Raw genomic sequence first — 107,508 nt, 5'->3', positions numbered from 1 at the left:
ACCGGAGCACAGCCATGATCCCGATGGGTTTCGTCATCACCTCACGGCTGTTCTGCCGTGCCGGCCGCCTGGCCCTGCTGGCGGCCTCCCTGGCACTGGTCGTCGAGGCTCTGGAGCTGGCCCTGGCCCACCCGCTCTCCTGAGGCCCCGGCACGGCGCCCTGGGTACCCTGGGCCGATGGCTGGGACTTCGACCCTGGTGGAGCTGCTGCAGCTTCCCTTCATGCAGCGGGCCCTCCTGGGCGGCCTGCTCAGCGGCGCCCTTGGTGGTGTGCTGGGCAGCTTCGCCGTGCTGCGCCAGCTCTCCTTCTTCAGCGACGCCCTCGGCCATTCCGCCCTGCTCGGCATCACCCTGGGCCTGCTGCTGGGCATCGATCCCACCCTGGTGCTGATCCCCTTCGCGGTGCTGTTCGCCCTGATGACGAACCAGCTGGTGCAACGCAGCAAGCTGCCGGCCGATGCCCTGCTGAACATCGTCTATTCCTCTTCGCTCGCCATGGCCGTGGTGGCCCTGAGCCTGCTGCGCGTCTACAAGGGCGGCATCCAGCAGCTCCTGTTCGGCGACATCCTGGGGGTCACCTGGCTCGACCTGGCCCTGATCGGGGTCCTGCTCATCGTCACCACCGGCTACCTCACCCTCACCCGGCGCGACCAGGTGCTGCTCACCCTCGATGAACCCCTCGCCCGCTCCCGGGGCATCGCCGTCTCCCTGCACCGGCTGCTGTTCCTGGTCCTGCTGGCCGTGGTGGTGGCCATCTCCGTCAAGGCGGTGGGGGTGCTGCTGATCAGCGCCTTCGTGGTCATCCCCGCCTGTGCCTCGCGGCTGGTGAGCCGGCGCTTCGGGACCTACGTGGTCCTCTCCGCCGGACTGGGGGCCAGCGGCGCCGTGCTCGGCCTGCTGGTGTCGGCCGCCTTCGCGCTGCCTTCCGGCCCCTGCGTCGTGATCGCCCAGCTGGTGGCCTTCCTGGTCGCCCTGGCGGTGGCCCCGCTGCGGGGCCGGGCGGCGACCCCCTGAACCGCGATCAGCCCTGCGGCGCGGCCAGACCCTGGTCGAGGTGGCCCGTCTTGACCCAGATCAGGCAACCGTCGCTGCTGAAGGGCGCATGGCGACTGCCGGGCGGGTTGCGCAGCCAGGTCCCGGCCGGGTAGGCCCCCTGCTCGTCCTCGAAGACCCCCTCAAGCACGAAGATCTCCTCGCCCCCTGGATGGGCGTGGAGGGGGAAGCGGGTTCCGGGCTCCCAGCGCACCAGGGCCACCTGTTCGGTGCCGAAGCCGTGCAGGGGCAGCACGGTCAGGCCGGGCACCAGGCCGGGCACGAAGGTGGAGGAGCCGGTGTCGATCACGACCCGCGTCTGGTCGGCCGGATCCATCTGGCGGAGTTTCACCAGGATGGTGCAGCCGGCCTCACTGAAGGGGGCATGGGCGGAGCCGACCGGGTTGCGGACGTAGGTGCCGGGAGCGTAGTCACCCTGCTCGTCGGAGAAGACCCCCTCGAGCACGAGGAACTCCTCGCCGCCGTCGTGCCCATGGGGGGCGAATCGGCTTCCGGGGGCGTAGCGGACGATCGAAGTGGCCCGGGCGACCTCCCCGCCGTCGCGCTCCAGCGGGCGCCGCTCCACCCCGGCCAGGGGTGAGGGATACCAGGGCAGGGAGCCGCTTTCGACGACGACCCTCTGGCCTGGATCGGCATGGAGCTGGGTGGGGATGGGGGCGGGGGCCATGGATCAGAGGGAGCTGGTGAGCAGCATCGGGCCCCTGGGCGCCGGGCCGTTGGGGTCGCCTTCGACGCTGACGCTGACGGCGCTGGCCTCGCTGGTGGGGGAGAGGGGGATGGGCATGGCCACCTGGCCGCGGGCATTGGGCACGAAATGGACGCAACCGACGGTCCTCCCGGCCACGGTGGCCCAGAGGCGGTAGGTGCGCTGCGGCGGCAGGGGGGGGAGGTGGCTGAGGGTCAGCAGGTTGTGGGTGCGGTTGCCGGTGACCAGCACCTCACCGACCGCCTTCTGGCCGGGCTGGACGGCCTGCAGCGGCAACAGGCGCGGATCGGTGAGGGCCGCCGGCGACAGCTGCCGCTGCAGACCCGCCAGCTGCTGGCGGGTCTGGTGCAGTTCACCGGCCAGCACCAGCAGGCCGGCCGCCAGCAGGGAGGGCACCACCCAGAGGCGCCAGGGCCGCGGACGGGAGCCGGGCTGCAGAAGGCGCCGGCGCAGCGCGGGAGGCGGGACCGCCGTGGCCGGCAGCGCCAGGGGCAGCAGCTCCAGGGTGGTGCTGAACTCCTCCAGCCGCTGGCGCAGCTCGGGCCGCTCCCGCAGCAGCAGCGCCAGCTGCTCCCGCTCGGCCTCCTCGAGGTCCCCCAGGGCATGGCCGGCGAGGAGGGCGTCGATGCCGGCGGCCTCGGGGGTGGGGATGGCGTCGGGTGTCATGGCTGGGCGGGCGAATCGTGGAGGAGGGCGCGCAGGCGGATCAGGCCCTGGCGGGCGCGGGTCTTGACGGTGCCGAGGGGCAGCTCCAGCAGCGCCCCGATCGCCGACTGGCTCAGCCCTTCGTAGTAGGCCATCTCCAGCACCTGGCGCTGGTTGGCGGGGATCGCCGCCAGGGCAACCCGGACCCTCTCGGCCAGATCCTCGGACTCGGCACGGTCGTGGGGCGTGGGCACGGCCGCTGGAAACAGGTGCTCCGACCAGCGTTGCACCAGCTGCCAGCGGTTGGCGCGCTGGTTGAGCCGGTTGATGGCCATCGAGCGCGTCAACAGCAGCAGATAGGCCAGCACCGGCCCCCGGGACGGGTCGTAGCGCCCCTGCTGCCAGTAGCGCAGGAAGACGTCATGGGTGAGGTCCTCGGCCTCCTGGTTCGAGCGGCACAGCCGCAGGGCCAGGCGATACACCGGACCGCTGCAGCTGTCGTAGAGGGCGGCCAGATCGGCGCCCTCGCCGGATGCCGCCGCGAGGGCGCCCCGTAGGGGTGGACGGCGGGGGGGAGCTTCGGCGTCGGAGGGGTTCACGTCCGGGGAGGAGCACGGCGGGGGTGCCGTCCTTCGGATACCGGCGAACACCGCGATCGGATGGGGCTCGGCCGGCGGCTGACGAACACCCCGCACAGAACCAGGGCCGCACCGGCCAGCACCGGGACACCCAGTGGTTCCCCCAGCAGCAGGGCGGCACTGAGGACCGCCACCACCCACCAGAGCCGCAGCAACAGGAAATGCTGCGGTCCGAACAGCACCAAGGCGATGGCGCCGAAGACCAGGGCGCTCAGCAGGGTCTGGCTGATCACCGACAGGGACTCCAGGGCGAGGTAGTCGGCCACAGGTCCGAGGAACAGACCCAGGCCCCCATGCAGGGCCAGCAGGCACCGATCGCCCGGCCCCAGCTGCGCCAGGTCGTTGCCCAGGATGCGCCGTCCTGGGATCAGGGCCGCCAGCCCCACCATCAGCTGGGCCAAGAAGACGTTGCAGAAGCTGATCGGGTTCTCACCACCCACCGGATGGGCCATCCCGTGGTCCTGCAGACCCTTGAGCACGGTGGCATCCAGTCCCCGCAGCAGCACGTAGAGCAGCAGCGGCAGCAGGCCCGGGATCGGCCGCGGTCGCCCGTCCGATGTCGTCCAGCGTTGCATCGTTCAGGCCGGGGAGAGGGGGCCAGCGCCCCCATGGTCACCCCCTGACCCGGGGGCCGCCCCATCCGATCCGGGGATCCGCCGGTATCTCCTGGTGCCCGCTGGTCCTGGCGTCCCGCCACCCCGCCGCATCCTCCTCACCCTCCCCCACATTCCGATGAACCGCTCCCCCCGCACCGTTATCAGCGGCGCCCTCACCCTGGTGGCGGCGGCAGCCTTCTCCGGTACCGTCCTCCCCGCCCGCAGCCTCGGCCTCCCCCAGGTCGAGCCGATCACCCCCGCCCTCGGTTCGGTGGCCCAGGCCATGGCGAAGGCCAGCGGCAGCTTCCGCAAGGCGGAGGCCCCCGTGAGCGGTGGCTTCACGATCAGCCAGCAGGGCGGCAAGACGGTGCTCACCCTCAGCGGCGACTTCAAGACCAACGACATGGCCCCCGATCTCTGGGTGGCCTTCAGCCCCACCGCCACGCCCCTGGCGATGAGCAAGGCCCCCGCCTTTCCCCTCAAGCCCGGCAGCTACACGCTGCTCTCGAAGCTGAAATCCAGCAAGGGATCCCAGAGCTACGTGATCCCCGCCTCGATCGACCTCAAGGCCCAGAAATCGGTGCTGATCTGGTGCCAGAAGTTCAACGCCACCATGGCCTGGGCGCCCCTCAAGCCCTGAGCGCCGCCAGGCCCCTCACAGTCCGGCGAACCACTCGTAGCCCCTGTCCTCCCAGGTGCCGAGGCGGTCGCCGAGGGTTGTCATCAGCTCCAGGCCGGTGACCCACTTGCTCTGCTTGTAGCCGAGCTTGATGGGGCTCGCCAGCCGCACGGGGGCGCCGTTGGCCACGGGCAGCGGCGCCCCGTTCATGTGGGTGGCGAGCAGGGTCTGGGGGTGCAGGGCGGAGGCCAGGTCCCAGGTTTCGAAGTACTGGTCGGCGGAGCGGATCGCCAGATAGGCCCCGAGGGGAGAGGGGCCGGCCAGGGCCAGCACATCGGCCAGCCGCGGGCCCGACCAGGCGACGATCGCCGCCCAGCCCTCCACGCAGACATGGCGGATGACGCACTCCCGCTGGGGCAGGGCGGCCAGGGCGGCCAGATCGAGGCTCAGGGGGCGGCGCACCGCTCCGTTGACGACGAGCCGGTAGCTCTCGGGCGGGAGGTTGGGCGTGCCGTTGAAGCTGTTGACCAGCAGGGCGGCCGGCTCCACCTGACTGCGCCGGAACTCCGGCACCGGCCCCTTCCTCTGCAGCAGGGCCTCGATCCGCTCGTTCAGCGGCTGGGTGGCCTCGCCCACCGTCCCGCTCCAGCGGTTGAGGCCACAGCCGCCCAGCAGCAGGGAGGAGCCGCCGGAGAGCAGCAGGCCGAGGGCGCGGCGACGGCCGGGAAGATCGGCGCTGCCCATCACAGGGCCATGCGCCGCAGCAGCCGCAGGCCGCCCACCCGCCAGGAGAGCCCCACGTGGGCCACCAGCAGCAGGGCGATGGCGGGGATGGTGGCCAGGTGACACACCCGCAGCGTCTGCCAGCTGGAAAAGCCGGCCGGTTCGGCGACGGCGAACAGCGACACCAGCCACCACAGCTGGGCCGGCTTGTACATGGCCAGGCCTGTGATCAGGCTGAAGGCCAGCACGATCAGCATCAGGGTGTAGGTGATCCGGTGGCTGGCCAGGCGGCGCCTTGGGGGACTGGCGCTGCGGCGCAGGGTGCCCAGATCGCCGCCGTCGGCCAGGCGCCGCTGGCGCCGATGCAGCAGCAGGCCGATCCAGAGCCCCAGGTTGGCGGCGTACAGCCCCATGACGCCGAAGTGCCAGTCGCGGCCGCCGGCCAGCCAGCCCCCGAGGGTGAGCCACTCGGGCACGGTCGCCCCCGCCCGGCCGCCGAACACCGGGTTGGCGTTGTAGATCTCCAGGCCGCTGGCGGCCATCAGCAGCAGCACCAGCAGGTTGAACCCGTGGAAAGCCCTGGTCCACAGGGGATGGGGGCCCATGGCCTCAGGCGGTCTGGAGCTGGTCAAGCTGCTGCTGCAGGCGCTGCTTCATGCGCTTCTGGACCAAGTCGCAGAGCTCCTCCACCAGTTCGGCGTCGGCCCGGTAGATAAGTCGGACCCCGTCGCGCTCACAGCTCACCAGGCCGGCCCGCAGCAGCTGGGAAAGCTGGCGGCTGATGTGGGACTGGCTGAACCCGGTGGCTTCGATCAGGGAGGCGACATCACAGGAACCCTGGCGCAGATGGCAGAGGAGTTGGAGCCGGGCGGGCTCGCTCAGCAGCCGGAAGAACTGGCTGAACTCCTCCAGCAGCTCCGGGCTGGGAATCGATCCGGGGCCGACAACCCCCATGACTGCTCACTATGACGCTAGAGACATTATGCAGCGCCGTTCCCGCCAATGGGGCGCAGACGGCAGCAGCTTTTCACTCTTTTGCCGTTGTATGCGTGTATAGTCATAGTCAGCCGACCATTCCGCCTCGATGCCCGCCGTTCCCTTATCGCCACGCCATGCCGCACGGGCCCGGCAGGGGGGACGGCCTTGAGCATGGCCCTGCTGCTGCTGATGGCCGGCGGGGGTGCCCTGATCGGCTTCCTGCTGGCGGTGCTCGGGGCCGGCGGCTCGATCCTGCTGCTGCCCCTGCTGATCAGCGGCGCCGGACTGACCACCCGTGAGGCGGTGCCCCTTTCGCTCCTGGCGGTGACCCTGCTGGCGGTGGCCAACGCCGGCCCCTACCTGCGGCGGCGCCAGGTGGCGCCCCGGCCCGCCCTGGTCCTGGGGCTGCCGGCCCTGGCCGGCAGCTGGATCGGCGGCTCCCTCGTCAAGCAGGGGCTGATCCCGGAGCCGGTGCAGCTGGCCGTGTTCGCCGTCGCCGCCCTGGTGGCCGCCTGGCTGCTCTCACGCCGGCGGCGCGGCGCCGGGGGCGGCAGACAGGCCAGCGAATCCCGGCGGCCCGGTGGGGTCGTGGCCCTGGCGGGCCAGGGGGTACTGGTGGGCCTGCTCACCGGCATCGCCGGCGTGGGCGGCGGCTTCGCCATCGTGCCCGCCCTGGTGCTGCTGGCCGGTCTGCCGATGCCCCTGGCCAGCGGCACCAGCCTGGTGCTGATCGCCACCAACAGCCTGGTGGCCCTGGGGGCCCTCGGGCACTGGCCGGCGGCCGGCCTGCCGTTGCTGGCCCCCCTGATCGGTGGCGGCCTGGTGGGCGCCATCGGCGGCCAGGCCCTGGCCCCCCACCTCTCCGACCGGCACCTGCGCCAGGGCTTCGCCGCCCTGCTGGTCGGTTCGGCCCTGCTCACGGGTGCCGAAGCCGTCCAGCGCCAGCGCAGCCCCAGCGCCGCCAGTCCCCCCACCCACGCCGTTTCCCTCCAGCGATGACCCACCTCCTGTTCCAGTTCCGCCTGCACAGCCGCCACGGGGTCGCCGGTGACAGCCTCAGCGTCGATGTCCGCAACGGTGCGCAGGAGCCCTGGCAGCCGCTGGAGCCCAGCCTGCGGACCCCCGGCTTCCGGCTCTACCTGCTGTCGCTGCTGCTCTGCCAGCACCACTACCTGGTGGCCAACGCCGCCGAGCGGCATCTGCCCCTGGCCGCGGTGGACGGAATCCTCAGCGTGACGGCCTCCGCCGACTGGATGATCGAGGCGGTGGACGGCAGCTTCCAGGTGCGGCTGGAGGCAGCCGACGGGGCGCCGACACCCGAGCTGGATGAGCCCAGCCGGGCCTTTCTGGAGCGACGCATGAAGGTCTGCCCGGTGTCGCGGAATCTGCCCGGTACGGTGACCAAATCGATCGTGGTGCAAGCGGCGGGATGATCCGGGCGTACGAACCTGGCGACTGGCCGGCGGTGTGGGCGGTGCTGGAACCGGTGTTCCGGGCCGGCGAAACCTTCCCCCACGACCCGGCCATCGACAGCGACGCCGCCCGTCAGGCCTGGGTGGGGGCCGTCGCCGCCACCTTCGTGGCCACCGATGCGGACGGCACGATCCTGGGCACCTACTATCTGCGGCCCAACCAGCCGTGCCTGGGGGCTCACGTGGCCAACGCCGGCTATGTGGTGGCCGAAGCCGCCCGGGGCCGGGGGGTGGGCCATGCCCTCTGCCGCCACTCCCAGGAGGAGGCCCGGCGGCGGGGCTTCACGGCGATGCAGTTCAACCTGGTGGTGAGCACCAACACCGCCGGCGTGGCCGCCTGGAGTCGCAACGGCTTCCGCACCATCGGCCGGCTGCCGGGGGCCTTCCGCCATCCCCGCCTGGGGGAGGTGGATGCCCTGGTGATGTTCAAGACCCTGGCCTGAGTTCAGGGGGTCGGATGTTCCGCGCAGGGCATCCAGAGGGAGCCCATGGCATGGGCCCCTTCGCAGCCGAGTTCCTTCGCCTTCCTCAGGGCTTCTTCGCGGCTGGGATAGGCGTAGAGGTTCTGCTGGCCCTGGCTTTGGTCGTGGTCACGGCTGTGGTGGTGCACCTGGCCGCTCGGGCTTCCCAGCCGGTAGGGCCCCATCCCTTCCATCCCCACCCACCAGACGCCCATCACGTTGACGCCGGCGATGAGGATGCCCATCCCCACCACGGAGGCGTTGATCACCCCCATCGCCACCGCCCCCAGGCTCAGCACGCCCATCGGCACGACGCCGATGCTGATCACCCCCATGGGCACGATGCCGATCGAGATGATGCCCAGGGGGGCGATGCCGATGGCCACGATCTTCGGCCGGCCACCGCAGGCTGAGGGGCCACTTGAGGGAGGGGGGCCGCCGGTGGGAGGGGTCTCCGGCGCGTCCGGATCAGGCATCAGTGGGAGCCGTGGCCGGACGACCCGCCCTTGGTTTCGCCATGGGTGGCACAGGGCATCCACTGGTTGCCGTGCTGGTGGGCCCCGGTGCAGTTGAAGTGCTTGGCGGCGGCTTCGGCTTCCGCCTTAGTGGCAAACACCGCCTTCTGGGCGCCATGGCCGGGCTGCTGTGCCAGGGCAGGGGCGCCGCCCAGGGCGGCCAGGAGGCCGGCGAAGAGGCCCGCGGCAGTGGCCAGGGGGAGGGAGACGAAGGGAGGCCGGAGCCGAGCCACGGTCATTCGAGAAACCACAATCATTCTTGCAGGGGCGGCCTCTGGGGCTGTGGTCGCCGGGAGCCCAGGGATTGTCGCCGCTGGAGAGCCATCACGCCCGGCGGGCCGCAGGGATCAGGCGCCGGCCGCAGAGGACCGCACCAAAGCCGAACACATACATCAGCAGGCTGTAGACCGCCGCCGGCACCGCCATGTCGGGGTTGTTGAGCAGACCGGCGGTGATGGCGATCGCCAGGGTTCCGTTCTGAATCCCCACTTCGATCGCGATGCACACCTGCTGGGCCACGGGCAGGCGGAACAGCTTTCCCGCCAGAAAGCCCGCCAGCATGGCCAGCAGGTTGAGCAACGCGATGGCCAGTCCCATCTGCGCCAGAAAGCCCGGCAGCTTGCCGGCTTCGCGGATGAACAGCAGCAGGATGATCAGCGCCAGCAGGCCCCCGGCCAGCCGCCCCATCTGCTTCTCCAGGCGCCGGGCTACCGCTGGGAAGCGATGCCGGATGGCCATGCCAATGGCCGTCGGCAGCAGAGTGATCAGCACGATCTGCAGCATGGTGGTGCCGATCGGCAGGGCGATCGCGGCCCCCTCCCCCAGGAAATGCTGGAGGGCCAGATTGGTGGACAGCGGAATCGTGAACACCGTGATGATGCTGCTGACGGCCGTCAGGGTCACCGACAGGGCCACGTCGCCCCGGGCCAGGTAGGTCATCAGGTTCGACGACGGCCCGCCCGGGCAGACGGCCACGACCACCAGACCCACCGCCATCACGGGCTCCATCGGCACCACCAGGGCGATCAGGGCCCCCAGCAGCGGCAACACCAGGCACTGGCAGACCGTGCCCACCGCGACCGCCCTGGGGTAGCGGGTGATGCGCCGGAAGTCCTCGGGCACCAGGCTGAGGCCCATGCCCAGCATGACGATGGCCAGCGCCACCGGCAGCAGGACGGTGGTGAAGACGCTGCTCTGCATCAGAGGCTCTGCATCACTTGCTCTGCATCAGTGGAGGGCCATGCCCTGCATCACCGTGCCCATGATGCTCACCCGCGCCCAGCGCGGCAGGGGCACAAGCGACCATCTGAGGAGCTTGGAGAGCGCGCCCGGCAGCACCGTGGCCTGGCGACCGAGGGCCGCGAGGATCTCCGGCGCGATCGCATCAGGCTCCAGGGCCATCCCCAGCGCCATGCCGGCCCGGGCGGCGAAACCGCTGTGGGTGGGCCCGGGCGCCGCGGCCAGCACATGGACCCCGTCCGCCCGGAGCTCCTCATGCAGGGCTTCGGCGAGGGTCTGCACATAGGCCTTGGTGGCCGCGTAATGGGCCGCATAGGGCATGCCCTGGAAGGCGGCGATCGAACTGAGCAGCACCAGGCCGCCGCGGCCCCGCTCCCGCAGGCGGCCGCCGAAGTGGTGACAGGCCTGCAGCACCGCCCGGCCGTTGACCATCAGCATCTCGGTTTCGCTGGTGATGTCGGCGTCCAGGAAGGGGCCGGCGCTGCCGAAGCCGGCGGAGGCCACCAGCAGGCCCACATCCAGGGGGTCCGTGACCCGGCGGATCGCCGCGAGGTGGTCCTCCCGGGCCAGGTCCACGGCGACGACCTGCACCTGCACGCCGTGGCTAGCGATGAGGCTGGCCGCCAGGGTTTCGAGCCTGGGCCAATCGCGGGCCACGAGCACCAGGTTCAGGCCAGAGTCGGCCAGGCGGCAGGCCAGGGAGCGGCCGATGCCGGAGGAGGCCCCGGTGACGACGGCCCAGGGTCCAAAGCGTTCCAGGAAACGCCGCTGGCGGCGGGTCGGGGCGGATGGCATCGCGGCTCCGGTGAAGAGGCTGCTGAGGCGCTCAGCAGGGGCTGCCGATGTCGATGAGGCAGCCGTTCGGATCGACGGTCAGGAAGCGGCGCTGGCCGTAGAACTCGTTCCTGGGCTCCTGCAGGATCGAAAGCCCCAGGGACAGGGCCTTGGCGTACACAGCATCGACGTCAGGAACCACGAAGGTGATGACCATCCCGGCAGGCGCCTGCTGAAAGGGCGGCGGAACCAGCTCACTGGATCGGGCGATGAGGCCAAGCTCAAGCGCCGGATGGTTGGGGGAGCGCAACTGGACGTACCAGTCGCTGTCGTAGTTCACCTTGAACCCGAGGAGCGAGACATAGAAATCGCGACTCTCGCCCAGACGGTCGGAGCAGAGGTTGGTCAGCAATCGCGTGAAGGTCATGGGAGCCTTCGTCCTCGGCATGGAGCGCAGTCTGAAACCTCACACGGAGGTGGAATCCAGCGCCCTCGAGAGCGCGTCAAGAAAGCGACCGCCCCAGAGACAGCCCATCACCCCTGATGCGGTGATCACGAGGGCAGCGGCAAGCATCTCCAGGCTGCTGAGTTGGAAAGGATGACCAGCGGCGAAGGGTGCCGAAGCGATCAGCACACCCATGGCGGCGCCGGCAGCAAAGCGCAGCGCCACGGTGGAACGTGTCGTGCTGAGGGGCGTTTCAGGCGGCAACACGTTCCGTGAGGTATGGCTGGGCAGACTTTAGGCAGGGTCGGGGCAACTTCAGGCGCCTGGTGTCACCGGCGTTCCATCTGGCCGCTCCAGCCTGGCCTCCACCCACCAGAGGTGAACCTCCTGAATCTCAAAAGCGGAGCTCATGATCAGAACTGGCTGACCAGTCGTCTGACTGCCGGTTTGGAAGCGCCATGACTGACGATGGCTACATCAAGTTCAACATGCCGATAGAGGTTCAGGGCTCGCTGGAGGCCGTCCAGAACCCAGTCGATTGCATTGCCAAAGGCCCCGCCACCGAGAAGCGTAAGAAACACTCGGTTGCTGCCGTGCTGAGCCGAGTTCAGGATGGCCGTGCAGATCGTTGCTTCATAGGAGGCTTCCAGAATCAGCCGGGCAAATGGGGCCCAAAGGGATGACGCATGCCTGGAATAGGCCACGGGCAAGGCGGAACCGTAGGCATGGGAAACGAGGTGCGTGCAGTCCTTCAGGGTCACCTGGGTCCGCCACTGAATGCCGATCCGCAGCAGCTGTCGCCAGCCGTCGCGTTCAGCTTCATCCGAGGACGTCAGACGGTGTGAGATCTCAACCAGGCCAGCCTGCGAGGCCAAGGGGTAGCCATTCCTCATCTCCCAGAGCCGGCCCTCTGCATTTCCCAGGGCGATGCCGAGATCTGCAAGGCAATCCAGCTGGTTGTGCGCCGATTGACCGGTCTGCCCGTTGACGTCTGCGTAGTCGTTGCGATAGATCGTTACTGCACCAGCCGCCATGGCACAGGCAGGTCCCTGGGTATGGTCATGTTGATAGATTCCCACGCCGTGTTCCGGCGTCACATCCGGTGACACCATTTCAAGCAGGTTGAACTGAGAAGCCACCTGAAAGAGTGCATGGGCGTTCGACACGTCAGCATACAGATGCTGGACATTGGCCACCACTTCCCGCACCGCCAGGTTGCCGGAAAGACAGCCGATGGAATCAACGCGCTCGCGCAACTCAGCCAATGACGGCATGTCCAGCCGGCCACAGACCAGAACCCTCCCATTCGCATGGGACGTCAAGGTCTCGCCTTCCACCGTGATCGTCTCACGAACCTGTCGTGGGGAGGCCTCCGAAAAGCCGGTCAGTTCTTGGAACCACATGGGTCGGCGCGCGTGGGGCGCCTGCCAGCCCTCAACGAGCAACATGGTAGCGGCGTCACGGAGATTCCATGGCATACAGCTTGACGTTGAACATCTCAACCTCCTCCGGTGGCTGGAAGAAAGAGGCGATGTGCCTGAAGTCGTCCTCGGTCATTGCCTTCTACTCAGCAGACAGCATGCCGAACGTTGGCGATGGGCAGGCGGTGGCTAGAGGCTTGCAAGACGTCGAAAAGACGTGACTCCGCCGCTCCATCCCCATCGCATCGTTATGCTTCGGTTTCAATGTATTGCAGATAGTGCCAACAACTCACGGTCGTCGCATTGTTCAAGTCCTAGAATTGTCCCATAAGGCTCACCGGACAATCCAAGAGCTTTGGCGAACGCAGGTTCAGTTTTCAAGCCAGAACGTTTCAATTCCGTCACGGTTGACCTCAGGCCAGGAGACAAAGCGAGCAACCGCTGTTCGATCCGAAAATGCCGTACGCCCCACTGCTTGGCTGTCGGAATGGGTTGGCAGAAGATATCAACATCCCATTCAAGTGCCTTGAAATCAACAACAATAGATGCATGCTCTTGAAAAATTCCGTGTCGAGCTTGAAAGCAATCTTGCGATTCATACTGACGCGTTGTGAATTTTGCGAATCGGTCAAGATCGTCACAATAACAAGCAATGTCGATATCGCTGCTGGAAACATCAATTCCAAGCGGCAGCGTTCCGATCACTATTGGGTCGAATGAACACAGGTTGGCAAGCAGGCCAAGCCTCTCAATGGCTTGTTCGTAAGGGATTCGCATGTAGAATCTAAGTCAGGTGGGATAACGATCAGGCTCACCGCACGCAAAAAGACTTTGCCGCTAAAGAAGTCAATGTGGCACATTTCGGTGCAGGGAATGATGAGACCCCCGAAGCCTCTCACGGGCATGAATGAATTGACTGATCCCTTCAACGAGTTCAGGCACAACTGGCAACGTTGGGTCGGAGTAGGAAGCATTTTGCTGTTCAGGATCTAATGAAACAGCTTTTAAGACGTGGTTCATCCCTTCAATCATTCTAAACTCCGCATCAGGCTTTGCCATTTTCAGGGCTTGTGCCTCGCTGACAGGCACTTGGATATCTGTGGTTCCTTGAACCATGAGAACAGGAATCGTGAGGTGCGCAATCTCCTGGGCAGGGGTGTAACGGAACCAAGAAATGAGATAAGGCTGGACGCTCGCTCTGAAGACAAAATTTAATTCCAGTGGAACGGAGATCACAGGGTTACCTTGCTCTAGAGCAACAAGAATCTGCTCACTCTGTTGCCATAATGCATCTGGCAATCTAGATTGCAGTTGTTTTCGTAGAATGATTGATGCCGATTGGGCGGGGCCGGCGATTGAGACAAAAGCATCTGCTTCCGCTTTTTTGTTCGCCAGCATTCCAATCAGAGAACCTTCACTGTGACCAATGACGGTGACGCTTGAGAAACGAGTATCTACCTGTAGTTGTTGAATCCAGAGTGCTGCATCATCAGCATAGGTATCAAAACGCATATCAACTTCGTCAGGCCCTGCGGCTGAGCTTTCTCCAATACCACGCTTGTCATAGCGTATCGAGGCAATGCCGTGATCAGCCAACCCTTCAGCTAGTTGCTTGAGGCTGTTATTCTCGCCAGCTAGAGGCCCATTCCCATTGCGATCAGTCGGACCTGAACCCGCGATGATCAACACCACTGGCGTTGGCAGATGAGAGGCTGGAATGATCTGTGTGCCATAGAGAGTGCCTGTGGATGTTGCAAGGTGGACCCCGGCAGGCGTTGAGGATTTTGTCATAGAACCTCCATCATCAGGAATAAAGGCAGAGCCATTAGCCAGCAATGTAACTCACGGAATGACGAGAACTGAGGGGCATAAGGTGAAGTACGTTGGATTGAATCCGATCATACTCAAATCTGAAAAGAAAAAGCGACTAACGCTCAAGACCATCGGCGGACAGTGGCCTTACCCAAGGATCAAGAACCGTTAACCCCTTGTGCTGAATCTTGATGCTAGCCATCAGCGCATTTAATCCGCAGCATTTCACATGCGCCTCTCTGGAACTCGTCGTTCACCCGCTGAATCGATACGTTATGCCCAGCTGTACGCAGCAACTCGACACTCGCTTCCAGATAGGGCGAACGCGTACCGCCCAATGCAAGAAGTGGAAACACCCTGGCTTCTTTGGCAACTCGACATAGCTCAAGCAGTGAGGCATGATGAAACTCTTCGTCCATGCCTGGTGTCAACTACGTAGGCGGCCCGCCTATCTAATCGTCGCCGAGCAGTCCACCAGAAGAACACAAGTAGGCGTCGCGTCTCTGGCGAAGTCGAAACGAGCCTGCTATGGCCAATTCAATGGCCCTAGATTCCGATCGCTCAAATCATGATGTTCTCGTGCTTTCCTACTGCAGCAGCATCTCAATGGGCTCCGGTCGATGGATCAGATACCCTTGAGCAAAGTCCACTCCGATCTGCCGCAGTCGATCCAGCACGCTGGGCTGCTCAACACATTCGGCGATCGTCTTCACGCCGATCACCTTGGCCACATCCGCGAAGCAGCGCACGGCGGCCTCGTCCAGCGGGTCCTGCGTGAGCTCCCGGATGAACTGGCCGTCGATCTTCAAGTAGTCCACAGGGAGGGACTTCAGGTAGCCAAAGGAAGATGCTCCTGCGCCGAAGTCATCGAGCGCCACTTTTATGCCGATTGCCCGCACGGCCGCGATGAAGATCGCGGCGTCGGCAAGGTTCGTGACCGTTGTAGTCTCGGTGATCTCTAGGCAAAGCCGGGTGCACACCTCTGCTCCGGCATGGACGAGCATGTCCTTAGCCCATGCATGGAAGGCGCGGTCTCCCACGGACTGTCCCGAGAGATTGACGCTCAGTGTGTCGATCATGCTGATGTCCGGCAAGGCCTTCATCCAGTTCACTGCGTGACGAAGCACCCAGCGATCCACGCGCGACACGAGATGGAAGCGTTCCGCCGCCGGCAAGAAGGCACCTGGCTGGGTCAGGCTGCCGTCTTTATTCTTCATTCGCAGCAGGATCTCCGCATGCAGACCATGGAGCGCTTGCTGCAGGCCTTGCATGCGCTGCGCGAAGAGGACAAATCCATCATCATCCAAGGCGTGCTCAATGCGTGATGTCCACTGCATCTCGAACTGGCGGGCACGTATAGCCACGTCGCTCTCGACCCAAGCGTGCACGCGGTGGGCTTCCCCCGATTCTGAGGACAAGTCGACAAGGGTCACGCCATGACCACCAGACTGTCCATCGATGACCAACCCAACCAAGACTCGGCGCCGATTCACGGCGCAGCAGAAGGTGGAGGCCGTGGAGCTCTGCCTGCAGGAGGGCCTCTCCTGCAATGCCGTGGCCCAGCGGCTTGGCCTTCCCTCCAGCAGCCTCGCTCGCTGGGTGAGGCAGGCCCGCATGGATCGCGGCCAGGCCGGACCCAGGGACCAGGGCCTGCTCAGCAGTGAGGAGCGCGCTGAACTCAGCCGGCTCCGCAAGGAGAACCGCGAGCTCAGGAGGGAGAAGGATTTTTTCAGGCTGGCGGCAGCGCACTTTGCCAAGGAGCAGCTGCCGCCGAGAGGTTTCGCCTGATCGACCAGCTCGCTGATCAGCATTCCATCTCCTGGCTGTGCCGGCAACTGGGCGTGGCCCGCAGTGGGTTCTACGCCTGGCGGCAGCGGCACGAGGCGCCGGGAAAGCGAGCGGCTGAGAACGCCCGACTCACCGCTGAGATCCAGGCGGTGTTCGGCGAGCACCGGGGCTTCTACGGCTCGCCTCGGATCCACCAGGAACTGCGCGCAGCCGGCCACCCGGTGGGACGCCACCGTGTCGCTCGGCTCATGCGTCGTGCCGATCTGCGGGCCAGGACCCGAAAGGCGTTCCGGCCCTGCAGCAGGGCCAGCAGCGGAGCCGCTGGGGTGGCGGAGAACCTGCTGCAGCAGGACTTCCAGCCCCCGGCCCCGAACCGCTGCTGGGCCGGCGACATCACCTACATCCGCACCAGCGCCGGCTGGCGATACCTGGCGGTGTGGATCGATCTGTTCAGTCGCCGTGTGGTGGGTTGGACGCTGAATCAACGCATGGATGCCGCCCTGGTGATCGAGGCCCTCAACCGGGCCCTCGGCCACCGGCAGGTGGAGCCGGAGCAGCTGCTGATCCACACGGATCAGGGCAGCCAGTACCGGGCCAGCGACTACCGCGACCGGCTGGCCAAACACGGGATCCTCTGCAGCATGTCCGCCAAGGGATGCTGCTGGGACAACGCGGTGGTGGAGAGCTTCTTCTCCACCCTCAAATTGGAACTGGACCTCGATGACGATCGGGCAGTCCTAATTTCACCGCAGCAGCTGCAGCGCGATCTGGCCTTCTGGATCGAGGGCTACTACAACCGCGAGCGCCGCCATTCAACGGTCGGTTACCTGAGCCCGATCGACTACGAGCAGCGGTTCATCGCTGCATCTACACTCACCTTTGTGACCCCCTGATCGCTGTCCACGAAATCGGGGGAACCCCACGGTTGCGCCCAGCCTCCTTGGCGGCATAGCACGAGGTGTCCGCCGCCTGCTGGATGGCGGCGATGCTGGCCCAGCGCTCGTCGACAGGTACCACTCCGATGCTCACGCCAATGCGAAACCTGCGGTCGCCATGGATGAACCGAAAGTCATCCATACGGTTGCAGATCTTCTGGGCCACCTGTGCGGCCTGGTAGGACGTGCAATGCCTGAGGATAACAGCGAACTCATCTCCGCCTAGCCGTGCCAGCGTGTCGCGCGCCCGCACGGTCTCGCCGAACAACTTGCCCACCTGCTGCAGCAGCTGATCGCCGATGGCGTGGCCGCAGGCGTCGTTGACGAGCTTGAACTGATCCAAGTCGATGTAGAGCAAGGCATGCTCGCTCCGCTCTTCATGGGCATGGCGCAAGACCCGCAGCAGTCTGGTTTCGAACTCCGCCCGATTGACCAAGCCGGTCAGCAGATCGTGCGTGGCGCGGTAGGTCATCTCACCGGACATGCGCCGCTGTTCCGAGACGTCGTGGAACACCAGCACGACGCCCAGAATCTCGCCGCTTGCATTGCGGATTGGCGCTGCGGAGTCCTCGATGCCAAACTCCGTGCCGTCCCGCGAGATCAACAGCGTGTGGTTGGCCAGACCGACGACCTTTTCCTGTTCTAAGCAAGTGGCGACCGGATTATCAGTAACAGCGCGGGTCTCTTCGTTGACGATGTTGAAGACCTGAGTGAGGGGGCGTCCTTTGGCCTCGCTGGCCAGCCAACCGATCATCCGCTCGGCGACAGGATTCAGCCAGGTCACGTTGGCTGCGGCGTCGGTCGTGATGACCGCGTCACCGATCGATTGCATGGTGACGCGCAGCAGCTCGTGTTGGTGGGCCAGCGCGTCCTGAGCCTGACGACGCTCAGTGATGTCTTGAACCGTACCTCTGAGCCGGTACACCTTGCCCTCTTCATTGCGCAGAGCTTCCCCTCGGGCCTCCAGCCAGCCCTCGCGGCCGTCCGGGCGCACGAACGCCAGATCTAACTGGTACGGCTCGCCGGTATCCAGCGCCTTTCCTACAGCCTTTTGCAGGCGAGCGTAGCTGTCGGACTGATAGAGGCCGGCCTGTTCCGCGAACGACGGCGTGCCTCGAGCCGGGTCACATCCCAGAATGTTGAAGAGCTCAGCCGACCAATCGACGTGGTCACCGGCCACCTGCCATGTCCAGCTGCCGATGGCTCCCAGCTTCTGGGCTCGGTCCAGCTCCTCAGCGCTCGTCAACAGCAGATCATGAACGCGCGCGCGATCTGCCATCTCGCGGCGCAGTGCTTCTTCGGTGGACTTCAGGCGCGTGACGTCCGTCACGTGGACGAGCAAACCCCGGACCTTGCCATCGGCGACATCGGGTACGTACTGAGTCAGACTGAAGCGAGTGGTGCCTGACGGAGTGGTAATCTTGCGCTCGAACGTTTGTGACTGGCCTTGCAGCGCCGACTCGAGGTAGGGCTTGTTCAGCTCATATAGCGCCGGGCCGAGGAGTTCGCTGATGTGTTTGCCAATCAGCTGATCTGGGTCCGCCCCGAACCAGTCGCGGTAGGCTTGATTGGCGAATCGACAGGTCAGGTCAGCGTTCCAGTAGGCCATCATCGCCGGCGCGTTGTCGACCACAAGACGCAGATAGTTTTCAAGCGCGGAATCAGACTGCGCGGCAGCTACGTGCTCACGCACGGCCAGGCGACCTTCGAGCAACTTGGCTGCCATCGCCGAAAGCTCGCGCAACAAATCCCGCTGTTGATCGGTCAGCTTGCCTGGCTTCCGATCGATGACGCACAGCGTGCCAACCGTCTCGCCGCCACTGAGCCTCAAGGGTGCGCCGGCGTAAAAACGGATGTCGGGCTGGCCGACGACGAGCGGGTTGTCAGCAAAACGGGCGTCCCGCGTCGCATCTTCGACTTCGAGCACATCCGCACCCAGCACCGCATGCGCACAAAAAGCGTGCTCGCGCGGCGTCTGCTCCACACCCGGCAGGCCGACATTGGCCTTGAACCACTGGCGGTCAGTGTCGATCAGGCTGATGAGCGAGATAGGGACACCACAGATCGAAGCGGCGATCTGAACCAGGGCGTCGAACTCGGCTTCGGGTTCGGAGTCGAGGACCTGCAGTCGCTTGAGGGCGATGACGCTACGAACTTCGTCATCTCGGGCGGGTGCGGCCATGGTTGTCCGTGCGCAGTGGTTTCGGCATGAACTGCCCCGCGGTTGAGCGGGCCTTGGCGGCGACTGCCAGCAAAGATGACGCCCCTGCCGCCCATCAGGAGGCCATTACCAACGTAGACGGAGTGATGCCGTTGTCTGGAGGAAGAGGATGGATCCAGACCACCTCCGGCAACCCCAACAGCGGGTGGTTAGACTGCAACGGCGGGGATGTGGCTGGCGGGACTGCTCGCAGACGCGGGCACTGTGGCGGCTTCATTCAACGGCTTCTTCGCAGTGACACTGAGATGGCGTCATAACTCCAATACCGCTCTGGCGGTGCTGGTGGTTCTACCAATCCACGAACGACACCACCCATTCACAGGCCTCTTCCACGCTGCGGAACAACGACTCCGAGTAGGGGTTGTCGTTGCTGACTCTCGGGCTGGAAAAGGATCTGAGCACGGCCAGTTCCTCCAGCCGGCTCTCGAACTTGGCGGCCAGCATGACGTTTCCGTTGTCCGCACATCTTCCCGCTCGGCCACATCCCAGGCCACCACATTTCAGCTCCAGACGTCAATGACCAGATAGAGGAAGAGCCAGACATCACGCACGCTGGTGGGCAGGTAGGTGATGTCCCAGCTCCAGATCTGATTCGGGCCTCTGGCCTCCAGTCGTGGCACCGGGCGAGGCTCTTGGGGCGGCCGGGCCCGCCCGCGACGGTGGACCTGGCCGTTGGCATGGAGCACCCGGTAGAAGCTGCGCTCCGAGCCGATAGACAGACCACGATCGGCCAGGACCGGCACGATCTGCCCAGGCGGCAGAGCCGCGAACTCCGGCTGGTTGCAGGTGAGCAGGATTCGCTGGCGCTCCTCGTCGCTGAGGCGGTGAGACACCAGGCGGTGGTTGTCCTTCCGACGGTCCACGCCGTCCCCTGCACCCGCGAATTGGCACCGCCAGCCCGGCATCAAGGATCTCCAGAGCCTTGCGGCGATCAGCAGGAGAGGTCAATCCCCCGTGTCCTCTCCCCAGTAAGCCTGGATCCTTTTTGAGGCGTACTGCTTCGCAGAAGCCTGCGGCTACAGCAGGGCTGCCGCCTCCGCCGGTGCCTTGTCCTTAAGGCGGAGCTCCTGCTGGAGATGTTTGATCTTGCGCTGATCGGCCTTGTGGCGCTTCTTAAGGACGCTCAGCTCGGCCATCGTCAGCAGCGGCTGTGCATTGGCATCCTGGGCGACCTCGGTGCAGCTCTGGCGGGAGGGAGGCCCCATCCGCCGGCGAACATCAGCCTTGACGGGCTCGCTGGAGGACGCATTGATCGATTCCATCAAGCCCCCTGGTGGTTGAAACGGACGGATTGGAGAGGCGTCATCGTTCCTGCCAGAGGAGGGAATGGATATTCTCTGTTGTTGGTGTGCAGTCTAACACTCCAGATCAGAAGCGGGCAGATCAGATCTGTGGTCGATGAAAACACTCTGCGCGCCCGTCATCTAGATCTGCATGTTAGATGCCGGGAACTATACCTCAGCCGAACTTCTTGTCCTCGACGTGCCGAGCGAACTGCTCCAGGATAGCTTGCCAGCCCTGCCTTTGCTGCTCACCCGAATTAGTTGACTCTGCATCGAAGCTCTCACGAACCGCCACCGACTCATCACTCTCAGTGAACACAACTGATACTAGTCGCTCGTCTGCCAAGGAGAATTCGATGAGTTCATTTTGGACTACCTTCGTGAAGGTGCCTCGGTGACTGCCAGGAAAGATGACGCCCCTGCCGTTGATCAGGCGGCCATGACCAAGGTAGCTGGATCAATGGCGTTTTCTGGACGCGGTGGATTGATCCAGACCACTTTCGGCTGACGCCAGCATCGGGTTCCGCGGCTCCAGCGGCGGGGGTGTCGCTGGCGGGCCTGCTCGTAGAGACGGGCGCGGTGACGACAGAGTTCAACGGCCTGACCGCTGTGGCGCTGATCAGGCGTCACGAACCGGATGGAACTGTGGCGGTGCCTGTGGTTGTACCAGGCCACGAATGCACAGGCCCAGCTGCAGGCCTCTTCCTGGCTGCGGAAGGGACGCCTGGGGTAGTCCGGTCGGTACTTGACCGTGCGGAACAGCGACTCCGAGTAGGGGTTGTCGTTACTGACCCTCGGCCTGGAGAAGGATCTGAGCACCCCCAGCTCCTCCAGCCGGCTCTCCAGCGTGGCAGCCCGCATGGCGTTGCCGTTGTCGGCATGGAGGATCAGAGGTTGGGGCCGGCCCTTACTGATCCGCTCCCGTAGGCAGGCCCTGCTCACCAGATCAGCGGCGATCTGGGCCTCCTCCCGCTCGGCGACATCCCAGGCCACCACCTTGCGGCTCCAGACGTCGATCACCAGGTAGAGGTACAGCCAGACGCCACGCACGCTGGTGGGCAGGTACGTGATGTCCCAGCTCCAGACCTGATTGGGCCCTCTGGCCTCCAGCCGCGGCACCGGCCGGGGCCCTTGGGGCGGCCGGGCACGGCCACGGCGATGGGCCTGGCCATGGTCATGAAGCACGCGGTAGAAGCTGCGCTCAGAGCCGATGTAGATCCCGCGATCGGCAAGGATCGGCACGATCTGCCCCGGTGGCAACGCCGCGAACTCGCTCTGGTTGCAGGTGAGCAGGATCCGCTGGCGCTCCTCGTCACTGAGCCGGTGAGACACCAGGCGGCGACTGCCTTTACGGCCGTCCAGGCCGCCCCCATCACCCACGAACTGCCGCCGCCAGCGCTGCAGCGTGGTGAGCCCCACGCTCAGCAAAGCGGCCACCTCTCGGGCCCGCGCACCGGCCGCCATGGCGGCATCGAGGATCTCCAGGGCCTTACGGCGATCGGCCGCCGCAGTCAATCCCCCTCGTCCTCGCCCCAGTAGGCCTGGATCTTTTTTGAGGCGATCAGCAGTGCCGCCGCCTCCGCCAGGGCCTTGTCCTTGCGGCGCAGCTCCTGCTGGAGCCGTTTGATCTCACGCTGGTCCTCCTGGTGCCGCTTCTGGAGGTCCTTCTGATCGGCCATCGTCAGCAGCGGCTGGGCATTGGCATCCTGGGCTGCCTGACGCCAGCGGTCCACCTGCTCGGGGAACAGGCCCCGCTCGCGGCAGTATCCACCCAGTTCAGTCGCGTTCAGCCCGGCGGTCTCCAGCACCACCGTGAACTTGTCGGCTGGGCCCCAACCCTCGGGGTCCTTCTGGGTGGCCGGCACCACCTCGCCCTGCAACCGCCAGGCCTTCCGCCACTTGTAGAGCGTGATCACGTGGATGCCCAGCTCTGCTGAGATCTGGGCCACGCTCTGCCGGTGCGGTGGACTCATCCGCCTTCTCACATCAGCTTTGACGGCCTCGCTGTAACGGCGCATTGCTCTGCTCCATCAAGCCCCCTGGTGGAAAAAGCGGTCAGGATGGAGAGGCGTCAACTTTCCTGGCAGAGGGGGCCTCCGAAATCAAAGCCCATGCTGCCGTCTTTGGCTTCCATGCGGTATGAGAACTTTCCACCCGCCCTCAGGTCGATCTCTGCACTTGGGCAATGCCAATCTTCCGAAGCCGCATTCCACTGCTGAATGTCAGCGGGTGAGGTCCACGCCTTCCAGACTTCATCGATGGGAGCAGCTATGTTGACTTCAATCGTGATCTGCATGATTCTCCTTGGTTTTGACTTTGGCACAAACGCCAAGACAAGCTACGGCAAGTAACTTTGGTGCCTCACCAAGATCGTTTTTTTGCCGTTGGCTTCCTCGATGATTCAGCTTCGATCGCTGCTCAACTATTGTCAATAATCGATCATGTTAACGCTCCTCACCCCTGTGCTTTGTGGATCGATCTCATTTTCGGTGTTTCAACAAGTACAGAGATCACGAGTGAACTGAGCCCAAAGAGCTTGATAAATGCGCTTGCCGCGTGTGAATACTCCCATTGGTTACGATAGCGTGTCCAATCATCTGGAACGGGATTCGTCAACCATCTGCCGAATTCCTCATTCATTGGCGCGACAAACATTATCCAGCTCGCAAATGCCAATAGCAACAGAATCGCTCCGACCAACGTCCAGTAGAAAGTAGAACCGCGCCCACGAACAAGGAATATCAACACAATTGCCGTCATAATTGCTGTAATTTCAAAAGCTGCGCCGACTGTGCCAAACAACCGATAAACATTTTCAATAACTGTCACTCTAACCCAAAGTTGCTGATCAAACTGCATTCTTTGCGGTAGCTCCAGCAAATGTGCCATAGACAAGCTGAGGCTGAGCGAAGTCAGAATAAGTGCTATGAATCGCCACGCTCGTATGAGCATTGTTTTTCTTTGCCTCGCAACAGATGTCACAGTAGCCTATCCAACATGTGCACTGAAATGCTGAGCGACTACCCAATGGCATCATTAATTAACAGATATACTTAGAATCCCCAACCAGTCATTTCCTGAAATTCCTCTCTTTTGGTGGTTCCTTCCAGTAATTTGAGCGGCCTAGGGTACTGTAGCGGGTTCGGTATTCACACCTTCTGGAACTTTCCTGACAACCTAAGCACCCTGAGTGTGTCGGGCCGCTGGTCGAAACAGCAGCCATCGCAAGGGATCCGCGAGGCAGCAATTGCATCTTAGGAGTCTTATGCAGTAAGAGAACTTTCTACTAGGGCTCAGGTCGATCTCTGCACTTGGGCAATGCCAGTCTTCCGAAGCCGCATTCCACTGCTGAATGTAAGCAGGTGAGGTGCATGCTTTCCACACTTCTTCGTTGGGAGCAGCAACGTGGACTTCAATCGTCATTCGCATGATTCTCCTTGGTTATGAAGTGCATCTAAAGCCCATCATCACCCGCCCGAATTGATGATGGCGGATAATCAGCACTGTCTTTGAGCGGTTCGGGTGAATGATGTTGTTAGACAGATTGATATTTGGGCTATCTAGCAAAGTCTCGCCTTCTTCTCTGATTAGCGTTCAACTTCTGAATATCTAGAGCCTCGCGGTAGCATGGGTGAGGTGGGTGCCTTTTATTGGACAGATGCGGCCCCTGACATCGTTAGCCTCGGACGGGAGGAACGGGATTCGGCATCAGTGTAGACCTCATGGGGAGTTCTGCCTCCCAGGGAGCTATGGGGCCTTACATGGCAGTACCTCCACAGGAAGCGGGCCAGGCTGATCTCCGCCTCCCAGCCATCGCTGTAGGCACGCAGATACACTTCCTCATACTTGACGGTGCGCCACAGCCTCTCCACCAGGATGTTGTCAAAACAGCGCTTTCTTCCTGACCAGCTGATCTGTATCTCCTCATCCTTGAGTCGTTGAACGAAGGCTGAGGAGGTGAATTGACAGCCTTGGTCGGAATGGAAGATCTGTGGCTTGCGGCCGCTCGCCAGTGCCATCGCCAGGGCCTCCAAACAGAACTCCGTGTCAAGGCTGTTGGAGAGTCTCCAGGCGAGCACGTGCCTGGAGAACAGGTCCACAATCGCCACCAAGTACAGGAAGCCCTTCCGCAGTGGGATGTAGGTGATATCTGTCGCCCAGACCTGATCTGGAGCCGTGAGGAGCTGGAGGTCCACCAGGCAGGGAAAGCGCTCGGATGGTTTACCCGATACCGTGGTGCGGGGTTTCTGATAGATCGCTCGTAAACCCATGCGCTGCATGAGGTTTCGGACACGGTCGCGGGTGATCGGGATGCCGTCTCTGGCCAGGTAATGGACCATCCGCCGGCTGCCCGCGGTGGGATCCTCCAGGTAGAGGGCATCGATCCTCGCCATGATCTGCAGCGTGGAGTCACGGACAGGCACCGGCTGGTAATACAGCGTGGAGCGAGGCAGGCCCAGCAGCTCGCATTGGCGAGTGACCGTGAGATCAGGGTGGCCACGATCGACCAGTTTGCGCAGTTCACGGGCATCAGAGGAGTTGAGACTTTTTTTTCAGCCACTCCAGCTCCATCTGGAGCTTGCCGATCTGCTGGAACAGCTCAGCCTCCTTGGCCTGGCTCTCATCCTTGGCCTGTGTCTTTTTGCCCCGGGTGAACAAGTCGCTGGCACCCTCCAGTAGTTGCTTCTTCCACTGGCTCACCTGGATCGGATGCACCGCGTGGTCGGCGGCGATCTCCTGAAGCGTCTTGCGGCCACTGATCGCCTCCATGGCGACCTTGGCCTTGAACTCGGGGCTATGGGTGCGGCGTTTGCTCATGGGTGGGAGCCCCCTTCAGGGGCGGTGCCCCGCCTCACAGGTTAACGATGGAGCCTGTCCAGAAAAACCAGACCACCTCAGGGTGCACCTCCCAGAGGGAGCCAAAGTCCTTGTTTGTCCGACTTGAGAGAAAGTCTGGCATATCCGCAAAGAAATAGTGTTCGTACCCTTCATCTTCCCGCTCGGTCCTCGCCACGATAAACCCAAGGCGAAACAGAAAATGTGCCAGATCTAGCGCAGACGTTACTTGTCGGCCTTCGATTACGGGGGTTACGTGCGTAGTTACATTGCGCTTGATCCAGTCAATCAACTCATCTCGAGACATTCTTCGTGGAGCTCCTCGAAAACTATTGATTAATTCTTCAACCTCTTTGCACTGGTGCTTATGCTCAACTATTAGATCATCGATTCTCTTCTTGCCATAGTCGCCCCATACTGTATCTATATTGAGCTTGGTGATGAGCTTTTGATTTCGCCTAATTGCATCTGCTTGAGCAAGTTTGCATAGTTGAATTGCCCATCTTGGGCGATGATAGGAAAGGGTATAGATTACTTGGTAGACGGGCTTCTCCTTGTCGCCCCATGCCATCGCGTTGTCAAACGCCTTAGCTATGATTGCCTCTTCTTGATGCACTGTTGAAGGCTGAAGAGCTGCACTATCTTGATGGATATGGTTCTGCTCAAGGCTTTGGGATTGTATTCGTTTTGCAAGAAGAGAGCGAAACTCAGATTGGCTCCAAGCAATGTCCTTAACATACTGCTCAAACTTGTCTAGTGATTCATCGTACCGCCGAATTAGTGGCCATACATCGGTGCGCATTGTGACGCGAAAACAAATTCCAGTCACTTGAGCTGACAGAGCGCGGCACGCCGAGAAGAATGTACTCAACTCAAGATTCTCCCTTTCGGATCTCTGATATGTTGCATCAAGATCGTCCACCAAGAACCATACCTTCTTTTTGCTGACCCGCTTTAACAGTTCAATCTCATTGGCGGCTGTTTTTTTCTCGGCCTTCAGCTTTGCTGGCAAGAGATTAGAAAGCCGATCAGTGAGACTGGTCACTAAACTTCGCCGTCGAAATCCTTCGATCTCTGCACTTTCAACTAGTGTTATGTCGTCGTCGTTAATGGCAAGGCCAATTTCAGAGCCGATCCTTCGATTGATTAACGCGCATACTCTTGTCTTCCAGTCTTGGATATATTCATTTGGCAAGCTTGGCTGGGAAGTTAGCTTGAAGTTGGAGCGGACAAGATCGCTTCCTTTGCAATTGATGATTATAACCTTGTCCCCATGAACTTCCTCGGTCTTTGCTTCAATCCACTGAATCAGAGCAGATTTTCCCACTCCTTTCTTTGCTGTTGCCATAAGTATCTTCTTCTTCTCGTCAAGAAATTGATGGAAGACAGGTTGCTCGACAAAAAACTCCACCACCTCCGAGGGGAGCACGTCGTCTCCAGCTTCATTGCCAAAGTCAACTTGGCCAAGACTGATTTGGTTGGACGCTGTCATGACTCTGGTACTTCTGGCTTGTATGCCTTGCGGGATATTAGATTGTGACTAAACAATTGTAAAGCACCTCGTCCCTCGCTGAGGAATCTTTTTGGCCTGTCTAACGCCTGCCATCACTTGGCCGCAGAAAGTATGGACCCCATCTGCTGAATGGCATCAGTGTGTCTGAGGGGGCGACTCAGGTGAATGGCATGGTTGGAAAGTGCACCTCGCCCTGAGAGGAAATCTGTCAGGATGGCGAATCGACTCAACGGATAAGTCAACGTCTAGATCAGGCCAATAGAGATGGTCAGCCGTGGATCGAAGAACGCTGATAATCTGCTGAATCGTAGCCGCCTTGAACCAGGGAAACTCGGAATAAGGAAGTGCCAGTTCTTCATCGTCAATCAGAATCCAGATGCAATGGCCAGAAACATTCGTGACCTCAGCTCCCAAAGTGGTCGTTCCAGGCATTGATGATCACCTGTTGGTGTGACTCGACTAACCGTGCAGCATCTTTGACCCTTGAAGAGCTTAGCCCAATGTTGCGGGCGAGTTCAATGGTCGGCTTTAGCCAGAACTTCGCCTCACCATCTGGATGGCTTACATGGATGTGAACTCGGCTTTCCTCGCGCGAGAAGAAGAAATAGCGAAATTCGCCATCCCGGAACACTGATGGTGACAAATGTGCTCCCCGCCATCGGCGCCCGAGCGGGATGAACAGCGAGTCGCGGCGCTCCGCTTGCAGCATCGGTTGGTAAAACGCCATGCGCACGAGCGTCTGGCCGTTCAGCGCGCCGACGAAGAGATGCCCCTTCCACGGCGCGAGCTTGTCGCCGGTGTACCACGCCAGCGTCGACGGGCTGCTCGACGGCGTCCAGTACATGACCGGCATCTCCATGCCGGATAAGTACCAGTGGTTGTCGCTGAGCTCCTTGCGGTTGTAGTTCTTACCGAGAGAGACGAGCGGCCAACCGTAGTTCGAGCCGGCGCGCAGGATATTGATCTCGTCGCCGCCCATCGGGGCGACTTCGGTGGTCCAGAGCTCGTCGGTCTCCGGATGCCAAGCGAAGTCGGTCACGTTGCGCTGGCCGTTCGCGCCCTCGCGAGCGACGAACGGATTGTCGGCGGGAATTCCGCCGTCGTCGCGAATCCGCAAGACCTTGCCGAAGTCGTTATCGAGCTGCTGCGCTAGTAAGGATTCCTTGCGGCCGTCGCGGCCGTCGTGCTCGACGTGATCGTTCACGGTCAGATAAATCATGCCGTCGGGGCCGAAGGCCGCGCGCCCTGCCATCGGCCCGCCGGGGGTCCAGGAATCGGATTCGAAGATCTCGCGCACGTCGAGCAGAGCATCGCCCTCGAGACGCGCGCGGGCCAGCGCGCGAGACGACTCCTCGCCACGCTTCTTGATGTAGTACGCATCGTCGCTTCCTCGCCGTTCGACGATCCGGAGACCGGCAACGACAAGCCGCAGGTGGTCGCGCCCGGCGAAACGATCAACGCGGGCGGCTTAATCATGACGGGCACGAGCCAGGCCTGTGATGAGCGATCGTTAGCAGCGAGCGATCTGCGATGGATGCAGAGCGGCAGCCGGTTCGTGCTGCCGCTCTGCCGAGCGCGGCTCAGAGATCCACGCCGATGCCGAGAATGATCTTGTTCTGCTCCGCTTCTATCAGCGAGCGGTGCGCCTGAAAGAACGCGGAGATGTCGAACGAGCCCGGCTGGAAATGCGTCGACGCTTCGACCAGCGCGGCAGTCAGGCCCGCGGAGAGCCGTCCCGGCTCGACGACCACCCCGGCTCGCAGATCCAGAAAAATCTTTTCGCCTCGCGCAGCGAGGCGCGCTCCGACGGTGCCTGCCAGCATGGCGCGCTGCTCGGCCTGCGAGGAGAACGGCATGTAGATGAGCTCGACGCTGGCCGTCGGAATCAGAATGCGCAGCACGGGATGCTGGAACTCCGCCGTGACACCGTAGCTCAGCACGAACTGCGGTGGCCGATCATCGGAGATCGCAACGCCCGCGCGCAGCTCGCCTGGCACATTCATCGCGAACCGCCCGGGAATGCCGTGGACATTGTCGCGCGCGAAGTTGGCGAATACGTCGGTCGTCTGCATCGCCTGCTGCGCGTCGAGCGCGCGATACACCTGCTCCTCGATGTACACCTCCCGCGGAAGCTGCGGCAGCGGCTGCAAGAGAGCCAAGCCGGCGTTGTGGCCGGCTTCGTGGATCATCGTCACCGCCTGCTCGAGCGTGGATCCCAAGCCGAGTAGCGACTCGAGGAAGAAGGCCGGGCACAGCACGATCGGATGATCACCAGGCCGCGTATAGGCAACCGCCGCGGGAATGACGCCGACGATGGGAATCGCGCGGTTCAACGCGGTGCAGGCGCCTTCCGTATCGAGGCACGAGAAGATGCGCAGCCCCTGGCTCAGGCGATCCTGAATGTGCGTGAAGAGGTCGTGGATGTTTCTGACATGCTCGCGCGCCGTCGTCTTGAAGTGCCACTGCAGCGCTTCGATGGTTTTCGGCGGCAGGTCCTTGATGTCGCGACCGCGGCCGACGGCCTGCGACAGATCTCGTATCGCGGCGCGCACCAGACCCTGTGCCTCGCTCAACGCCGCCGACATCTGCCGGCACTGCGCTTCGGCGCAATTTCCCCCATGCCCGCAGCCACCGGTCTTGGGCGCTTCGGGTTGCGACTGGCGAGTCGGCGACGCCGCCACACCGCGGTCCTCCGCAGTGGTTGCAGTCGCAACGAGTCCGCGATCCTCATCCGAAGTACTGCGCGCTTGTCTGGTGTCCTTTGGGTCAGCCATGAATGGTCATCCTTCCAGTGCTGACTCGATGCTAAACTTGAGTACAAACTGTGGGAAGAACAACTAAAGGGAGATCGTGTCATGGCGCCGCAAGACCCCCGTTCCGCAGCAACCCCATCGGATGGACTGTTTGCGCGCCGTGCCGGTGCAGCCGCGGACGACCAACGCCCCGCCCGGACGCTGCAGCGCAGTCGCGTGCGGCAACGACAGCTCGATGCGCTCTTTGCCTCGCGTGACGAATTTGTTGCAAGCGTAGCGAGCCTGCCCGCAGAGCATTCGGTACGCCGCTCGGTCGAGGAAACGGTGCTCGCCAGCGGGCCGGCATTGAACCGCCTCGCGACGAATGATCCGCAGCTGCCGGCGGCCGGTCTTGCGCTGCAGTACTACGCGCTGGCAGCAGCGCACTACGTCGAGCCGGCCGAAACATTTCCGCAGATACCACCGGCCGCGTCCCTGTGCGACCTGCAGGCGACCGCCGCGCACTACAAGTACGCGGGCGACGATCAGGGACGCCAGCAGGATCAGCTCGACGCGCAACAGGCGTTGACGACGGCGCTGCACTACCTCAGCAACCGCTGGCTCATCCTGACCGGGCGTTCTTTCGCCGACGACCCCGAGCCTTCCGTCGGCACGCTCATGGCGCGCAAGGCACCGGTTCCGTGGCGCACGGCCTGGAGCGCCCAGCTGTACCAGCGCGAAGCCGAGCGCCTAGGGCACGTGCCGTCCGCCGCGCCGCCGCCGGCGAGCAGCAGCAGCTCGATCACCGCGGCTGCCGGCGAAGCCGCCGTCTCCACCGGACAGTGCGACATCGAGCACATCTACGCGCTCGCCGGCGCGCAACCGCCCCGCCAATTGCAGGCAGGCGAGCCGCGCTACACGTTCCCTGGCCGGCTCAACACCAACGAAGACATCTACTACGACTACGCCGTCGTCGTACCGGTCGATGAGTGCGGTCCCTTCCAGGAGGAGCGCACCGACACCGTGCGTGACGTCGAGGCCGCCAGGGTCCTGAGCGGCAAGGCGCTGCAGGTCATTCACTTCCTGACGCAGATGCAGCTCGCGGATGCACTCGGCATGCGCGATCCGGCCCACCGTGCGCAACTCGTGATTGGCGATGTCGAGCTGCTCATCCGCGACATCATGTTCCTGAGTACCGCGGAGAACGCCATCCAGATCGGACAGATGCAACTGCGCATCCGCCAGATGAGCGGGCTGCTGCGCGCCATCGCGCAGACGGAGATTCTGCTGGCGCCGTTGCAGCTGCCCGATCTCGACAATCTGCGCGTGCGCCTGCAGGCGGCGATCAACGCCATGCCGGCAACCCGGGTGCGTCCGGATGAACGCATTAACGATACCCACGATGGCAGTCCGACCGTCAACTATCTGGAGTTTCCCGGGCCGCCGCAGCGCTGGACGGGTGAGGTCCGCAGCTTCGAATACAACTGGATCACCTCGCCGCCCGGGTTCTCCATCGATGACGAAGCCATGGTGCGCCACCTGGGCCCATACCTGGAGTACCTGGGCGGCGACTTCCTCAACCAGCTGAATGCGCTGCTAGCGGTCGCGAACGAAGCCACGCAGGCGCTCATCAAAGTGGCGCAGCCGGGCAACGCCTTCCGCGAAAACTTCAAGGACCTCGCAGCGGAGCTCGTGTACTCGGCGATCTTCGCGCTGTCGGATCTGCTCGACACGATTGCGTCGACGCTGACCGCATTGCCGCGCGAACGTGCCGAGGGTTCCAAGCGCCTCGCGATGCTCGTGGTCTATCGCCAGCATTGGTTCCCTGCAGGCTACGTGCAGGGCAAGCTCGTCGGCTACAAGAACCTCGCGCCGAATCAATCCGAGAAGGTCCTGCGCCGCACGTTCGTCAAGACCACGCGCGAGACCTCCACGGTCGAGGAGTTTGCGAGCACGCGGTCGCAGGAATACAGCCAGACGCAGAAGGAAACCGCGGAGTTCGTCCGCGAGATGTCGGCCAAGTACAACTTGTCCGTCACGGCCAGCGCGAGCTTCGACATCCTGGTAGCCAGCGTGGACGTACAGACGCAGACGGGCTTCGAGCTGGCGACGAACAGCCGCGCGACGCAGAGCCTGCTCGCGGAAGCCGCACTGAAGACCTCGGTCAACTACAACGAAAAACGAGAAGTGAAGGTACGCGAGCAGATCGAGACCGAAGACGTCGTCGAGGTCACGACAGCGATCGAGAATCGCAACCAGGAAATCACCGCGAACTACTTCTACTACCAGCTGCTGCGCTCGTACTCCGTGCGCACCGAGCTGTACGACCTGCGTCCCGTCGTGCTGCGCGCGCGGACGTTGCCGAAGCCGGCGGCGGTCGATGCAAAGTTTCTGTCGGAGCACGCGCATCTGCTGATCCCTGCGCTGCCGGCTCAGCTCGCCGCCGACCTGCAGGCGACCGTGGGCACGAACGACGCCCTTTCGCGCACGTTGATCCGGCGCCGCGCCGAAGCCAATCAGCGCCGTCTCGATCTCGAGACTGCGCGCCAGGAGCCGGTACCGACCGATGCCGAGCAGGCACGGCAGCGTGCCGCGCGCCTCGAAGCGGCAGCCCGACAAGCGGCAGATGCGCGCACCAAGATGTACGAGGCCGAGTCCGAATACCTGACTGCCCAGAGCCGGCTCACGCGCGTGATCGCGCACGTGCGCAACAACCTCTGCCACTACATGCAGTTCATCTGGGGCGGCTCGCCGAGCGTGGACCATCATCGCGTGCTCGCCGAAGAGACGTTCGGCGGTGTGCCGCTGCCCTACCTCACCCGCGGGCTGATGCGCCACGGCTTCTTCGGCAACGAAGAGATGTTCGAGTTCGACGGCACGTCGTACGCGCTCATCGACCTGCTGACGCGCAACCTGCGTTCCGGTGAAGAGTTCCTCGGCCGCTGGCGGGGACAGCTCGATGCATCGCCGACATATGAGCTGCTCGCCACGAAGTTTCATACCGGCCCGGCCGCGAGCCTGCGTGCACGCATCCAGGACCATGTGTTCGTTCGCGATCCTGCCGACTCGACGGTCGTGCTCGATGAGCGCTCGGTGCAGCTCGCGCAGGATGCGCTGGTGGTCGAGACGATTCCTGGGCAAGTGTCACTGTTGGAGGGCTTCAAGCTCGCGCATCGCGTGCTCGACGTGCAGGGGAAGTGCCTGGAAAACGCGCATCTGCGCGAGCGCATCGCCGATCGGCCGTGGCAGGGTCAGGGCGAAGACAGCTACCGCGTCTATCGCCGCGAAGGCCAGGCGTTGCCGAGCGTGGAAGAAGAGCCAGGTGCCGGATCCTAAACCGAGCACCGCCGAGCGCGGCACCGAGGAGCGCGGCACCACCGAGACCTCGACCGCCGCCCGCACGAGCCCGGGGCGCCCCGTCGTTCCCGGCCAGCACGCTCGATTCACGTTTGCAGATCTGGAGCGGGCGCAGGGGCGATTGCGCCTGGCAACCGATTCCCGCTGGTTACCCACACCGCTACGCGAGAATCTGTTCGCCACGATCCGCTACGCGCTCGACCCCGCCAACCGGAACGGCAACATTCCGCTGTCCCAAGCGATCAGCCTGATGGATTTCTATCACGGGCACATGCTGGTGGAGAAACCTGCGCATCGGGTCGACGTGCGCTTCGTGCGGGCACAAGAGCGTGGCGGCGCTTTCATGCAGGAATACCGCGATGCGATTCGCGACGCACTACCCGGGCTGCATGCCGCGTGGAGTCCGCTGAGCGAGCACGTGCTGAACGCGCAGAAGCGTGCCGCCATCCGGCAGGCCGATGCCACGATCGCCCCGAAGCTGCAGGCCCACGTGAGTTGGCTCGTGGAGCAGTTCCCGGATGCGGTCGTCCTCTACCACACCTACGAATGGAAACGACCGCCCGGTGTCACCGTGACGAGCCCGCATCGCTTCATCCTCACGCGGTTGGATGCCCCTGCCCCGCGAACGGATGCGAGCCTCGACGAGTACGACCGCGACTACTTCACGCTACAGCCGATCAATTTTCTCGTGAACCCGCGGGCCGAAGTCTTCGTGCGCGGCGGCATCGACCTGTCGGTCGCGGCACTCGAGCTCTGACTTCATTCAGGCATTCGATACGACCCATCGGTCTTGTCGCGCTTGAAGAGCGACACCGCTGGGCCGGCGCCGGCATCGAGCACCGGATCGACACGCCACTAGTCGAGGATGAGCTTGCGCGCCGCGATGCGCCACGTGCCCTGCCGCTGCTCTATGCGATCCACGTAGCGCACCGCCGTGATGAGATCGCGTAGCGGTCCCTGCGCATCTGCCGGAGAACGATGGCTTGCGAAAGCGTAGTGCTCGGCCCACGCCGTGGTGCAGGTCACCTCAACGAGCTGATTGCCCGTGAAATGCGTAGTTCAAAGTTCACTGACAGGATAGCCCTGCTGCCATGAGCATGAGGGCTTCAGTAGAAGCGACCCAAAACCGTGCCATGCTCAGAATCTGCCTGATTCGGTGCAGCTGTTCGCATCTTTCCAACTTGTTATTCGACGGTTTCCATGAACCACAGCAGGGAATTGCCATTGTCCGAGAACCAAGGCCGACACCACAGATCGATGCCGCTGGAATCAAGTCACTCCAGTGGATTCTAGCTCCCATAGTCCAGGCACCTCCATCGTTCACGGACCCGTTAACCACTTGTCGACTTCACTACAGGACGTCCGCTCGCCCCAGGACGTCACACGGCCCTGGAGTCCCCATTTGCGAAGAGAGCGTCCTGTTTCACTTCAGGGTGCTCTGAGCCTCCTGGGTCCTTCATCCACCGAGGGGGTCCCTCTCACCCGGTGATCGATCACGAATGGTCGATGGTGGTGTCATCGGGCAGATGTCACCCGCGCCAGCGTCTTCTCCAGCTCCACCCGCCACTCCCCCGGGGCGAAGTGGTGCCAGCGGCCGTGGCCGGGCAGCAGCCAGCGCACGTCCAGGTCGAGCAGCCGCTCCACCGAACGCACCTGCTCCTGCCAGTCCCACCAGCAGTAGCGGCGGGAGGCCACCACCCCGGGGGGATCCACGCCCCACCAGAGGTGGTCGCCGCTGAACAGCACCTGGCCGGCGAACAGCACCGCCACCGAGCCGGCGGTGTGGCCCGGCACCGGCAGCACCAGCAGATCGTCGTCGAGCGCGATGGGTTCGGTGCCCTCGAAGCGATGCTCCGCCTCCGGGGCGGCGTCGGCATCGGCGGCATGGATCCAGCGTTCGGCGCCGAAGCGTTCGGCCCAGGCGTCGTGGTCGGCCACGTCGTCGCGGTGGCTGAGCAGGATCTGCTGCAGGCCGCCCAGGGCTTCGATCCGGCGGGCCAGGGCGCCGCTCCAGCGCGGGGAATCGATCAGCACGTTGTGGTGGCGGCCATCGGCGTGGCGCCGGGTGATCAGCCAGCTGCTGGCCCCGAAGCTTTTACGCGACGCCCAGCCGCCGTAGTGCACCTGCCCCGCCGGCAGGCTGCATACCAGGACCGGGAAGCCATCGGCCGGGGTCCGGGCCAGCAGCTCCCTGGTGGTGCCGATCGCCGCCACCGGGCAGGCCTGAAGTGCCAGCAGCGCCGCGCGGGTGTCGCCCTCGCCCTGCGGCTGGGCCCACACGTGCGACGTGCGACCGGTGGGGGCGAAGTGGGCCGGATCGAACTGCCAGCAGGTGCCGCAGTCGATGCAGGTCCGATCCACATAGAAGGGCCCGGGGGTGTTGGCGGCCAGGCGCTGCTGGGGACGGGCCATGGGAAGGTGGCGGCGACGCCCCTAGCCTGATCCCCATGGCCCATGCCCTGGCGCTGCTGGCAAGTGCATCGCGCCGCGAGGCGCTGCTCGACTGGCTCGACCGGCAGTCGCTGGCGGTGGCCGGCTTCCCCCTGCTGGCCAGCGCCGAACTGGCGGCCGCGCTCGGCAGCGACCCGCGCACCGCCCAGCTGCGGGTCACGGCGCTGGCGGCCCTCGCCGAGGGGGGGGACATCCAGGTGGCCGCCGAGGTGCTGGCCGGTGCGGTGGGCCTGGTGGTGGCCTTCCTCGATCCGACGGCACCGGCGGGCACCCCACCCGACGCCGGGCTGCTGATCCGCGCCTGTGATCTGGCCGCCGTGCCCCTGGCCCTCAATGCCGCCACCGCCGAGCTGGCCCTGCGGGGTCTGTCCCACGGCCGTTCGGCCTACCTGCTGTTCAATCCCGTCGCCGGCCAGGGGGATGCCAACGCCGATCTGGCCCTGATCCGCTCGATCCTCGAACCCCAGCTCCGGGTCACCGTGCTGCTCACCCGGGCCGGCACCGACCCGGCCGACCAGTGCCGGGAACTGGTTGAGCTGCTCCAGGCCCGGCCGGCCGACGAGGCGGGCAACGCCATGATCGTGGCCTGCGGTGGCGACGGCACCGTCTCGGCCGTGGCGGGGGCCGTAGCGGGCACCGGCATCCCCCTCGGCGTCCTTCCCCGCGGCACCGCCAACGCCTTCGCCTCGGCACTGTTCATTCCCACCGACCTGGTGGCTGCCTGCGAGACGATCCTGGCCGGCCACACCCACGTCGTGGACGCCGCCCGCTGCAACGACATGCCGATGACCCTGCTGGCCGGGGTCGGCTTCGAGGCCGGGATGGTGGATCGCGCCACCCGGGAACTCAAGACGATGCTGGGCCCGCTCGCCTACGTGCTCGCCGGCGCCCAGCAGCTGGCGTCCCAGCAGCCCTTCCAGGCCCGCGTCGAGATCGACGGCACCGTCACCGAGGTCCAGGCCGCCGCCATCACCGTGGCCAACGTGGCCCCCGCCACCTCCGTGCTGGCCCAGGGCTTCGGGCGGGTGATCCCCGACGACGGCCTGCTGGAGGTGACCATCGCCTCGCCCACCACCCGCCTGCAGGGGCTCAATGCCCTCGCCTCCCTGCTCACCTCCGCCGTGGTGCAGTCGCCCGCCAACCACCCCGACCTCCTGTGCCTGCGGGCCCGCTGCATCACGATCACCACCGACCCGCCCCAGCAGCTGGTGATCGACGGCGAGATGGTCGAGGCGGACCCGGTCACCTTCACCTGCCTGCCCGGCGCCCTGACGGTGTTCGCGCCGCTGCCGCCACCGTGAACGGACGTCCATGAACCTGGCCACCGAGGCGGGCGTCGCCACCAAGATCCGCCGCATGGCCGACCGGGTGCGCTGGGGCCATCCCGTCTTCGCCCGCCACGGCATCGACCCCTGCCGCCTGGCGGTCGCGGGCGATCCGGGCACCCCCGAGGCCTTCTCCTTCCTCGTGCTCGGCGACAGCGGCACCGGGCTGCATCGCCGCGCCACCCCCCAGCGGCGCGTGGCGGAGCAACTGCTCGCCCATGGCGCCGATGCCCGCTTCCTGCTCCACACCGGCGACGTCGTCTACCCGGTGGGCTCCAGCGAGCAGTACCCCGACAACTTCATCCGTCCCTACCGGGAGTGGATCGTCGGCGGCGAGGACTGGCGGGGGCTGCGCTACGACCAGCTCGTCTTCCGGGTGCCGTTCCTGCCGGTGCTCGGCAACCACGACTACTACGACCTGCCCTTGCCGCTGGGGCTGCTGGCCGGCCTCACGGCGCCGCCGCGCCGGCTGCTGCGCCGCTGGATCCAGCTGGATGTGGGCTGGCACGGCTCCTACGTGGGCCAGGCCTGGGCCCGCGCTTTCCTCGATGGTCTGGCTGCCGTGCCCGAGGCCGGGCTGGAGGAGCACCTGGCCCGCACCCGCACCGCCACGGTCGACGGGGCCCGCTGCCTGCTCTACCGCCCCGGCGCCTTCACACGCCTGCCCCATCGCCACTACACCTTCCGCTGGGCCGGCCTCGATGTGTTCGCCCTCGACTCCAACACCTTCAACCAGCCCCTGCCCGCCGGCGACGACGACGGGGAGCTGCGCCGGCGCCGCCAGCAGCTCGACGCCGAGCGCGGCGCCCTGCTGCTCTCCCTCGGTCCCCTCAGCGGCGATGAGGACGCCCGCGACGACCGGGCCGCCAAAGCCCAGCAACTCGACGAGCAGATCCGGGACATCGACAAGCAGCTCGAGAGCGGGCCGCCGGCCGTCGACCAGGAGCAGCTCGACTGGTTCGCCGACGCCCTGATCGCCTCCTGGCGCAACCCGGAGGTGCGGGGCCGGCTGCTGGTGCTGCACCATCCCCCCGTCGTCACCGAAGTCAGCAAGTGGGACCAGGGCCAGACCCTGGCGGTGCGCGCCCGGCTGCGCGGCGTGCTGGATCGCGTCGCCGCCGCCCTCGGCGACCGGCCGGCCGGCCGCCCCCTGATCGATCTGGCCTTCAGCGGCCATGCCCACTGCCTGGAGCTGCTCCACACCGGAGACACCGGCCACGGCGACGCCCACATCCCCTGGCTGATCTGCGGCGGCAGCGGCTACAGCCTGCGCCGCCAGCGGCCGGAGGGGCCCGAGCTGCTGGAGGGTCCGGCGGGCAGCGAGCGGGTCGTGGCCCGCTCCCGCCTGTTCCTCGGCCGCAGCGGCCGGGGCTCCTCCCTGCGTCGCTCCTACTCCGCCCTGCGGGTCGACGTGGCGGCCGGTAGCCCCCTGACGCTCACGCTCACGCCGCTGGTGGCGGAGAAGGCCGAGGGCCGCTGGCGTCACGGGACCCTCGATCCGATCCTGCTGCCAGCGACGGGCTGATCCCGCGCGGGGTCGGTGCGGCGGAGGGGGGGCGCAGCGGATCAGCGGTGTTCGATCAGCTCATCGAGCGGGTAGCGCACCTTGGCCAGGTCGGCGTACTTGTCGGCCGGATCGCGATACCCGGCGGCGCACACCACGGCACTGCGGTAGGGGGTCGTCTCCAGGCCCAGCAGGCGGTCGTAGTCGGGTGGCGAAAAGCCCTCGATCGGACAGGTGTCCACCTGCAGCAGGGCGGCGGCGGTCATGAAATTGCCCAGGGCGATGTACACCTGGTTGCTGGCCCAGGTGGCGATGGCGGCGCTGCGGGGGCCGTCGACCAGATCCTTCTGCATCATCTGCCGGTAGCCCTCCAGCGGCTCCGCCGGCACGCCGCGGGCAGCACTGGTGGCCTCGATCAGCCGGGTGAGATCGGCCAGCTCGATCGTGCGACGCGCCAGGAACACCACCAGGTGCGAGGCCTCGGTGATCTGGGACTGGTTCCAGGAATGGGGCCGCAGTTCGGCCCGCAGGGCCGGATCCTCGATCACCAGGAACCTCCAGGGCTGCAGGCCGTAGGAGGAGGGGGTGAGCACCAGCGCCGCCTCCAGCGCTGCCCAGGTGTCGGCGGGAATGCGGCGGCTGGGGTCGAACTGCTTGGTGGCGTAGCGCCAGCGAAGGGCGTCAAGCAGCTCGGCGAAGCTCAGGGTCATGGCTGGGGAGCGCAGTGACGGAGGGTGTCGAGCGGAACTTAAGCGGGGGCGGCCCGTTCCGCCGGTGAGCTCCGATGCCCGTGCGGGGGACCGGGGGCAGGTGTAGACCGACCACGCCCCGCCCCACTCCCATGGACCCCAGCGCGGACCTCACCAGCCGGTTCCTCCAGCTCGCCTGCGGCAACTGGATCACCCAGATGCTGCATGTGGCCGCCGAGCTGGCGATCGCCGACCATCTGGCGGCCGCCGGCCCCGAAGGCCTGACGGCCGAGGAGCTCGCCGCCCGCTGCGGCGCCGACGGCGAGTCCCTGTTCCGGCTGCTGCGGGGTCTGGCCAGCCTGGGCGTGTTCGCCGAGAGCGGGAGCCAGCCGCGCCGCTACGTGCTCACCCCCCTGGCGGAGCTGCTGCGCAGCGACCACCCCGGCTCCCTGCGCCAGTTCGTGCGGATGCTCGGCGGCGAGCACTACGACGCCTGGACCGACCTGCTCCACAGCGTCCGCAGCGGCGAGAGCGCCTTCCGCCACCGCTTCGGCGCACCCGTCTTCGCCTGGTACGGCCACAACCCCGGGCGCGGTGCCATCTTCGATGGCGCCATGACCGACTTCTCCCGCGTCGAGACCGAGGGACTGCTGGCCACCTGGGACTTCAGCGACGCCCGCCATCTGATCGACGTGGGCGGCGGCCGCGGCCAGCTGCTGCAGACCCTGCTGCGCCACCACGGCCATCTGCGCGGCACCCTCTTCGACCAGCCGGCGGTGGTGGCGCCGGTGGCGGTGCCGCCGGAGCTGGAGGGGCGCTTCAGCGTCGCCGGCGGCGATTTCTTCGCCGGCGTGCCGGCCGGCGGCGACACCTACCTGCTCAAGCACATCCTCCACGACTGGGGCGATGACGCCTGCCTGACGATCCTGGGCCACATCCGCGCCGGCCTGGCCCCCGGCGGCCGGCTGCTGATCCTCGAGCAGGTGATTCCCCCGGGCAACGGTCCGGCCCCGGGCAAGCTGCTCGATCTCAACATGCTGGTGATGACCGAGGGCGGCCGGGAGCGCACCCCCACGGAGTACGGCCAGCTGCTGGAGCGCGCCGGCCTGCGCCTGGCGGGGATCCACCCGACCCCGTCACCGGTCGCGGTGGTGGAGGCGGTGGCGGCCTGAGCGCGGCCCCCGCGTCACACCAGCAGCCCGACCACCAGGGCGATGGCCCCGCCGATGGGACCGAAGAAGAAGACGCTGGTCATCGCCGCGGCCAGTTCGCGGTCGTGGCGGGTGTAGAGCTGCAGCACCAGCACGTAGCTGATGCCGGTGCTGAGCAGGAAACCCGCCAGGCCGAACAGCAGCCCCCGCCCCAGCCGTTTCCAGGTCATGTCCGGGCACTCTCCTGTCCCTGGAGTGTGCCAGAGGCCTGCCTCGCCCTAGCGTCAGGGCCAACCGCAACCGCTGGACCGGTGACCCTCGCCATCGCCCTGCTCACGGTCTCCGACACCCGCACCCTGGCCGACGACCCCTCGGGCGATGCCCTGCAGCAGCGGCTGGAGGCGGCTGGCCATCGGCTGCTGGAGCGCACCCTGGTGCCCGATGACCGCTACCGCATCCGGGCCGAGCTGAGCCGCTGGATCGCCGACCCCGCCGTGCAGGTGGTGATCAGCTCCGGCGGCACCGGCCTCACCGGCCGCGACGGCACCCCCGAGGCCGTGGCGCCCCTGCTCGACAAGACGATCGAAGGCTTCGGCGAACTGTTCCGGGTGCTCTCCTTCGAGACGATCGGCACCAGCACCCTGCAAAGCCGCGCCCTGGCCGGTGTGGCCAACGGCACAGTGGTGTTCGTACTGCCCGGCTCCCTCGATGCGGTCTGCACCGCCTGGGACCGGCTGATCCGCGCCCAGCTCGACACCGCCACCCGCCCCTGCAACCTGGTGCAGCTGCTGCCGCGGCTCCGCGAGCCGGCCGATCAGGCGCCGTGAGGGTCCGCCCCCGGTGGCACGGCGCGGCGCGTGCCTGGTGGCTGGGGGCCCTGGCCCTGCTGCTGGCCGTCGGCTTTTCTCTGGCGCCGGCGCCGATCTCAGCCGCCCCGGCGACCGTCGGCGACGGCGCGGGCCCGCCGGCGGCGCCCCCGGCCGGGAGCGGAGGGATGGTGGCGGCCGGCAGTTTCGAGCTGGCCAAGGTGAGGATCCTCGGCATTCCCGCCCTCACCGTGGCCTCTCCGGTGGTGGGGCAACGGGACGGAGATCCCGACGCCCAACGCCGAGCCGAGGTGATCGAAGGCAACCTCCGCCTGCTCTACGACCCGAAGCCGCTCTGCAGCGAGAGCGAGCAGATCGCCGAGTGGCTCCTGCTGCGGGTGCTGGGGGGAACGGGGGGCCTGCGAGCAGCCCCCGCTCCAGGCGGTCCCGCCCAGCGCCCCCGACCAGCTGGTGGTCCAGCGCCGGCAGTTGCCAACGGGGGATGTGGTGCTGGAGGCCAGGGTGCCGGAGCGATCCCAACCGCTGCCGCTGCTGACGATCACCCCAGCCGATGCGAGCCTCAACGGCACGAGCGCCTGGGCCCTTGGGGAACGCTGGCAGCAACGGCTGCAGAGCCGCCTGCGCCATGCCCGCCGGGTGATGCGGCCGGCCGACCTGCGCCGCCGCTGGCAGGTCACCGTCCTGGTGGAACTGGTGCTGGTCCTGTTCGTCGCCGCCACCGTCTGGCTCTGGCGCCAGAACCGCCGACGCGGCGCCACGCTCCAGGCCCGTCGTGACCCGGCGCCGGACCGGGCCCTGGACCAGCGGCTGCTCCTGCACCAGGCCCTCGGGCTGGTGCTGCTGATGGCGTTACTGCTGCAGCTGATGGCCATGCTGGCCCTGGGGGTGATGGCCGTCCCGGGCAAGGTGCCCCTCGGCCTGCAGCTGCTGCTGCAGCCGGTTCACTCCCTCCTCAAGGTGCTGGTGGTGGGGCTGGTCGCCCTGCTGGTGCGCTCCCTGGCCACCTTTCTGCTGCACCAGTGGGCCGACGGGGCCAGGGTGCCGGTGGAGGAGCAGGCGCGGCGGGAGCAGCGCCACCGCAGCCTGCTGCGGGTGAGCCACCGCCTCATCGATCTGGCCTGTCTCCTGGTGGCGGCGGGCTGGATCCTGATCGACATTCCCGGCATCCGCGCCGCCTCCTCCTCCCTGCTGCTGGCCGGTGGCGCCCTCCTCGGCGGCCTGGCCCTGGTGTTCCAGGGGCTGCTGCGGGACTTCGTCGCCGGCCTCGCCGTGCTGATCGAAGACCGCTACGCCATCGGCGACTGGGTGGAGATCGACGGCCTCGAGGGCGACGTGGTGGATGTGGGGGTGCTCAGCACCCAGCTGCGCTGCCTCGACCACCGGATGGCCGTGGTCCAGAACAGCGCCTTCGACCGGGTGGTGAACCACACCAAGCTGCGCTCCGGCGAGGAGGTGAAGCTGCTGCTCTCCCACCGCTGCAGCGCCATCGACCAGGCCCTGGCGGTGGTGGCCGAGGAGCTCGCCGCCTTCCACGCCGACCCCGCCTGGGGGCCAAGGCTGCTGACGCCCCCCCTGCTGCGGGGCGTCAGCGCCACCGGCCCGCTGGGCATCACCGTGAGCATGCTGCTGACCACCGTGGCCGGCGAGCAGTGGGCCTGCTCCCGCGAGCTGCAGGGGCGTCTGGTGGCCCGCTTCCAGCGGGAGGGGATCCCCCTGGCCGATGGCCTGGAGCTGGCCGGGACGGCGCGCGTACGCTGAGCCGTCCGGGGGAACGTTCATGGCTGCAGCGACGCCGGACCACGAGACGTTCATCCGCCAGGCGATCGACCTGTCCCGCAAAGCGGCCCTGGAGTACGGCACCGGCGGGGCCTTCGGGGCGGTGATCGTCAGGGATGGGGTGGTCATCTCCCAGGGGATGAACCGCGTCGTGGCCAGCCACGACCCCACCTGGCACGGCGAGATGGAGGCGATCCGGCTGGCCTGCATCACCCTGCAGAGCTTCAAGCTGCCCGGCTGCATCCTCTACACCTCCGCCGAACCCTGCCCGATGTGCATGGCCACCTGCTACTGGGCCGGCATTGAGGAGGTGGTCTACGCCGCCACGGTGGAGGACGCCCTCGCATACGGCGACTTCGACGACCGCCCGATCTACGAGCAGCTGGCCCTGCCCAAGGAGCAACGCTCGATCCGGCTCACCCAGATCCTGAGGGAGGAGGCGGTGGAGGTCTGGAAGGAGTACCAGGCCCTGCCCGACCGGGTCCGCTACTGACGTCCACCGGCGACGGGCGATCAGGCCGCGGCGGCGCTCAGCCACTGGTGGCGGGCATGGCCGTCCCAGTCGCCTGCGCCGGCCTGGCGGTACCCCCCGCGCTCGGCCGGGTTGAGGAGGCTCCGCCGCTCCGGACTGTCCATCCAGCCCAGGAAATCGGCCAGGGTGGCGAAGGTGAGCGCCGACTCGTAGAGCAGCTCGCCGTTGTCGGCCTGGCCCAGGGGGAGGGGCAGACTCTCCTCGACGAAGCCCGGATAGCCGCGGGCCGCGGTCCGCAGCCGTTCCTCCAGCTCCAGGAAGCCGGTTCGGGCCGCCGGCGCGACGCGATGCAGAAACCGGTAGTGGAAGGGTGGGCCCTGGGTGTCGGGAGCGGATCGCGTCAGAGGCATCGCAGAGGCTTCGCAGCGGCGCCGGGGGGCTCACCTTGCGTCATTCTCCGGAGGCGTGCCACGCGGGCTCCTGGTTCAACCAGTCGCTGACGGCGGATACCACCTCCATGTCCGTATGGCCGACGCCCATGATCGCCAGGTGATCACGCGGCTCGAGCCGGATCAGGTGACGGAGCCGCGGCCCCAGCAGGTCCACGAAGGACGCCACCGTGGTGGCCGCCAGCCGGCTGCCGAAGCCGACGATGGAGGTGAGGTTGAACAGGCGCGAGTTCCCGACGATGCAGAAGCTTTCCGACCGTGACGGCAACACCCGGATCCAGCGGTTCAGCAGCTTCTGCAGAAATGGCAGTGGCACGGCGTCCTCCAGGTCCGCCATCACCGGGTCGAGCAGCAGGGTGGGCTGGTTGTGGAGGGACTGGTGGTCGAGGGGCTCCGAGGAGAGGGCGGCAATGAGCCGTCCGGCCTGATCGGCGCCGATGCAATCGGCCAGGGCTCGCCGCAGGGCCTCGAGCTCCAGATCGCTGAGCAGCTCCAGCAGGGCAAGGTACTTGCAGCCGAGGCTGTGGCCGATCCAGGTGAACGGTTTCCAATCGACGTAGGGGTCGGGCGCATGGCCGAGGCGGGTGGCCAGCTCGGCGAGCTCCCGGCGCAGTTCGTCCTGATAGGCGACCAGGCTGAGGGCGATGGACCAGTGGCGGAAGGAGAAGCGGAACGGCAGGGCCACCACCGTGTATCCCTCGGCATGGAGCAGGGACAGGAACCTTCGGTAGAAGACGGTGGGGAAGGTGCCGAAGAAGGCACCGCCGATGAAGACGACCACACCCCTGGGCCGGGGATGAAGGGCAGCCCAGCAGAAATGCAGCGGCTGAAAATGCAATGGCTGAACGGTAAGGGACATCGGCAGTGCGCGATGGTCGATGGGCGATGTTCTACGACCATGCGACAGGAAGACAAACGTCCTCCGTTGCAGGTCTTCTGCATCGTCGTGACAGGTCCGAGTCACCTCGAAGACACAACCGTGAGATCGATCCATTGCATGCAGGAACTGTCACCTCGGCTCGGACTATTGAGGAAAAGCGTCCACAGGCAGGCCCTCCTACGGGGCCCATCGTCATCGCCGGGATTGAGACGTTCCGGTGTTGTTCGTTTCGGTTTTGTGTGATCTTCCCTGCCTGCGATTGATCTCCATCATCGAGCACCCCATGGCCATCATCTCCACCTTCGAACTGCTTGCCAAACCGCAGCTTCCGAGCGGCATCCCAGGACCGATCGCCAGCCTCAGCCGCAATGTGATCATCGGCTACTTCCTGACGATTTCCAATACGAGCCTCACCGATCTGCCGCTCTCCGTGGTGTTCACCGCCCGCACCAATTCCGGCTCCGGGCTGGAAGGCAGCATTTCATTCCTTGACACGTCCGGCACCAACATTGCCAGTGCGCTCGAGCCAACGTCGACGGCCAACAAGTTCCGCTTTCCCCCCTGAGTCTGCCCGCGTCGGCCACCGCCCAGCTCCTGGTGCAGCCGACACCCGACAAGGTCGAGAGCCTGGATTATGAAGTCCTGGGCTACGTGGAACTCTCACTCTCCTCGCTGTCGGGCTCCCTCACGAACATCCCCCTGCAGGTGAGTGCGGAGCAGCGCGGCACCTTCTTCGCCGATCTCAAGGGCGCCACCCTGGCCGACAAGGCTCTGGATCAGGTGGCCTGGGCGCTGCCGGTGCCCGACGGGGGGCGCGTCCTGCTCAGCAGCACCTTAGCCGGCGCCGCAGGCGGCCCCTCAGGCCGCCTGCAACCAGCGACGGCGCGCCCGGTCGCTGAGGTCCTCGCCGACCAGGGTGAGCAGGGCGTAGGCCGCCACCAGCGCCAGCAGCTGGTCCCAGGCGAAGGAGCTGAGGCTCTCCAGCAACTGGCTGCCCAACCCGGTCGCCCCCACCAGGCCCACCACCACCGATTCCCGCAGGATCACATCGGCCCGGTAGGCGCCGTAGGCCAGGTAGGGCCGGGCCAGGGCACTGAAGCGGCCATAGAGCAGGGCCAGCCGCGGCCCGCTGCCGCCGCAGGCCAGGGCCTCCTCAGCGGCTGGATCGGTGGCGTCGACACTCTCCAGCAGCAGCCGGCCCAGCACCCCCAGGTTGTGGAAGCCCAGGGCCAGGGCGGCGGTGATCACCCCCGGCTCCAGCACGAACAGCAGCAGCAGGGCCGTCAGCGGCGGCGGCCACAGGCGCCCCAGGGCCCACAGCAGCCGCAGCCCCTGCCGCGCCCAGCCCACCGGCGCCACCACCAGCAGCAGCAGCGGCGCCAGCCCCACCGCCAGGCTGGCCGCCAGGGCGGTGAGCAGCAGGGTGCCCCCCACCAGCCGGGGCCAGGGCAGGGCCCAGGTGGCGGCCCAGTCGCCGGCCCCCAGGCCCGGCAGAGGCTGCCAGCGGAGCAGGGCCGCCGGATCCACCCCCAGGGCCCGGCCCACCACGACGCAGAGGGGCAGCAGGGCCACCAGGGCCAGCAGCATCTCGCGGCTGCGCTCGCCCACCCCCCGCCGGGCCAGCACGAACCGGCCGGGCACCAGCCAGCGGCGCCGCAGCAGGCTGATGCCCGCCTCCAGGGCCAGCATCACCGCCAGCAGCAGCCAGAGGCCGCTCCAGAGTTCATGGAACGCCAGCGACTGCAGCGTCAGCTTGAGGTCGGTGCCCAGGCCCCCGAGGCCGAACACCCCCAGCAGGGTGGCGCTGCGCAGGGCGCACTCCAGCCGGTAGCCGCCGTAGCTGAGCACCCCGGGCAGCAGGGCCGGCCCCAGGGCCGTGAGCAGGGCCGCCGGGGCCGGGGCCCCCGCCGCCCGCAGGGCCTCCAGGCCCGTGGTGGGCAGGGCATCGAGCAGGTCGGAGAGCACCCGGGCCACCAGGGCCCCGAAGGGCAGGGCGATCGCCAGCACCGCCACCGCCGGCTGCAGCCCCACCAGCTGGAGCAGCAGCAGGCCCCAGATCAGCTCATGGATCGCCCGGGGCAGGGCCAGCAGGCGGCGGATCAGTTCCGCCGGCACGCCGCTGCCCGTCAGGGTGCGCCACACGGTGCGGGAGCTGGCCGCCCCCAGCAGCAGGCCGAGCACCAGGCTGCCGGCCCAGCCGAGCAGGGCCATGCCGGCCGTCACCCCCAGCCCCTTCAGCAGCGACGTCAGCACCACGGGATCCAGGGAGGGCGTCACCGCCGCCACCAGGAAGCCGCCGATCAGCTCCCAGCCGCCCCCGTGCACCAGCGGCGGCAGCAGCACGGCCAGGGGCGCCAGCACCAGGGCGGGCAGCAGCATCAGCAGCGGCGGCGCCGGTTTCAAGGGGCCACGCCGGGCGGTGTGCCCCCGTAAAGGTCCGCCAGCAGGGCCTCGCTGACCTGCGCCACCGGCCCGTCGAACAGCACCCGGCCGTCCTTGAGGCCCACGGCCCGATCGAAGCCGGCGAGCAGGTCGGGGCGGTGCAGGCTCAGCAGCAGGGCCCGGGGGGCCACGGCCTGGGCCAGCAGCAGGGCCAGGAGCTCGCCGGCCAGGCGCGGATCGAGGCTGGCCAGGGGTTCATCCGCCAGCAGCAGGGTGGGCTCCTGGCGCAGCAGCCGGGCCATCGCCACCCGCTGGCGCTGGCCGCCGGAGAGGGCCGTCACCGGCTGCTCCAGCAGGGCCGGATCCAGATCCATCGCCCGCAGGGCCGCCGCGCAGGCCTCGGTGTCGAGCGGCAGCAGCAGGTTGAGCAGGGCCCGGGGCCAGCCCCAGCGGGCCAGGCGGGCGGCGTTGAGGTTCTGCTGGACGGTCAGCTCCTCGATCAGGCGCAGGTCCTGCCAGAGGGTGCCGATGCGGGCCTGCTGGCGCCGCCGGCCGCGGCGGGAGCGGGCGGGGGGCTGGCCCTCCCAGAGCACCGTGCCCGCCGCCGGCACCAGCAGGCCGTTGGCCACCGCGATCAATGTGCTCTTGCCGGCACCGCTGGCCCCCAGCAGCGCCACCCGCTCGCCGGGGGCCAGGCTCAGGTCGACGTCCTCCAGCCGGGGCCGCCCGCGGCCGCTGACACGGACGCCCCGCAGCGCGAGCACGGCGGTGGCGGGACCGGCGGCCATGGGGGGGCGAACAGCGCGAACGTCGGGACCAGATTGCCAGCCATCCGGCCCGGCCCCCGGGCTCGTCAGGCCGGGGGGAGCCCCAGCAGAATCTGCCCATCGCCCCCCCATCCCGCCCCCGCGGCCACCGATGACAACCTCCAGCGGATCCAGGTCCTCCCTCCTCGATGGCATCGCCCGGGTGCTCCTGTGCCTGGTGTTCCTGCACGCGGTGATCGGCAAGCTGACCGGCTTCGCCGGAGTGGCCGGGATGATCGCCGGCCGGGGCATCCCCCTGGCGCCGGTGCTCCTGGCGGCGGCCGTGGCGCTGATGGCCGTGGGGTCGGTGCTGGTGATCAGCGGCATCCGGGCACGGCTCGGGGCGATCCTGCTGCTGCTGTTCCTGGTGCCCACCACCCTGCTGTTCCACAGCGATGTGGCCGACCCCCAGGAGCGGATCGCGCTGCTCAAGAACCTCTCGATCATGGGGGGCCTGCTGCTGGTGGCCGAACGGCGCCCCTGAACGGGCCAAACCGCGACCCCACGCGACGCCGTGGCCAGGCTGGGCGAGCATGGCCGGGCGGCCTCCTGCCCCTGCCGCCCGGTCCGAATCCATGCTCTTTACGTCCCCCCGCTCCTACATCCTTCTGTCGGTGGCGGCGGCGGTGGCCACCATCGTGCTCAAGACCGCGGCCTGGAGGCTCACCGGCTCGGTGGGCCTGCTCTCGGATGCGATGGAATCCGGGGTGAACCTGGTGGCGGCCCTGGGGGCCTTCTGGGCCCTCAGCCTGGCGGCCAAGCCCGCCGACCGCACCCACCACTACGGCCATTTCAAGGCCGAGTACTTCTCCAGCGGCCTGGAGAGCGTGCTGATCGTGCTGGCGGCCCTGGCAATCATCCACGCCGCCGTGGGGCGGCTGCAGCAGCCGGAACCGCTGGAGCAGCTGGGGCTGGGCATGGCCCTCTCCCTGGTGGCCACGCTGCTCAACGGCGTGGTGGCCTGGTTGCTGCTGCGGGCCTCCCGCCACTTCCACTCGATCACCCTGCGGGCCGACGCCCACCATCTGTTCACCGACGTCTGGACCTCCGCCGGCGTGCTGCTGGGGATCGGCCTGGTGAAGCTCACCGGGCTGACGATCCTCGACCCGCTGATCGCGATCGCGGTGGCGCTCAACATCGCCCTCACCGGCTGGAATCTGCTGCGGGAGACGGCCACCGGCCTGCTCGACCGCTCGCTCCCCATCGACGAACAGGAGAAGCTGGAGGCGCTGCTGGCCTCCCATGCATCGCAGGAAATCCGCTTCCATGCCCTGCGCACCCGGGTGGCGGGTTCGCGCCGCTTCGTCGCCCTGCACGTGCTGGTGCCGGGCCGCTGGACCGTGCAGGCCGGCCATGACCTCTGCGAGCGGCTGGAGCAGGAGATCGCCGTCGCCCTGCCCCGCAGCGATGTGCTGACCCACCTCGAGCCGATCGAGGACCCCAGGGCCTGGGATGACCAGGGGTTCCGCTGGGAGGAGGGCTGAGCCCCATACGATCCAGCCAGCCGTCCCACCGCCGCCCCGTCCCCATGGCCACCGTCCTGATCACCGGCACCAACCGCGGCATCGGCCTGGAGTACTGCCGCCAGCTCCAGGCCAGGGGCGACACGGTGGTGGCGGTCTGCCGCACCCCGTCTCCCGAGCTGGAGAGCCTGGGGGTGCGCATCGAGGCGGGGATCGACCTCACCGAGGCGTCCGCCATCGCCGCCCTGGTGAAGCGGCTGGGCGGCCTGAGCCTCGATGCCCTGATCCTCAACGCCGGGATCCTGGAATCCACCAGCCTCGGGGCCCTCGATGCCGAGAGCCTGCGGCGCCAGTTCGAGGTGAACGCCATCGCCCCCCTGCGGCTCACACGCGCCCTGCTGGGCCATTTGGGCGAGGGCGCCAAGGTGATCCTGATGACGAGCCGCATGGGCTCGATCGATGACAACGGCTCCGGCGGCTCCTATGGCTACCGGATGTCGAAGGTGGCGCTCAACATGGCCGGCCGGTCGCTGGCCATCGACCTTCGCCCCCGCGGCATCGCCGTGGCCCTGCTCCATCCCGGCCTGGTGAGCACCCGCATGACGGGCTTCAGCGCCCAGGGCATCACGCCGGAGGCGTCCGTGCGCGGCCTGCTGGCCCGCATCGACGCCCTGACCCTAGAGACGAGCGGCACGTTCTGGCACGCCAACGGCCAGGTGCTGCCCTGGTAGGTGAGCCGTGGAAACCGGATCAGCCGACCGCAGGCGGATCAGGTGCCAGCCCTCTCGCCCTCACACTGACGGGGCACGTCGTAGTGGAGTTCGGCAAAGGCCCCACCCAGGGCCTGCACCGATGTGAGCCTCAGGGGCGGGAAGGCGATCCGCCGGGGGAGGAGCGGCAATCCCTGGCCCAGGGTCACGGAGGCCACCTGAATGATCAGCTCATCCAGCAGGCCGGCATCGAAGAACTGACCGGCCAGTTCGCCCCCACCGGCCATCCAGATGTTCTTCCCCATCGCAGCGGCGACCATCTGCTGGTGCACAGGCGTGACAGCACCCTCCACGAAGTGCAGATCCGCGTTGGGGACGGAGGCAAGCTTGCGGCTCGTGAAAATCCACGTGGGCTGGGTGTAGAGCCAGGGCTTTTCTTCCGGCGTTCCAGCTTTGATGTAATGATCCACCAGCCACTGATAGGTGGCTGAACCCATGGCAATCGCCCCAACTTCAGCCAGGAAGTTCTTATAGCCTGGACCTTCCGCTTCACCGAACTGAAGTAACCAGTCCAGGGAGTTATCCGTGGTTGCGATGAATCCATCCAGGCTGGATGCGGCGTAATACTGAGTTTTCACTGGGAGGCTGACGCGGTTGGTGATCGTGGTCAACGCCGAGGTCAAGGGAGCATGATCTCATCGGTTGCTTTCCACTACAGGCTGCTGGCTTTGAACGGATGAGCGCAAGATACGAAGCGCCATATGCGCCGCAGATCAGCACCTTGACAGCGGCTTCAGCAAGCAGAAAAACCCCTTCAGCCGGCCTCTCCCTCGCTAGGTTGAGCATAGCCCATTTTAAACGAACTGACGATGGTTTTAGCCAACAAGGCCAACAGCTCCCCTGAGGATATTGGTGCCAACCTGACTCCAGATGAGATCAAAGATTCCCTTGGCGTACTCACAGGCTGGGATCTGGTCGATGGCCATCACTTACACAAAGCCTGGACCTTTCAGGACTTCAGCTCAGCCCTCGACTGGGTGAGTCACGCTGGCGCCATCTGTGAGAAACAGGGCCACCATGCCGATTTCAAGCTGGGCTGGGGTTATGCGGAAGCGATAACCTACACCCACCAGTCTGAAGGACTCACCCGAGCTGATATCGCTCTAGCAACAGAACTTGATTCCATCGAAGGTGTTGATATGAGCTGAGGGGAATGCCTTCCCCATGACCCAGCCGATTGATCCACGTGCCAACAGCTTGTGATAAAGAGTGCCGGGGGCTGGATCATCTACGCCCGCCTGGATGACCTTCCTCTAAAGGGTGCTGCACTGACGCCACATGGCCTCTGGGGACACTGCAATGCTGTGGCTCAATGGCTGGGTGAGAGCTTCTTCTGTGGTGGACGTGGCAAGCGGGGCATTGGCAAAGCTGTGATCGCACTGCAACAGCGCCTTGGGTTAGGGTTGGATCAATGATTGTGTCCTGGCTCATGGCCATTCCCATGGCCGTGAGGTGCGCATTCCTCGTCACAAAAGCCTCCTCACCGAGGCTGTGCTTCTCGAGCAGATGGCGGAACGCCGGGATCCAGGCCTCATCCGGGATACGCTCGCTGATCAAGCTGATGCCAGCAAAGCGCCGCATGGTGGGCATCTCAATCACTGATCTTCCATCGAAGGATCGCTGAGGAAGTACCCACTGGTGAATCGAATGGACTCGCGACAGGGTCTCCCTCAATGAAAGGGGAATGGCCCGGCCAGGCATTTTCAGTCATGGTGCCAGGCCGCGCCGCTGATCCTGGCTCAGCCCATCCCGGCCTTGCCCTTGACGTCTTCAACAGCATTCCGGCCTTTAGCTTCAACTTGCTTAGCCTTGCCGGCGAGGCGATCTCCCTTTTTCCCAGTGACCTTGCCAATCGATTCCTGGGTCTTGCCCTCGAAGTCCTTGGCGCCAGCCTTGACGCGTCCGGCGATGGCGGCAAGGGGCAAGGGGGAGGCGCTGAGGGTGAAGGTTCCTGAGGCCTGGACAGGAGCGCTCAAGGATGGCGTGGCGATCAACACCAGCAGGCTGAAGGCCAGGCCAAGGCAAGTGGCGGCCAGCTGGCGCAGAAAACGAAGTTGGTGATTCATGGTGACGATGGCGAGGGGAAAACAAGGTATAAGGAGCCGCTGCGCTCCTGCTGGCCACGCCTCACGAATGGGGCAGTTGCCCCAATTTCGCAAGTCTCGCTGGGTTCTTCAGCGAACTCCTTGAGCTGAATCGGCAAGCGTTAAACCGATTGCGTGGGGCACCATAAAACTGATTGGAGAACCGACTCACTAATGGAGCGACTTTTAGTTGGTAGCGTCTCGCACTGAGTCTTTCAGGTCTTCCACGGCATGTTCACCGCTGGCCTGGGCTTGCTTGGCCTTTCCCGCCAGCTGGTCCTTCTTGTCACCGGTGATGTTGCCAGTGGTCTCCTGAACCTTGCCTTCGATGTTCTTGGCGGTGGCTTTGATGTCTTTTCCCAAACCCATGACTGACTCCTATGAGGGTGTTCACATCCATTTGATAAGGATGTGTCCTCCAAGTCTGCTCAGGAACACAGTCATTGATTCACCAATGATCTTTAGCCTTCCTTAAATTCTCCTGCAGTTAGTCTGCTGCATCAAGGATATTACTCGGCCATCCTCTGGCCTGGGCGACTTGATGCGGACCGTGCGCAGTTCTGCTTCATTTCAGCGGATCCATGCAGGGCACTTCCCGAAACCAGCTATTCCACTTGCGCTCCCCATACAAAGAAGGAGGGGAGGCAGCTAGGTGTGTACTCCCACCAGGTTGATCAGCTGATGATCGGGTGTTAGGTCGCCAGGGTCGGGGTTTCACCGCCCGTCCCAAGACCTCGCGTCCCATGCATCGCCACCCCAGTGCCCGACTGACATCGATCAGTCAGGCACTGGGGTGGCGGATCATCTCGATGAGGGCGTCCTGCTGAATGCACCTGCTCTCAGGCTTCCACTACTGGCCCAGGGAACTGGCCTGATCCAACGTTCTCGGGGGACAGCCTTACCTAGCGGCCTGCTCACCAGCTCTTGGACCGTGAACGCAGCAGTTGGTGAATCATGGGACCACTGAGAAATTGAACTGATCGATGGCCTTGTCGGCGGCGATCCTCTGGAAAGTCTTGCAACCACTGATCGCCTCCATCGGGGCTTTGGCCTTGAACTCGGGGCACTGGGTGCGGCGTTTGCTCATGGGTCGGAGCCCGATTCAGGAGCGGCGCCCCCACCACATTGGTTAACGATAGGTCCTGTCCTGAAAACCCAGACGCCTCACCGAGCATGGTGCCTCGACCACTCCAGGTTTCGCCGAAGGCGGTGAATCCGCAGCGGGAGGTGGAGTCAGTCATGGTTGATTCAAGAGTCTTCGCCCCACTAAAACAGAATGTAAAGGCTTTTGACAGGTCGTCCCTCCGGAGTGTCTTTGGAGGATCGCGCAGCTACAGATATTGGATCAGCTGCCGAACTTTCGCCTGAGCGACGAGAAGATGCTCCGCCTCCTCGGCCAGGAAAGGATCAGCTCATCCCATCGAATTTCATCACAGTCTCGGGGGTGGATGGTGGATATGTTGGAACTGGAGCCTTGATGACCCGCCCCATCCAGCTCTCGATCCTGAACCGTGCCTGGACCTGACGATGGACAGCAACTACAACGAGCCCATCCGCCTTGATGAGTGGATCGACCGGGTCGGTATCGGCCGCACCGCCGCACTGGAGCTGATCGAATGGCTGGGCATCGCTCCCGCTGCTGTGCAGATTCCTGGCTCAGCTGATGTCGCCGCCGTCCTGACGGCTGAGCAGCGGGAGGCCATGGATCGGGCGCTGGTGGAAGCCGTCGCCCAGCAGCAGCCTTCCGAGGCCGAGCCCGTCGCCCCCCTTGATGACCTCACCGTCGCAAGGGTCCTGATGGAGAGTTCACGCGACGGCCTGCCCCTCCGCCATGAACTGCTGGCGGGCCTGCTGGGTGTCGACCCCGCCAATTCGGAGGCGATCCATGCCGAGGCCCTGGCGTATGGCTTCCGGTTACGACGGCTTGGTCAGCGACCCGGTAGGGCCAGCGACCCGGACAGACCCGCCGATCGCCGACCATGGTTGGCCGTGATGCTCAGACCCTGAGACGCGCACAGCCCGAGATGTGCACTCCTGGAGGGGGTGACCGGAAATGACTCTGGGGGATAGTCACCGCCGAACCCGTCAACAATGAGAAGGGCGCCCCGTATCGAGCGCCCTTGGGCCGGTTGCAGGGTCTGGGCTCGCGCTGCCCTGGTCGTGGCCTCTGATTCATTAATAGATCCAGGAGCCCGGCTTGTCAGTACGGCAAGCCGTTCCTCCCCGGCGCCGGCGGCACCAGACTGGGCCCATCGGCACAGAGCAAGGAGAGTCCATGACCACGACCCTGGAGAAACCCGCCACGCTGCAGTGCGCCTGCCCGGGCTGTCACTGCACGGTGCAAGAGGACAGTCCGTTCCGCAACGGCGCCCTGCTGTTCTGCAGCGAGGTCTGCGCCAAAGGGCACCCCAACGGTGAGCCCTGCCACGCCAGCTGTGGCTGTGAATGCCATGGCTGAATCGGCTCCGCCTTCTGCGGGTCCGATTCCCCTGGAGCTGCCAGCGGGAGTGCATCAGCTCTGCCGCTGCGGTCTGTCCCACCGCTGCCCGCTCTGCGATGGCCGCCACGCCAGATCAGCGGGCCGCAGACGCTGGTGTAGGTGGTGGGCCTGAGTGGGTTGATCGTCCGGTCGGCGCCTTCTGTCTGGGGGTGAGTTCAAGGCCCAGGCGTTGCTCCGCCCAGGGGATGGTTCTGGCTACATCCCTGCGGCGCTCATCTCAGAGCAGAGTGGGTAGGAAGATCGCCGGCTCAGCCGCCAGGGTGTCACCGTCGTAGGTCGGGCCGATCCCGCGGATCATCCCCGAACCCAGGTACTTCTCGATCCCCTCGGCGGTGGTTGGAGCGGAGGCCCTGAGGTAGGAGGCCTTGAACTGCTGGCCGTGCTCGTGGCTGCACACCCAGGTGCGGCTGACCGTTACCCATTCATTGGCGCTGATCTCGGCGGCATGGCCAACCAACGTCACCAGGTCGCGGTGGCCGCGGGCCTTGATGCATAGCACGCGGAAGACGTTCTCGGTGCTCACCTCCAAACCAAGCCCCACCTGGGTCTCTGGTGCGCCAGCGGGTTGCTGCTGCTGCCACCAGTCGGTGGCGAACGCCCAGGCATCCTCGATCGACTCGAAGTGCTCATCGAGCTCAAGGTGGGGCTGGCCGTGGTGATCCACCAGGCGGTATCGCCGTGGCTGGTGGCTGCTGCTCATCGGCAAGGAGGTGGCCATCGTTTCTTGATTCAGCTTGGTGGGGGTGGATCGCTCTGGGCGGTCGTGGGGAGCACCACTGGGGGTTGCAGGGCGCCCAGCCCGCCTGGCGTTTCTCCACCCAAAGCTTCAGGGCCTCAGCCCGGCCCAGCTCTCGACGTGATGTCAGCTGCGGGATCTTCTGATCAGGTAGCAGCTCACCGCTTGTGATCTCCAGCAGTTGAACAAGGCGCTCCCAGCAGGTGGGGCGAACGCGCAGCACCTGAGGCATCAGCAGAGCAGATCTGCAGCCTCGCTTGATGACCATGGGAGCCGAAGTGCCGAGACTCAGCATCTCGCCCCGTGAATGGGTACCTGGCTTTTCAGGAGTCCCTACTTAGGAGTAGCGCCAGGAAGTCTCGTGGTGGAAGTGGATGACGTACAGTCAAGCCAAGTTGCGTCTAAGAGTATGTGGCAAGTGATATGGAATACCGTGCTATCTGAGTTCTCCGAGATCACCGATCTGTCTCATTTTATTCGCATCATTTTCCGCATCATGCTTGCTGCGATACTTGGTGGTCTACTTGGATATGACCGAGAGTTGAAGGGCCGGACGGCAGGGTTGCGAACGCACATGCTTGTTTCTCTCGGGGCGGCGCTCTTTGTTCTTATTCCTCAACAAGCGGGAGCCACTGTTGCCGATTTAACCAATGTGATGCATGGATTGGCCGCTGGGGTGGGTTTCCTTGGGGCAGGATCCATCATTATGGGAAGTCGACAAGAGGAGACTAAGGGGATGACTACGGCGGCAAGCATATGGCTAACGGCGGCAATTGGCATAGCATCAGGCATGGGCCGGGAAGTGACGGCCATCCTGAGTACTCTTTTAGCATTGGTAATCTTGTCATTTATTCCCAAGGTCGAGCGGCTGTTCGAAATCCGTGGAAAGCGGAGTCAATCCAAGTTGCGCTGAATAGTCATCATGAATTCTTTTCTTTATCGTACACGTTCAGGGGGGTTGATATGGCGTGTACGGCTCTACGAGGCGCTACCCGTATTGCCTGCGGCTGGTTGCCAGGCCTGAAATGGGGACCGTTGGAGCAACGGCGCTGGTCTTGAGAGATCTTCAAGCGACAGTCAGAGGGGCAGATCCATGGCAGGGCAATGGATCTGAGTTTCATCCCGCCCCCTGAACGGGTGCCCGATGGGGACTGTCCAGAAAACCCAGACCACCTCATGGTTAGACCGTTCGTCCCTGCAGGAGATTCACTACCAGAAGAACCAAAGCAATGACTAACAGCAGATGAATCAGTCCGCCTGCTGTAAAGGAACTAACCACTCCCAGAAGCCAGAGAACGGCGAGAACAACGATAATCGTGTAAATCATAGTCTACCTCATTTCAAGTGATTGTGGTTGTGCGTTGGGGAATCAAAGAATCGATGGCTATTGGTCGCACAGTCGATCTGATCAACGAACGAAGTGGAAAACCTCTAGAGGTGAGCGGCCCGGCCTGGTTCTTCACGCGTGGTGCCAGACCGCGCCGCGGGTCCTGGCTCAACCCATTCCGGCCATGTCCTCGAAGTCCTTGGCGCCAGGCCAAAGCAAGTGGCGGCCAGCTAGCGCAGAAAACGACGTTGGTGGTTCATGGTGACGATGGCGAGGGGGAAAGAAGGTTTAGCGATAAGAAAACTGTGACAATCAACGCTGCCTACCCAGGCAGCTCAATGATCAGATCAGAACATCGTGATTCAGGCAGTCATTCATGTCACGCCACGCCGGCCGGTGAGGAAAGAGACCACGGCAAGCACGAGGAACACAAGAAACAGCACCTGTGCAATACTCGCAGCTGAGCCAGCGATACCTGTGAAGCCCAGGACGGCAGCGACGATCGCAATGACAAAAAAGGTTATGGAGTAGTTCAGCATGACGGGTCTCCTAAGGGGTGTTAACCAGCTGGGCAATCTCTTGTTGGCTCTTGCCGAGCGTCTTCTGCAGATGGCCAAGCAATTCCTCTTCCTGGCCCTCGGCGAAATCCAAGTCGTTATCGGTGAGATCGGCGAACTTCTGCCTGAGCTTTCCTTTCAACTCATGCCATTCACCTTTGAACTGGAGCTTGTTCATGATCGAGTCCGCAAGTGTTGGGATCAATGCCAGAGCCTATGGAGCGGCCAGATCGCTGCCAAATCGAATCTTTTCACTTGTCACGCCATTGCTCCTCTTCCTTCAGTATGGGCATGAAAGTGGTGTCTGACTGCTGTAGATATGCCTCCTATCCACGGCACCACCAAGGCTCAACGCTTTGAACAGGCTCGGCCTTGTGGCTCTGATCCCGAAAGCTTCTCTTCTGAGTCAACGATTCCACTTTCTCGGTTCCTCACCACTGATTCCTGGCTACGTTTCAGAAAACTGCCGGTTGCTGCTACTCCCTTGCTGCGCCAGCGCAGTGCCCACAGATGAGCCTGCAGGGCCTGCTTGCAGCGGCCCTGTCAGTTGATCCTTTGATCGACGAGCCATCACATCGCCTCCAAATGTCACAACTTGTTGAAAGTGTGCTGCTGCTGCGATCTGGAAGGTGCCCAACGATTGGCCTTGGCGAATCCGCTTCAATAGGCAGTGCCAAACCCCGGAGATGCATCGCCAGGATTGGCAGGATGGGGTTGGTGCCCAGTTCGCGATGATGATCGATACGGCAGACGCGGCACGGTGCAGTGGAGTTCAGCAAAGGCCTCACCAAAGGCCTGCGCCGATGTCAGCCTCCAGGGAGGGAAGGCGATCAGCCTGGGAAAGAGCGGCCATCCCTTTTCTCCCAGGCGCCTGGCTGAACAATGCTCCAGCCTCTCATGTGCGGTCGATCTGCGCCTTGGATGCGTCCTCTGCCCATCCATGAAACCTCTCGAGCCGACCCCAATGTCGTTAGCCTGATATCAGGAAGATGGAAGATATTGAATCATGAACCTACGGGACGAACTCTGCATCCCTGCCCAAGGTGTTGGCCCCCCATTGACCAGCGATGAAATCAACAGGTTCCTGGGCGAACTGCCTGGCTGGGAGCTGGTCGAAGGAAATCATCTGCACAAGGTCTGGACGTTCCAGGATTTCAGCTCCGCACTCCACTGGGTGCGCCATGCCGGAGCCATCTGTGAGGAGCAGGGGCACCATGCCGATTTCCAGCTGGGATGGGGATATGCGGCCGCCACCACTTACACCCACGATCCAGAAGGACTGACCCGCTCCGATGTGGTGCTGGCAGCGAAGTTCGATGCCATCAGTGACGGTGACGACCTCGCCTGAAACGATCCCCCAGCTTCAACCGCCGCTTGGTCGGGGCGAAGCCATCGGTCGGGCCGGGCTGGGCAGTCTGCTGGCGGTCGCCGCTGTGGAGGGCCCGCCCAGCGCCATGGCCCGCCGAACCATTGCCGCCATCCGCGATCACCTTATCCATCTGCCGATTCCACTCGAGGCGATCACGCCGTTGGACCCTGAGCAGCTGGCGGAGGCCGTGCCGGAGCCCGAGTGGCGCGAGCGGATCCTGCGTGGCATGACCGTCCTGGCTCTGATGGAGCGGGAGCCCAGCACCGCCCAGCTGCAATGGTTGCAGGCCACAGCAACGGCCCTCGACATCAGCGACACCGTCGTGACCAGCTGCCGCCATGTTCTCGATGGCCAGTTCAATCTGGTGCGCCTCGACATCGCCAGACGCGGCTTTCAGAAGGGAGCCACCTTGAGCTACCTCCGCGATGAGGGCCTCGATGGGGCCCTGCAGATTGCTCGCCATCTTCTCCACCAGGAGGACCCAAAGCTTGCCGCCCACTACCGCCAGCTGGCCGACTATCCCGAGGCAAGCCTGGGCCGCGCCTACCTTGCCTTCATCGACAGCAACGGCTTCAGTGTCCCCGGTGAACGTGGTGGCCCGCCGCCCCCGGTGGTGCGCCACGACTGCTGCCACGTGCTCGCCGACTACGACCCCAGCCAGGCCGGGGAGTGCGGCGTGATCGGCTTCCAGGCCGGCTTCGGCCGCAACGATCCCTTTTACACGATTCTGTTCGCGCTGGCCCAGCTCCAGCTGGGGATCGGCAGCACACCCTTCAACGACGCCGAAACGGATCATGTGACCCCGGAAGCAGTCATCCAGGGCCTGGAACGGGGCAGCAAGGTGAGCCGCGACCTGATCAGCGACTGGGACCCCTGGGACGACTTCGACAAGCCGCTGGAGGAGGTGAGAGAGCTGTACGGGATCGCGCCCTGATCGCCTACCGGGTTCTGCTGCCGACGTACGGCAAGCGGCGAGGGATCTCAGAGGCCCGACAGGGCCAGCTGCAGCGTCAGCAGCCGCCCATCCCGCCGCAGGATGAGGCCCAGGGGCCGACCCGTGGGGTGCGCGGCCACCCGCTCGATCACCTGGCGGGCGCTGCTCACGGGCTGGCCATCGATCGCTGCGATGCCATCGCCGACCCGCAGCCCGGAGCGCTCCGCCAGCGAGCCGGGAGCCACCTGCTGGATCTCCACCCGGCCGCCGTGGGTTTCCAGATACACCCCCAGCCGCAGGCCTGCCGGCGGCGGGGACGCGACGCCGTACACCGCCGTCGCCAGGCCCGGCTGCAGCGCCGTGCAGTCGAGGCTGGCCTCCCAGGGCAGCAACCAGGCCGCCTCCGCCAGGCCCAGGGCCCGCAGCTGATGGGGCACGCCGTGACCCCCGGCCAGGTGGCCGTTACCGATCAGGGCCACCACCGGGGCGCCGGGGCGCCGGCGGCGCTGGTCGGCGATGGCCTCGGCCATGGCCCGGTCCCACAGCAACTGGCTCTCCACGAAGCGGCCGAAGGAGGGATCCTCCAGCCCCGGCAACCCCTGGCCGCTGCTGGGGACGAAGGGATGGTGCTGCCAGAGCCGGTGCAGCTGGGCCCGGTAGGCCGCGCTGGCCGGGGCCGGTCGCCCCACCCCCTCCCGCTCGCTGACGGGCACCGCCGCCAACCCCTCGGCCCGCACCCGCCGCACCAGCCGGCGCTCCACGTTCAGGGCCACGAGCGGCAGCCGCCGGTCGCGGGCGAAACGCAGGATCGGCAGGTAGAGATCGGCGTCGTAGCCCCAGATGGCCCGCCAGTCGAGGGCGTCGAGGAAGGCGCGCTCCTTCAGGGCCCCGGCCACCCAGCGGTCGAGCACCGGCTGCAGCCGCCGCGGCACCATCTCCAGAGCGAGGCTCAGGTCGGGGCTGCGCGCCTGCAGCGCCTGGAGGGTGGCCAGCTGCCAGCGGTGGTGGGCGGCGCTGTCGTGGCGTTCCCCGAGCAGCACCACCGGACGACGGGCCAGGCGATCCAGCAGGTCGCCCGCCGCCACGGTCCGGGGACCGGCAGCGCTGGGCTCCACCCAGGCGCCGGCGGGCACACAGGCGCCGGCGGCCGCAGGCCCAGGCACCCCCAGCAGGGCGACCAGGGCCAGCCCGGCGGCCCTGGGGCCGCGGCGGTGCCGGCGGCCGAGGGGGGTCAGCGGATCTTGCCGATCTGGCGGCCCACCTTCTCGATGGGGCTGTAGGCCGCCGCACTGGCGGGGATGAACCGCTGGGCGCCGAACAACGCCAGCACCTCCTTCTGCCTGGGGTTGGTGGGGCGCCAGCTGAGGATCGCCGTCCTCATCTTGGCGGTGAAGCCCTTGCCGAAGCGCTTGTCGAGATCGGGCTGGGCGATCCAGTGGTAGTTGGGATAGCCGGGGGTCTTCCAGATCGGCACCACCTTGGCGCGGTTGACCTTGCCCTCGCTGAGGCTGCTGCGCCAGACCTCTTCGCTGACAGCACCGGCCTGGTAGGCGCCGCTCTGCACCAGGGCGATCGTGGCGTCATGGCTGCTGCTGAAGCCGGGGGCTCCGCCGGCGAAATCGCTCAGCTTGACCCCGGCCTGATTCAGATAGAACTGGGGCATCAGGCGGCCGGAGGTGGAGCTCTCCGAGCCGAAGGTGAAGCGCTTGCCCTTCAGCTCCGCCAGCCCCTTGACGTTGCTGATCGGCTTGAGGCCGCTGCTCCTGTTGGCGATGAAGACGCTCTGGAACGACGCGTCGATGTCGCGCTGGGCGATCACCAGGGCGCCGGGCTTCTGCAGGCGCGCCTGCACCCCGGTGAGACTGCCGAACCACACCAGATCCAGGCCACCGGTGCGGAACGCGGTGACGGCAGCGGCGTAATCCACGACCGGCACGTAGACCACCTTCACCCCCAGCTGACGGCTGAGTTCATTGGCCACCAGCGGGTAAAGCCGGTTGAGCATCTCGGGTTTCTGGTCGGGGATGGCGCCGATGCGCAGCACCTTCTGGCTCTGCTGGGCCACCGCCGGAGCCAGCAGGCCGGGCAGGGGGGCGGCGGTGGGCGCCAGCAGGGGCAGCAGCGCCAGCGACACCCCCATCAGGGCGGCGGTGGCGGTGGTGCGGATCCGGAGAAACATCGGGCTTGGGCAGGCGAGCAGGCCGTTGCTCCACTATGGCGATCAGGTGGGTGCCGGCCCGCGGCCTTCGTCATCGCCAGACGCCCCCGTCCCTGCCGCGAGCCCCATGGCACCCAGCCTTCCCATCGATGCGTTCCTGGCGGCTGGTGGCGCGCTGCTCGATGTGCGCACGCCGGCCGAATTCCGCCAGGGCCACATCCCCGGGGCCGCCAATCTGCCCCTGTTCAGTGACGCGGAACGGGCCGAGGTGGGCACCCTCTACAAGCGGCAGGGCCGCCAGGCCGCCGTGCTCAGGGGCCTGGCCCTGGTGGGGCCGCGGATGGAGGCCCTGGCCGCCGAACTGGTGGCCTGGAGCGACCGCTCGGCCGGGGCGCCCCTGCGGCTGCACTGCTGGCGCGGCGGCATGCGCTCGGCCAGTGTCGCCTGGCTGGCCCAGCAGCTGGAGCTGCCGGTGCTGCTGCTGGAGGGGGGCTACAAGAGCTACCGGCGCTGGGTGCTGGAGCTGTTCGAGCGGCCCTGGCCCGTGCGGCTGCTGGGGGGCCGCACCGGCAGCGGCAAGACCGAACTGCTGCTGGCCCTGCAGGGGCTGGGGGCGGCGGTGGTGGATCTGGAGGGCCTGGCCAACCACCGCGGCAGCAGCTTCGGCGGGCTCGGGCTGCCGGAGCAGCCCAGCAGCGAGCACTACGAGAACCAGCTGGCCGCGGCCCTGGCCCCCCTGGCCGGCGCCGAGCAGATCTGGCTGGAGGCCGAGAGCGCCATGGTGGGCCGCTGCCGCATTCCCGCGGGCCTGTGGCACCAGATGAAAGCCGCGCCGGTGCTGGCGGTGGAGCGGCCCCTGGCAGAGCGGGTGGCCCACCTGGTGGAGATCTACGGCGCCCAGGATCCGCTCGCCCTGGCGGAGGCCACCCGGCGGATCGCCAAGCGGCTGGGGCCCCAGCGCACCGCCCTGGCCCTCGAGGCGATCGAGCGCGCTGACTGGGCCACCGCCTGCGAGCAGATGCTCGATTACTACGACCGCTGCTACGACCACGACCTGGACGGCCATGCGATCACCCCCGTGGATCTGGGGGGCCTGGCGGCACCGGAGGCCGCCGCGGATCTCATCCGCCGGGGGCTGGTGACGCGGCGGCAGCCCCCGGCCGGCTGACCACCCGCCCGACCACCGCCGCCGCCTCGAAGCCGGCGGCGCGGAGGGCCGCCAGGGCCGCGGGTGCCTCGGCCGCCGGCAGGGCCGCCAGCAGCGGTCCGCAGGTCTGGGGATCGATCAGCAGCCCCGCCAGCCCGCCGACCACCGCCCCCATCAGCCGCACGGGCCCCTCCAGCAGGGCCAGGGCGGCGGCGTTGGCGGGGGCCAGGGTGCTGGCGAAGCCCCGCTCCAGCAGCTCCAGGGCACCGGGATAGGCGGAAATGGCGGCAGCCTCGAGCTCCACCGCCACCCCCGGGCCGCTGGCGTCCAGCATCTCCCCGAGATGGCCCAGCAGGCCGAAGCCGGTGATGTCGGTGCAGGCGCGGCAGCCGTGGGCGGCCAGCAGCGGCACCAGGGGCGCCTGGCTGCGCTGCAGGGCCCCCAGCAGCGTCTCCATCCAGGCGGGTGCGGCGGCGCCGGCCATGGCGGCGGCGAACAGCACGCCGCTGCCCAGGGGCCGGCTGAGCAGCAGGGCCTCGCCGGGCCGCAGCGGTCCCTTGCCCCAGTGGGCCGCCGGCGCCACCCGGCCGTTCACGGTCAGGGCCAGGGCCAGCCCGGCCCCGTCGCGGCCCTCCAGGGTGTGGCCGCCGAGCAGGGCGGCCCCGAGGGGATCGAGCACCGAGCGCACCCCGGCCAGGGTCTGCAGCAGCAGCTCCTCCTGGATCGCGGCGGCCGCCTCGGGCACCGTCACCAGGGCCTGGGCGCTGTCCACGGCGGCGCCGCTGGCCCAGAGGTCGCTGCAGGCATGCAGGGTGGTGAGCCGCCCGTTCAGCCAGGGGTCGGCCACCAGGGCCGGAAAGCCATCGACGCTCTGCAGCAGCAGGTCGCCGTCGGCGGCGGTGCCCACCACGGGCGCGTCCTCCACCGGCCGGCGCGGTCCGCCGGGGTCGAGCCGGGCCAGGGCGGAGGCCAGGGGAGCGGGCCCCAGCTTGGCGGCGCAGCCGCGGCAGGCCATGGCGGCCGCCGCCATCGGCCGGAGCGCGGCGAAGCGGGCCATGAAGGCCCGGTCGATGCGCTGCTTCCAGTGCCAGATCCACGCCGATGGCCCCAGGGCCACGGGCCCGTAGAACGCCAGGGCCCGGGGAGCACCGGCCTGCCAGCCGCCATCGCCCAGCATCTGCAGGGCCCGCGCCTGGGGCCGCCAGGGCCGCAGCGGCCGGGCGGGCTCGGCCAGGCTGCGGCGCAGGTTCTCCGCCAGCACCGGCGCCGAGCGCACCGCCCACACCCCCGAGGGGGGCCGGGGATCGGCGGCGATCAGGCCGCAGTCGCCGCTGGCGAACAGGGCCGGGTGGCCGATCACCGCCAGGCTGGATTCGGTCAGCACCCGGCCGCTTTCGGGGTCCACCGGCAGGCCGGCGGCCGCCAGCCAGGCGGGGGCACGGCTGCCGGTGCAGGCCAGATCGGCCCGGGCCTCCGCCGGCGCCCGCCGCTGGATCGGAATGGCGGCCTGGGCCAGCAGCCGTTCCCCGGCCCGGTTCGCCGCTGCCGAGCCCAGGTGCAGGGTCTCGCCCCGCAGCAGCAGCTGGCAGGCCAACCCCTGGGCCCGGAAGGCCAGGGCCAGCTCCACGGCGGCGGCCCCGCCCCCGCGGATCACCAGGGGCTCGCCGGCACGGCGCCGCTCCGCCCAGGCCAGGAAGGGCTCCAGCGGCTTGACGGCCATCGCCTCCCCCGCCGACCATCCCGAGGTGGCGGTCACGGCGCCCAGATCGAGGCTGAGCCGGTCGAAGCGCAGGGTCGGACGGCCCGCCAGCTGCAGCTCCCGGGCCGCCGGGTCGAGCCCGGTGATCTCCGCCTGCACGAACGTCACGCCCGCCAGGGTGCAGAGGCGCCGCAGGTCGATGGCGGCGGCCTCCAGGGGCTCCAGCCCCGCCACCACGGCGGGCAGCAGACCCGTATAGAGGGCCGTGCCGTGGCGGCTCACCAGGCAGAGGCGCGTGTGCGGCGGCCGGGTGCGGGGGCGCATCAGCCAGCGCCGCAGCACCAGCACGTGGCTGTGGCCGCCCCCCGCCAGGAGCAGCTGGTGGCGCTCGGGGGCGGCCGTCATGGGCTGGGCACCGGCGCCCCGGTCGTCCGGGCCTGGAAGGCCGCGATCGCCGTGGGCAGGGTGGGGAAGAACAGGCGAGGGCCGATCTTCTCCACCAGGCCGGCCCGTTCGAGCTGGGAATAGAGGTCCTGCTTGACCCGCACCAGCGCGAAGGTGATGCCCCGGGCGGTCAGCTCCCGCTGCAGCTCGTCGAGCACGTCGGCCGCCGTGATGTCGATCTCCACGATCGCCTCGGCGTTGAGCACGAACCAGGCCACCGGCTGGGACTCGGCGGCGATCGTCGCCAGCACCCGTTGGCGGAAGTGCTCGGCGTTGGCGAAGCACAGCGGCGCGTCAAAGCGGAACAGCACCAGGCCCGGGATGGTGCGCGCCCCCTCCCAGTCGCGCACGTCATGCAGGCCCGCCAGCCGGGGCACGATCCCCATCACAGCGTCGTGGGGGCGCACCAGGCGCGCGAACAGATCGATCACCGACAACCCCACCGCCAGGGCCACGCCGGTGAGCAGGTCGGTGGCCAGCACCCCCACCAGGGTGATCAGGGCGAGGCGGAATTCGCTGGGGCGGAAGCGGTGCAGCCGCAGGAACTCCGGGATGTCGATCAGGCGCAGGGCGGCATAGATGACGATCGCCCCCAGGGCCGCCGTGGGGAACAGGGCCAGCACCGGCCGCAGCCACAGCAACACCGCCAGCACCATCGCCAGGGCCACCAGGGAGAACAGCTGGGAGCGGCTGCCGAGGGAATCGCCGATGGCGGTGCGGCTGCCGCTGCTGCTCACCGGAAACCCCTGCATCAGCCCATTGCCAAGGTTGCTGGCGCCGAGGGCCAACAGTTCCTGGTTGGCATCGATGCGGTAGCCGCCCCGGGCGGCGAAGGCCCGGGCCGTGAGCACGTTGTCGGAGTAGCCCACCAGGGTGATGCCCACCGCCGCCGTGAGCAGGGTTCTGAGCTGGGCGCCGGACACCGGCGGCGGCAGGGCCGGCACCGGCAGTCCGGCCGGGATGGCGCCGATCACGGCCACCCCCCGCTGCTCCAGGTGGCCCGCTGCCACCACCGCCATCGCCAGCAGCACCGCCAGCAGGGGCCCCGGGGCCCGGGGGAAGCGCCGCTGCACCAGCAGCAGGAACACCAGCACCCCCAGGGCCAGCAGCAGGGTGGGCCGGTGGATCTCCCCCAGCCGGCCCAGCAGCTCCAGCAGCTGGCCGGGGAGCGAGGCCGCCTGCAGCTTCAGGCCGCTGACCCGCCCCAGCTGGCCGCCGATCATGATCAGGGCCACGCCCCCCAGATAGCCCACCAGGATCGGCCGGGAGAGCAGATCGGCCAGGAAACCGAGCCGGGCCCAGGCGCCGGCGCAGCAGACGAGCCCCACCAGCAGGGCCAGCAGGCTGCAGAAGCCCGCGTAGATGAGCGGATCCCCCGCCACCAGCGGCCCGACCGCCGCGGCCGTCATCACGGCGGTGGTGGACTCCGGCCCCACCGACAGCTGGGGGGACGAACCCAGCAGGGCATAGAGCAGCAGGGGCGGCAGGATCGCCCACAGCCCCGCCACCGGCGCCAGACCGGCCACCTCGGCGTAGGCCATGCACTGGGGCACCAGGTAGGCCGCCACGGTCACGCCCGCCAGCAGGTCCGGCCGCAGCCAGCTGCGCTGGTAGCCCAGCAACCGTGCCAGGCCCGGCAGCACCACGGCCAGGCCCTGGCGCGGCTCCATCAGCGTCCCCCGTGGCGGCTCATTTCCGCCGGGGCGGCAGCACCTGGCTTGGGCACAGCTCTTTGTCCTCCTCGACGCCCTTCATGCCGGCGAGCACCCCCTCCAGATCGTCCTTGGTGGAGGGATCGCCGCCGATCACGTCGAGCTGTTCCTGGGCCAGCTTGGCGCGGGTGGCGGTCGAGATGAAGCCGTCCTTCTCCAGGTTGCAGAGGGCGCTCATGTACCCGGAGCCCACCCCCACCATCACCATGAATTCCTCCCGCGGGCTGAGCTCCCCACCCTGGGGCTGGGCCTCGGCGAGCCGCGGCGTGGCATCAAGCAGCGCCAGGAGCATCAGGGCGAAGGAGGTGGGCATGCCAGGGCCGGGGCGTTGCCGTCAGGGTAGGGGCGTACCACGGAGCGCAACACATCAACCGATTAGCCCCCGGCCACGCACGATCGCCAGGACATAAACGCCGTACAAGATCAGCAGCAGCCAGCCGCGCCAGCGTTGCAGGACGACTGAGCCATTGGGGAGGATCAGCAGGAACAGCGCCGCGAGGCCGAAGCCAAGGACCAGCTGCACCTCCTGGACCGGCACGGCGATCGGGGTGATGGTGGCGGCGACGCCCACCACCCAGAGCCCGTTGAAGATGTTGCTGCCGAGGATCGTGCCAAGGCCGACCTCATCATGGCCTCGCCAGGTCGCGACCAACGACGTGGCCAGCTCCGGCATCGAGGTGCCGATCGCCACAAGGGTGGCTCCGACAAGGAAGGCATCAATGCCGAAGGACTGGGCAAGACCCCGGGCCCCCAGCACCACCAGCCTCCCGGCCACCAGCAGAAGCCCCAGGCCGACGACACAGAACAGGACGGCAGGCCAGCTGCGCCGCTCCCCCCGAAGCACCTCGGCGACGCGGCGTTGCCGTCGCACCTCCAGCACCACGCCCGTCATCCAAAGAAGGAAGACAACCAGAAGCAGGGCACCATCCAGCCGCGAGAGGCTGCCGTCGAGAAGCAACAGCCCTGTCAGCAGCGGGCCAGCCAAGGCCACCGGCAGATCGCGACGGGCGCTCTCCGCAGGCATGCGCTGCCCTGAGATCGCCACCGTGAAACCCAGGATCAGGGCCACATTGACCACGTTGCTTCCAAGGGCATCCCCCAGCGCGATCTGGGGCTTGCCTTCGAGCGCCGCCATGGTCGCCACCGACAGCTCCGGGCTGGATGTGGCGAAGGCCGCCACCGTGGCCCCGACGATCCCGGGTGAGAGGCGTGCCCAGTGGGCCAGGCCCACGGCGCCACGCACGAAAAGCTCCCCGCCCACACCGGCAGCCAGGACGCCGGACCCGAGGAACACAAGGTCAGCGGTCGCCATAGGGACTCCGATGGCTGGACAGGAAGCGTATGGCGGCTGGCTCAGGCCTCCTGGTACACCGACACGTAGACGGTGCCCTGCTCCACCAGCGGCAGCAGCCTGTCGCGCAGATCCTCGTTGTGCAGCCGCACACAGCCCAGGGTGGCGTGCAGGGGCTGGCGCGGCGCCCAGGCCCCGGGCCAGCCGCAGGCGGTGCCGCCGCCATGCACCATGATCCCGGCCCGGCCGAAACGCCGCTCCTGCATCTCCAGGTCCTCCAGATCGAAGCTGTACCAGCCATAGCTGCAGCGGTCGGCGGAGTAGGTGGGGCTGGGATCCTGCTCGTAGTCCCGGTAGACCTTCTTGGCGATGCGGTAGACCCCCGGCGGGGTGTCGGTGGAGGTGTCCCGGTACTGGTCCTCCCGGCCCTGACCGCGCGCCAGCGCCGGGATCTCCCAGAGCAGCCGGCCCTCCACGTCGTAGGCCCGGGCCGTCTCGCTGACGTCATTGACCACCACATGGCTGTCGGATCCGCTGAAGCCGAAATCCCGGGGGGTCTTCCTGGGGCCCACCAGCCCGGGAAGGTCGGCGGGACGATCAGGGGCGGGCGCGGGCGCGGCGGAGGCGGCGGGCGGGGCCGTGAGGGCCTTCGCCGCCGGGGCCGGGCCGGCGGCCTCCTGCTTCAGCCGCTGCTCCCAGGCTTCGCAGTCGGCCGGGGTGCGGATCTCCCGCTCCGCCTGGGCGCAGGCGGCGGCGGGCTCCATGCCGCCCCACACCAGCCCCTCGGCCCGGCGACGGCGGCCCAGCCCCACCTCCACCGTCTCGCCGGGATTGCGGTAGAGCATCAGGGCCGCGGGAACGGCCGACCAGCGGCGCTCCCGCAGGTAGCGATCCAGGGTGTCGTGGTACCCATCCCCGTGGAAATGGGCACCGTTGTTGTAGGCGAAGCTGCAGAGGGCGGCCCGCTGGCGATCCCCCATCTCCGCCCAGAAGGGGATCGTGGCCTCGAGCACCTTCCAGAAGCGCTCGCGGCAGTTGTGCTCGTAGAGGGCGTCAGCCTGCTCCTGGGTGATCACATCCCCCAGCCGGATCGGGGAACCGTCCTGGTAGAAGGTGCTGCCCCAGCCGATGGTGATCGGCGCGCCGCCGGTGCGGGGATCGGGGTAGGCCTGGAGCCGGCAGCCCTCGTAGTGGTGGTTGAGCTGGGCCACCTCCGGGGGCAGCGCCCCGCCGCCGGCTGCGGGCAACCAGGCCTCGTCGGGAATGAGGAAGCGGGCGGGATTGAGGTAGCGCTGCTCGCCGTCGGGCAGCGGCACGGTGCCGCCGGGGCAGGTGTAGGGCCCCGCCAACCGGGCGATCGCCAGGTCCGTGCCGGGGGCGGGACGCACCCAGGTCACGGCAATGCGGGAGCCGGACGCCACGTAGGAGTCGGCATCGGCGGCGGCGGGGCTGGGGCTGAGCCCCGCATCCTGGCGGGCGGTGATGTACGGCATCAGAGGCTTCCCCCCAGCCGGATCCGCTCCAGGGGGGTCAGGGCCGGCGCCGGCGGGGCGACGGGGGTGGCCGGGCTCACCTGGATGGGGGTGCGGCTGCGCTCAAGCTCGGCGCGCAGGCGCCCCAGCTCCTCCCGCAGCTGGCCCAAGCGCGGATCCTCCCCTGCGGTGCTGGCTGGGGCGCCGGCGGTAGCCGGGTCGGTGGCGGTGGCCGGTTCGGACCGGACGACGCCGAGCACCAGCTCCCGCAGGCCACTGGCCCCCAGGGCACCAAGGCGCTGCTCGGCGAACTTCTGCACCACCTTGGGGGCGAAGGCGGCGAGCAGGAAGGCGAAGGTGACGATCATCCCGGTGTCGTCCCGGGGTGGATAGGTGAGGCTGTCCTGCCCGGCCGCGTCCCGGCTGACCATCGGGGCGCTGCGCAGCATCGTGATCGACCCGAAGGCGATCGACGCCAGCAGGGCCAGCAGACACATCAGCCGCATGGCGGATCGGTTGCCGGGGGACTCCTCCAAAAACCCGGTCGTCGGTCCGGCGGCGGCACGGGCGGGGGTCGTCATGGGGCACCGGGGGGCACGGGCTGATCTCATTGTGGCCCGATCTCACGGGGCCCCCCACCGCTGCGGACCCCACGGGATTCCATGCCTACCTTCGGCACAAATGCTGCAGCCGCCGATGGACGGACTGTCCCCGCCGACCGGTGCCGACACCGGCGGAAAATGCCCCTTCCTGCACGGCACCCTCCGGGGCAGCACGGCCGGGGCCCGCTCCAACCGCGACTGGTGGCCGCGGCAACTGAACCTGGCCGTGCTGCATCAGCACGCGCCCCAGGCCGATCCGATGGGTGGCGGCTTCGACTACGCCGCCGCGTTCCGCACGATCGACCTGGAGGCCCTGCGGCAGGACCTGTTCACGCTGATGACCACCTCCCAGGACTGGTGGCCGGCCGACTACGGCCACTACGGGCCGTTCTTCGTGCGCATGGCCTGGCACAGCGCCGGCACCTACCGCATCCACGACGGCCGCGGCGGCGCCGGCTCCGGCACCCAGCGCTTCGCCCCCCTCAACAGCTGGCCCGACAACGGCAACCTCGACAAGGCGCGGCGGCTGCTCTGGCCCATCAAGCAGAAGTACGGCAGTGCCCTGTCCTGGGCCGACCTGATCATCTTCGCGGGCAACTGCGCCATCGAATCGATGGGCCTGCCCACGATGGGCTTCGCCGGCGGCCGGCAGGACGTGTGGGAGCCGCCGATCGACATCGACTGGGGCCCGGAGACCGAATGGCTGGGGGACAGGCGCTACAGCGGTGACCGCCAGCTGGAGGACCCGCTCGGTGCCGTCCAGATGGGCCTGATCTACGTGAACCCAGAGGGGCCCAACGGCGAACCCGATCCCCTCGCCGCCGCCCGGGACATCCGCGAGACCTTCGCCCGCATGGCGATGGACGACGAGGAGACCGTGGCCCTGATCGCGGGGGGCCACACCTTCGGCAAGTGCCACGGCGCCGGCGACCCTGACCTGTTGGGACCGGAACCCGAGGCCGCCAGCCTGGAGGAGCAGGGGCTGGGCTGGCGCAACCGCTTCGGCAGCGGCAAGGGGGACGACACGACCACCAGCGGCCTGGAGGGCGCCTGGACCGCCAACCCCGTGCAGTGGGACGGCGGCTACTTCGACAACCTGTTCGGCTACGAGTGGGCCCTGGAGAAGAGCCCGGCCGGGGCCTGGCAGTGGCGGCCCACCGATCCGGCGGCGGCGGACACCGTGCCCGATGCCCACGACCCGTGGAAGCGCCACGCGCCGATGATGGCCACCACCGATCTGTCCCTGCGGGTCGATCCGGCCTACCTGGAGATCTCCCGGCGGTTCCATGCCAACCCCGACCAGCTGGGGGAGGCCTTCCGCCGCGCCTGGTTCAAGCTCGTGCACCGGGACATGGGCCCCCGCTCCCGCTACCTGGGCAGCCTGGTGCCGGAGGAGGTGATGCTCTGGCAGGACCCGATCCCCCCCGTCGACCATCCCCTGGTGGACGCTGACGACATCGCTTCCATCAAGGGAAGGATCCTGGAGACGGGGCTGCCCATCTCCCAGCTGGTGGCCACCGCCTGGGCCGCGGCCGCCAGCTTCCGCGGCTCCGACAAGCGCGGCGGCGCCAACGGCGGCCGCCTGCGGCTGGCCCCCCAGAAGGACTGGGAGGTGAACCAGCCCGCCAAGCTGGCCCGGGCCCTGGAGGCCTACGAGGCGATCCGCCAGGAGTTCAACGGCTCCCGCCACGACGGCAAGCGCATCTCCATGGCCGATCTGATCGTGCTGGGCGGCTGCGCCGGCGTGGAGGAGGCGGCCCGACGCGGCGGCCACCCGGTGACGGTGCCCTTCACCCCCGGGCGCATGGATGCCTCCCAGGAGCAGACCGACGTGGCCTCCTTCGCCGTGCTCGAGCCGAAGGCCGACGGCTTTCGCAACTACCTGCGGCCGGGCCTGCCGGCCGCCGCCGAGGAGCTGCTCATCGATCGGGCCCAGCTGCTCACCCTCACCGCCCCGGAGATGACGGCGCTGGTGGGGGGCCTGCGGGTGCTGGATGCCAACCACGGCAAGTCACGCCACGGGGTCTTCACCCACCGCCCCGAGACCCTCAGCAACGACTTCTTCGTCAACCTGCTCGACATGGGCACCACCTGGACGGCGACGTCCGAGGCCCAGGACAGCTTCGAGGGCCGCGACCGGCACACGGGTGATCTGAAGTGGACCGCCACCCGCGTCGACCTGATCTTCGGCTCCAACGCCCAGCTGCGGGCGATCGCCGAGGTGTATGCCTCCACCGACGGCGCCGAGCGCTTCGCTGGTGCCTTCGTGGCAGCCTGGAGCAAGGTGATGGACCTGGACCGCTTTGAGCTGGGGTGAGCTTCCAGAGGCTTGCCGGGACGTCCCTAAGCTCCGGCGGCCACGCCCCTTCACTGACGGCGGCAGGCCATGGCCAGCAAGCTGACCCTCAACGCCCAGAACCTCGAATCCCTCGGTGCCAGGCGCCTGGCGGAGCTGCTGATCGAGCTCAGCAGCGGCAATGCCGCGGCCAAACGGCAGCTGCGACTGGCGCTGGCGGCGGGCAGCAGCCCGGCGGAGGCCGCCAGGGAAGTTCGCAAGCGGTTGGCCAGCATCGCCCGCTCCACCACCTACGTGGACTGGCGCAAGCGCAAGGCCCTCGTGGCCGACCTCGACAGCCAGCGCTGCGCGATCACCGGGCCGATCGCCGAAGCCTCCGCCGCCGAAGCGGTGGAGCTGCTCTGGCGCTTCCTGGATCTTGCCGATGGGATCTACGAGCGCTGTGACGACAGCAGTGGCGCGGTGGGCGCTGTCTTCGAACGGGCCATCGACGATCTGGCCCGACTCGCCAGTGACATCCAGGCCGACCCGATCGCCCTGGCCGAGCGGTGCCTCGAAGCGGTGCACGACAACGGCTACGGGCAGTACGACAATCTCATCACGCTGCTGGCGCCGGCCCTGGGCGAGTCGGGGCTGGCGTACCTGCAGCAACAGCTCGCCGCCATCGGCCCCGACGTGAGCTACAGCAGCACAAGTCTGGCCCTGCAGGCCATTGCTGACGCCCGCGGTGACGTCGAGGCCTACCTGGCCACGTTCGATGCCCACGCTCGCCAGCGGCCGGGGATTGCCGCCGAGATCGCCCGGCGGCTGCTGGCCGCGGGTCGGCCGGAGCAGGCCCTGGCGCTGCTGGAGGATGCGGATACCGCCGGCCTGCGCTGGGTGGACGAGGCCTGGGAGGTGGCCCGCATCGAGGCGCTCGAGGCCCTGGGGCGGACCGAGGAGGCCCAGGCCAGCCGCTGGAGCCATTTCGAGCGCTCGCTCTCGGTGCACCATCTGCGCGGCTATCTCAGGCGGCTGCCGGATTTCGAGGACGTGGAGGCGGAGCAGCGGGCCCTGACGCTGGTGGCCGTCCATCCCAGCGGCCTGCAGGCCCTGGCCTTCCTGCTGCAGTGGCCGGCGCTTCCTGAGGCCGCCGGCCTGGTGCTGCGGCGCCACAGCGAGTGGGATGGGGAGAGCTTCGAGCTGTTCAATGCCGGCGCCGAGCGGCTGGCCGGCCGCCATCCCCTGGCCGCCAGTCTGCTGCTGCGGCGCATGATCGATTTCGCCCTCGACCACGCCCGGGTGAAGCGCTACAGGTACGCGGCCCAGCACCTGCTCAGCTGCGCCCAGCTCGACGCCGCCATCGACGATTACGGCGAGCACCCAACCCACCGGGCCTACGTGGCAGAACTGCGCGAGCGGCATGGACGCAAGTGGGGGTTCTGGCAGGACGTGGATCCTCAGGAGCCCAGCGACTAGCGCCTGACGTCGGTCCGGGCCTCCCTCAGGCGGAACACCTACATTTCAGCCATGGGCCCGCTCCTTTCCCTGCAACCGCCCCCGGAACGCCGTGAGGCCATCGGCCGGGCCGGCCTGGGCAGCCTGCTGGCCATCGCCGCCGAGGGCGGGCCGCCCAGCCCGATCGCCCTGCGCACGATCACCGCGATCCGGGACCACCTGATCCGGCTGCCCATCCCCCTCGATTCGCTGGCCCCTCTCACGCCGGAGCAGCTGGCGGCGGCGGTGCCCGAGAGCGAATGGCGCCAGCGGATCCTGCGCGGCATGACCGTGCTCGCCCTGCTCGAGGACGAGCCCGGTGAGGAGGTCCTGGCCCGGCTGGAGGCCACGGCCCGGGCGCTGGCGATCGACGATGCCCCGGTGCAGGCGTTCCGCCACGTGCTCGAGCACCAGTTCAACCTGGTGCGCCTCGACATCGTGCGGCGGGGGTTCCAGCGGGGGGCCGCCGCGGCCTACCTGCGCGATGAGGGCCCCGCCGGCGCCCTGCAGATCGCCCGCTCGATCCTGAAGCGGGAGGACCCTGCTCTTGCCAGGCGCTATCGGGGCCTGGCGGCGTTGCCCCACGGCAGCCTCGGCCGGGCCTACCTGGCCTTCATCGATGCCAACGGCTTCAGCGTTCCCGGGGAGCTGGGCGGGCCGCCGCCGCCGGTGGTGCGCCACGACTGCTGCCACGTGCTCGGCGGTTACGGCACCTCGGCGAGTGAGGAGTGCGGTGTGCTGGGCTTCCAGGCCGGCTTCGGCCGCAACGACCCCTTCTTCACGATCCTGTTCGCCCTGGCCCAGTTCCAGCTGGGGATCGGCTCCACCCCGGTGACGGCGGCCGAAACGGGCCAGGCGGATCCGGAGGTGATCTTCCGCGGCCTGGAGCACGGCCTCGGCGTCACCCGCGACCTGATCAGTAACTGGGATCCCTGGGACGACTTCCCGTTGCCCCTGGAGGAGGTGCGCCGTAAGTACGGCATCCGCCCGCGTCAGGCGGTCTGAGGCGCCGACGGGAGCGGCGGCTCCGCCCGGTGGAACTCCACGTAGAACCGCACCCCGGGGCCGGGCTCGGCCTGGTGCCGCTGGGTGGGCGCCACGATGCCGGGCCGTTCGGGCGTCAACACCACCAGCTCTTCGTCGGGCTCCAGAAACCGGAACGGCAGCGAACCCTCCAGCACCACGACCCGGGCCCACACCCCCGCTCGGGTGCTGTGCTGCGCCCGCAGCGCCGCGGGCACGGTTGCGGCATCGAAAATGGGGGTGCGCTTGTAGGGCCTCAGGCCACCGGGCAGATCAGAGCGCATGGGTATCTGCCCGTCGCTGCAGGAACGCTCGCACGGCCGGATCGTCCGCCAGGTCGATGGCGCGCCGGTAGGCCTGCTGGGCCGCGCCGGCTTGGCCGCTCCGCTGCAGCAGGTGGGCCCGCAGCGCCCACCAGGGCTGGTGCTCCCCCAGGGCCGGCTCGGCGGTGGCCAGTGCCTCCAGCTCGGTCAGGGCGCCGGCCGGGCCCGCCAGCTCGGCCAGCACGGCAATCCGGCCCACCCGTCCCCCCGCACTCGGGGCCAGGGCCAGCAGGGCGTCATAGAGCCCCAGCAGGGCCGGCCAGTCGATCGCGCCGCTGACGGCACGGTGGGCATGGAGCGACTGGATCGCCGCCTCCAGCTGGAAGCGCCCGGGCCGGCCCGCCCGCGAGGCCTGGGTCAGGGCCGCCTCCGCTTCGACGATCAGGGCGCCGTTCCACAGGGCCGGATCCTGCTCCAGCAGCGGCACGTAGCTCCCGTCGGCGGCCCGCCGGGCCCCGTGGCGCGCCTCGCCGTGCAGCAGCAGGGCCAGCAAACCAAGGGCCTCCGGCTCCTCGGGCAGGAGGGCGGCGCACAGCCGCGCCAGCAGCACCGCCTCCTGGGTCAGCCCCCGGGAGCGGCCGGCGCCGCCCTCACCATTCCAGCCGGTGGTGTAGGCCGCGTAGATCGCCTGCAGCACCGCAGCCGAGCGCGCCGGCAGGGCCTCGGCGCCCGGCAGCACGAAGGGGATGCGGGCCTCGCGGATCTTGGCCTTGGCCCGCACCAGCCGCTGGCCCATGGTGGCCGGGGCCACCAGGAAGGCGGCGGCGATCCGGGAGGCGTTGAGCCCCAGAACGGTCTGGAGCATCAGCGGGGCCTGGATCCCCGGATCAATGGCCGGGTGGGCGCAGAGAAACAGCAGCCGCAGCCGCTCGTCGGGAATCTCCATGGCGTTCTCAGAGGTGTCCGGATCCAGGCCGGGGGCCGCGGCCTCCAGCTCCGGCAGCAGCTGCTCCAGGGTCCGGTCGCGGCGGGCCCGGTCGATCAGACGCCGCCGGGCCACCACCAGCAGCCAGGCCTCGGGGGCCCGGGGCACCCCCTCGCTGGGCCAGCGCCGCAGGGCGGCGAGGAAGGCATCGCCGAGGGCGTCCTCCGCCGCCGCCACATCGCCGCAGCGGGCGGTGAGCCAGGCCACCAGCTTGCCGAAGGACTGCTGTGCCGCCAGCTCCGCCGCCCGCCGCCCCTCCATCTCAGGGGACTTCCATGGCGAGCACGGGCCGCACCTCCACGGCGCAGCGCTCCGCCGCCGGGCAGCGGGCGGCCCAGGTGAGGGCGGCGTCGAGGTCGGGCACATCAATCAGGAAGAAGCCGCCCAGCTGCTCCTTGCTGTCGGGGAAGGGCCCGTCCTGCACCTGCCGCTCGCCGTGGCGCAGGCGCACGGTGGTGGCGGTGTGGGTGGGCTGCAGGGCCTCACCGCCGGCCATGTGGCCGGCCTCCGCGAGGGCCCGGGAGTAGGCGGCGTAGGCCGGCATCAGGCCGGGACGGTCGGCGAAGTCCTGCTCGCTTTCGTAGATCAGAACGGCGTACTGCATGGTGGGGACTCAAAAGGTTGGTGGGGGACACACTCCCGAAGGGCCTGCGTCATCTCCATGACGGACGGCAGGCCGCCATTTCGACAGAATCAACGGGTTCCGCTCCACACCGTGTGCCCTCCATGCCCAAGGTCGAGATCTACACCTGGCGCTTCTGCCCGTTCTGCATCCGGGCCAAGCAGCTGCTGGACCGCAAGGGCGTCACCTACACCGAGTACGTGATCGACGGCGACGAGGACGCCCGCGACGCGATGGTGGCCCGGGGCCGCGACGGTCGGCGCTCGGTGCCCCAGGTCTTCATCGACGACGCCCATGTGGGCGGCTGCGACGACCTCTACGCCCTCGAGCGCCAGGGTCGGCTGGATGCGCTGCTGGCCGTCGCCAGCTAGGGGGCGGCGCCGCCCTTCCATTCCGCCAGCTCCACGGTGATGCCCTCCGGGCCCCGGAGAAACACCAGCTTGCGGTGGTGAAACTCCATCACCGCGTTGCGCAGCTTCACACCCCCGGCCTGCAGCCGGGCCAGCGTGGCCTCCAGGTCGTCGACGGCGAAGCAGATGTGGTTGAACCCCACCCGGGCCAGGTTGTCCATGGCCGGCTCGGGCAGGGGATCCGGGTGGCGGTAGTGCAACAGCTGCACCTCCAGCCGCGGCGTAGCCCCGCCCAGCACCAGCGTCACGTGGTCGGCCTCGAGGCCCTCCACCCCCATGTAGTCGGCGAACTGGGGCCCGCTGATCAGCACGGCCTTGTCCTCCACGAAGCCCAGCAGGCCGAAGAAGTGTCGGGCCGCCGCCAGGTCGCGCACGATGATCGTGACGTGGTCGAAATGGCGGATCATGGGTCCCTCCTCGCTGAGGTTCTGGCCCGTGGCCTCAGCCATGGGGATCGATCGAAGGCCCGATTCTGGCGGGGCCCGGCGCCACGGGAATCCGGACGTGGCTCCAGCCCCCCACCCATGGCTGCCAGCGGCCAGAGTGAGGGGCACCAACGGCCGGCTCCATGAGCGACAACGCCAGCCCCGCCGATGCCGCCACGCCTGGCCAGGGCGGCGGCTGGCCCCTGATCGACGGCTGGGCCAAGGCCACGCTGTCGCCGCGGGGGCCGAAGCTCTGGCAGACCCTCAACCACCGCAGCGCCTGCCTCTCCTGCGCCTGGGGCACCGGCGGCCAGCACGGCGGCTTCGTCGACGAGCTGGGGGAGCCGCTGCAGCGCTGCCTCAAGAGCGTCGAGGCGATCATGGCCGAGCTGCAGCCGGCGGTGAGCGAGGGGGTATTCGGCCGCCAGAGCCTGGCGGACCTCCAGCAGCTCAGCTCGATGGAGGCCGACCGCCTCGGCCGCCTCAGCCACCCCCTGCTGCTGCGCGAGGGCCGCAGCCACTACGAGCGCATCGGCTGGGACGACGTGTTCGCCATCGCTGAGGCCGCTTTCCGGCGCCCGCCGGAGCGGGTGGCCTCCTACAGCTCGGGCCGCTCCTCCAACGAGGCCGCCTACCTGCTGCAGCTGCTGCTGCGGGCCATGGGCTCCAACAACCTGGCCGACTGCTCCGACCTCTGCCACGCCCCCTCCACCGTGGGGCTGAACGCCATCTTCGGCTCCGGCACCTCGATGGTGAGCCTGGAGAGCCTGCAGCAGGCCGACTGCGTGGTGCTGGTGGGCTCCAACGCCCCGGCCAACCATCCGCGGCTGATGAACGAGCTGATCAAGCTGCGCCAGCGGGGCGGCACGGTGATCGTCATCAACCCGGTGATCGAGGTGGGGCTGCTGAAGTTCGGCTCCCCCGCCTTCCCGATCCGCTCGATGCTGGCGGGCTCGGAGATCGCCTCCCTGTTCCTGCAGCCCGTGCCCGGCAGCGACACCGCCGTGTTCCTGGGGCTGCAGAAGGCCCTGCTGGAGGCCGGTGTCGTGAAACGGGATTTCCTGGCCGCCCACGCCGAGGGCTGGGAGGCGCTGCTGGAGCAGCTGGAGGTCACCACCTGGGAGGCGATCACAGCCAGCTGCGGCCTCAGCCGCCAGGAACTGGAGCACGCCGCCGCCGTGATCGCCGCGGCCCGGGGCGTGGTGTTCGCCTGGGCGATGGGGATCACCCACCACGCCAACGGCATCGACAACGTGCAGGCGATCGCCAACACGGCCCTGCTCAGCGGCAACGTGGGCCGTCCAGGGGCGGGCACCATGCCGATCCGGGGCCACTCCAACGTGCAGGGCTTCGGCTCGATGGGGGTCACCGTCAAGCTGCGGGCGGAGATGCAGCAGGCCCTCGAGCAGCTGCTGGGCCGGCCCCTGAGCCGGGTGCCCGGCTACGACACCCGCGCCCTGATCGAGGCCGCCGCTGCCGGCCGGGTCGACAGCCTGCTGTGCCTGGGGGGCAACCTCTGGGGCGCCAACCCCGACAGCGGCGAGGCGAAGCGGGCCCTGGGGCGGATCGACACGATCCTGTATCTGGCCACCAAGCCCAACCAGGGCCATTTCCACGGCCTGGCCGCCCGCCAGACCCTGGTGCTGCCGGTGTTCAACCGCTTCGAGACGCCGCACCGCACCACCACCGAATCGGGCAACAACTACGTGCGCCTCAACGAACCGGGCACCACCCACCTGCGCGGCGCCGACCTGATCAGCGAGGTGGCGTTCCTGGCCGAACTGGCCCGCCGCCGGATGGGCAGCGATCCGATCGACTGGGGGCGGCTGCAGGATCCGGCCTACGTGCGGGAACTGATCGGCCGCACCGTGCCCGGCTACGGCCCGATCGCCCGCATCGATGCCACCCGGCAGGAGTTCAGCGTCGAGGGGCGCCTGTTCGAGCGCCCCCACTTCCCCACCCCCAGCGGCCGGGCCCGGATGGCGCCCACCCCCCTGCCCGAACTGTCGCTGCCGGAGGCGGCGCACTTCGGCGGCCTGGGGCCGGGGGAAACCGGCCTGGTGCTGGCCCTGATCACGGCCCGCAGCTACGGCCAGCACAACACGGTCGTCTACAAGGCGGGCGACAGCTACCGGGGCATGCCCCACCGCCACACGATCCTGATGAACCGCGCCGACCTGCGCCGCTGCGGCCTGGCGGCCCACCAGCGGGTGACGGTGCAGGGGGAGGCGGGCGCCCTGGAGGGGGTCGAGATCATCCCCGGCGAGATCCGCGAGGGGGCGGCGCTGATGTTCTACCCGGAGGTGAACGTGCTCATGAAGGCCGTGATCGACCCCCGCTGCGGCACCCCGGCCTTCAAGCGGGTGCCGGTGCTGGTGCGGGGGGCGCTGGCTCCAGAGCCCGGAGCCGCTCAGCCCCCCAGGTAGGCCATCTCCGCCGGCGCCTGCCGCTGGTCGACCGCTTCCTGCCGCTCCTCGCTCCAGCGGTCGCGGCGCGCCCGCCACAGTTCTTCCAGCGCCCGCCGCAGCCGGGCCGGCTCGGGCTGGGGCCGCAGCCAGGGCTTGAGGTCGGTGCCGGTGGCGGCGAACAGGCAGCTGTAGGCCACCCCGTCGGCGGTGATCCGCAGCCGGTTGCAGTCGCCGCAGAAGGGCGCCGTGATCGAGGCCACCACCGCCAGGTGGGCGCCGCCATCGGCACCGACACCCGCCGCGGCGCGGTCGCGGTAGTGCCAGCGGCCGGCAGTGCCGTGGGGCGCCCGTCCCACCGGCTCCAGCGGCCAGACCGCCCCGATGCGGGCCACCATCTCCGCCGCCGGGAGCACCTGCTCCGGCGCCCAGCCGTTGCGGTTGCCCACGTCCATGAACTCGATCAGGCGCAGCTCCAGCCCCTGCTCCCGGGCCAGCTCCGCCAGGGGCAGCAGCTGGTCGGCATTGCCCGAGTGGGTGATCACCGCGTTCAGCTTCAGGGCGCCCCGGGCCGGATCGAAGCCCGCCTCCCGGGCGTGCCGGATCGCCGCCAGCACCTTTTCCAGCACGGCCTCGCCGGCGGCCGCGCCAGAGAGGCCGGCCATACGGGCCACGCTGGCTCCATCGGTGCCATCGAGGCTGAGGGTGATCCGGTCGAGCCCCGCCGCCTTCAGCTGCCGGGCCCGCTCGGCGCCCAGCAGCACCCCGTTGCTGGTGAGGGCGATCTCCCGCAGGGCCCCGCGGGGATCGCCGGGGTCCCGACGCCGCAGCGGCTGCAGGGCGGCAATCAACTCCTCCAGGCGCCGGTGCAGCAGAGGCTCGCCGCCGGTGAGGCGCAGGGTGTGCACCCCCAGGCCCACCGTCGCCTCCACCAGGGCCAGCCGCTCCGCCAGGGTCAACAGGTCGGGCGGGTCCTCGAGATCTGGACAGCAGTAGGGGCAGGCCAGGTTGCAGCGAGCCGTCAACGACAGCCGCAGCACCCCCAGGGGCCGGCCATGCAGATCCAGGGGACGCTCCGCCATGGCAGGAAAGCTAGGGCCACAGGCCGGTGGCGTCGTCGGGTCGGTTGGCGTTGCGCAGTCCCGCGGCCGGCAGGGACACCGGCACCACCGCTTCGCCCGCCAGCCAGTCCTGCAGCCGCCGGCCCCCCGCCGCCGTGAAGGCATGCAGCCGGCGGTGGAGGCCGGGATGGGCCGGATAGACCCCCAGCAGCGGCTGCAGCCGCCGGCCGTCGTGGGCCAGGTGGATGGCGGCGGGGCCGTGGGCGGCCGGGGCGCCAGCGGCGGCGTGGGTGGCGGCGGCCCCCAGCAGGGCCTCGAGGGCAGCGGTCTCCAGCCAGGGCATGTCCACCGGGCAGAGCAGCAGGCCCTGGCCGGGGTGGTGCGCCATGAGCCGGTCGAGGGCCAGCAGCGGCCCCTCACGCGGCGGCGGCTCATCCAGCACCGTGATCGGCTGGCCCAGCCCGTCCCGCAGGGGCCGCGCCAGAGCGTGGTGGGCCCGGTGGTGGCTGACCAGGGTGATCGGCAGCGGCAACACCGCCAGTCGCCCGAGGCTGAACTCCAGCCAGGTGCCCCCGGCGGGATGGGGCAGCAGGGCCTTGTCCGTGCCCATGCGGCGGCTGGCACCGCCGCTGAGCAGGCAGGCCCGGAGGCCACTCATGGCAGCGGCAAACCGTCGGGGTCCGGGCTCACCAGGCCGAATTCCGCCAGGGCCCGCGTCAGGTTGCGGTGCTCATGGCCCGGATGGCTGAGCTTCACCAGGGCGAAGCGCTGCAGCTCATCGAGCTCCCCCCAGGCGTGGGGGGCCAGGGTCAGCCCCAGCTGGCGGCAGGAGGCGAGCAGCACCTCCGGAGGGGCGTCGTCCTGTTGCCAGGGGGCGCCGCAGGCGGGCTCCAGCCGGCCGGCAACGCCGGCGGCCATGGCGGCCGTGCGCCGCTCGAGCCAGCGGTCCAGATCCGCCAGCGCCGCGGGGTCGTCGGGCCAGGCCAGCAGCCGCTGCCGTTCCCCCTCGTCGAGGTCGCTCCAGTGCACCAGCTTCAGCTTGACCCCCACCAGATCGAGCTTGCGCCGCACCGCCATGGGAATGCAGCGCAGGTCGCCGACGAAGTCGGCTTCAAAGCCGAAACAGTGGTCATGGCGGCCCATGGACCCGGCCCCAGGCGGAACCCGAACCCTAGGAAGCCGGCGGGCGGGCCCTGGGCTCAGTCCAGCTGGAGCACGCCCCTGGTGCGCTGGCGGCGCTGCTGGTCCTGCTGCTCGAAACGGGCCAGGCAGTCCCCCTGGGGCACCAGGACGCAGCTCACGTACTCGGAGGCGTCGACCAGGGCCGCCCGGATGGCCTTGCCGGCGGGCGTGCGCTGGGCCTGGGACTGGTTGTTGCCGAAGTTGAGCGTGCCGGCGGCACCGGTGAGGGCCTGGCCGGTGCGGCCCATGTTCGGCGCCAGCCAGAGGGCCAGACCCGCCGCCGGCAGCAGGCTCACGCCGCTGGCGCTGGCGCTGGCCGTGTTGCTGGCACGACCTTCCACGGTGCGCGACCCGACCACTTCGCCGGTGGAGCTGTCCACCACGCGGATGTCGATCGCCACGTAGTCCTTCGTCTCCACCTGCTGGTTCTGCTTGCCGAAGCCCAGCAGGCCGAAGCTGTTGCCCGACTGCTTCTGCTCCACGTTGGTTTCGTAGGAGGTGACCGTTCCCAGCACGATGTAGCGCGCGCCGCGCATCTGACCCTTGCGGGCGGCGTCGGGGCCCTTCCTGACGATCCCCAGTTCCGCCAGCTCCTGCTCGGAAAGCACGTCCTTGAGCTGGCGCCGCTCCACCACCTGCAGCGTGCCGGTGCCCTGCAGCTCGTTGGCCAGGGCGGCGGCGAGATCATCGGCCACCGGACCCTGCCACCACCACGTGGGCTGGGTGACGGTGTTCTTGAAGGCGGGCACCGAGACGGTGGGGCGGGCCACTGGCTGTCGGCTCTGGGCCAGGGCGGCGGCGGGGACGGCGGTGACGACGGCACCAAGGCTGAGGCCGAGGGCAAGCTGGCGGGGGAGATCGCGGGCGACTCCGCCCAGGGTGCGTCTCCGCATGATCTGCGACGTGGCCATGACGTGCCGTCCTGAAGCTGGTCCCGATACGGCGGGCATTCAAGCAAGTTCCGGCCGCGGCTGGGCGTTCCGCCCCGGTGGGGTCGGATTGCACTCCAGCGCTGGAACTGGCCCAGGCCCGGCGGGCTTTCGTAGCCGATCTCACCGTGGGACCCCGCCAGGATTAGGTTCACTGAAGAGACCGCAGAGGCTTCTGACGAAGTCGCTCCCATGACCGCCACCGTCCCGTCGAGAGACGAGCTGCAGGACCACAGACCCTCCGGGGCCAGCCAGGGTCCCCGGCCGGCTCCGATGTTCGAGCTGATCCCCTACGAGAAGTTCCGCGACACCCCCTCGGTGCGCTTTTTCGACATCACCGTGCCCAGCTCGAACAAGCGGGATCTGGTGGTCCACTCGGGCCCGGCGGTGAGCCCGCCGGACTGCCAGGAGACCGGCAGCTGGCAGTTCTATCTCCACCCCCACCAGGAGGACAACCTGCTCGCCATGCATGGCGGCCGCACCTTCTTCCTGGTCAATCTCGGCTGGAACTACCCGTATCACATCGTTCGCCTCGACTGCGGCGGCGACATCCTGCGCATTCCTCCCGGCACGTTCCACCGCTCCGTCTCCGATCCCGACGGTTCCCTGGTGCTCAACCAGGCCGTGCGCGAGGAGGGCGCCAGCGTGGTGCGGGAGTTCCGGGTGTACAACAGCCACCGCATCCCGCGGCTGTTCGCCGTCACCTCCAAGACCGCCCCCCTGCCCAAGCTGCACGGGGTGAGCTGGTAGGCGGAGGCCTCAGGCCGCCGCGGCGCGGCCCAGCAGGGCGCCGAAGGCCTCGGCCGGCATCGGCCGCCCCAGCAGATGTCCCTGGAACTGGTCGCAGCCAAGGTTCCGCAGCATCCGCAGCTGCTCGGCGGTTTCCACCCCCTCGGCCAGGGTCATCAGGCCCAGTTCCTTCGCCATGACGATCGTGGCCTTGACGATGGCCAGGTCGGCGTCGTCGTTGCCCAGCCGTTCCACGAAGAAGCGGTCGATCTTGAGCTTGTCGAGCGGCAGGGAGTGGAGCATGGCCAGGGAGGAGTAGCCCGTGCCGAAATCGTCGATGGCCAGGCTGAAGCCGCTCTCGGCGAGCTGCCGCAGCTGCTCCCCCGCGCGCTCGGGATTGTTCAGCAGGGCCGTTTCGGTGATCTCCAGCTCGAGGTTCTCCGGCACCAGGTCGTAGGCGCTCAACGCCCCGGCCAGCAGCTCGGAGAGGGAGGGGTGCTCGGCCCCCAGCTGCAGCGGCGAGATGTTGATCGCCAGCTTTCCGGGTCGCAGCCCCTGGCGGTGCCACGCCTGCAGCTGCCGGCAGGCCTCCTCGATCACCCAGAGGCCAATGGTGTGGATCTGGCCGGTCTTCTCCGCCAGCGGGATGAAAACGTTGGGGGACACCATCCGGCCGTTCTGATCGCGCCAGCGCAGCAGGGCCTCGGCCCCGGCGATCCGGCTGCCACCCCGCTCGATCTGGGGCTGGTAGAAGAGCCGCAGCTGCTCCCGGTCGATCGCCCGGCCCAGGCTGAGCTCCAGCTCGAGGCGCTCGCGCAGTTGCAGGCTGATCTCCGGGGTGTAGTGCCGGAGCTGGTTCTTGCCGTGCTGCTTGGCCTCCATCAGGGCCGTATTGGCACAGCGCAGCAGCGTGTCGGGGTCGGTGCCGTGGTCGGGGGCCAGGGCCACCCCGAGCGAAGCGCTGGGCTGGACCGCCAGGCCGGTGCCCATTCCCGGGGTGTTGCCGAGGGTGCGCCGGATCTGCTCCGCCCACTGCAGGGCCTCGTGCCGGTCGGCCATGGCCATGGGTCGCAGCAGGATGAATTCGTCGCTGCCCACCCGGGCCAGCCAGTCGTCCGGCCGCATCAGGTGGCGCAGGCAACTGCCGATGGCCTGGAGCACCTGGTTGCCGATCTCATGGCCCAGGCTGTTGTTGATCGACTGGAAGTTGTCGAGGTCGAGGTTGATCAGGGCGATGCCGCGCTCGGAGCCGGCCGTGCGCAGCAGGCGGGCCAGCTGGCGGACGGCGGCGGCCTTGTTGGGGAGCCGGGTGAGGGGATCGACGAAGGCGATGCGCTCCAGCCGCTGCTGGATCTCGTGTTGCTCGCTGATGTCCTGGACGGTGCCCACCGTGGTGAGAGGCTCGCCGTCGGCGCCCAGGGTGGTGCGCCCCCGCTCCAGCACCATCTTCAGCAGGCCGTCGCCGAGCAGCAGCCGATGCTCGATCCGGTAGGGCCGCCCCGTGCGGAAGGACTCCTGGAAGGTGGCATCGACCAGGGAGCGGTCCTCCGGATGGACCGTCTGGAGAAAGTAGCGATAGGAGGGGGCCGTCAACTCCGGGGCGGTGTTGAAGATGCTGTAGGTCTCGTTCGACCAGAGCAGTTCCCCCGTGCGGTGGTTCAGCTCCCAGCTGCCCACATGGGTGAGCCGCTCGGCCTCCTGCAGCAGGGACCCCAGCCGGGAGCTTTCCCGCAGGGCCGTATCCAGTTCGGTGCGGTCACGGTGGCTGACCAGGGCCACCAGCCGGCCGCAGAGGTCGAGCACCTGATAGCTCACGGACACATCCCGGCTGGCGCCGCAACGGGCCCGGTGGCGCGTGGCGAAGCTGCCCCTGGGCTGCTGACGCATCACCCGCAACTGGTCGTGCATGAGGTCATCGGCCAGCTCCGCATCCGCCTGAATCGCCGCCGGATTGAGGGTGAGGAAGTGCTCCCGGGAGTAGCCGAGCCGATCATGGGCCGAACGGTTGCAGTCGATGAAATGGCCACTGGCCAGATCGAGGACAACAAGGTCATCGCTGCCCAGGTCGGCGGCAAAACGCAGTGCATCGCCGATGCTGTCGACGCAAGGAATCAGCCCCTGTTCCGCCGGGGTGCTGAACCAGAAGGATTGCACTGACGGTTCCATTCACGGAGGATTTTAGGCAGTGTTTTCATTGCTGACCAGGATGGAGAAGAAAACCCCCTGCCAGGCTGAAGCGCAGCGGGATGACGGCCTCGCGCCTGAAGATTCCACTGGAAACATGGGAAGTCCAGGGCCTACAAAGTGAGGAAAAGAGAAGAATTCCATGCAGCCTGATCGCACTGCCGACCTTTGTTTTTGGTGCTTGTCGGTCCGAGCGACGTCCGTCGCCTCCGGCGGCTCAGTCGATCCTGAGGTCGATGGTGAGATCCGTCGGTCGCTGGCGTCCCCGCCAGGGGGGAGCATCGGCCACCGGCCCGGCCAAGGGCTCCGCAACGGGATCGAAGCGGTGACCGTCCGGGTGCAGGTGGAAGGCCCGATCGCCGCCGGGGGTGCGCAGCAGGAGCTCCAGGGGCATGTGGGGCTCGATCGCCGGATGCAGGCACGGGTAGAGCCGCTGGAAGCGGAAGCGGACCGCCAGCGGCAGGCCGGCGCCGTCGGCGGCAGGCTCCAGCGGCAGGGGCCGGCCGTTGAGGAACAGCCCGCAGTCGCGGCGGAAGGCTGCATTGGCCACCACCTCGAAACGGCGCAGGGAGCCATCGATGAACCGGCTGGTGAAGCCTCCCTGCACCGGGGTGTCGCAGATCAGGGGCCAGGGCTCGGGGGCCGGCCGCAGCTCCAGGGCGGGCGCCGTCCCGGTGGCGTCCACCTCCCCCTGCCAGCGCAGCAGGGGCGGAAAACGCCACTCCCAGATGGCCCGGAAGGGCGCCGGATCCAGGGCCAGGTCATCGGCCGCCAGGTCGGCCAGGATGGCCTCCAGATCAGCCCACAGCTGGCTGGGCAGCAGCTGGCGGTCGTGCAGGGCCGACCCCCAGTCGTGCAGGCTCCCGGGCCGGTGGCGCGGCTCCAGCAGGTGGGCCGCCAGGGCGGTCCACAGCAGGGCGATGGTGCTGCTCCACTCCATGCGGGGCAGGCTCTCCAGCGCCCGGAACTCCACCAGCCCCAGGCATCCGGCCGGGGCCCCGGGGTTCCAGAACTTGTCGAAGCTGATCTCGCTGCGGTGGTTGTTGCCGCTGCGGTCGGCGTGCAGATGGCGCAGTGTCTCGCCGATCAGGCCCCGGACATCGCCGAAGGGTTCGCCCGATGGCTGGCCCTCCGCCTGCTCGATGGCGCGGTAGGCCAACTCCAGGTCGAAGCATTCGCCGATCGCCTCGTCCGGCCGGGGCGACTGGGAGGCCGGGCCCACCCCGGGGCCGCAGAACAGATAGGCCAGGGACGGGTGCCGCTGCCAGTAGCGCAGGATCCCCGTCAGCCAGGCCGGCCGGGAGAAGAAAGGATGGTGGGCCAGGTCGGGGCCGCCCCAGAGCAGGTGGTTGCCGCCGCCGGTTCCCTCCTGGCGGCCGTCACCCAGGTCCTTCCAGCTGCGCAGCCCCACCCGCTCGCCGGCCTCCTCCAGCCGCTCCAGCCAGTGGCGGTACTCCGTCCAGCTGTGGCAGACGGGCAGGTTGATCTCCAGCACGCCCGGGTCAGCCGTCAGGCCCAGCACCTGCCAGCGCTCACCGGCATCGAGGGGCAGCACGCCGCTCAGCCGGGGCGCCGCCAGCGCGCCGAGGCTGTCGGCCACCGCCTGCAGCAGCAGCCGCAGGGGTTCCCGCTCCAGGGGGGGCAGGAACAGCTCCCAGCCGTCGGGGTCCACCTCCAGGGTGAGCACCTGGCGGGGCACGTCCTCGGGCAGGAGCTCCAGGGGCAGGCGCAGGCCGGCGGGGCCAGGGGCGCCGGTGAGTTCCCGCAGGCCCTCCTCCAGGGGCCAGGGCGCCACCGCCCAGGCCAACGCCGCCGTCAGGTCGTCAGCGTCAGGCGGCGCCACGCTCAGGGGGGCGGCCCAGACCCGGCGCTCGGGTTCGAAGGGGTCCCGCAGCACAACGGGCTGGAGCGTGAGGCCCAGCCGCCCACCCAGCTGCTCCAGCCAGGCCGGGGCCGCCTCGGCCGTCAGCGGCGATCCCTCCAGGCCGGGCTGGCAGAGGCCGGGCCAGCGCACCGGCGCCGCGCCGTCATCGCCCAGGAACAGGCGCAGGGCCCAGCGGGGATTGACCTCACCGTCGTAGCGCTTGCCGGGGCAGTAGAGGAGGGTGCTGCCGGGCCAGACGCGCTGCTGGAGATCCCGGGCCAGGGCCCGGGCGATCGGCAACTTGGTGGGGCCATCGGCGGTGACGCTCCACTCGGGCCCCTCCGGCTCGAGGGGCACCAGGGTGGGCTCACCGCCGAGGGTGAGCTGGATGCCAGAGGCCCTGAGGCGGGACTCGGCCGCCTCGGCCACCCTGTCCATCCAGCTCATGCGGGCCAGCTCATGTGGTTTGCGGGAGGCTCATGGGGACGGGCTGGGAATCACGCTGCAGGCATTGACGGGAACCGGGGCCACCTTCCAGATGCGCTCGGCGTACTCCTGGATGGACCGGTCGCTGCTGAAGAAGCCGCAGCGGGCCGTGTTGAGCACGGACATCATGCTCCACCGTCCCGCATCGCACCAGGCGCTGTCGACCTCGTTCTGGGCGCGGCGGTAGTCGCCCAGGTCGGCCATCACCCGGAAGGGGTCGCTGCTGCAGAGGTTGGCCAGCAGCGGATGGAACAGGTCACGGTCACCTTCGCTGAAGTGGCCCGAACCGATCAGGTCGATGGCCTCCTTGGCGAGGGCGTCGTTCTCAAGCCAGGGCATCGGGTGGTACCCGTTGCGGTTGATGGCGGCCAGTTGCTCGGCGGTGTGGCCGAACAGGAAGAAGTTGTCGTCGCCGACCCGGTCCCGGATCTCGATGTTGGCCCCGTCGAGGGTGCCGATCGTGAGGGCGCCGTTGAGGGACATCTTCATGTTGCCCGTGCCTGAGGCCTCCATGCCGGCGGTGGAGATCTGCTCCGACAGGTCGACGGCCGGGTAGATCTTCTGGCCCAGCTTGACGCTGAAATTGGGCAGGAAGATCACCCGCAGGCGGCCGTCCATGGCGGGATCGATGTTGATGATCTCCGCCATGCCCACGATCAGGCGGATGATCAGCTTGGCCATGGCGTAGCCGGGGGCCGCCTTACCGCCGAAGATCACCGTGCGCGGAGGCAGGTCCTCCCCGGCCCGCAGGCGCAGGTAGCGCTCCACCACCTGCAGGGCGGCCATGTGCTGGCGCTTGTACTCATGGATGCGCTTCACCTGCACGTCGAACAGGGAGGCGGGGTCCACCAGGACGCCGGTGTCCTGGCGGATCGTTGCTGCCAGGCGCTCCTTGGCCTGCTCCCGCACCCCCTGCCAGCGCTCCAGGAACGCCGCGTCGGTGGCCAGGGGCTCGAGCCGGCGGAGCTGGTCGAGGTGCCGGCACCAGTCGGTGCCGATGGCGTCATTGAGGAGGGCCGCCAGGGGCGGGTTGGCGACCGCCAGCCAGCGTCGCGGTGTGACGCCATTGGTGATGTTGGTGAAGCGGTCCGGCCACACCCGGGCGAATTCGGCGAACAGGTTCTCCTTCAGCAGGCGGCTGTGCAGTTCCGCCACGCCGTTGACCGTGTGGCTGCCCACCACCGCCAGGTGGGCCATGCGCACCTTGCGGTGCGGACCTTCCTCGATCAGCGACAGCCGCTCCAGCAGCTCCGGCTGGCCGGGGAAACGGATGCGCAGGGTGCGCAGGAAACGGGCATTGATCTCGTAGATGATCTGCAGCTGGCGCGGCAGCAGCTGCTGGAACAGCTCCAGACCCCAGGCCTCGAGGGCCTCGGGCAGGAGGGTGTGGTTCGTGTAGCTGATTGTGGCGGTGGTGATGCTCCAGGCGGTGTCCCAGTCGACCCCATGGACGTCGATCAGCAGCCGCATCAGTTCCGCCACGGCGATCGCCGGGTGGGTGTCGTTGAGCTGCACCGCGAACTTGCGGTGGAACTCGGTGACCGGGATCCCCTGGCTGGCCAGGATGCGGAACATGTCCTGCAGGGAGCAGGAGACGAAGAAGATCTGCTGGCTGAGCCGCAGGCGCTTGCCCTGCTCCAGCTCGTCATTCGGATAGAGCACCTTGGAGAGGGTCTCCGACTGCACCTTGTGAAGCACGGCCCGCGTGTAATCGCCGGCATTGAAGGAGGCGAAGTCGAAGGCGTCCGGCGCCTGGGCTGACCACAGCCGCAGGGTGTTGGCGGTGTGGACGCCATAGCCCAGGATCGGGGTGTCGTAGGCCACGCCGATCACGGTCTGGCCGCCGATCAGCACCGGATAGCTCCATTCCGGCCGGATCACCTCCCAGGGGTTGCCGCGGGCCAGCCAGGGATCGGTGCTCTCCATCTGGCCGCCGGGGCCGATCTGCTGGCGGAAGATGCCGAACTCGTAGCGGATGCCGTAGCCGATGGCCGGCAGCTCGAGGGTGGCCATCGACTCCTGGAAACAGGCCGCCAGCCGGCCCAGGCCACCGTTGCCGAGTCCCGGCTCCGGCTCCTCCGCCAGCATCTCCTCGAGGGTGAGGCCGAGGGCCTCGCAGGCGGCCGCAGCCTCCTCCCGCAGCCCGAGGCTGACCAGGTTGTTCTCCAGGTGGGGCCCGAGCAGGTACTCCGCCGACATGTAGGTGGCGGTGCGCACGTGCTGCCTGGTGTAGGTGTCGGCCGTGTCCACCCAGCTGGTCAGCAGGATGTCCCGGACCGCCAGCGACAGGCAGACGTAGTGGTCGTGGGTGGTGGCGAGGGAGGCGGACTTGGCCTGGCTGGAGAACAGATGGCGCCGCATCGCCTCCAGGAGGGCCTGACCCTTGGGCGGGCACGGGGCGGGTGTGGGGCTGGCCATGGGGACGGGCGGCAGTCGGCGGAGTGAACCCGTCCTGGCCTGGGGAGTACGCCCGCCGCTGATGCATCGGCTACCAGCTGACGCACCTTAAGAGTGGCTTCGCTTCAGCTGTGCAGCACCTCATGCCGGGCGGAACCCATGGGCGTGGGCTCCAGCAGCTCCGCCTCGATGGCCCATTCCAGCTCGCTGTCCACCCCCGTCGGGCCCGAGAAGCTGCCGTTCACCGCCGCGGTGAGGGTGGGCTTGGAGGAGGTGGCCAGGGTGATGTAACGGTCGTCGACGCTGCCCATGCCGCTGGGATCGAACCCCCGCCAGCCCGCCCCGGGCAGGTAGACCTCGGCCCAGGCGTGCAGGTCGTACTGCTTCGGCTGCGGTTCCACCAGGTGGTAGCCGCTCACGAACCGGGACGGCAGGCCGACGCAGCGGCAGGTCTCGACCATCAGCATCGCCAGGTCGCGACAGGAGCCGACCCGCTCTTTGAGGGTGCGCCCCGCCGGCCAGGCCGGCCCCACGTGCCGCTGGGTGTACTTGACCCGGTCCTTGATGATCTCCACCAGCTGCTCCAGGAACATCAGCCCGCGCTGGTCGCTGCCCATCAGCGCCTCCTGGGCCAGGTCCACCGCGGCAGGGTCGTGCTGCCCGTTGGGCAGCCAGCCCTCGAGGGAACCCAGCAGATCGCCGTTGAGGTGGCCCACTGGGTAAGGGAGCAGCGGCTCCTGGTCCTCCAGGCAGCTGGCCAGGGGCGGGGGCTGCTGGGTCTCCACATCGCTGATCGCCTGCACCCGGAAGTGCTCGGTGCTGCCCATGAAGCGGGCCCGCAGGATCTCATCACCGCTGGCGGCCAGCAGCGGGTAGAAGCGGGACGGCTCCGGCGTGACCGCGAGGTGGAAATGCAGCAGGCGCTGGAAGCCATGGCCCCGGGGCTTCAGGCAGAACCGGTGGGGGCCCAGGAAGACCGGAGCGCTGTAGCGGTAGTCGAAGGTGTGGGTTATGCGGGCTCGCATGCCGCCTCCTGACTGGCGGTGGTGCCGGCGGGGGCGATGAAGTAGCGCGCTTCGATCAGCTCATGCAGGCGATTGAGATCGGACTGGAAGTTATCGATGGCTTCATGGAGCCCGGTGGCCACCAGTTCGTCGATCCTGGTGAAGCTCCAGTGGGCCAGGGTGAGCCCGATCAGGCACTCCAGATCGTCGGCGGGGCGAGGAACGGAGCTGCCGCGGATGATCCGCAGTGTCTCATTGATCCGCTCGAGGCAATAGCGCACCGAGCGGGGGAAGATCGGATCCAGCAGCAGGAACGCCGCCACGGCCTTGGGTTCGATCGCCTGCTGGCTGGACTGGCGGAACATCTGGTAGGCCCCGGCCGAGCGCAGCAGGGAGATCCACTGCAGCTCGTCGAGCACCCCGCCCACCTCCTCGGGGGACGGCAGCAGCAGGAAGTATTTGACATCGAGGATCCGGGTGGTCTTGTCGGCCCGCTCCAGGAGCCGCCCCAGCCGGCTGAACTGCCAGGAGAGGTCGCGGCTGAGGGTGGCGTCGGTGATGCCGTAGAAGAGCTGGCAGGCGCGGCGGATCTCCCGCAGCTGCTCCTGGGGCGGCTGCTGCCAGAAGGCGTCCTCCTGAAGCGTCCAGTAGATGTCGTTGATCTGCTCCCACATCTCCGTGGTCATCACCTCACGGATCTGGCGGGCGTTCTCCCGGGCGTTGGCGATGCAGTTGAGAACACTGCTGGGGTTCTCCGCCTCCCGCACCAGGAAATGGATCACGGCCTCGGGGGTGACCACCGGGCAGAGCTCGTCGAAGAGCTTGCGGTCGCCGCTGGCGTCGATCAGCGGCAGCCAGGGCTCGGCGCTGCCGGGGGGGCAGTCGAGGGCCATGGCCTCGCTCACCTCCACGAAGCGGGAGATGTTCTCGGCCCGCTCGACGTTGCGGTTGATCCAGTAGAGGGAATCGGCGACGCGGCTCAGCATGGGGCTTCATCCACGATCCAGGTGTCCTTGCAGCCGCCGCCCTGGGAGGAATTGACCACCAGGGACCCGCGCCGCAGCGCCACGCGGGTGAGGCCGCCGGGGCTCACCCAGGCCTCCTTGCCGCGCAGCACGTAGGGGCGCAGATCCACGTGGCAGGGGTAGAGCTCCCCTTCGCTCAGGGAGGGCACAGTGGAGAGCTCCAGGGTCGGCTGGGCGATGTAGTTGCGGGGGTTGGCCTGGATCTTGACGGCGAACTCCTCGATCTCCGCCTGGCTGGCATGGGGGCCGATCAGCATCCCGTAGCCGCCGGCCTCGGCCACCGCCTTCACCACCAGCTCCCCGAGGTGGGCCAGCACGTAGGCCTGGTCGTCGGGGCGGGAGCAGATGTAGGTGGGGACGTTCTCGATGATGGGCTCCTCGCCGAGGTAGTAGCGGATCATCTCGCCGACGTAGGCGTAGATGAGCTTGTCATCGGCCACGCCGGTGCCGGGGGCATTGGCGATCGCCACCCGACCCGCGGCATAGGCACCCATCAGCCCCCGCACGCCCAGCAGCGAATCGCTGCGGAACACCGCCGGGTCGAGGAAGTCGTCATCGATACGGCGGTAGATCACATCCACCGCCTCCAGGCCGGCGGTGCTGCGCATCCAGACCCGATCCCCCTCGCACACCAGATCGCGCCCCTCCACCAGCTGGATGCCCATCTGCTGGGCGAGGTAGCTGTGCTCGAAGTAGGCGCTGTTGAACACCCCGGGGGTGAGCAGCACCACCTTGGGGGTGTCGGTCCAGGGGGCCAGCTCCCGCAGGGTCTGCAGCAGGTGGGAGGGGTAGTCGTCGATGGGCTGCACGGTGCGACCGGCGAACAGGCTCGGGAACATGCGCTTCATGACGCGCCGGTTCTCGAGGAAGTAGGCCACCCCGGAAGGACAGCGCAGGTTGTCCTCCAGCACCCGCCAGGTGCCGTCGCCGTCGCGCACCAGATCGAGGCCGGAGATGTGGCACCAGCGGCCGAGGGGCGGCTGGAAACCCTGCATCTGGGGCCGCCAGCCCTGAGAGCTTTCGACGTCGGACCTGGGCACCACCCCGTCGGCGAGGATCTTCTGGTCGCCATAGACATCGGCCAGGAAGCGGTCGATCGCCTCCAGCCGCTGGAACAGGCCCCGCTCCAGCCGCTCCCAGTCCCGGGCGCCGATCAGGCGGGGGAGGGGATCGAAGGGGAGGATCCGCTCGACGCCCTTGCTGTCGGAATCGTTGAGCCGGAAGGTGGCGCCGAGCCGCTTGAGCAGCATGCCGGCGGCGGCGTGGTTGCGGTTCAGCTGGTCGAGGCCCATCTGGCCCAGGGACGACAGCAGGGGCGTCAGGGTCGCCCGGGGCTGGTCGGTGGAGGTGAAGTACTCGTCGTACCCCTGGTTCGGTTTGTACTGACTGAACATTCCATACCCATCCACGCGGTTGGATCCTGCAGTGCCGCCGGGGTGGCCACCCGTTGCCGTTGCTACGAAAAGCGGGGGCGCCGCCACCCGGGACGCGGGCCCGGAGATCGCGGGGAACGTTTCATTTGGCAAAGCAACGGTGAAGAAGTGGTGACGGGGGATCCGTCTCGATTTATGGATTGATAGAAGGGAGCCATCGACCATGTTGACCGGCCAGAGCGGTTCCCCCCGCTCGCATCCCTTGGGGCCACCACCACCGCGCTCCGAGGACAGACACCGGCTTGGGGCCTGGCCTGAGAAGCGCGCCTTCGGACGGCACCCCGTCGAGCGCTGCCGCCCCATCGCCATCCGGCGCCTCAACGGTGAGGGCCATCCCTGTGGGCGCTGGTTCCTCGCCGACATCGTCGATGTGGCCGAGGGCGGGATGGGCCTGATTGCCAACGAGGAACAGACCCTGGGGATGGGGCAGTGGATCCTGCTGGATCTGCATTCCCATCCCGACTTCGGGGTGCAGCGCCTGCGGGCCCGACTTCGGTGGATCTCCCAGGCCCACTTCGCCCTCACCTTCGGTGTGGCCTTTGCCAGTCCCCTCCGGGAGCTGCCCGTCCTCTCGGTGGAGAGGCGCAGCCTCCTAAGGGATCCCAATGAGGAGGAGTGGGCGCTTGAAGAGGAACGGATGGGTGGCGGGGCGGCGCGAACTCTTTAGATTGCGCAACACATCCGTGCGCCGAGCTGCGCCGCCATGTCCCCCCTGCCCCCTGCCCAGCTGCTTCTGGGACCCCTCCTCACCGCGGAGCTGGTCCTGGGCGGATCGCCGGCGCGGGCCATCGGCACCACCTTCACCTTCGACCTCGGCAGAAGCACTGCCAGCCCCGCCGCGCCCCTGGCCTCGCCCAGCAAGGCCTTCACCGCCACAGCCAACGGCCAGACGCTCCAGCTGGTGTTCCAGAACGCGCTGCTCCCCAACGGCAACGCCAAGCCCGTGAGCGCTACCGACGAGGGGCTCTGCCTCTACAAGGCCGGTGGGGCTGGGCTCGGCGGCATCGGCCGCACCAACTGCGGACGGGCCAACCCCGGCAACGGCAATGGCGCCAGGAATCAGAACGCCATCGAACTGTTCTTCGACCAGCAGGTGGAGCTGCTCAGCTACAGCTACGGCAGCCTGCGGGTCGGCCGGGGTAACCCCCTGCTCACCTGGGGGGCACCCACCAGTCCCGTGGTGTCCACCGAAACCCTCTTCGACAAGCAGGTCGACACCAGCTACGCCTTCAGCAACCCGTTCATCATCCGGGCCAACCAGATCATCACGATCACCGGCACCGGTGGTGGCCGGGGCAGCAGCACCATGGAGGCTCTGCTCAGCCACTTGGTCGTGCGGGCCCTCCCCGGCGAACCGCCGGCGGCGGCGAGCGTTCCCGGCCCCCTGCCCCTGTTCGGCGCGATGGCCGCCTTCGGCTGGAGCCGGCGGCTGCGCTCACGGCTGAGCAGCACCGCTCCCGTCGCCCGCCGCCGTGCTCCCGACGGATCCCAGGCCTGAGAAGGGGGGCCCCCCGGGCCCGCTGTCGTCCCTGGCTTCGATGCTCCTGGCCACGGCCCTGGCCCTGGTCGCACTGTTCGTGCTGGCGGTGATCCCCGACAGCCTGCCGCTTCAGGTGCTCCAGCTCGACTGGCAGCAGCGGTTCATCGAACGGGTGATCGCCAATTCTGGGTTTCCGATCGTGGCGTTCACCCTCGTGCATCTGGCGGCCCATGTGGAAGCGGATCGCCGGGAGCTCTACCTGCTGCGCCAGCGCCTGCGCCGGTGGGCGGTGCTCGTCACCTGCCTCTATCTGCTGCTCATCCCCCTGCAGGGCTCCATCGCGGTCCGGCAGTTCGGTGACCGTGCCGCCCTGCAGGCCCTGCAGCGGCGCACGGTCCAGGAGCAGTTCAGCCGCTTCTCCGACCTGATCCGCTCCGCGCCCGATGCCCTCTCCCTCCAGCGGCAGCTGGCGGCGGTCGATGGGCCGGCCCTCACGGACGCCGATCTGGCCAAGCCGATGCCCCAGCTGCGCCGGGACCTGCTCGACGCCCTGGGCCGTGCCGAAGCCGCCATGCCCGCCAGGATCGACCAGGCCACCCCCCTCCAGCCGCTGGTGTGGGGAGTTCTGCGGGATGGGCTGCGGCTGATGGGCTCCGCCCTGGTGATGGCCCTCGCCTTCGCCGCCGGCGCCCAGAGCCGCCACAGCAGCCGCACCCTGCTGACGCGCCTGCTCGACCGGCGCCGGTCGATGCGCGGCAGCCCCTACAGGAGGAAGTAGCGCTGGGCCATCGGCAGCACCTCCGCCGGTTCGCAGGTGAGCAGTTCCCCGTCGGCGAAGACCTCGTAGGTCTGGGGGTCCACCTCCACCTTCGGCAGGGCGGTGTTGTTGCGCATCTGGGCCTTGCCGATGCCCCGGGTCTGCACCACGGGCACGCAGGGCCGCTTCAGGCCAAGGCTGCTGGGCAGGTCGTTCTCGAGGCAGGCCTGGCTGACGAAGTTGAGGCAGCTGGCCGCCAGGGATCCGCCGTAGGCGGCGAACATCGGCCGGCCGTGCACCGGACCGGGGGTGGGGATCGAGGCATTGGCATCCCCCATCTGGGCCCAGACGATCGAGCCCCCCTTGATCACCAGCTCCGGCTTGACGCCGAAGAAGCCCGGCTTCCACAGGACCAGATCGGCCAGCTTGCCCACCTCCACCGAGCCGATCTGGCTGTCGAGCCCATGGGCGATGGCGGGATTGATCGTGAGCTTGGCGATGTAGCGCTTCAGGCGGGTGTTGTCGTTGCGGCCGCCACGGGGACCGGCGGCGTCCTCGGGGAGGAAACCGCGCTGCACCTTCATCTTGTGGGCGGTCTGGAAGGTGCGGGTGATCACCTCACCCACACGGCCCATGGCCTGGGAATCGCTGGCGATGATGCTGAAGGCGCCCAGATCATGAAGGATGTCCTCGGCGGCGATCGTCTCGCGGCGGATGCGCGATTCGGCGAAGGCCACGTCCTCCGGGATGCGGGGATCGAGGTGGTGGCACACCATCAGCATGTCGAGGTGCTCCTCGAGGGTGTTGACGGTGTAGGGCTTGGTGGGGTTGGTGGAGCTGGGCAGCACGTTGGCCTCACCGCAGATCCGGATGATGTCGGGGGCGTGGCCACCGCCGGCCCCCTCGGTGTGGAAGGTGTGGATGGTGCGGCCGCCGATGGCCCGGATCGTGTCCTCCACGAAGCCGGCTTCGTTGAGGGTGTCGGAGTGGATGCAGACCTGCACGTCATACTTGTCGGCCACCGTCAGGCAGCAGTCGATCGCCGCCGGGGTGGTGCCCCAGTCCTCATGGAGCTTCAGGCCGCAGGCCCCGGCGCGGATCTGCTCTTCGATCGCCGCAGGGGTGCTGGCGTTGCCCTTGCCGTAGAAGCCCAGGTTGATCGGCAGCCCCTCGGCGGCCTGGAGCATGCGGGCCAGGTGGAAGGCGCCGGGGGTGCAGGTGGTGGCGTTGGTGCCGGTGGCCGGGCCGGTGCCGCCCCCCAGCAGGGTGGTGACCCCGGAGGCGAGGGCGGTTTCGATCTGCTGGGGGCAGATGAAGTGGATGTGGGTGTCGATCGCCCCGGCGGTGACGATGTGCCCCTCCCCGGCGATGGCTTCGGTGCCGGGCCCGACCACGATCGTCACCCCATCGGTGATGTCGGGGTTGCCCGCCTTGCCGATGGCGCAGATGCGGCCGTCCTTCAGGCCGATGTCGGCCTTGACGATGCCCCACCAGTCGAGGATCAGGGCATTGGTGATCACCGTGTCGACGGCCCCCTCGGAGCGGGGGGTCTGGGCCTGGCCCATGCCGTCGCGGATCACCTTGCCGCCCCCGAACTTCACCTCATCGCCGTAGGTGGTGCAGTCGCTCTCCACCTCCAGGATCAGCTCGGTGTCGGCCAGCCGCAGCCGGTCACCGGTGGTGGGGCCGTAGGTCTCGGCGTAGGCGCGGCGGTCGATGCGATAAGCCATGGCAGTTCAGTCGAGGGGGCCGTTGACCAGACCGTTGAAGCCGAACACGCGGCGGTCGCCGACGTAGGGCACCAGATGCACGTCCCGCTGGTCGCCGGGCTCGAAGCGGATGGCGGTGCCGGCGGGGATGTCGAGCCGCAGGCCGCGGGCCGCCTCGCGGTCGAACTCGAGGGCGCCGTTGGCTTCATAGAAATGGAAGTGGGAGCCCACCTGCACGGGCCGGTCGCCCCGGTTCGCCACCGACAGGGTGGTGACCGGGCGGCCGACATTGAGCTCGATCGTGCCGGGCTCGGGGATCAGTTCGCCGGGGATCAGGGGGGCCATGGCGGGGGGTCAGCGGATCGGTTCGTGGAGGGTGACGAGCTTGGTGCCATCGGGGAACATCGCCTCGATCTGCACCTCAGGGATCAGCTCGGGCACCCCCTCCATCACCTGATCCCGGCTCAGCCAGGTGGTGCCCTCCCGCATCAGCTCCGCCACGCTGCGGCCGTCGCGGGCCCCTTCGATCACCTGGAAACTGAGCCAGGCCACCGCCTCGGGATGGTTGAGCTTCAGGCCCCGGCCGAGCCGCCGTTCCGCCAGCAGGGCGGCGGTGACGATCAACAGCTTGTCTTTCTCCTGGGGGGTGAGGTTCATGCAGGCTGCGCTGGCCGGCCCCACTCTCGCAGCGCTCCGGCACCCGGTCAGGTTCAGAAGGAACGTTCGCCGCCCCGATCAGCGCCGCTGGAGCACCCCCTGGCCGTTGAGGTTGAGGTTGTCGATCCGCACCGCCGTGGCCCTGCCGTCGGGGCCGACCGTGAAGGTGACGGCGCTGGGGCCGTAGGCGTTCTCGCCGGCGGGCTGGTAGCGGAAGGTGTCGCCGCTCACCGGGGTCAGGGGGAAGGGGGTGAGGCGGGGACCCAGCTGCAGCTCGAGGCCATCGCCGCGTGGCACCACGGCGACCGGGCCCACGTAGGCATTGGCGTAGCTGCCGGTGTAGGCGTCGGCGGGGCGGGCCGGCAGGGGCCGGGCCGGGGTGACCACGGCGGGATAGTCCTGCTGCTCCATGCCCCGGAACAGGGGGCGCAGGGCGGTGAGGTAGTCGCGCTTCACCGCTCCGGCGGTGGCCAGGTCGAGGAAGCTGAGGCTGAGGGCCTCCGGCACCCCCAGCGGCTGGCTGTTGGAGAGCACGATGATGCCAAGGGATTCCGCCGGCAGCAGGTAGACGGCCGTGGCGGCGCCGAGGTCGAAGGCGCCCGAATGGCCCAGCTGGACCGTGCCCCGATCGGTATAGCTCACGTTCCAGCCCAGCCCGTAGAAGCCGGCCCGATCCGTGGCCGGATCGCGGGGCTGCTGGCTGACGATCTGGGGCCGGTGGGTCTCGGCGAGGGCGGCGGCGTCCACCACCGCACGGCCATCGCGGCGGCCGCCGGCCAGCTGCAGCCGCAGCCACTGGCCCAGATCCCGCACGCTGGAGCTCACGCCGCCGGCGGGGGCCTGGGCATCGGCATCCCGCTGGTAGCGGGCCACCCAGCGGCCCCCCTCCGGCACATGCAGGGAGGCACGGTTGGCGGTGGCCACGAAATCGGCGTGGCGGGAGCTGGTGCGGGCCATGCCCAGGGGCCGGTAGAGCCGTTCGCTGGAGAGGGCCTCCCAGGGGCGCCCGACGGCGTTGGCGGCGGCCACGGCGCCGGCCGTGAAGCCGAAGTTGGTGTAGGCGTAGTCGGCGCGGAAGCGGTTGCCGGTGGGCAGCAGCCGCAGCCGCTCGAGGATCGTGGCCCGATCGAAGCCCAGGTCTTCCAGGTGATCGCCGGCGTGGTCCGGCAGGCCGCTGCGGTGGGACAGCAGGTCGCGGATGGTCACCAAGGGGGCGATGGCCGGCGGACCGATGCGGGCCGCAGGGAGGGTGCGCAGCACGGGGTCGTCCCAGCCCACGCGCCCGTCACCCACCAGGCCGGCCACCACCGTGGCGGCGATCGGTTTCGAGAGCGACGCCAGCTGGAAGAGGGTGTCGGCATCCACCGCACCGGGCTCGCCCACCCGCCGCACGCCGTAGCCCTTGAGGAACACCACCCGGTCGGCGTGCACCACGACGATCGCCAGGCCCGGGACACCGGTGCTGCGCTGCATCTCCGTGGCCAGGGCATCGAGCTTGGGCAGGGCCGCGGCCAGGCTTTCCGCCGTCACCTGACGTGGCGGCGGCGTGGGCCCCGACGGCGGCTCGGCGCTGCGGGCTGCACCCGGGGGCTGAAGGGCCAGCGCCAGGCCCAGAGCCAGGGCGGCCGCCCCGGGGCGGCGCAGGACGCTTGGGGCCACGGCAACGCTGACAACTGGGGAAAAGCTAGGCCTGGCGGTGGCCCCCGCCCCGGTGGTCAGAAGCCGCCGCCGCCGCCACCGCCGTCACCGCCCCCGGAGCTGCCCCCGCCGGAGCTGCCGCTGGAGCTGCTGGAGCTGCTCGGCGACGACTGCATGGCGCCGGTGGTGGTGCTGAAGCAGTCCTCGAGGCTGGTGCCGAAGTCGTTGGCATCGAAGTCGATGCCGTCGCCGACGTACCAGCTGGGCGGCTCTTGCAGGATGCCCTGGAACGCGGACGTCCACTGGCGCGTCAGGCCAGCCACCATGGCGTAGGGCAGGTAGCGCTCGAACAGCTCCGGCGTCAGCACCAGCCGCTCCAGCCGCGGCACCTCCACGCGGCGCAGGAACTCCTGGAAGCCGAGGGTCTGGCGCAGCACCGCCGTGCCGCGGGTGGTGCGGCTGGGCATGATCCAGGCGAACACGCCCACCAGCACCACGGTCAGCGCCAGGGACACCAGGATCACCACGGGGTGCGCCACCCCCTGCAGCATGACGATGTCGTGGGGCAGCAGCGCCGCGGCGAGGACGACAACTCCGGCGGCCAGTCCAAGGCCACCGAAGAAGGTAAGGACACGCACCGTTTCCGGCCAGCGCCGGAAGAACGTCTCCGCCAGCACCGCCTGCATCACCCGATGCTCGAAGCCGGGCACATGGACGTAGTAGTGCTCCCGGAGCTCCTGGGTGCTGACCGTGGCTCCAGGCTCCGCCGATGGAAACAGCGTCTCGAGCAGATAGGCCTCGTGGGGCAGCAGCGCTGACCGCTGGGCCGGCTCGCCCAGCAGGGTGAACACATAGCGCTTGCCCAGGTTCAGGAACAGCAGCTTCTGCTGGTCCTGTTCGATGCGCAGCTGGCCCTTCACCGCCAGCGCCACCAGGGTGGCCGACAGGGCGGATCCGCTCACCTGCTCCGCCACCAGGCTGCCCAGCACCGCCGGCGGCAGCCCCTCGGGGGGTTCATAGGCCACCGGCACCGCGCCGAGGGCCGGATCCCGGCCGATCCGCCACCAGAGCGGTCCCAGCACGCCGGTGCACAGCAAGGGGAGCAGCAGGCTCAGACGCGCCAGCCACCAGTCGATCCATTGGGCCAGGGCCGACGGCAGCGGCACCAGCCCCTTGGCGAAGCCCACCGCCAAGGTGAAGCCCTCGCCGGGCTCCAGCCGCCGGGTGGTGCTGCTGGCCACCGCGTCAGCGCCGATCGTCAGGGTGGCGTCGTGCCCCCGGGCGCCGCTGGGCCCGGTGTACACCGAAGCGTGGAGTCCGGAAACAGCTGGCGGCAGCTGCACCCGGGCCGAGGCCCGCTCGATCGGCACCTCCCAGGCGTTGCCGGTCACGTTCCAGTTGAACTCGTCGTGGTCCGGGTAGAAGCGCAGACCGCGCTTCAGGCGGTAGCTGATCACGGCCGTGCGGCTGGTGTTCTCGGCGCCGGGGATCCAGATCTTCAGTTTCAGGTCGGCGCCGGGGTGGCTGCTCTCGTAGCGATAGGGCCGGCCCTCGGGGTCGGTGACCGCGAGCACCCGCAGCCCGAGGGGTTCGAGCCCGCCGGGACGCCGGGCCAGCAGGGGGATCTGGCGCACCAAGCCGTTCCAGGAGCCATCGAAGCGGGCGGTGAGGGTTTCGCTCACCTGCACGGCACCGGTGGGCTCCACCACCGCCTGCATCTGGAAATCGGTGAGCGTGAGCTGGCGCTCGGCGGCGCTGAGGGTGGCGCCGGCCCCCCAGGGGGCCAGGAGCAGCAGCGTCAGGGCCAGGCCGAGCAGCCCCCCCAGCCCCCAGCGCCAGCTCCGCAGCCGCCGCCGGGCGGCCGTAGGGCCCTCAGCCATCGAAGCGGACGGCGGGGACGGCCGCTTCGGCCGGGTTCTCCAGCTCGAAGTACGTGCGCGGAAGGATCGCGAAGCTGCCGGCCACCAGGTTGGAGGGGAACTGCACGATCGCCGTGTTGAGGTCGCGCACCACCGCGTTGTAGTAGCGCCGTGCGCTCTGGAGCGTCTCCTCGATCTGGCTGAGGTTGGACTGCAGGGTCTGGAAGCTCTCCACCGCCCTCAGGGCCGGGTAGGCCTCCGCCAGGGCGAAGAGCTGGCCGAGCGATGCCCCCAGGGCCTGCTCCGCCTGCTGCTGCTCCCGCGGTCCCCGGGCGGCCACAGCGGCGTTGCGGGCCTCGATCACGGTCCGGAAGCTCTCCTGTTCGTGGCTGGCGTAGCCCCGCACCGTCTCCACCAGGTTGGGAATCAGGTCGTGGCGGCGCTTGAGCTGGACGTCGATGTCGGCCCAGGCGTTGTCCGCCAGCACCTGCAGCTGGGCCAGGCGGTTGTAGATCAGGATCAACCCGACGGCGGCGACCGCCACCAGGATCAGCAGCAGCGGCATGGCCCAGCGGTGGGTTCGGCCCCAAGCCTAGGGGCGTTGTCCGGCTGGTCCATCACGGGGCCTGGGCTCAGGTCTTGAGGAAGTACATCAGCGCCACCAGTACGCCCACCACCACCACGAGGGTGCGGAGAGTGGCTGGCTGGATCCGGCCGGCCAGCCGGCCCCCCAGCGCCCCGCCGAGGATGGCGCCGATGGCCATCACCGCCGCCAGGGCCCAGGCCACCTGGCCGGAGAAGAGGAAAAAGGCGGCGGCGGTGAGGTTGGTGGCGAACGCCACCGCCTGCTTGAGGCCGTTGAGGCGGGTGAGGGTGTCGTCGAGGCTGAGGGCCACCACCGCCAGCACGATCACGCTCAGGCCGCCGCCGAAGAAGCCCCCATAGATGGCGGCCAGGAACACCGGCGGCACGGCCCAGAGCTCCGAGGGTCGGCGGCCGTGGCGCTCGGAGCGGCGCTGCACCCAGCCGCGCACGGGTTCCTGCACCGCCAGCAGCCCCGAGGCGAACAGAATCAGGAACGGCACCAGCTGGGTGAACAGGCGCTCGCCGGTGTGCAGCAGCAGCAGGCCCCCCACCAGGCCGCCGGCGGCACCCGCCGGCAGCAGCAGCCAGAGGCGTCGCCGCTGGCCGATCAGGTCCTGGCGCTGGGCCACGGTGGCGCCCAGATAGCCGGGGGCCAGGGCCACGGTGTTGGTGATGTTGGCCATCACCGCCGGCAGGCCGATGGACGTGAGGGCGGGAAAGCTGATCAGCGACCCACCGCCGGCCAGGGCGTTGATCCCGCCGGCGGCGATCGCCGCCAGGAGCGCCACCAGCGCCTGGATCCCGAAGGGCAGATCGCTGCTCATGGGCGGACGGGGAACCTCAGGAGGCCCAGGTGACGGGGGCCACCACACTCCCAGGACGGCCGTTCAGGGATGGTGGATCCCGTAGGACTCCCCATCCGCCGGCAGGGTCACCCCCAGCCGCCGCCGCCACTCCGCCACCGGCAGCTCCCAGCCCTCCTCCCAGCGCGCCGTGGCGAAGGGATGGGCGGTGAAGCCGATCGTGGTGCCATGGCTGATGGAGCGGCTGAGGGTTTCGTAGCCGTCGAGCCTGAAGCGGAACCCGGCGATCTGGGCGGCGTGGGTGAGGCTCACATAGGCGGGGAAGCCGATCTGCACGGCGGTGATGGCCAGCACGCCGTTCTCCCCCACCGGCGTTGTGCCGAAGCCGCTGACCACATGGTGGATGTCGTGGGTGGTGGCGATCCGCTGGGTGAGCCAGCGGCCCTCCGTGTCGACGGCGCGGGGGCGGAAGAACTCGGGGTCGTAGTTGAAGCGGCGGATCAGGGCGGCGTAGGTGCGGCCGAGGCTCCCCTCCGGCAGCGCCTCCAGCCGCTCCAGATCCGGTTGCAGGGGCGGATAGCGCTCATCCATCATCGCCGCCCCACCCGGCTGGGCCCGGAAGCGGGCAATGCAGGCGTCCATCTGGGGGGTGTCCAGGAAGCTGTCGACCAGATCGGCGATCCGGCCCAGATCCCCCTGGCTGCGGCCCACGGCGATCAGGTGGCGCGCCTGGCCCAGGGCCTGCAGGGAGAGCTGAAAGCGATGCATCGGAAGGCTGCGCCTGGGGCGAACCTAGGCCCGCTTTTGCGCCTGGCCGGGGATCACCAGCTGCGGGCCGTGGTCACCGGCAGCGGGTCCTGGTTCAGGGGCTGCTCCTGGAACGGCCAGACCCGGGGCAGCACCGGAGCCGCCAGCCCCCGTTCGGCCCGGATCCTGGCCCAGATCCGCGTGAACCAGAAGCGGGCCGCCTGGGTGGAGCGGCCCCGGTAGCGGGCCACCAGGCCCCGCTCCAGCCGGCCGCAGGCCATCGCCCCCTCCAGCCCGTGGCGCTCGGCGCGACAGGCCTCCAGCAGGGGCTCGCCCACCGGCCCGGGGGCGGCCCACACCAGGCTGGCGAACACCGGCTGTCCCCCCAGTCCGTGGGGGCTCTCCAGGCTCGCGCCGCCCAGCTCGAGCCGGTCCACCAGTTCCCACTGCCCCTCCCGCCGGATCTCCAGCAAGGAGCGCCAGCGGCCGGATCCAAGCGTCTCGCCGTCGGCGCTGCGCCCCAGCCGCACCACCTCCGCCCCGAGCCAGCTGGCTCCCTGGGCGAGCTCCACCCGGCAGCTCTGCTGGAACAGGCCGTCCCGGAAGACCACCAGCTCCTGGGGCAGCCATTCCAGATCGGCCCCTGCGGCGAGATGGAAGTCGAGCGCCTGGTGGGTCCAGCTGCCGGCGGGGACCCGCCGGGAGCGGCCCACGGTCCCGTAGACCTTCTGGGCCGCCACGCTGGTGATCAGGGCGCGGCTGCCGGCGCCGAGATCGGCGTCGATGGCCAGCTCATCGCCGCCCACCAGGCCCCCGCCGGTGTGCAGCAGGGGCAGTTCGCAGCGGCCATCGGCGGCGGCGAAGGCCCGCTGGATCTTCAGCGGCGCCGTCGCCCCGCCCTGGTGCCGGGTGGCTTCGCCGGCGCCGGCGCCGGTCTCGAAACGAAGCCGGGCCTGGGCTCTCCAAGGGGCAGGGGCGGTGAGCTGCATGGCGCTGATGGTGGGTCCCCGGGGGGCTGGATTCGGTAGCCCCCGACACAGGGCCACCGGCCGATGGCTGGCCAGGGTGGATGGTCCCTCACCCCTGGCCTGCTCCATGCCCGGCCCCACGGTTTCCGACGGCACGGTGTCCGACGCCACGGCTGATGTGACGGTTTCCGAGGCCACCGGGCCCCTGGTGCTGGTGCGTCGCCTGCGTCAGGGGGAGCCCCCGGGGCCGGAGGAGGAGGCGGCGGCGCCGGCGCCACCGTTGCGGTTGCCGCTCCGGGCCGATGAGCGCACCAGCCTGCGGGGCCACCGCCGCAGCGCCTGTGGACGGGACCTGCTGCTGCAGCTGCCCCGCGGCGCCGCCCTGGAGCCCGGCGACCGGCTGGCACCGGAGGGCGGTGGCCCCCTGGTGGTGGTGGAGGCCGCCGATGAGCCGCTGCTGGTGGTGCGGGCCGCCGACCCCCTGGCCCTGCTGCAGGCGGCCTATCACCTGGGCAACCGCCACGTGGCGATGGAGCTGCACCGCGACGCGCTGCGCCTGGTGGCCGACAGCGTGCTCGAAGATCTGCTGCGGCATCGCGGTCTGAGCGTGGAGCGGATGAGCGGGCCGTTTCTGCCCGAACCCGGGGCCTACACCCCCTCCGGCCACGGCCACAACCACGGCCATGCCCATGGTCCCCATGATCATGGCCATCACAGCCATTCCCACCCATGAGCCTCACCCGGCTGCGGCTGTTCCAGCTCGTCAGTCCCGCCCTGCCGGTGGGGGCCTTCAGCTACTCCGAGGGCCTGGAGGTGCTTGTGCAGGCCGGCGAGCTGGGCGACGCCGAGGCGGTGGCCCACTGGCTGGAGGCGGAACTGGCCCGGGGGGCGCTGGCGATCGAGGCCGCCAGCCTGGGCCGGCTCATGCAGGCACTCACCCGATGGCGTGAATCCCCGGACGGGCCGGCCCGTGGGGAGGTGCTGGACCTGGACGGCTGGCTGCTGGCCCAGCGGGAGGCGGCCGAGGTGCGGGCCCAGCAGCGCCAGATGGGCCGCTCCCTGCTGCAGCTGCTGGCCGACCTGGATCTGTCCCTGCCCGGGGAACAGCCCCCGCGACTGGCCTGGCCGGCGGCCTGGGCCTGGGCCGGGGTGGCCCTCGACATCGCCCACCAGGACCTGGTCGAGGCCTACCTCTATGGCTGGATCGCCACCCAGCTCAGCGCCGCCGTGCGGCTGGTACCCCTGGGCCCCACCGAAGCCCAGCGGCTGCAGCTGGGCCTGGCGCCCACCATCGCCGCCCGGGCGGCGGAGCTGGTGGCGGCCGATCCCAAGGCCCTCTGGAACGGGGGGGTGGGGGCGGGACTGGCCCAGCTGGGTCATGGTGAGCTCTATTCCCGGTTGTTCCGCAGCTGATGGCCAGGACCCCAGGGGCCAGCCGGCGCCAGGCGCTGCGCCTGCTGGGCGGGGCCGCCGCCGCCGGCACCCTGGTCGCCGCCGGCTGCAACGCCCGCCGCCGGCCGCCAGGTCCGCCGCGGCTGGGTCTCGTCCAGTACGTGCGGGGCGCCGCCCCCGATGCGGCCCGTCGCGGGTTCGTGCAGGCCCTGGCCAAGGCCGGTTTCCGGCCACCGGCCGGGGTGACCCTGCTGGAGCGCTTCGCCGACGGCAGCATGGCCAAAGGCCGCGCCCATGTGAAGGACCTGCTGGAGGCCGGGGTCGACATGCTGGTGGCCATCGGCACCCCGCCGCTGACGGCGATCCTGGCCATCGCGCCGGCGCGGGTGCCGGTGGTGTTCCTGTATTGCTCCAACCCCTGGGGGGCCGGGGCCGGCACCAGCTACACCCGCCATCGCCCCAATGTGGTGGGCACGGTGAGCACCAGTCCCCTGGCCGAGCAGCTCGATCTCGCCCGCCGGATCACGCCCGGCCTGGCCAGCGTGGGGCTCGTCTTCAATCCCTCCGAGGCCAACGCCAGCTTCGAAGCGGAGCTGCTGCGCCGGGAGGCGGCCCCGCGCTCCCTCGCGGTCGTGGTTGAGCCGGTGGCCGGGCCGGCGGAGGTGACCCGGGCCGCCGACGCCCTGGCCGCCCACCGGGTGGCGGCCCTGGTGCGGGTGGGCGACTACGCCACCAGCGTGGGCTTCCCCGCCCTGGCGGCGGCCGGCCTGCGCCATCGCCTGCCGGTCTATTCCGTCGATCCCTCCGACATCGCCACGCCGGGGTGCCTGGCGGTGGTGGGCTGGGATCCGGAGGCCGACGGGGCCCAGGCCGGAGCCCTGGCGGTGCAGGTGCTGCGCGGCCGCTCCGCCGCCACGATGGCCTTCGAGCCGGTGACCCGGAAGCTGCTGCTGCTGAATCGCCGCACGGCCCGGG

118 protein-coding genes and 2 pseudogenes (1 of these 120 cut by a window edge) are annotated in these 107,508 nt (G+C 68.1%); 39 read left to right on the top strand and 81 right to left on the bottom strand.

Annotation, left to right across the window (positions count from 1 at the left end; all coding sequences use genetic code 11):
* The first annotated feature begins 177 nt into the window (after window positions 1-177).
* Entirely contained in the window at window positions 178-1,014 is an 837-nt protein-coding gene (locus CYAGR_RS12500; protein ID WP_015110189.1) for a metal ABC transporter permease, read from the top strand.
* Window positions 1,015-1,021: 7 nt separating this feature from the next.
* On the opposite strand, the gene CYAGR_RS12495 is transcribed toward CYAGR_RS12500, so the two are convergent.
* The 4 genes from CYAGR_RS12495 to CYAGR_RS18515 are packed head-to-tail and all read right to left on the bottom strand — an operon-like array spanning window position 1,022 to window position 3,617.
* Window positions 1,022-1,720 carry a cupin domain-containing protein gene (locus tag CYAGR_RS12495; RefSeq protein ID WP_015110188.1) on the bottom strand — a complete coding sequence of 233 codons (699 nt, stop codon included), beginning with the start codon at window positions 1,718-1,720 and terminating at the stop codon, window positions 1,022-1,024.
* 3 nt (window positions 1,721-1,723) lie between these two features.
* A complete protein-coding gene (locus CYAGR_RS12490) occupies window positions 1,724-2,425 on the bottom strand; it encodes an anti-sigma factor domain-containing protein (protein WP_015110187.1) in 702 nt (233 codons plus the stop codon).
* Window positions 2,422-3,003 (bottom strand): sigma-70 family RNA polymerase sigma factor, encoded by a 582-nt coding sequence (locus CYAGR_RS12485; protein WP_015110186.1) that lies wholly within the window; start codon window positions 3,001-3,003, stop codon window positions 2,422-2,424. The genes CYAGR_RS12490 and CYAGR_RS12485 overlap by 4 nt, the downstream gene beginning before the upstream one ends.
* Window positions 3,000-3,617, bottom strand: coding sequence for a hypothetical protein (locus CYAGR_RS18515; RefSeq protein ID WP_015110185.1), 618 nt, complete (start codon window positions 3,615-3,617; stop codon window positions 3,000-3,002). The genes CYAGR_RS12485 and CYAGR_RS18515 overlap by 4 nt, the downstream gene beginning before the upstream one ends.
* A gap of 157 nt (window positions 3,618-3,774) precedes the next feature.
* Between CYAGR_RS18515 and CYAGR_RS12475 the strand changes: the two genes are divergently transcribed.
* The gene (locus tag CYAGR_RS12475) at window positions 3,775-4,278 is read left to right on the top strand and encodes a DM13 domain-containing protein (protein ID WP_015110184.1); all 504 of its coding nucleotides are present in this window, start codon (window positions 3,775-3,777) and stop codon (window positions 4,276-4,278) included.
* Between the two features lie 15 nt (window positions 4,279-4,293).
* On the opposite strand, the gene CYAGR_RS12470 is transcribed toward CYAGR_RS12475, so the two are convergent.
* From CYAGR_RS12470 to CYAGR_RS12460, 3 genes are read right to left on the bottom strand one after another with little or no spacing between them, the layout of a single operon-like run.
* Window positions 4,294-5,001 carry a molybdopterin-dependent oxidoreductase gene (locus CYAGR_RS12470; protein ID WP_015110183.1) on the bottom strand — a complete coding sequence of 236 codons (708 nt, stop codon included), beginning with the start codon at window positions 4,999-5,001 and terminating at the stop codon, window positions 4,294-4,296.
* On the bottom strand, window positions 5,001-5,585 hold the full coding sequence (locus CYAGR_RS12465; RefSeq protein WP_015110182.1) for a cytochrome b/b6 domain-containing protein: 585 nt from the start codon (window positions 5,583-5,585) through the stop codon (window positions 5,001-5,003). The genes CYAGR_RS12470 and CYAGR_RS12465 overlap by 1 nt, the downstream gene beginning before the upstream one ends.
* A gap of 4 nt (window positions 5,586-5,589) precedes the next feature.
* Complete coding sequence (locus CYAGR_RS12460) at window positions 5,590-5,934, bottom strand: ArsR/SmtB family transcription factor (RefSeq protein WP_015110181.1); 345 nt, start codon at window positions 5,932-5,934, stop codon at window positions 5,590-5,592.
* Between the two features lie 195 nt (window positions 5,935-6,129).
* On the opposite strand from CYAGR_RS12460, the gene CYAGR_RS12455 reads away from it, so the two are divergent.
* The 3 genes from CYAGR_RS12455 to CYAGR_RS12445 are packed head-to-tail and all read left to right on the top strand — an operon-like array spanning window position 6,130 to window position 7,873.
* Entirely contained in the window at window positions 6,130-6,957 is an 828-nt protein-coding gene (locus CYAGR_RS12455; RefSeq protein ID WP_015110180.1) for a sulfite exporter TauE/SafE family protein, read from the top strand.
* A complete protein-coding gene (locus CYAGR_RS12450) occupies window positions 6,954-7,391 on the top strand; it encodes an OsmC family protein (protein ID WP_015110179.1) in 438 nt (145 codons plus the stop codon). The genes CYAGR_RS12455 and CYAGR_RS12450 overlap by 4 nt, the downstream gene beginning before the upstream one ends.
* Window positions 7,388-7,873, top strand: coding sequence for a GNAT family N-acetyltransferase (locus tag CYAGR_RS12445; protein WP_015110178.1), 486 nt, complete (start codon window positions 7,388-7,390; stop codon window positions 7,871-7,873). Before CYAGR_RS12450 ends, CYAGR_RS12445 begins: the two co-directional genes overlap by 4 nt.
* A 2-nt stretch (window positions 7,874-7,875) precedes the next feature.
* Here the strand turns inward: CYAGR_RS12445 and CYAGR_RS12440 are convergent, their stop codons facing one another.
* The 7 genes from CYAGR_RS12440 to CYAGR_RS12415 form a co-directional block, all read right to left on the bottom strand.
* Entirely contained in the window at window positions 7,876-8,367 is a 492-nt protein-coding gene (locus tag CYAGR_RS12440) for a GLTT repeat protein (protein ID WP_015110177.1), read from the bottom strand.
* Complete coding sequence (locus CYAGR_RS17880) at window positions 8,367-8,645, bottom strand: hypothetical protein (RefSeq protein ID WP_043325846.1); 279 nt, start codon at window positions 8,643-8,645, stop codon at window positions 8,367-8,369. The genes CYAGR_RS12440 and CYAGR_RS17880 overlap by 1 nt, the downstream gene beginning before the upstream one ends.
* A gap of 85 nt (window positions 8,646-8,730) precedes the next feature.
* Window positions 8,731-9,606, bottom strand: coding sequence for a bile acid:sodium symporter family protein (locus tag CYAGR_RS12430; RefSeq protein WP_015110175.1), 876 nt, complete (start codon window positions 9,604-9,606; stop codon window positions 8,731-8,733).
* Window positions 9,607-9,633: 27 nt separating this feature from the next.
* A complete protein-coding gene (locus tag CYAGR_RS12425; RefSeq protein WP_015110174.1) occupies window positions 9,634-10,440 on the bottom strand; it encodes an SDR family NAD(P)-dependent oxidoreductase in 807 nt (268 codons plus the stop codon).
* Window positions 10,441-10,471: 31 nt separating this feature from the next.
* The gene (locus tag CYAGR_RS12420; protein ID WP_015110173.1) at window positions 10,472-10,846 is read right to left on the bottom strand and encodes a VOC family protein; all 375 of its coding nucleotides are present in this window, start codon (window positions 10,844-10,846) and stop codon (window positions 10,472-10,474) included.
* A gap of 39 nt (window positions 10,847-10,885) precedes the next feature.
* Window positions 10,886-11,089 (bottom strand): hypothetical protein, encoded by a 204-nt coding sequence (locus tag CYAGR_RS18510; RefSeq protein ID WP_156818474.1) that lies wholly within the window; start codon window positions 11,087-11,089, stop codon window positions 10,886-10,888.
* A 188-nt stretch (window positions 11,090-11,277) separates the two neighbouring features.
* Entirely contained in the window at window positions 11,278-12,267 is a 990-nt protein-coding gene (locus tag CYAGR_RS12415; protein WP_015110172.1) for a hypothetical protein, read from the bottom strand.
* Between the two features lie 68 nt (window positions 12,268-12,335).
* On the opposite strand from CYAGR_RS12415, the gene CYAGR_RS18505 reads away from it, so the two are divergent.
* On the top strand, window positions 12,336-12,506 hold the full coding sequence (locus CYAGR_RS18505; RefSeq protein WP_156818473.1) for a hypothetical protein: 171 nt from the start codon (window positions 12,336-12,338) through the stop codon (window positions 12,504-12,506).
* A 40-nt stretch (window positions 12,507-12,546) separates the two neighbouring features.
* On the opposite strand, the gene CYAGR_RS17395 is transcribed toward CYAGR_RS18505, so the two are convergent.
* The 3 genes from CYAGR_RS17395 to CYAGR_RS12410 all read right to left on the bottom strand — a co-directional run bounded on the left by CYAGR_RS17395 (window position 12,547) and on the right by CYAGR_RS12410 (window position 15,530).
* A complete protein-coding gene (locus tag CYAGR_RS17395) occupies window positions 12,547-13,062 on the bottom strand; it encodes a DUF4269 domain-containing protein (RefSeq protein WP_015110170.1) in 516 nt (171 codons plus the stop codon).
* 69 nt (window positions 13,063-13,131) lie between these two features.
* Window positions 13,132-14,076: an alpha/beta hydrolase gene (locus CYAGR_RS17390; RefSeq protein ID WP_015110169.1), complete on the bottom strand. Its 945-nt coding sequence runs from the start codon at window positions 14,074-14,076 to the stop codon at window positions 13,132-13,134.
* 608 nt (window positions 14,077-14,684) lie between these two features.
* The gene (locus CYAGR_RS12410) at window positions 14,685-15,530 is read right to left on the bottom strand and encodes an EAL domain-containing protein (RefSeq protein WP_051017140.1); all 846 of its coding nucleotides are present in this window, start codon (window positions 15,528-15,530) and stop codon (window positions 14,685-14,687) included.
* A 25-nt stretch (window positions 15,531-15,555) separates the two neighbouring features.
* Between CYAGR_RS12410 and CYAGR_RS12405 the strand changes: the two genes are divergently transcribed.
* Window positions 15,556-15,885: a transposase gene (locus CYAGR_RS12405; protein WP_015109616.1), complete on the top strand. Its 330-nt coding sequence runs from the start codon at window positions 15,556-15,558 to the stop codon at window positions 15,883-15,885.
* Window positions 15,882-16,778, top strand: a complete 897-nt coding sequence (locus tag CYAGR_RS12400) for an IS3 family transposase (RefSeq protein WP_015109615.1) — start codon at window positions 15,882-15,884, stop codon at window positions 16,776-16,778. Before CYAGR_RS12405 ends, CYAGR_RS12400 begins: the two co-directional genes overlap by 4 nt.
* Here the strand turns inward: CYAGR_RS12400 and CYAGR_RS16625 are convergent.
* The 15 genes and pseudogenes from CYAGR_RS16625 to CYAGR_RS12350 form a co-directional block, all read right to left on the bottom strand.
* Complete coding sequence (locus CYAGR_RS16625; RefSeq protein WP_015110167.1) at window positions 16,759-19,002, bottom strand: PAS domain-containing protein; 2,244 nt, start codon at window positions 19,000-19,002, stop codon at window positions 16,759-16,761. The two genes, CYAGR_RS12400 and CYAGR_RS16625, sit on opposite strands and share 20 nt — an antisense overlap.
* A 327-nt stretch (window positions 19,003-19,329) precedes the next feature.
* Window positions 19,330-19,485 carry a hypothetical protein gene (locus CYAGR_RS19260; RefSeq protein ID WP_156818472.1) on the bottom strand — a complete coding sequence of 52 codons (156 nt, stop codon included), beginning with the start codon at window positions 19,483-19,485 and terminating at the stop codon, window positions 19,330-19,332.
* 56 nt (window positions 19,486-19,541) lie between these two features.
* Window positions 19,542-19,904, bottom strand: coding sequence for a hypothetical protein (locus tag CYAGR_RS19255; RefSeq protein ID WP_156818471.1), 363 nt, complete (start codon window positions 19,902-19,904; stop codon window positions 19,542-19,544).
* 153 nt (window positions 19,905-20,057) lie between these two features.
* Window positions 20,058-20,246: a hypothetical protein gene (locus CYAGR_RS19250; protein WP_156818470.1), complete on the bottom strand. Its 189-nt coding sequence runs from the start codon at window positions 20,244-20,246 to the stop codon at window positions 20,058-20,060.
* A 253-nt stretch (window positions 20,247-20,499) separates the two neighbouring features.
* Entirely contained in the window at window positions 20,500-20,670 is a 171-nt protein-coding gene (locus tag CYAGR_RS19640; RefSeq protein WP_425386781.1) for an SRPBCC family protein, read from the bottom strand.
* An 83-nt stretch (window positions 20,671-20,753) separates the two neighbouring features.
* Window positions 20,754-22,342 (bottom strand): annotated as a pseudogene (locus tag CYAGR_RS12375) (IS3 family transposase).
* Window positions 22,343-22,395: 53 nt separating this feature from the next.
* Complete coding sequence (locus CYAGR_RS17385; RefSeq protein WP_083891395.1) at window positions 22,396-22,620, bottom strand: SRPBCC domain-containing protein; 225 nt, start codon at window positions 22,618-22,620, stop codon at window positions 22,396-22,398.
* Window positions 22,621-22,778: 158 nt separating this feature from the next.
* Window positions 22,779-23,213, bottom strand: coding sequence for a hypothetical protein (locus CYAGR_RS17380; RefSeq protein ID WP_245552518.1), 435 nt, complete (start codon window positions 23,211-23,213; stop codon window positions 22,779-22,781).
* 288 nt (window positions 23,214-23,501) lie between these two features.
* Window positions 23,502-23,747: an SRPBCC domain-containing protein gene (locus CYAGR_RS19635; protein WP_071881594.1), complete on the bottom strand. Its 246-nt coding sequence runs from the start codon at window positions 23,745-23,747 to the stop codon at window positions 23,502-23,504.
* 224 nt (window positions 23,748-23,971) lie between these two features.
* Entirely contained in the window at window positions 23,972-24,835 is an 864-nt protein-coding gene (locus tag CYAGR_RS12365; RefSeq protein WP_043325253.1) for an IS3 family transposase, read from the bottom strand.
* A 19-nt stretch (window positions 24,836-24,854) separates the two neighbouring features.
* Window positions 24,855-25,142 carry an IS3 family transposase gene (locus tag CYAGR_RS19245; RefSeq protein WP_043325251.1) on the bottom strand — a complete coding sequence of 96 codons (288 nt, stop codon included), beginning with the start codon at window positions 25,140-25,142 and terminating at the stop codon, window positions 24,855-24,857.
* Between the two features lie 34 nt (window positions 25,143-25,176).
* A complete protein-coding gene (locus CYAGR_RS17370) occupies window positions 25,177-26,652 on the bottom strand; it encodes a P-loop ATPase, Sll1717 family (protein ID WP_015110164.1) in 1,476 nt (491 codons plus the stop codon).
* A gap of 156 nt (window positions 26,653-26,808) precedes the next feature.
* The gene (locus tag CYAGR_RS17365; RefSeq protein WP_071881593.1) at window positions 26,809-27,105 is read right to left on the bottom strand and encodes a DUF2442 domain-containing protein; all 297 of its coding nucleotides are present in this window, start codon (window positions 27,103-27,105) and stop codon (window positions 26,809-26,811) included.
* Complete coding sequence (locus CYAGR_RS18755) at window positions 27,077-28,009, bottom strand: PQQ-dependent sugar dehydrogenase (RefSeq protein WP_245552672.1); 933 nt, start codon at window positions 28,007-28,009, stop codon at window positions 27,077-27,079. The genes CYAGR_RS17365 and CYAGR_RS18755 overlap by 29 nt, the downstream gene beginning before the upstream one ends.
* A 244-nt stretch (window positions 28,010-28,253) precedes the next feature.
* Window positions 28,254-29,258 (bottom strand): M35 family metallo-endopeptidase, encoded by a 1,005-nt coding sequence (locus tag CYAGR_RS12350; RefSeq protein ID WP_015110163.1) that lies wholly within the window; start codon window positions 29,256-29,258, stop codon window positions 28,254-28,256.
* A gap of 270 nt (window positions 29,259-29,528) precedes the next feature.
* On the opposite strand from CYAGR_RS12350, the gene CYAGR_RS12345 reads away from it, so the two are divergent.
* Both CYAGR_RS12345 and CYAGR_RS12340 read left to right on the top strand, forming a co-directional pair.
* The gene (locus CYAGR_RS12345) at window positions 29,529-32,741 is read left to right on the top strand and encodes a hypothetical protein (protein WP_015110162.1); all 3,213 of its coding nucleotides are present in this window, start codon (window positions 29,529-29,531) and stop codon (window positions 32,739-32,741) included.
* Complete coding sequence (locus CYAGR_RS12340; RefSeq protein ID WP_015110161.1) at window positions 32,728-33,519, top strand: hypothetical protein; 792 nt, start codon at window positions 32,728-32,730, stop codon at window positions 33,517-33,519. Before CYAGR_RS12345 ends, CYAGR_RS12340 begins: the two co-directional genes overlap by 14 nt.
* Window positions 33,520-33,617: 98 nt before the next feature.
* On the opposite strand, the gene CYAGR_RS17360 is transcribed toward CYAGR_RS12340, so the two are convergent.
* Window positions 33,618-33,788 carry a hypothetical protein gene (locus tag CYAGR_RS17360; RefSeq protein WP_083891392.1) on the bottom strand — a complete coding sequence of 57 codons (171 nt, stop codon included), beginning with the start codon at window positions 33,786-33,788 and terminating at the stop codon, window positions 33,618-33,620.
* Window positions 33,789-34,277: 489 nt separating this feature from the next.
* Window positions 34,278-35,174 carry an MBL fold metallo-hydrolase gene (locus CYAGR_RS12330; RefSeq protein WP_015110160.1) on the bottom strand — a complete coding sequence of 299 codons (897 nt, stop codon included), beginning with the start codon at window positions 35,172-35,174 and terminating at the stop codon, window positions 34,278-34,280.
* 35 nt (window positions 35,175-35,209) lie between these two features.
* Here CYAGR_RS12330 and CYAGR_RS12325 point away from each other — a divergent pair, with 35 nt between their 5' ends.
* Entirely contained in the window at window positions 35,210-36,514 is a 1,305-nt protein-coding gene (locus tag CYAGR_RS12325) for a diacylglycerol kinase family protein (protein WP_015110159.1), read from the top strand.
* A gap of 10 nt (window positions 36,515-36,524) precedes the next feature.
* A complete protein-coding gene (locus tag CYAGR_RS12320) occupies window positions 36,525-38,063 on the top strand; it encodes a metallophosphoesterase family protein (RefSeq protein WP_015110158.1) in 1,539 nt (512 codons plus the stop codon).
* Between the two features lie 41 nt (window positions 38,064-38,104).
* Here CYAGR_RS12320 and CYAGR_RS12315 read toward each other — a convergent pair whose 3' ends face one another.
* Complete coding sequence (locus tag CYAGR_RS12315; RefSeq protein ID WP_015110157.1) at window positions 38,105-38,752, bottom strand: NAD(P)H-dependent oxidoreductase; 648 nt, start codon at window positions 38,750-38,752, stop codon at window positions 38,105-38,107.
* Window positions 38,753-38,883: 131 nt separating this feature from the next.
* On the opposite strand from CYAGR_RS12315, the gene CYAGR_RS12310 reads away from it, so the two are divergent.
* A complete protein-coding gene (locus CYAGR_RS12310; protein ID WP_015110156.1) occupies window positions 38,884-39,903 on the top strand; it encodes a methyltransferase in 1,020 nt (339 codons plus the stop codon).
* A gap of 14 nt (window positions 39,904-39,917) precedes the next feature.
* Here the strand turns inward: CYAGR_RS12310 and CYAGR_RS12305 are convergent, their stop codons facing one another.
* A complete protein-coding gene (locus tag CYAGR_RS12305; protein ID WP_015110155.1) occupies window positions 39,918-40,112 on the bottom strand; it encodes a hypothetical protein in 195 nt (64 codons plus the stop codon).
* Window positions 40,113-40,193: 81 nt separating this feature from the next.
* On the opposite strand from CYAGR_RS12305, the gene moaB reads away from it, so the two are divergent.
* From moaB to CYAGR_RS12290, 3 genes are all read left to right on the top strand, one after another.
* The gene (gene moaB / locus CYAGR_RS12300) at window positions 40,194-40,709 is read left to right on the top strand and encodes a molybdenum cofactor biosynthesis protein B (RefSeq protein WP_015110154.1); all 516 of its coding nucleotides are present in this window, start codon (window positions 40,194-40,196) and stop codon (window positions 40,707-40,709) included.
* A gap of 450 nt (window positions 40,710-41,159) precedes the next feature.
* Window positions 41,160-42,467, top strand: a complete 1,308-nt coding sequence (locus tag CYAGR_RS12295; protein ID WP_156818467.1) for a mechanosensitive ion channel family protein — start codon at window positions 41,160-41,162, stop codon at window positions 42,465-42,467.
* 19 nt (window positions 42,468-42,486) lie between these two features.
* Window positions 42,487-42,978, top strand: a complete 492-nt coding sequence (locus CYAGR_RS12290) for a nucleoside deaminase (protein ID WP_015110153.1) — start codon at window positions 42,487-42,489, stop codon at window positions 42,976-42,978.
* A 20-nt stretch (window positions 42,979-42,998) separates the two neighbouring features.
* Here CYAGR_RS12290 and CYAGR_RS12285 read toward each other — a convergent pair whose 3' ends face one another.
* Both CYAGR_RS12285 and CYAGR_RS12280 read right to left on the bottom strand, forming a co-directional pair.
* Complete coding sequence (locus CYAGR_RS12285; protein ID WP_015110152.1) at window positions 42,999-43,367, bottom strand: putative antibiotic biosynthesis monooxygenase; 369 nt, start codon at window positions 43,365-43,367, stop codon at window positions 42,999-43,001.
* Window positions 43,368-43,407: 40 nt separating this feature from the next.
* Window positions 43,408-44,187: a DUF1350 family protein gene (locus CYAGR_RS12280; RefSeq protein ID WP_172637180.1), complete on the bottom strand. Its 780-nt coding sequence runs from the start codon at window positions 44,185-44,187 to the stop codon at window positions 43,408-43,410.
* Window positions 44,188-44,569: 382 nt separating this feature from the next.
* Here CYAGR_RS12280 and CYAGR_RS16610 point away from each other — a divergent pair, with 382 nt between their 5' ends.
* A complete protein-coding gene (locus tag CYAGR_RS16610; RefSeq protein WP_156818466.1) occupies window positions 44,570-44,851 on the top strand; it encodes a hypothetical protein in 282 nt (93 codons plus the stop codon).
* Between the two features lie 293 nt (window positions 44,852-45,144).
* On the opposite strand, the gene CYAGR_RS12270 is transcribed toward CYAGR_RS16610, so the two are convergent.
* Together CYAGR_RS12270 and CYAGR_RS12265 are read right to left on the bottom strand one after the other, a co-directional pair.
* Window positions 45,145-46,689, bottom strand: coding sequence for an ABC transporter permease family protein (locus tag CYAGR_RS12270; protein ID WP_015110150.1), 1,545 nt, complete (start codon window positions 46,687-46,689; stop codon window positions 45,145-45,147).
* Entirely contained in the window at window positions 46,686-47,456 is a 771-nt protein-coding gene (locus CYAGR_RS12265; RefSeq protein ID WP_015110149.1) for an ATP-binding cassette domain-containing protein, read from the bottom strand. The genes CYAGR_RS12270 and CYAGR_RS12265 overlap by 4 nt, the downstream gene beginning before the upstream one ends.
* 130 nt (window positions 47,457-47,586) lie before the next feature.
* Between CYAGR_RS12265 and CYAGR_RS12260 the strand changes: the two genes are divergently transcribed.
* The 3 genes from CYAGR_RS12260 (at window position 47,587) to CYAGR_RS12250 (ending at window position 49,668) form a co-directional block, all read left to right on the top strand.
* The gene (locus CYAGR_RS12260; protein ID WP_015110148.1) at window positions 47,587-47,958 is read left to right on the top strand and encodes a DoxX family protein; all 372 of its coding nucleotides are present in this window, start codon (window positions 47,587-47,589) and stop codon (window positions 47,956-47,958) included.
* A 91-nt stretch (window positions 47,959-48,049) separates the two neighbouring features.
* On the top strand, window positions 48,050-48,958 hold the full coding sequence (locus CYAGR_RS12255) for a cation diffusion facilitator family transporter (RefSeq protein ID WP_015110147.1): 909 nt from the start codon (window positions 48,050-48,052) through the stop codon (window positions 48,956-48,958).
* 44 nt (window positions 48,959-49,002) lie between these two features.
* A complete protein-coding gene (locus CYAGR_RS12250) occupies window positions 49,003-49,668 on the top strand; it encodes an SDR family oxidoreductase (protein ID WP_015110146.1) in 666 nt (221 codons plus the stop codon).
* A gap of 38 nt (window positions 49,669-49,706) precedes the next feature.
* Here CYAGR_RS12250 and CYAGR_RS12245 read toward each other — a convergent pair whose 3' ends face one another.
* On the bottom strand, window positions 49,707-50,318 hold the full coding sequence (locus CYAGR_RS12245; protein WP_015110145.1) for a dihydrofolate reductase family protein: 612 nt from the start codon (window positions 50,316-50,318) through the stop codon (window positions 49,707-49,709).
* Window positions 50,319-50,516: 198 nt separating this feature from the next.
* Between CYAGR_RS12245 and CYAGR_RS17355 the strand changes: the two genes are divergently transcribed.
* Window positions 50,517-50,855 carry a 4a-hydroxytetrahydrobiopterin dehydratase gene (locus tag CYAGR_RS17355; protein ID WP_015110144.1) on the top strand — a complete coding sequence of 113 codons (339 nt, stop codon included), beginning with the start codon at window positions 50,517-50,519 and terminating at the stop codon, window positions 50,853-50,855.
* Window positions 50,856-51,105: 250 nt separating this feature from the next.
* Here the strand turns inward: CYAGR_RS17355 and CYAGR_RS19630 are convergent.
* The 4 genes and pseudogenes from CYAGR_RS19630 to CYAGR_RS19420 form a co-directional block, all read right to left on the bottom strand.
* Window positions 51,106-51,372: pseudogene (locus tag CYAGR_RS19630) on the bottom strand (transposase); the annotation flags it as partial.
* Between the two features lie 74 nt (window positions 51,373-51,446).
* Window positions 51,447-51,773, bottom strand: a complete 327-nt coding sequence (locus tag CYAGR_RS19505) for a CsbD family protein (protein WP_015110143.1) — start codon at window positions 51,771-51,773, stop codon at window positions 51,447-51,449.
* Between the two features lie 204 nt (window positions 51,774-51,977).
* On the bottom strand, window positions 51,978-52,160 hold the full coding sequence (locus CYAGR_RS12235) for a CsbD family protein (RefSeq protein ID WP_015110142.1): 183 nt from the start codon (window positions 52,158-52,160) through the stop codon (window positions 51,978-51,980).
* A 583-nt stretch (window positions 52,161-52,743) separates the two neighbouring features.
* The gene (locus CYAGR_RS19420; RefSeq protein WP_015110141.1) at window positions 52,744-52,878 is read right to left on the bottom strand and encodes a hypothetical protein; all 135 of its coding nucleotides are present in this window, start codon (window positions 52,876-52,878) and stop codon (window positions 52,744-52,746) included.
* 440 nt (window positions 52,879-53,318) lie between these two features.
* On the opposite strand from CYAGR_RS19420, the gene CYAGR_RS12230 reads away from it, so the two are divergent.
* Both CYAGR_RS12230 and CYAGR_RS12225 read left to right on the top strand, forming a co-directional pair.
* Window positions 53,319-53,798 carry a hypothetical protein gene (locus CYAGR_RS12230; protein ID WP_015110140.1) on the top strand — a complete coding sequence of 160 codons (480 nt, stop codon included), beginning with the start codon at window positions 53,319-53,321 and terminating at the stop codon, window positions 53,796-53,798.
* Window positions 53,799-54,066: 268 nt separating this feature from the next.
* A complete protein-coding gene (locus CYAGR_RS12225) occupies window positions 54,067-54,249 on the top strand; it encodes a metallothionein (RefSeq protein WP_015110139.1) in 183 nt (60 codons plus the stop codon).
* 259 nt (window positions 54,250-54,508) lie between these two features.
* Here the strand turns inward: CYAGR_RS12225 and CYAGR_RS19235 are convergent, their stop codons facing one another.
* On the bottom strand, window positions 54,509-55,009 hold the full coding sequence (locus CYAGR_RS19235; protein ID WP_015110138.1) for a YrrC family ATP-dependent DNA helicase: 501 nt from the start codon (window positions 55,007-55,009) through the stop codon (window positions 54,509-54,511).
* A complete protein-coding gene (locus CYAGR_RS17870) occupies window positions 54,927-55,259 on the bottom strand; it encodes a DUF1651 domain-containing protein (RefSeq protein ID WP_245552670.1) in 333 nt (110 codons plus the stop codon). Before CYAGR_RS17870 ends, CYAGR_RS19235 begins: the two co-directional genes overlap by 83 nt.
* A gap of 132 nt (window positions 55,260-55,391) precedes the next feature.
* Between CYAGR_RS17870 and CYAGR_RS17335 the strand changes: the two genes are divergently transcribed.
* Entirely contained in the window at window positions 55,392-55,940 is a 549-nt protein-coding gene (locus tag CYAGR_RS17335; protein ID WP_216593349.1) for an MgtC/SapB family protein, read from the top strand.
* A gap of 267 nt (window positions 55,941-56,207) precedes the next feature.
* Here CYAGR_RS17335 and CYAGR_RS18480 read toward each other — a convergent pair whose 3' ends face one another.
* The 3 genes from CYAGR_RS18480 to CYAGR_RS12210 all read right to left on the bottom strand — a co-directional run bounded on the left by CYAGR_RS18480 (window position 56,208) and on the right by CYAGR_RS12210 (window position 57,089).
* Window positions 56,208-56,354, bottom strand: coding sequence for a lmo0937 family membrane protein (locus CYAGR_RS18480; protein WP_156818464.1), 147 nt, complete (start codon window positions 56,352-56,354; stop codon window positions 56,208-56,210).
* 374 nt (window positions 56,355-56,728) lie between these two features.
* Window positions 56,729-56,893: a DUF1328 domain-containing protein gene (locus CYAGR_RS17330; RefSeq protein ID WP_015110135.1), complete on the bottom strand. Its 165-nt coding sequence runs from the start codon at window positions 56,891-56,893 to the stop codon at window positions 56,729-56,731.
* 10 nt (window positions 56,894-56,903) lie between these two features.
* Window positions 56,904-57,089, bottom strand: coding sequence for a CsbD family protein (locus CYAGR_RS12210; RefSeq protein WP_015110134.1), 186 nt, complete (start codon window positions 57,087-57,089; stop codon window positions 56,904-56,906).
* A gap of 879 nt (window positions 57,090-57,968) precedes the next feature.
* Here CYAGR_RS12210 and CYAGR_RS12205 point away from each other — a divergent pair.
* Both CYAGR_RS12205 and CYAGR_RS12200 read left to right on the top strand, forming a co-directional pair.
* Window positions 57,969-58,259, top strand: coding sequence for a 4a-hydroxytetrahydrobiopterin dehydratase (locus CYAGR_RS12205; protein ID WP_245552517.1), 291 nt, complete (start codon window positions 57,969-57,971; stop codon window positions 58,257-58,259).
* On the top strand, window positions 58,243-59,214 hold the full coding sequence (locus CYAGR_RS12200; protein ID WP_051017135.1) for a hypothetical protein: 972 nt from the start codon (window positions 58,243-58,245) through the stop codon (window positions 59,212-59,214). The genes CYAGR_RS12205 and CYAGR_RS12200 overlap by 17 nt, the downstream gene beginning before the upstream one ends.
* 47 nt (window positions 59,215-59,261) lie before the next feature.
* Here CYAGR_RS12200 and CYAGR_RS12195 read toward each other — a convergent pair whose 3' ends face one another.
* Both CYAGR_RS12195 and CYAGR_RS12190 read right to left on the bottom strand, forming a co-directional pair.
* Entirely contained in the window at window positions 59,262-60,377 is a 1,116-nt protein-coding gene (locus tag CYAGR_RS12195) for a ChaN family lipoprotein (protein ID WP_015110131.1), read from the bottom strand.
* Between the two features lie 68 nt (window positions 60,378-60,445).
* Window positions 60,446-61,393 carry a putative selenate ABC transporter substrate-binding protein gene (locus tag CYAGR_RS12190; RefSeq protein ID WP_015110130.1) on the bottom strand — a complete coding sequence of 316 codons (948 nt, stop codon included), beginning with the start codon at window positions 61,391-61,393 and terminating at the stop codon, window positions 60,446-60,448.
* Window positions 61,394-61,499: 106 nt separating this feature from the next.
* Between CYAGR_RS12190 and mnmH the strand changes: the two genes are divergently transcribed.
* Complete coding sequence (gene mnmH / locus CYAGR_RS12185; protein ID WP_015110129.1) at window positions 61,500-62,540, top strand: tRNA 2-selenouridine(34) synthase MnmH; 1,041 nt, start codon at window positions 61,500-61,502, stop codon at window positions 62,538-62,540.
* Here the strand turns inward: mnmH and selD are convergent.
* Genes selD through CYAGR_RS18880 form a run of 6 tightly spaced genes read right to left on the bottom strand, consistent with a single transcriptional unit; the run spans window position 62,494 to window position 69,718 of the window.
* Window positions 62,494-64,623 (bottom strand): selenide, water dikinase SelD, encoded by a 2,130-nt coding sequence (gene selD / locus CYAGR_RS12180; protein WP_015110128.1) that lies wholly within the window; start codon window positions 64,621-64,623, stop codon window positions 62,494-62,496. The genes mnmH and selD overlap by 47 nt on opposite strands.
* A complete protein-coding gene (gene sulP, locus CYAGR_RS12175; protein ID WP_015110127.1) occupies window positions 64,620-66,332 on the bottom strand; it encodes a sulfate permease in 1,713 nt (570 codons plus the stop codon). Before sulP ends, selD begins: the two co-directional genes overlap by 4 nt.
* A 19-nt stretch (window positions 66,333-66,351) precedes the next feature.
* The gene (locus CYAGR_RS12170; RefSeq protein ID WP_015110126.1) at window positions 66,352-66,687 is read right to left on the bottom strand and encodes a hypothetical protein; all 336 of its coding nucleotides are present in this window, start codon (window positions 66,685-66,687) and stop codon (window positions 66,352-66,354) included.
* A gap of 54 nt (window positions 66,688-66,741) precedes the next feature.
* Window positions 66,742-67,686, bottom strand: a complete 945-nt coding sequence (locus CYAGR_RS12165; protein ID WP_015110125.1) for a calcium/sodium antiporter — start codon at window positions 67,684-67,686, stop codon at window positions 66,742-66,744.
* Between the two features lie 41 nt (window positions 67,687-67,727).
* Window positions 67,728-69,158 carry a glycoside hydrolase family protein gene (locus CYAGR_RS17325; protein ID WP_015110124.1) on the bottom strand — a complete coding sequence of 477 codons (1,431 nt, stop codon included), beginning with the start codon at window positions 69,156-69,158 and terminating at the stop codon, window positions 67,728-67,730.
* Window positions 69,158-69,718, bottom strand: coding sequence for a hypothetical protein (locus CYAGR_RS18880; protein WP_015110123.1), 561 nt, complete (start codon window positions 69,716-69,718; stop codon window positions 69,158-69,160). Before CYAGR_RS18880 ends, CYAGR_RS17325 begins: the two co-directional genes overlap by 1 nt.
* Window positions 69,719-69,833: 115 nt before the next feature.
* Between CYAGR_RS18880 and katG the strand changes: the two genes are divergently transcribed.
* The 3 genes from katG (at window position 69,834) to CYAGR_RS12140 (ending at window position 74,516) form a co-directional block, all read left to right on the top strand.
* Window positions 69,834-72,056 (top strand): catalase/peroxidase HPI, encoded by a 2,223-nt coding sequence (gene katG / locus CYAGR_RS12150; RefSeq protein WP_015110122.1) that lies wholly within the window; start codon window positions 69,834-69,836, stop codon window positions 72,054-72,056.
* A gap of 69 nt (window positions 72,057-72,125) precedes the next feature.
* The gene (locus CYAGR_RS12145; RefSeq protein ID WP_015110121.1) at window positions 72,126-73,493 is read left to right on the top strand and encodes a DUF6880 family protein; all 1,368 of its coding nucleotides are present in this window, start codon (window positions 72,126-72,128) and stop codon (window positions 73,491-73,493) included.
* A gap of 51 nt (window positions 73,494-73,544) precedes the next feature.
* Entirely contained in the window at window positions 73,545-74,516 is a 972-nt protein-coding gene (locus CYAGR_RS12140; protein WP_015110120.1) for a hypothetical protein, read from the top strand.
* Here the strand turns inward: CYAGR_RS12140 and CYAGR_RS12135 are convergent.
* Genes CYAGR_RS12135 through CYAGR_RS12125 form a run of 3 tightly spaced genes read right to left on the bottom strand, consistent with a single transcriptional unit; the run spans window position 74,504 to window position 76,386 of the window.
* Window positions 74,504-74,818 (bottom strand): TehB family protein, encoded by a 315-nt coding sequence (locus CYAGR_RS12135; protein WP_015110119.1) that lies wholly within the window; start codon window positions 74,816-74,818, stop codon window positions 74,504-74,506. The two genes, CYAGR_RS12140 and CYAGR_RS12135, sit on opposite strands and share 13 nt — an antisense overlap.
* Window positions 74,808-76,043 (bottom strand): RNA polymerase sigma factor, encoded by a 1,236-nt coding sequence (locus CYAGR_RS19415; RefSeq protein WP_015110118.1) that lies wholly within the window; start codon window positions 76,041-76,043, stop codon window positions 74,808-74,810. The genes CYAGR_RS12135 and CYAGR_RS19415 overlap by 11 nt, the downstream gene beginning before the upstream one ends.
* 1 nt (window position 76,044) lies before the next feature.
* Complete coding sequence (locus CYAGR_RS12125) at window positions 76,045-76,386, bottom strand: YciI family protein (protein WP_015110117.1); 342 nt, start codon at window positions 76,384-76,386, stop codon at window positions 76,045-76,047.
* A 122-nt stretch (window positions 76,387-76,508) separates the two neighbouring features.
* Here CYAGR_RS12125 and grxC point away from each other — a divergent pair, with 122 nt between their 5' ends.
* A complete protein-coding gene (gene grxC, locus CYAGR_RS12120; protein ID WP_015110116.1) occupies window positions 76,509-76,775 on the top strand; it encodes a glutaredoxin 3 in 267 nt (88 codons plus the stop codon).
* Here grxC and CYAGR_RS12115 read toward each other — a convergent pair.
* The gene (locus tag CYAGR_RS12115) at window positions 76,772-77,263 is read right to left on the bottom strand and encodes a VOC family protein (RefSeq protein ID WP_015110115.1); all 492 of its coding nucleotides are present in this window, start codon (window positions 77,261-77,263) and stop codon (window positions 76,772-76,774) included. The two genes, grxC and CYAGR_RS12115, sit on opposite strands and share 4 nt — an antisense overlap.
* A gap of 119 nt (window positions 77,264-77,382) precedes the next feature.
* On the opposite strand from CYAGR_RS12115, the gene CYAGR_RS12110 reads away from it, so the two are divergent.
* Window positions 77,383-79,665: an FdhF/YdeP family oxidoreductase gene (locus tag CYAGR_RS12110; protein WP_015110114.1), complete on the top strand. Its 2,283-nt coding sequence runs from the start codon at window positions 77,383-77,385 to the stop codon at window positions 79,663-79,665.
* Here the strand turns inward: CYAGR_RS12110 and CYAGR_RS12105 are convergent.
* From CYAGR_RS12105 to CYAGR_RS12090, 4 genes are read right to left on the bottom strand one after another with little or no spacing between them, the layout of a single operon-like run.
* On the bottom strand, window positions 79,650-80,726 hold the full coding sequence (locus CYAGR_RS12105; RefSeq protein ID WP_015110113.1) for a GTP 3',8-cyclase MoaA: 1,077 nt from the start codon (window positions 80,724-80,726) through the stop codon (window positions 79,650-79,652). The genes CYAGR_RS12110 and CYAGR_RS12105 overlap by 16 nt on opposite strands.
* 10 nt (window positions 80,727-80,736) lie before the next feature.
* On the bottom strand, window positions 80,737-81,363 hold the full coding sequence (locus CYAGR_RS12100) for a molybdenum cofactor guanylyltransferase (protein ID WP_015110112.1): 627 nt from the start codon (window positions 81,361-81,363) through the stop codon (window positions 80,737-80,739).
* Complete coding sequence (locus CYAGR_RS12095) at window positions 81,360-81,848, bottom strand: nitrate reductase associated protein (protein ID WP_015110111.1); 489 nt, start codon at window positions 81,846-81,848, stop codon at window positions 81,360-81,362. The genes CYAGR_RS12100 and CYAGR_RS12095 overlap by 4 nt, the downstream gene beginning before the upstream one ends.
* Before the next feature lie 56 nt (window positions 81,849-81,904).
* A complete protein-coding gene (locus CYAGR_RS12090) occupies window positions 81,905-82,798 on the bottom strand; it encodes a CsgG/HfaB family protein (protein ID WP_015110110.1) in 894 nt (297 codons plus the stop codon).
* 291 nt (window positions 82,799-83,089) lie between these two features.
* On the opposite strand from CYAGR_RS12090, the gene CYAGR_RS12085 reads away from it, so the two are divergent.
* On the top strand, window positions 83,090-83,566 hold the full coding sequence (locus CYAGR_RS12085; RefSeq protein WP_015110109.1) for a hypothetical protein: 477 nt from the start codon (window positions 83,090-83,092) through the stop codon (window positions 83,564-83,566).
* A 9-nt stretch (window positions 83,567-83,575) separates the two neighbouring features.
* On the opposite strand, the gene CYAGR_RS12080 is transcribed toward CYAGR_RS12085, so the two are convergent.
* The 6 genes from CYAGR_RS12080 to CYAGR_RS12055 form a co-directional block, all read right to left on the bottom strand.
* Window positions 83,576-85,711, bottom strand: coding sequence for a putative bifunctional diguanylate cyclase/phosphodiesterase (locus CYAGR_RS12080; protein WP_015110108.1), 2,136 nt, complete (start codon window positions 85,709-85,711; stop codon window positions 83,576-83,578).
* Between the two features lie 235 nt (window positions 85,712-85,946).
* Window positions 85,947-88,031, bottom strand: a complete 2,085-nt coding sequence (locus CYAGR_RS12075; protein ID WP_245552516.1) for a transglutaminase family protein — start codon at window positions 88,029-88,031, stop codon at window positions 85,947-85,949.
* A gap of 39 nt (window positions 88,032-88,070) precedes the next feature.
* On the bottom strand, window positions 88,071-90,497 hold the full coding sequence (locus tag CYAGR_RS12070) for a glycogen/starch/alpha-glucan phosphorylase (protein ID WP_015110106.1): 2,427 nt from the start codon (window positions 90,495-90,497) through the stop codon (window positions 88,071-88,073).
* A 104-nt stretch (window positions 90,498-90,601) separates the two neighbouring features.
* Window positions 90,602-91,501, bottom strand: coding sequence for a transglutaminase family protein (locus tag CYAGR_RS12065; RefSeq protein ID WP_015110105.1), 900 nt, complete (start codon window positions 91,499-91,501; stop codon window positions 90,602-90,604).
* Entirely contained in the window at window positions 91,486-92,466 is a 981-nt protein-coding gene (locus tag CYAGR_RS12060) for an alpha-E domain-containing protein (RefSeq protein WP_015110104.1), read from the bottom strand. The genes CYAGR_RS12065 and CYAGR_RS12060 overlap by 16 nt, the downstream gene beginning before the upstream one ends.
* Window positions 92,460-93,899 carry a circularly permuted type 2 ATP-grasp protein gene (locus CYAGR_RS12055; protein ID WP_015110103.1) on the bottom strand — a complete coding sequence of 480 codons (1,440 nt, stop codon included), beginning with the start codon at window positions 93,897-93,899 and terminating at the stop codon, window positions 92,460-92,462. Before CYAGR_RS12055 ends, CYAGR_RS12060 begins: the two co-directional genes overlap by 7 nt.
* A 241-nt stretch (window positions 93,900-94,140) precedes the next feature.
* Here CYAGR_RS12055 and CYAGR_RS12050 point away from each other — a divergent pair, with 241 nt between their 5' ends.
* The 3 genes from CYAGR_RS12050 to CYAGR_RS12040 are packed head-to-tail and all read left to right on the top strand — an operon-like array spanning window position 94,141 to window position 96,196.
* On the top strand, window positions 94,141-94,605 hold the full coding sequence (locus CYAGR_RS12050) for a PilZ domain-containing protein (RefSeq protein ID WP_043325830.1): 465 nt from the start codon (window positions 94,141-94,143) through the stop codon (window positions 94,603-94,605).
* 36 nt (window positions 94,606-94,641) lie between these two features.
* A complete protein-coding gene (locus CYAGR_RS12045; RefSeq protein ID WP_015110101.1) occupies window positions 94,642-95,436 on the top strand; it encodes a hypothetical protein in 795 nt (264 codons plus the stop codon).
* Between the two features lie 40 nt (window positions 95,437-95,476).
* Entirely contained in the window at window positions 95,477-96,196 is a 720-nt protein-coding gene (locus tag CYAGR_RS12040) for a hypothetical protein (RefSeq protein WP_015110100.1), read from the top strand.
* On the opposite strand, the gene ureC is transcribed toward CYAGR_RS12040, so the two are convergent.
* The 9 genes from ureC to CYAGR_RS11995 all read right to left on the bottom strand — a co-directional run bounded on the left by ureC (window position 96,181) and on the right by CYAGR_RS11995 (window position 105,162).
* Window positions 96,181-97,905: an urease subunit alpha gene (gene ureC, locus CYAGR_RS12035; protein WP_015110099.1), complete on the bottom strand. Its 1,725-nt coding sequence runs from the start codon at window positions 97,903-97,905 to the stop codon at window positions 96,181-96,183. The genes CYAGR_RS12040 and ureC overlap by 16 nt on opposite strands.
* Window positions 97,906-97,911: 6 nt before the next feature.
* On the bottom strand, window positions 97,912-98,229 hold the full coding sequence (locus tag CYAGR_RS12030; RefSeq protein WP_015110098.1) for an urease subunit beta: 318 nt from the start codon (window positions 98,227-98,229) through the stop codon (window positions 97,912-97,914).
* Window positions 98,230-98,238: 9 nt separating this feature from the next.
* Window positions 98,239-98,541, bottom strand: coding sequence for an urease subunit gamma (locus tag CYAGR_RS12025; RefSeq protein WP_015110097.1), 303 nt, complete (start codon window positions 98,539-98,541; stop codon window positions 98,239-98,241).
* 78 nt (window positions 98,542-98,619) lie between these two features.
* Complete coding sequence (locus CYAGR_RS12020; protein ID WP_015110096.1) at window positions 98,620-100,200, bottom strand: serine hydrolase; 1,581 nt, start codon at window positions 100,198-100,200, stop codon at window positions 98,620-98,622.
* Between the two features lie 56 nt (window positions 100,201-100,256).
* Window positions 100,257-102,059: a DUF2207 domain-containing protein gene (locus CYAGR_RS12015; protein WP_015110095.1), complete on the bottom strand. Its 1,803-nt coding sequence runs from the start codon at window positions 102,057-102,059 to the stop codon at window positions 100,257-100,259.
* Window positions 102,052-102,603 carry a LemA family protein gene (locus CYAGR_RS12010; RefSeq protein WP_015110094.1) on the bottom strand — a complete coding sequence of 184 codons (552 nt, stop codon included), beginning with the start codon at window positions 102,601-102,603 and terminating at the stop codon, window positions 102,052-102,054. Before CYAGR_RS12010 ends, CYAGR_RS12015 begins: the two co-directional genes overlap by 8 nt.
* A 67-nt stretch (window positions 102,604-102,670) precedes the next feature.
* Entirely contained in the window at window positions 102,671-103,447 is a 777-nt protein-coding gene (locus CYAGR_RS12005) for a sulfite exporter TauE/SafE family protein (RefSeq protein ID WP_015110093.1), read from the bottom strand.
* Between the two features lie 63 nt (window positions 103,448-103,510).
* Entirely contained in the window at window positions 103,511-104,194 is a 684-nt protein-coding gene (locus CYAGR_RS12000) for a Coq4 family protein (protein ID WP_015110092.1), read from the bottom strand.
* Between the two features lie 53 nt (window positions 104,195-104,247).
* Window positions 104,248-105,162 (bottom strand): urease accessory protein UreD, encoded by a 915-nt coding sequence (locus CYAGR_RS11995; RefSeq protein WP_015110091.1) that lies wholly within the window; start codon window positions 105,160-105,162, stop codon window positions 104,248-104,250.
* Window positions 105,163-105,268: 106 nt separating this feature from the next.
* Between CYAGR_RS11995 and ureE the strand changes: the two genes are divergently transcribed.
* The 3 genes in view from ureE to CYAGR_RS11980 are tightly spaced (each overlapping or abutting the next) and all read left to right on the top strand, a layout consistent with a single transcriptional unit that may run on beyond the window.
* Window positions 105,269-105,874, top strand: coding sequence for an urease accessory protein UreE (gene ureE / locus CYAGR_RS11990; RefSeq protein ID WP_015110090.1), 606 nt, complete (start codon window positions 105,269-105,271; stop codon window positions 105,872-105,874).
* The gene (locus CYAGR_RS11985; RefSeq protein WP_015110089.1) at window positions 105,871-106,554 is read left to right on the top strand and encodes an urease accessory protein UreF; all 684 of its coding nucleotides are present in this window, start codon (window positions 105,871-105,873) and stop codon (window positions 106,552-106,554) included. The genes ureE and CYAGR_RS11985 overlap by 4 nt, the downstream gene beginning before the upstream one ends.
* Window positions 106,554-107,508, top strand: the 5' portion of a protein-coding gene (locus CYAGR_RS11980) for an ABC transporter substrate-binding protein (RefSeq protein WP_015110088.1). It continues 59 nt past the right edge of the window; 955 of the gene's 1,014 nt are visible here — the first part of the coding sequence; it begins with the start codon at window positions 106,554-106,556; its stop codon lies beyond the right edge, outside the window. The genes CYAGR_RS11985 and CYAGR_RS11980 overlap by 1 nt, the downstream gene beginning before the upstream one ends.

This window comes from Cyanobium gracile PCC 6307 (assembly GCF_000316515.1).
In the GTDB taxonomy this organism is placed as follows: Bacteria; Cyanobacteriota; Cyanobacteriia; order PCC-6307; family Cyanobiaceae; genus Cyanobium; species Cyanobium gracile.
This window is presented reverse-complemented; position numbering and strand designations above follow the sequence as displayed.

Bases quoted from the DNA above. Each gene is read 5' to 3' on its own strand.
- CYAGR_RS12440 (WP_015110177.1), bottom strand. From the start codon at position 8,367: ATGCCTGATCCGGACGCGCCGGAGACCCCTCCCACCGGCGGCCCCCCT.
- CYAGR_RS12190 (WP_015110130.1), bottom strand. From the start codon at position 61,393: ATGTTTCTCCGGATCCGCACCACCGCCACCGCCGCCCTGATGGGGGTG.
- CYAGR_RS19420 (WP_015110141.1), bottom strand. From the start codon at position 52,878: ATGAGCAAACGCCGCACCCAGTGCCCCGAGTTCAAGGCCAAAGCCCCG.
- CYAGR_RS12125 (WP_015110117.1), bottom strand. From the start codon at position 76,386: ATGCAGTACGCCGTTCTGATCTACGAAAGCGAGCAGGACTTCGCCGAC.
- CYAGR_RS17880 (WP_043325846.1), bottom strand. From the start codon at position 8,645: ATGACCGTGGCTCGGCTCCGGCCTCCCTTCGTCTCCCTCCCCCTGGCC.
- CYAGR_RS17395 (WP_015110170.1), bottom strand. From the start codon at position 13,062: ATGCGAATCCCTTACGAACAAGCCATTGAGAGGCTTGGCCTGCTTGCC.
- CYAGR_RS12015 (WP_015110095.1), bottom strand. From the start codon at position 102,059: ATGGCTGAGGGCCCTACGGCCGCCCGGCGGCGGCTGCGGAGCTGGCGC.
- CYAGR_RS12425 (WP_015110174.1), bottom strand. From the start codon at position 10,440: ATGCCATCCGCCCCGACCCGCCGCCAGCGGCGTTTCCTGGAACGCTTT.
- CYAGR_RS12490 (WP_015110187.1), bottom strand. From the start codon at position 2,425: ATGACACCCGACGCCATCCCCACCCCCGAGGCCGCCGGCATCGACGCC.
- CYAGR_RS12230 (WP_015110140.1), top strand. From the start codon at position 53,319: ATGGACAGCAACTACAACGAGCCCATCCGCCTTGATGAGTGGATCGAC.
- CYAGR_RS12110 (WP_015110114.1), top strand. From the start codon at position 77,383: ATGAGCGACAACGCCAGCCCCGCCGATGCCGCCACGCCTGGCCAGGGC.
- katG (WP_015110122.1), top strand. From the start codon at position 69,834: ATGGACGGACTGTCCCCGCCGACCGGTGCCGACACCGGCGGAAAATGC.
- CYAGR_RS12225 (WP_015110139.1), top strand. From the start codon at position 54,067: ATGACCACGACCCTGGAGAAACCCGCCACGCTGCAGTGCGCCTGCCCG.
- CYAGR_RS12025 (WP_015110097.1), bottom strand. From the start codon at position 98,541: ATGAACCTCACCCCCCAGGAGAAAGACAAGCTGTTGATCGTCACCGCC.
- CYAGR_RS12285 (WP_015110152.1), bottom strand. From the start codon at position 43,367: ATGCCTCTGACGCGATCCGCTCCCGACACCCAGGGCCCACCCTTCCAC.
- ureE (WP_015110090.1), top strand. From the start codon at position 105,269: ATGCCCGGCCCCACGGTTTCCGACGGCACGGTGTCCGACGCCACGGCT.
- CYAGR_RS12075 (WP_245552516.1), bottom strand. From the start codon at position 88,031: ATGGACAGGGTGGCCGAGGCGGCCGAGTCCCGCCTCAGGGCCTCTGGC.
- CYAGR_RS19245 (WP_043325251.1), bottom strand. From the start codon at position 25,142: ATGAGCAAACGCCGCACCCATAGCCCCGAGTTCAAGGCCAAGGTCGCC.
- CYAGR_RS12430 (WP_015110175.1), bottom strand. From the start codon at position 9,606: ATGCAGAGCAGCGTCTTCACCACCGTCCTGCTGCCGGTGGCGCTGGCC.
- CYAGR_RS12070 (WP_015110106.1), bottom strand. From the start codon at position 90,497: ATGGCCAGCCCCACACCCGCCCCGTGCCCGCCCAAGGGTCAGGCCCTC.
- CYAGR_RS12420 (WP_015110173.1), bottom strand. From the start codon at position 10,846: ATGACCTTCACGCGATTGCTGACCAACCTCTGCTCCGACCGTCTGGGC.
- CYAGR_RS12345 (WP_015110162.1), top strand. From the start codon at position 29,529: ATGGCGCCGCAAGACCCCCGTTCCGCAGCAACCCCATCGGATGGACTG.
- CYAGR_RS12085 (WP_015110109.1), top strand. From the start codon at position 83,090: ATGTTCGAGCTGATCCCCTACGAGAAGTTCCGCGACACCCCCTCGGTG.
- CYAGR_RS12010 (WP_015110094.1), bottom strand. From the start codon at position 102,603: ATGCCGCTGCTGCTGATCCTGGTGGCGGTCGCCGCCGTCGGGTTGATC.
- CYAGR_RS12500 (WP_015110189.1), top strand. From the start codon at position 178: ATGGCTGGGACTTCGACCCTGGTGGAGCTGCTGCAGCTTCCCTTCATG.
- CYAGR_RS12045 (WP_015110101.1), top strand. From the start codon at position 94,642: ATGTCCCCCCTGCCCCCTGCCCAGCTGCTTCTGGGACCCCTCCTCACC.
- CYAGR_RS12445 (WP_015110178.1), top strand. From the start codon at position 7,388: ATGATCCGGGCGTACGAACCTGGCGACTGGCCGGCGGTGTGGGCGGTG.
- CYAGR_RS12465 (WP_015110182.1), bottom strand. From the start codon at position 5,585: ATGGGCCCCCATCCCCTGTGGACCAGGGCTTTCCACGGGTTCAACCTG.
- CYAGR_RS12135 (WP_015110119.1), bottom strand. From the start codon at position 74,818: ATGCGCTCTGATCTGCCCGGTGGCCTGAGGCCCTACAAGCGCACCCCC.
- CYAGR_RS12235 (WP_015110142.1), bottom strand. From the start codon at position 52,160: ATGGGTTTGGGAAAAGACATCAAAGCCACCGCCAAGAACATCGAAGGC.
- CYAGR_RS12250 (WP_015110146.1), top strand. From the start codon at position 49,003: ATGGCCACCGTCCTGATCACCGGCACCAACCGCGGCATCGGCCTGGAG.
- CYAGR_RS12005 (WP_015110093.1), bottom strand. From the start codon at position 103,447: ATGAGCAGCGATCTGCCCTTCGGGATCCAGGCGCTGGTGGCGCTCCTG.
- CYAGR_RS12055 (WP_015110103.1), bottom strand. From the start codon at position 93,899: ATGTTCAGTCAGTACAAACCGAACCAGGGGTACGACGAGTACTTCACC.
- CYAGR_RS17325 (WP_015110124.1), bottom strand. From the start codon at position 69,158: ATGCCGTACATCACCGCCCGCCAGGATGCGGGGCTCAGCCCCAGCCCC.
- CYAGR_RS12290 (WP_015110153.1), top strand. From the start codon at position 42,487: ATGGCTGCAGCGACGCCGGACCACGAGACGTTCATCCGCCAGGCGATC.
- CYAGR_RS12165 (WP_015110125.1), bottom strand. From the start codon at position 67,686: ATGGCGACCGCTGACCTTGTGTTCCTCGGGTCCGGCGTCCTGGCTGCC.
- CYAGR_RS18505 (WP_156818473.1), top strand. From the start codon at position 12,336: ATGGCATACAGCTTGACGTTGAACATCTCAACCTCCTCCGGTGGCTGG.
- CYAGR_RS12080 (WP_015110108.1), bottom strand. From the start codon at position 85,711: ATGGAACCGTCAGTGCAATCCTTCTGGTTCAGCACCCCGGCGGAACAG.
- CYAGR_RS12265 (WP_015110149.1), bottom strand. From the start codon at position 47,456: ATGGCCGCCGGTCCCGCCACCGCCGTGCTCGCGCTGCGGGGCGTCCGT.
- CYAGR_RS11995 (WP_015110091.1), bottom strand. From the start codon at position 105,162: ATGCAGCTCACCGCCCCTGCCCCTTGGAGAGCCCAGGCCCGGCTTCGT.
- CYAGR_RS12000 (WP_015110092.1), bottom strand. From the start codon at position 104,194: ATGCATCGCTTTCAGCTCTCCCTGCAGGCCCTGGGCCAGGCGCGCCAC.
- CYAGR_RS12320 (WP_015110158.1), top strand. From the start codon at position 36,525: ATGAACCTGGCCACCGAGGCGGGCGTCGCCACCAAGATCCGCCGCATG.
- ureC (WP_015110099.1), bottom strand. From the start codon at position 97,905: ATGGCTTATCGCATCGACCGCCGCGCCTACGCCGAGACCTACGGCCCC.
- CYAGR_RS12455 (WP_015110180.1), top strand. From the start codon at position 6,130: ATGGCCCTGCTGCTGCTGATGGCCGGCGGGGGTGCCCTGATCGGCTTC.
- CYAGR_RS12140 (WP_015110120.1), top strand. From the start codon at position 73,545: ATGGGCCCGCTCCTTTCCCTGCAACCGCCCCCGGAACGCCGTGAGGCC.
- CYAGR_RS12310 (WP_015110156.1), top strand. From the start codon at position 38,884: ATGGACCCCAGCGCGGACCTCACCAGCCGGTTCCTCCAGCTCGCCTGC.
- CYAGR_RS12315 (WP_015110157.1), bottom strand. From the start codon at position 38,752: ATGACCCTGAGCTTCGCCGAGCTGCTTGACGCCCTTCGCTGGCGCTAC.
- CYAGR_RS12260 (WP_015110148.1), top strand. From the start codon at position 47,587: ATGACAACCTCCAGCGGATCCAGGTCCTCCCTCCTCGATGGCATCGCC.
- CYAGR_RS12495 (WP_015110188.1), bottom strand. From the start codon at position 1,720: ATGGCCCCCGCCCCCATCCCCACCCAGCTCCATGCCGATCCAGGCCAG.
- CYAGR_RS12170 (WP_015110126.1), bottom strand. From the start codon at position 66,687: ATGCCCACCTCCTTCGCCCTGATGCTCCTGGCGCTGCTTGATGCCACG.
- CYAGR_RS12040 (WP_015110100.1), top strand. From the start codon at position 95,477: ATGCTCCTGGCCACGGCCCTGGCCCTGGTCGCACTGTTCGTGCTGGCG.
- CYAGR_RS12115 (WP_015110115.1), bottom strand. From the start codon at position 77,263: ATGGCTGAGGCCACGGGCCAGAACCTCAGCGAGGAGGGACCCATGATC.
- CYAGR_RS12460 (WP_015110181.1), bottom strand. From the start codon at position 5,934: ATGGGGGTTGTCGGCCCCGGATCGATTCCCAGCCCGGAGCTGCTGGAG.
- CYAGR_RS12450 (WP_015110179.1), top strand. From the start codon at position 6,954: ATGACCCACCTCCTGTTCCAGTTCCGCCTGCACAGCCGCCACGGGGTC.
- CYAGR_RS19250 (WP_156818470.1), bottom strand. From the start codon at position 20,246: ATGGGGCCTCCCTCCCGCCAGAGCTGCACCGAGGTCGCCCAGGATGCC.
- CYAGR_RS19635 (WP_071881594.1), bottom strand. From the start codon at position 23,747: ATGACGATTGAAGTCCACGTTGCTGCTCCCAACGAAGAAGTGTGGAAA.
- CYAGR_RS12255 (WP_015110147.1), top strand. From the start codon at position 48,050: ATGCTCTTTACGTCCCCCCGCTCCTACATCCTTCTGTCGGTGGCGGCG.
- CYAGR_RS16610 (WP_156818466.1), top strand. From the start codon at position 44,570: ATGGCCATCATCTCCACCTTCGAACTGCTTGCCAAACCGCAGCTTCCG.
- CYAGR_RS17385 (WP_083891395.1), bottom strand. From the start codon at position 22,620: ATGCAGATCACGATTGAAGTCAACATAGCTGCTCCCATCGATGAAGTC.
- CYAGR_RS16625 (WP_015110167.1), bottom strand. From the start codon at position 19,002: ATGGCCGCACCCGCCCGAGATGACGAAGTTCGTAGCGTCATCGCCCTC.
- CYAGR_RS17330 (WP_015110135.1), bottom strand. From the start codon at position 56,893: ATGCTGAACTACTCCATAACCTTTTTTGTCATTGCGATCGTCGCTGCC.
- CYAGR_RS17370 (WP_015110164.1), bottom strand. From the start codon at position 26,652: ATGACAGCGTCCAACCAAATCAGTCTTGGCCAAGTTGACTTTGGCAAT.
- CYAGR_RS17870 (WP_245552670.1), bottom strand. From the start codon at position 55,259: ATGCCTCAGGTGCTGCGCGTTCGCCCCACCTGCTGGGAGCGCCTTGTT.
- sulP (WP_015110127.1), bottom strand. From the start codon at position 66,332: ATGGAGCCGCGCCAGGGCCTGGCCGTGGTGCTGCCGGGCCTGGCACGG.
- CYAGR_RS19260 (WP_156818472.1), bottom strand. From the start codon at position 19,485: ATGCTGGCCGCCAAGTTCGAGAGCCGGCTGGAGGAACTGGCCGTGCTC.
- CYAGR_RS12065 (WP_015110105.1), bottom strand. From the start codon at position 91,501: ATGCGAGCCCGCATAACCCACACCTTCGACTACCGCTACAGCGCTCCG.
- CYAGR_RS12060 (WP_015110104.1), bottom strand. From the start codon at position 92,466: ATGCTGAGCCGCGTCGCCGATTCCCTCTACTGGATCAACCGCAACGTC.
- CYAGR_RS17355 (WP_015110144.1), top strand. From the start codon at position 50,517: ATGGTTTTAGCCAACAAGGCCAACAGCTCCCCTGAGGATATTGGTGCC.
- CYAGR_RS17365 (WP_071881593.1), bottom strand. From the start codon at position 27,105: ATGCCTGGAACGACCACTTTGGGAGCTGAGGTCACGAATGTTTCTGGC.
- CYAGR_RS19235 (WP_015110138.1), bottom strand. From the start codon at position 55,009: ATGGCCACCTCCTTGCCGATGAGCAGCAGCCACCAGCCACGGCGATAC.
- CYAGR_RS12145 (WP_015110121.1), top strand. From the start codon at position 72,126: ATGGCCAGCAAGCTGACCCTCAACGCCCAGAACCTCGAATCCCTCGGT.
- CYAGR_RS12415 (WP_015110172.1), bottom strand. From the start codon at position 12,267: ATGTGGTTCCAAGAACTGACCGGCTTTTCGGAGGCCTCCCCACGACAG.
- CYAGR_RS12210 (WP_015110134.1), bottom strand. From the start codon at position 57,089: ATGAACAAGCTCCAGTTCAAAGGTGAATGGCATGAGTTGAAAGGAAAG.
- CYAGR_RS12405 (WP_015109616.1), top strand. From the start codon at position 15,556: ATGACCAACCCAACCAAGACTCGGCGCCGATTCACGGCGCAGCAGAAG.
- CYAGR_RS18515 (WP_015110185.1), bottom strand. From the start codon at position 3,617: ATGCAACGCTGGACGACATCGGACGGGCGACCGCGGCCGATCCCGGGC.
- CYAGR_RS17380 (WP_245552518.1), bottom strand. From the start codon at position 23,213: ATGGCACATTTGCTGGAGCTACCGCAAAGAATGCAGTTTGATCAGCAA.
- CYAGR_RS12325 (WP_015110159.1), top strand. From the start codon at position 35,210: ATGGCCCATGCCCTGGCGCTGCTGGCAAGTGCATCGCGCCGCGAGGCG.
- CYAGR_RS11985 (WP_015110089.1), top strand. From the start codon at position 105,871: ATGAGCCTCACCCGGCTGCGGCTGTTCCAGCTCGTCAGTCCCGCCCTG.
- CYAGR_RS12470 (WP_015110183.1), bottom strand. From the start codon at position 5,001: ATGGGCAGCGCCGATCTTCCCGGCCGTCGCCGCGCCCTCGGCCTGCTG.
- CYAGR_RS12105 (WP_015110113.1), bottom strand. From the start codon at position 80,726: ATGGCGGAGCGTCCCCTGGATCTGCATGGCCGGCCCCTGGGGGTGCTG.
- CYAGR_RS12030 (WP_015110098.1), bottom strand. From the start codon at position 98,229: ATGGCCCCCCTGATCCCCGGCGAACTGATCCCCGAGCCCGGCACGATC.
- mnmH (WP_015110129.1), top strand. From the start codon at position 61,500: ATGGCACCCAGCCTTCCCATCGATGCGTTCCTGGCGGCTGGTGGCGCG.
- CYAGR_RS12095 (WP_015110111.1), bottom strand. From the start codon at position 81,848: ATGGGCCGCCATGACCACTGTTTCGGCTTTGAAGCCGACTTCGTCGGC.
- CYAGR_RS12350 (WP_015110163.1), bottom strand. From the start codon at position 29,258: ATGTCGGCGGCGTTGAGCGAGGCACAGGGTCTGGTGCGCGCCGCGATA.
- CYAGR_RS12330 (WP_015110160.1), bottom strand. From the start codon at position 35,174: ATGGCCCGTCCCCAGCAGCGCCTGGCCGCCAACACCCCCGGGCCCTTC.
- CYAGR_RS17390 (WP_015110169.1), bottom strand. From the start codon at position 14,076: ATGACAAAATCCTCAACGCCTGCCGGGGTCCACCTTGCAACATCCACA.
- CYAGR_RS19505 (WP_015110143.1), bottom strand. From the start codon at position 51,773: ATGAATCACCAACTTCGTTTTCTGCGCCAGCTGGCCGCCACTTGCCTT.
- selD (WP_015110128.1), bottom strand. From the start codon at position 64,623: ATGACGGCCGCCCCCGAGCGCCACCAGCTGCTCCTGGCGGGGGGCGGC.
- CYAGR_RS18480 (WP_156818464.1), bottom strand. From the start codon at position 56,354: ATGATTTACACGATTATCGTTGTTCTCGCCGTTCTCTGGCTTCTGGGA.
- grxC (WP_015110116.1), top strand. From the start codon at position 76,509: ATGCCCAAGGTCGAGATCTACACCTGGCGCTTCTGCCCGTTCTGCATC.
- CYAGR_RS12305 (WP_015110155.1), bottom strand. From the start codon at position 40,112: ATGACCTGGAAACGGCTGGGGCGGGGGCTGCTGTTCGGCCTGGCGGGT.
- CYAGR_RS12475 (WP_015110184.1), top strand. From the start codon at position 3,775: ATGAACCGCTCCCCCCGCACCGTTATCAGCGGCGCCCTCACCCTGGTG.
- CYAGR_RS12090 (WP_015110110.1), bottom strand. From the start codon at position 82,798: ATGGCCACGTCGCAGATCATGCGGAGACGCACCCTGGGCGGAGTCGCC.
- CYAGR_RS19415 (WP_015110118.1), bottom strand. From the start codon at position 76,043: ATGGAGGGGCGGCGGGCGGCGGAGCTGGCGGCACAGCAGTCCTTCGGC.
- CYAGR_RS18880 (WP_015110123.1), bottom strand. From the start codon at position 69,718: ATGACGACCCCCGCCCGTGCCGCCGCCGGACCGACGACCGGGTTTTTG.
- CYAGR_RS12100 (WP_015110112.1), bottom strand. From the start codon at position 81,363: ATGAGTGGCCTCCGGGCCTGCCTGCTCAGCGGCGGTGCCAGCCGCCGC.